Origin of the sequence: Qipengyuania profundimaris (assembly GCF_030717945.1) — a bacterium.
GTDB classification, from domain to species: Bacteria; Pseudomonadota; Alphaproteobacteria; order Sphingomonadales; family Sphingomonadaceae; genus Qipengyuania; species Qipengyuania profundimaris.
The window spans coordinates 2644279-2752299 of record NZ_JAVAIM010000001.1 but is presented as its reverse complement, the minus strand read 5'-3'; the positions used below and the strand labels follow the sequence as shown (position 1 = coordinate 2752299).

Genomic DNA, 108021 nt, shown 5'->3' with positions numbered 1-108021 from the left:
ACCTCTCGACGAAATCTCCAAGGCCCATGATCCAGAGGCAAGTTGCCACCTGTCTCGTCGGCTGAATAAGCCATCGCGCCTTTAGTACCGGCAAACATATATATCTTTTCCAAGCTTTTCTTCGTCATTCCAACATCCTCGTTCCTATTACCTCTGGCAAACCGGGCAGAACCACGTGCTGCGCCCGCCCTGCACGATGCGCCGGATCGTGCCACCATCGTCGTGGTGGCAGGCCTCGCCCTCGCGGCCGTAAACGTGGAAGCGGGTGGCGAAATAGCCGAGGTTGCCGTCGGGCTGGGCGAAATCGCGTAACGTGCTGCCGCCGTCGCGGATCGACTGTTCGAGCACCTCGCGGATCGCGGGGACGAGGCGGCGCAATTGCGGCATGGTCACCTTACCGCCGGCCTTGCGAGGGCTGATCCCGCTGCGCCACAGCGCCTCGCACACATAGATATTGCCGAGCCCCGCCACGATCCGCTGGTCGAGCAGCAGCAGCTTGATCGCCTGCTTGCGCCCGCGCGTCGCCTCGCGCAGGTGCTCTGCAGTGAGCGCATTGCCCAGCGGCTCCGGCCCCAGCGCGGCGAAGGGTTTCCACGTCACCAGCTCTTGCGTTGTCATCAGGTCGACCGAGCCGAAGCGGCGTGGATCGTTGAGCGCGAAGCGGTTGTGCGCGGTCTCCAGTATCAGGTGATCATGCTTGTCGTCCGCCTCGGGGTCGATCCGCCAGCGCCCACTCATGCCGAGGTGGAACACCATCGCATGGTCGCGGCTGGTGTGGATCAGCCCGTATTTCGCCCGTCGCGTCAGATGCGTGACGCTCGCCCCCGTCAGCGCCTGAACCAGACCGGCAGGGAAGGGGCGGCGCATGTCGGGCCGATTGACCGTGACGCGCGTGATGGTCTCGCCCTCGAGGAACTTCGCGAGCCCGCGGACGGTGGTTTCGACTTCGGGGAGTTCGGGCATGACTGGGCTCGAGTAACAGGGAGTCCTAGTGGCGTCTATTCGCTCCCTGCGGTCGCTGCGCCCTGTTCCGTCCCGCTCCCCCTCCCGACCACCCATAGAATGCCGTGCCGTGGGTGGTCGGGAGGGGGAGCGGGACGGAACAGCTAGGGAAGCGCGGATGCGCTTCCCGCACCCAACAAAGGTTCCGGGTGGGGGAGCGGGCTGGTGCCGCCGCAAGGGAAGCGCGGATGCGCTTACCGTACGCTACAAAATCTCCTCCCCCATTCCCCTTTGCGCTCCGCTCAATTCCCCCTAAAGCCCACCGCCATGACCGACACCGTTTCCTTCGGCTACGAAGACATCGACGCGACCGAGAAGACCGGCCGCGTGGGCGAGGTTTTCTCCAGCGTCGCCGCCAAATACGACATCATGAACGATGCCATGTCGGGCGGCATGCACCGCCTCTGGAAGAACCGCTTCGTCGCCCGCGTAAAGCCGCAGGAGGGCGAGGCGATCCTCGACATGGCGGGCGGGACAGGCGACATCGCCTTTCGCCTGGCCGAACGGGGCGCGAGCGTGACCGTCAGCGACATCAACCAGGACATGCTCGACGTCGGCATCGAACGCGCGATGGAGCGCGGGATCGACGGGCTGGTGTGGTCGCGCCAGAACGCCGAGGAACTGACCTTCTCCAGCCGCATTTTCGACGCCTACACCATCGCCTTCGGCATCCGGAACGTGACCCACATCGACAAGGCCCTGCGCGAGGCGCACCGCGTGTTGAAGTTCGGCGGGCGGTTCTTCTGCCTCGAATTCAGCCAGACGGACTGGCCGGGCTTCAAGGATGTCTACGACCTCTATTCGCACAAGATCATGCCGCAGATCGGCAAGGCCATCGCCAATGACGAGGACAGCTACCGCTATCTCGCCGAATCGATCCGCCGCTTTCCGAAGCCCGCCGAATTCGAAGCGATGATCCGGGATGCCGGGTTCGAGAATACGCGAGTGGAATCGATCCTGGGCGGTGCGGTGAACATCCATTCGGGGTGGAAGGTTTAGGGTGGCGAGACCGCTCACTCACATCCTCCGGCTCGGCAAGTGGGCGCGCATCCTTGCGCGGCACGGCGCGCTGCGCGGTATCCAGAACGACCCGAATACGCCGGTCCCGGTCAAGCGCCTGATCGGCGTCTTCAGCATCGGCACGATGAAGTCGCGCGAGCCCGACTATGCCGGGGCCTTCCGCGAGATCGGCCCGGCGGCCATCAAGCTCGGCCAGACGCTCGCCACGCGCCCCGATCTGGTCGGCGAGGATGCGGCGCGCAATCTGCTCAAGCTGCAGGACGACCTGCCGCCGGTCGATTTCGAACTGATCCGCCAGAGCATCGAGTCGAGCTTCGAGCAGCCGCTGGAAAATCTCTACGCCGAATTCGACCCCGCGCCCGTCGGCGCAGCCTCTATCGCGCAGGTCCACCGTGCGGTCACGACCGAGGGCCGGCAGGTCGCGGTCAAGGTCCTGCGCCCCGGCGTTCGCGAGCGGTTCGCCAAGGATATCGCGACCTACGAATGGGCCGCCGCGCACCTCGAAAGCTTCGGCGGAGAGGCTGCGCGTTTGCGCCCGCGCCTCGTCATCGCCAATTTCAAGCGTTGGACCAATCGCGAGCTCGACCTGCGGCGCGAGGCGGCAAGCGCCTCCGAACTGGCCGAGCACATGGTCGGCACCGAGGGCTACGAGATCCCCGGCATCGACTGGGACCGCACGAATGGCCGGGTGATGACGGTCGACTGGATCGACGGCGTCAAGATCAGCGATACCGCGGCAATCCGTGCGGCGGGGCACGATGTGAACGAGCTGGCCAGCCGCCTCGTGCTGGCTTTCCTGAAGCAGGCCATCGCCGCCGGCTTCTTCCACGCCGACATGCACCAGGGGAACCTGTTCGTGAAGCCGGACGGGACGATCGCCGCGATCGATTTCGGCATCATGGGCCGGATCGACCGGCAGGCGCGCATGTGGCTGGCGGAGATCCTTTACGGCCTGACGACCGGCAATTACCGCCGCGTCGCCGAGATCCATTTCGAGGCGCAATATGTGCCGAGCTATCATAATGTCGACGAGTTCGCGACGGCCCTGCGCGCGGTGGGCGAGCCGATGCGCGGCAAGCCGGTGAGCGAGCTGTCGGTCGGCCAGATGCTCGACGGGCTGTTCGCCATCACGCGCGATTTCGACATGCAGACCCAGCCGCACCTGCTGCTGCTGCAAAAGACCATGGTGATGGTCGAAGGCATCGCTACCCAGCTCAATCCCAGCATCAACATGTGGGACACCAGCGCGCCCTATGTCCGCAGCTGGATCCGCGACGAGCTGGGCCCCGAAGCCGCCATTGCCGACCGCATTCGTACCGATACGGAAACGCTGCTACGCATTCCGGACCTCGTCCGCCGGATCGAGGACCGCTTCCCGCCCAAGGGCGGCGCGCCCGAGGCGCCGCCGCTGCCCGATATCGAATTGATGTGGGAAAGGCGCGAACGCAAGGAGCGCGGACGCGGTTGGCCGGGCTATGTGCTGGCGGCACTCGGAGGGGGTCTGGCTGCATGGGCGGCAGTAACGCAGGGACTGATCGGCTGACGAACGGCGCAGCGGCGCCCGCATGGGACCGCTTCGCGCATTGGGGCCCATGGCCCGCGCGCGCGCTGCTGGCGGTCGTGGCGGTGCTGCTGGTGCTGGCCGCGCTGACCCCGCTGACCGTCCGGATGGATGGTACGCCGGCGGATGTACCGAACATGGCGTTGCCAGGCGCCAGCGCACCCGCCAACGACGCTGCAAAGCCCGAGCGGGACGAAGATCTTGCCTTCTACGACCGCATAATCGAGCGGATCGAGGGCGGCGAGAACTATTACGATTTCGTGGTCGAGGAGCAGCGCGCGCGCAACTATCCGGTGCGCCCCGGGGCCACCGTGCGCCTGCCGACGCTTGCCTATATCCACGCCTGGCTGAGGGAGCCGGGGATGATTGCGCTGTCGATCGTGCTGATGCTCGCCTGCATCTGGGCCTGGTGGCGCAGGTTGGGGGACGAGCCGGGCGGCAGCCGGATGCAGCGGATCGGCGCGGCGCTGATGTTCATGGGCGGCTCTCTCGGCCTCAACCGCTCCTATTTCGTGCTGCACGAACTTTGGGCCGGGATGCTGGTTGCGCTGGCCTTCGGGCTGCATCGCCCGGGGCGATGGGGCTTGGCGCTGGCCGTTGCTGCGCTGGCGCTCGCCATTCGCGAGCATGTTTTGCCCTTCGTCCTGCTGATGGGCGCAATGGCGGCGTGGCGGTGTGACTGGAAAGAAGCCGCGGCTTGGGCAGCGCTGGTCACGGTGTTCTTTGCAGCGATGGCCTGGCACCTTGCGCAGGTGACCCCACAGGTCCTTCCAAGCGATCCGGAAAGCCCGGACTGGCTCGTTCTGCGCGGTCTTTCCGGCTGGCTCGGCAATATCGTGCTGAGCTCGAACCTGCGCTTCCTGCCGCACGAGATCGCCGGGCCCATCGTGCTGCTGATGGCGCTCGGCTGGGCGGGGTGGAAATCGCCCGCCGGGACGACCGGGACGTTCCTCTATCTCGGCTACGGCCTTACCTTCATGCTCGCTGGTAGGGCGAACAATTTCTACTGGGGCGCGGTCGTCGCCCCGGCCATGTTCGTCGGGCTGGCGTTCCTGCCGACAGCGCTGCGATCGCTTGTCAGATCGGCGCGCTGAGCGCGGTCAGGTCGAACGCTTTGGCCAGCCCCACAGCCTGATCGCATAAGCGAGCACGGCGATGTGCAGCGCCTCGACTCCCATCGGCACCATCCAACCGTCGTACGGCCCCTCGATCACCAGATTCATGAACCGGCCAATGAAGGCGATCAGGAACAGGCCGAGCGCGGGTAGCAGCACATCGCCGCGCCGCCGCCAGGCGCCCCAGCCCATCGACAATGCGCTGATATAGAAGAAGGCGGTCATGTCCCCGCGCAGGGTGGAACTGCCATGCGTGCTCGCGACCCACAGGCCGAAATCCGCGCCCGATGTGGCCGGATTCACCAGGAAGCCCGTGCCGATTACCAGATCGATAATGGCCAATATCAGGATGATTGCGCTCAAGATGACATGCATCGGCCCCTCCGTTTCCCCTTTCTTTACCATAGGCGGCTACGCGTAATCCCGCAATCCGCCTGCGCTGCGCGCTGGCCATGACGAACGGGGGGCGCTAGCTAGCGCTTGATGACACGATGGGAATGCATTCGCCGATCCGCGCCCACGCAGGTGCGAGCCAAGCCAGCGAGCGGGATGCCGACGTGAGCGGCCCGCACATCCTACTCGTGATCGGGGGCGGTATCGCCGCCTACAAATCCTGCGAACTGGTGCGCATGATCCGCAAGGCGGGCGGCAAGGTGACCTGCGTGCTGACCGATGGCGGCCAGCAATTCGTCACTCCCATGGCGCTCGCCGCGCTGAGCGAGAACAAGGTCTATACCTCGCTGTTCGATCTCAAGGACGAGGTCGAGATGGGCCATATCCAGCTGAGCCGCGAGGCCGACCTGGTGGTGGTATGCCCGGCGACGGCCGATTTGCTCGCCAAAATGGCCGCCGGCATCGCCGACGATCTGGCAACCACCCTGATCCTCGCCACCGACAAGCCGGTGCTGACCGTGCCGGCAATGAACGTACGGATGTGGGAGCATTCGGCGACCCAGCGCAATGCCGACTGGCTCCGCCAGGCCGGTGTCGCGGTGATGGACCCGGACGAGGGCGCGATGGCCTGCGGCGAATTCGGCCCGGGTCGCTTGCCGGAGCCTGCCGTGATCCTCGCGCGGATCGCGGAGGAGCTCGACCTCGATATCGACGTGCCCGAACTGCCCGCGCCGGCCGCTGCGCAGCTTGCCGCGCCCGTTGAAGACGACGTTCCGGAAGAGCCCGAGGCAGAGGGAGATATCTTCGAGGCGCTCGAGCCCGAAGCCGAAGAGGAAGTCGAACAGAGCGGCGGCGGCCTTGGCGGGCTGCTGTCCATGATCATCCCGCGCAGCACCAAACAGCGCACTCACGAGGAAATCGAGGAAGAATTCGCAGCGGAGCCGGAGGATGAACCGGTCGCCGAAGAGGAAGACCTCCTCGAAGATATCCCGGAAGAAGAAATCGCTTTCGATCCGAGCGCCGCGTCCTCGCTGCTCGCTAGCAAGGGCGGGGCTTCGGCCGCGCCGCCGATCGACGCACAGGCGCTCAACCATACCGTTGCCAGGCAGGACATGCGTTCGGCCCCGCAGCCGCTCGAAGCGAAGGGCGAGAGCGTTTCGGTCAGCTTCGACGAATCGCCGTTGGCCGGTCAGGCCGCCTTCGATCCCGATCCCGAACACCGCCCGCTCTACGGCAAGCACGTGCTCGTCACCGCCGGCCCGACGCGCGAGCCGATCGATCCGGTGCGCTATATCGCCAACCGGTCGAGCGGGAAGCAGGGCTTCGCGATTGCTGCCATGGCCGCCGCCGCGGGTGCGCGCGTCACGCTGGTGACCGGCCCGGTGCACCTGCCGACGCCTATCGGTGTGGACCGCGTGGACGTCGAAACCGCCGAGGATATGGCCGAGGAAGTGCGCCGCGCCCTGCCTGCGGATGCCGCCTTCATGGTGGCCGCCGTGGCCGACTGGAAGAGCCGCAGCGTCGCGACCGAGAAGATGAAGAAGCGCGGCAGCGCGCCGCCCGCGCTGATCCTCGCCGAGAACCCCGATATCCTCGCCAGCGTGGCCGCCGGGCGCAAGCGTCCGCCGCTGCTGGTCGGTTTCGCCGCCGAGACCGAGAACGTGGTCGAGAACGCCAAGTCCAAGCGCAAGCGCAAGGGCGCCGACTGGATCATCGCCAACAATGTCAGCTTCTCCGAAGGCGAAAGCGTGATGGGCGGCGACATGAACCAGGTCCATGTCGTCACCTCCAGCGGTGTGGAAAGCCTGCCCGAAATGCCCAAGGAAGAGGTTGCGCGCGAGCTTGTGCGCATGGCAGCAGAAGCCCTCAATTCAGAGGGTGACGAGGATAATGACTGATCGCATCGGGGTACGGATCAAGCGCCTGCCCCATGGACGAGATCTCGACCTGCCGGCCTATGCCACCGATGGCGCGGCGGGCATGGATGTGGTGGCGGCCGAGGCCGTCACGTTGAAACCGGGCCAGCGCCATGCAGTGGCTACCGGCCTCGCGGTCGCAATTCCCGATGGCTACGAAATCCAGGTCCGGCCGCGGTCCGGCCTTGCGCTCAAGCACGGCATCTCCGTGCCCAACACGCCCGGCACGATCGACAGCGACTATCGCGGCGAGCTGAAGGTCATCATGATCAATCACGGGACGGAAGACTTCCCCATCGCGCGCGGCGACCGGATCGCGCAGCTCGTGCTGGCACCGGTGACGCAGGCCGAATGGGACGAGGTCGAGGAACTGGACGATACCGCGCGCGGCTCCGGCGGGTTCGGTTCGACCGGCGGGCACGAGCGCCTGCACTGATCCCTTAATGCGTCGCCCGGCGATGGGCCCGGTGGAAACAGAGCGCGGCGGCACTCCAGATCGCGGCGAACACGAAAAGCACGCCCCACTCGACGGCATGGCCGGGCATCAGCCACAAAGCTGCGACGCCCAGCACAGGTTGGCCGGTTGCGATAAGCGCCATGATCCAGCGCAAGGCCGAAGGGCGAAAACGGACAATCAGGCTCAGTAGAACTCCGCCGATCACCAAGAGAAGGAAACCCGCATTCACCGGCTCGCTCTCTGCTCCGATGAAGCCCACAGCGAAATTCGCCCACAGCGTGAGGAAACCCGCGACCGATGCGATGGCGATGCCGAGACCCTTCGGCGTTCTGCCGCCGAACCGGATTGCGAGTTCGAGGCCGGTGCCTAATGCGAAAAGGAGGACCGCCGCAAAACCGAAGTCCAGCGGCGTCCAGTGTACCTCGTCGGTGAAATGCATGGCGATGGCGGGGAGGGCGAGCAGTGCCAGCGCCGCGCCCCATCCTGCTATGCGCCATCCGTTCAGCCAATCGTGTCGTGCGTTTGCTTGGTCGTTCATCTCGGCTCCTGTGCTTGCGATGTCGGATAGCTGCCGCGAAACCCGTCTGAGCGGCATGAGCAATTCGTGAGCAATGCTTGAAAACCTTCCTCACCCTGCGCGCATGGCATAAAGCGCAATGCGAAAGGGGGGCGCATGGAGCGGCAATCGGACAGCGTGCATTTCGGCGATTTCGAGCTCGACCTGGCTGACCGACAATTGCGGCGAAATGGCACGCCGGTCGAGCTAGGCAGCCGCTATTTCGATGCGCTGGCATTGCTGGTCGCCAATGCCGGATCGCTGGTGTCGAAGACGCGTTTCATGGATGAGGTCTGGCGCGGTATTCCCGTTACCGACGAGGCGCTGACCCAATGCATTCGCACCCTGCGGCGCGCCTTGGGCGATGACGCCGGCAGCCCCCGCTATATCCAGACGGTGCCGAAGCACGGTTACCGTTTCCTCTCCGAAGTCGCGCTAGAAAACGCCCCGGAGTCGGCAGCGCGCAAATCCTCGATCGCCGGACGCGTCGCGGGGGCATGCACGCTCTCGGGAACACTCGCCGGAATGCTGGGCGGGGCCGTCTACGGTGCGCTCGCAGGCACCGGCGGCGGCGCGACGATCGTCGTTTTGGCGGCATTGGTCGGCGCGCTCGGGACGCTGGCCGGGGCCGCGATCGGCCTCGGCATGGCAGCCGCGATCGCATGGCGCGGTCGAGGCGATCCGGCCCTTATCGCGGGCGGGATTGTGGGGGGCGTTGTGGCTGGCGCTCTCGGCAGTACGTTGGGGCGCGACGGAATCGGCCTGCTGACCGGAGAGGCGCTTGGCCGGGTGACCGGGATTTACGAAGGCCTCGTCCTCGGCGCGGCTGCAGGGTTGGCCGGCTGGCTCGTGCTGCGCGACGACGCTTCGCCTGCACCGCGCCTCGCATCTGTCGCCATTATGCTCGGCGTCGTGGCTGGTTTAATTATCGACATCAGCGGCGGTCGCCTGCTCGGCGGCAGCCTCTATGCGCTCCAGCAAAGCCTCGGCGACACGCAGCTTCGCCTCGAAAGCATCGGCGCGGCTTTCGGCGCAAACACCTTCGGCCCGACCGCGCACTTCGCCACTGCCATTGGCGAGGGGGCCATATTCGTGCTGGCCATCGCGGCGGGACTGCTTGTCCTGAAACGCCGCTGAAACAAGAAAGGGCGGCTCTGCAGACCGCCCTTTCCCGTGAAACCCCAGATGGGGATTATGTCAGTCGATCCGGCGGACGACCTTCTCTTCCGGCTTGATCGAGATCCGCACCGTCTCGCCCGAATTGCCCGGGAAGTCGGTGAACATCGCCTCGACCAGGTTCGGCACGAGATACTGGAGGCGGTTCGAGGTCGACATGGCCTGCGCCTTGCCTTCGAACAGTCGCTGCCCATCAACGGCGCGGTCGATCTTCATGTCGATACCGCTGGTGTAGACCGTGTAGCTGCGGATTTCCGGCCCGCCGAACCACGGATCGTAGAAGCCGAAGCCCCAGCGGCTGCCGAAATGACGCGGGCGGTAATAGGAGAGTCGCGAACGGAAGAACGGGTCGCGATAGCCGTACCACGGATCGTAGAACGGATCGCGGAACCCGGTCGAGCGCACACGCTCGCGGCCATTGTCGACACCGTAATCGAAGCGGACAAGCAGGCTGGCAGCCTCGGCGGACGGAGCTTCGGCATAGCCGAGGCGGTTCATCTGCGCTTCGACGAGATCGGCGTATTGCGCGAACTCGAGCCCACCGGCCAGCGCCGGATCGTCGGCGACGACATAGAAGGTTTCGCCCTGCGGCGCGGGCAGCTGCGTCTGGAAACGCTGCACATCCGCGTTGAACGGGGTGGCGCAGGCGGCAAGGCCTGCAAGGATCATCGGCACGGAGGCGAGTTTCAGAGTGCGCCCCCAACCTTTTTTCAGGTCAGTCATACTCAGTCCCTTTCGAACGGACACGCAATGTATCACGATTGCGAATGAATGCGCAGCCCGCCGCTTCCCTGAGGCACACTGCCAGTTAGTGTGCTTGGGTGTAGACGAGCGGATGTGAACCCGGTTTGAATGCCGGGATTCACATTTGTTGTGCAATCGCAGGGGCTTGAGTCTAGCTTAGCGCACCAGGCCGAGCGCCGCATAAGCGGCAGTGAGCGTGTCGCGCCCGGCCTCGCGGGCTTGCGAAGCGCCGCGCGCAAGGATTGCGTCGAGCGCTTCCTCGTCGTCCTTCAGCTCGAGGAAGCGCGCATTGATCGGTGCCAGCGTTTCGACCAGCACTTCGCCCAGCGCAGGCTTGAACGCGCCGAAGCCCTGTCCGCCGAATTCGCCCAGCACCTCGGCCGCGTTCTTGCCGGTAAGCGCGCCGTAAATGCCGACGAGATTCTGCGCTTCGGCCCGGCCTTCGAGATCTTTCTCGTTATCGGGCAGGGGCTCGGGATCGGTCTTGGCTTTCTTGACCTTCTTCATGATCGTATCGGCGTCGTCGGTCAGACTGATACGGCTCATGTCGGAGGGATCGGACTTGCTCATCTTCGCGGTCCCGTCACGCAGGCTCATGATCCGTGCCGCTGCGGGCGGGATATAAGGCTCGGGCAGGGTAAAGAGCGGCGCATCCTCGGCACAGAAGTCGTTGTTGAACTTCTGCGCGATGTCGCGCGCCAGCTCCAGATGCTGCTTCTGGTCCTCGCCCACGGGCACATGGGTCGCCTGATAGAGCAGCACGTCGGCGGCCTGAAGCACGGGATAGGTGAACAGCGCAACCGACTGCCCCTCGCGGTTCTTGCCCGCCTTGTCCTTCCACTGCGTCATGCGGTTGAGCCAGCCCATGCGGGCCGTGCCGTTGAGCAGCCATTGCAGCTCGGCATGGGCGGGAACCTGCGCCTGGTTGAAAAGCACGGCCTTGGACGGATCGACACCGCAGGCGACCAGCGTTGCGACCATCTCGCGCGTGTTCTGCGTCAGCTCCGCCGGATCGTGCGGCTGCGAAATCGCGTGCAGATCGGCGAGGAAGATGAAGCACTCGCCCCCTGCGGCATGCGCCTCGTCCTGCAGCTTCACATAATTGACGATCGCGCCGAGGTAATTGCCGAGATGCGGCTTTCCGGTGGGCTGGATGCCGGAGACTACACGCATGGGATCAGGGCTCTCTCTTCTTGGTCAGGGCGGCGATGCGCTGCTTGTCGATCGCGCCGATGGCGAAAGCGACGCCGAAATAGACGATGGCCGAGCAGGCGACGAGCACCAGCAGCGCGCCGATCCGTTGGAACAGGCCGGCGGAATACCAGCCGGTTAGCAAATCGCGCGCGAACCACAAGGCGGCGCCCATCGCGGCGGCGGCGACGAGCTGCCGGGCGATGCGGCCGACCAGCTTCAGCGGGATCGTGTAATAGCCGCGCCTCACCAGTACGATGTAGAGATAGGCGACATTGATCCACGCCCCCACCACGCTGGCGAGGGCGACGCCGACGACGCCGTAATCGGCGATCAGAACGAAGTTCAAGACGACGAACACCGCCAGCGAAATGAACGCGGCATAGACCGGGGTGCGCGTGTCCGACCGCGCGTAGAAATTCGGCACCAACACCTTTACCAGCACATAGGCCGGCAAGCCGAGCACCAGCATGCCGAGCACCTGCCCGGTCAGCTCCGCCTGTTCGAGGCTGAACCGGCCTCCCTGGAAAATCATGGTGACGAAAGGCACGGCGCAGACCGCAAGCGCGACGGCTGCCGGGATGGTCAGAAGCATGGACAGCTCGATCGCATCGGACTGGATGCGATCGGTGCCTTCCTTGTTTTTCGCCCCGACGAAGCGCGAGAGCGTGGGCAGGATCGCAGTCGACAGCGCGATTCCGATGATGCCGAGCGGCAGCTGGTTCAGCCGGTCGGCATAATTCATGTAGCTGATTGCGCCGCTATCCAGCTGGTTGAGGAAGTAGAGCTGCACCAGCGTATTGATCTGGTAGGCCCCGCCGCCGATCGCCGCCGGGAGCGCAATGATCGACAGACGCTTCACCTCCGGCGTGATCCGCGGCCACAGCAGCTTAGGGCGGAAGCCCTCCACCCGCGTCCAGACGTAAAGCCAGACGAGCTGAACCACACCGCCGATGGTGACCGCCCAAGCTTGGCTGTAGCCGACCTGCTCTATGGTCCAGCCCCAGCTGGACATGGCATATTCGCCGAAGATCAGCGCGGCGATCAGGATGAGGTTCAGCAGGATCGGAAAACTCGCGCCGGGTGCGAAGCGACTGACCGAATTGAGCATGCCGGTAAACAGCGTGACCAAGCTGACCAGCAGGATGTAGGGGAACATGATCCGCGCGAAATCGACTTCCATCGCGAAGGTCGCCGGATCGGCGTCGCCATCGCCCAGCAGGGTGATAACCCACGGCATGGCCAGCATCATCACCGCACACAGGGCGATCAGCACCGGCAGGAAGACGCTGAGCACGTCGTCGGAAAAACTGCGCGCATCCTCGATCCCGCCGTCCCCGTGAAGCCGCTTGGAGAACATCGGCACGAAGGCGGCGGAGAAAGCGCCTTCCGCGAACAGGCGGCGGAAGACGTTGGGAATGATGAAGGCCTGAAACCAGGCGTCGGTGACGGCATTCGCGCCGAGCACGCGCGCGAAAATCATCTCGCGCGCCATGCCGGCGACGCGGCTGACCATGGTCAGCCCGCCGATCGTTCCGACGTGCTTGAGCAGGCTCACGTCAGAGCCTCCGCATCAGGCCGGGCGAACTCAGGCGTCGCCGGTCGGTGCCGGAGCGCCTGCGCCCTGTTCCTGCGCCCGCTGGGCGAGCTGCTGCTGGTAGATGCCGCCGAAATCGATCGGGTCGAGCACCAGCGGCGGGAAACCGGCATCGCGCACGGCATCGGCGATGACGCGGCGGGCGAAGGGAAACAGCAGGCGAGGTGCCTCGGCAAACATGAAGGCATGCGCGTGCTCGTCGGGCAAGTTGCGAATGCCGACGAGGCCGCAATATTCGAGATCGACGAGGTAGAGATTGCCCTTGCCCGTCTTCGCCGTGGCCGTGACCTTCAGTACCACTTCATGCACGTCGTCGCCGGCCGGTTCGGACCCGATGTTGAACTGCACGTCGAGCTGCGGCTGCTCGTTCCACTGGAAGCACGCGGGCGCATTGGGGTTCTCGACCGAAAGGTCTTTCACATATTGCGAGATGAGCCCGACGGCAGGCGAATTGTCGGCACCGTTCGCGCCGGCTGCGGGATCGGGATTGAGGTCGGTGAGAACGTCGCCTTCGTCGGCCATGATGTCAGTCTTTCGATTCTGGTTCGGAATGGTCTCGCGAACCGGGCTTCGGGAGCCGATCCGCTACAGGTCGCGCGCCTAGCAGGTGCCGGGGCGGGGGGCAATCCGCCGCCGCAGACGGCAGCCGGCGAGGAATCGTGTTCATCGTGGGAACATTGCCGGTTTGTAATTTGTACCTATCTAGGGCAGGAATGCTCCAGCGGCATTCCCAACATCAAGGGTTAAGCGGACAACCATATTGTGATTACCGAAATCGTCATCCTCGCCATGATCGCAGCCTTCTTGGGCTTGCGTCTCTATTCGGTGCTCGGCCGCCGGTCCGAGCATGAGGAGGAGGTGATCCCGCACCGTTTCGATCGCAGCGATGCAGGCGATGCGCCGCGCGAGGTCGAAGCGCCGCGCACCACCACGCCGCCGGTTGCGCTGCGATCCGCCGACAATCGCGTGCCTGCCAACGAGGCCGGCATCCGTGCCATTGCCAGCGCCGATACGCAGTTCGACCTGCTCGCCTTCCTCGAAGGAGCCAAGGGCGCCTATGGCATGGTGCTCGAGTCGTTCTGGCAGGGCGACAAGGAAACCCTGCGCGAGCTGACCGACGACGATGTCTACGAAAGCTTCGCCGGTGCGATCGACGCGCGCGACGAGGCCGGCGAGACGCTGGAAAACCGCTTGATCCGGATCGAGGACGCGAGCGTTCGCAGTGCCGAACTCGATGGCCGTATCGCCCGCATCGCCGTGCTGTTCGTGGCCGATATCGCCGCCGTGACGCGCGACAAGGATGGCAACGTCATCGCCGGGTCGCTGGACGATGCGGTGGAAAGCCGGGACGTCTGGACCTTCTCGCGCAATGTCGATGCGTCCTCGCCCGACTGGATTCTCGACGAAACCGACCAGGCCTGACCGGCCGAACCTGCGGAGGGCAAGATGCGCGGCTGGACGATCCTTGCGGCGAGCGCGCTGCTTAGCGCCTGCGTCAGCGTAGTTCCTTCCTCTTCGCCTACAGTCAGGCCTGCGCCCACGCCTCCGGGCGCGGTGACCAGCGCTGCACTTGCCGGCATCCAGCGTGGTCCGGAGATCGCCGGGCTCGGCTTTTCGGGTAGCGATGCAAGCGGCGCGCTCGCCGGTTTCCGCGAATCCTGCCCCAAGCTTCTTGCGCGCACCGACCAGAGCGGTCTGACGCAGCGCGAGGACTGGCGTCCGGCCTGCGAGGCGGCAACAGGCTGGCCGCTGGGTGACGCAAGCCGCTTCTTCTCGAGCTATTTCGAGCCCGTGCGGATCGGCGATGGCGCGGCCTTCGCCACCGGCTATTTCGAGCCGGAGATTCGCGGCAGCCGGACCCGGGCGCCCGGCTACGACGTGCCGGTCTACAAGATGCCGCCCGAGCTGGAGCGCGCCTGGCCGGACGATATGCCGGAAAGCGAACGCACGGGTCGCCCGCCGCTCGGACGCTACGACGCGAGCGGCAAGTTCGTGCCGTTCTACGAACGCTCCGAGATCGTCGCGGGCGCTCTGGCAAACCGCGGGCTGGAAATCGCCTGGGCGGCCGATCCGGTCGAATTCTTCTTCTTGCAGATCCAGGGGTCCGGCCTGTTGCGCCTGCCCGACGGATCGCTGATGCGGATCGGCTATGCCGGGCAGAACGGTCGCGAATACGTCGGCATCGGCGGCGTCATGCGCGAGCGCGGGTTGTTGGGCGACGGACCGGGGAAATACTCGGGCTCGATGCAGGGGATCATGCAGTACATCCGCGAGAACCCGGCCGAGGGCGAAGCGCTGATGAACCTCAACAAGAGCTGGATCTTCTTCCGCGAGCTCGACACCGACGGGCCGCTCGGCGCGCTGGAAGTGCCGGTGCGCGGGCAATCGTCGGTCGCGGTCGATCCCAAATTCGTGCCGCTGGGCGCACCCGTGTTCCTCGACCTCGACCGCAACGAGGCGGACGGCTTGTGGATCGCACAGGATACCGGCGGCGCGATCAAGGGCGCCAACCGCTTCGATACCTTCTGGGGCAATGGCGAACAGGCACGCCGCATCGCTGGCGGCATGAGCGGGCGGGGGCAGGCGATCGTCCTGCTGCCCCGCGGCACCACCGCCCGCCTCCAGAACCGGTGAGCGCCCCGCGGGGCCTGAGTGAGGAAGAGAGCGAAGCCTGGGAAAAACTGGCCGCGACGGTCACGCCCATGCATCCTGCTATCGCCCGGCCCAAGCCCGAAGCTGCGAAGCCTCCGCCGCTAAAACAACCGAAACTTCGCAAACAGCAACCCGCGCGACCTGTGGCGGCTGCACCTCGTGCCCAGCCGAAGCCTTCGCCTCCCGGCAATCTCGACTCGCATTGGGACCGGCGGCTCAAGTCCGGCGCGCTCCAGCCCGATCTGACGCTGGACCTGCATGGTTACAATCTCGATGCCGCTTACGACCGGCTCATGGGCGGCGTCGCACAGGCCCGCTCCATGGGTATGCGGACCATCCTGCTCGTCACCGGCAAGTCCCGCCCGGTCGCGGCGGCTGATCGCGGTGCCTCTCGAGGCGTCATTCGCGCCAAGGTGCTCGACTGGCTGGCCGCATCGAGCCATCACACCGCCATCGCCGCCGTCCGCCGCGCGCACCAGCGCCACGGCGGCGACGGCGCGCTGTACATCGTTCTCAAACGCGAGCGTTGATCGCTCGTTTGACGCCCAGCAGCAGGACACCCACCAGCGCGAAAAGCACGGCGAGCCCGACGATGTTGATCGCCAGCTGTGCCCACCCGAGTTGCCCCGCATCGAGGAAGAAATAGGCGTAGAAGCCGCTAGCCGCACCATAGGCGAGGGCGAAGACGGCATAGGCGACCGGCGCGATCATCACTACACCGATCGAGCGCATTGCGTTGGCGCTGTGCTGGCCGAACGCGAGCCACCACAGGATCGTCGCCAGCGGGACCAGCGTGTGGTGGAACTGGTTGGTAATCCGGTCGAGTCCCTCCGGATGGTGCATGCCCGCCAGCAGGAGCCAGTATACCAGCCCGACGATTGCCATCGCCGTTGCCAGCGCATGCACGATTTCCGGCGCGGCGCGCCGCCCGAGCGCGATCCAGCCCATCACCAGCCCAGCCGCCAGGTTCCCCCAGATGGTGAACAAGCGCAGCAGCAATCCAGCGCTGACAAGCGGCGATCCGTCGCGCTCGAGATTGAGCGTGGTCTGCAGCGCCAGCGCACCGAGCGCAGCGATTGCAATGATTGCGGCAGCCGGACGTGCGAAGGGCGACGATGGTTGGTCCATCGCCGCCCCATAGTTCGCCGTAAAGCGCTGTCCAGCTATTCGGCCGGTTCGGCCTCCGGCTCGCGGGCTTTTTCGGATACGCCCATCGGTCCGACGGTCGCCTCGTCGGTGGTCGATTTGGCGGAGCCGAGGCCGGGCGCGGTGGATTTGCCGCCGATCATCTCGCGGACCTTGTCCTCGATCTTCTCGCCGATCGTCTGGTCGACATTCTTCCAGTATTCGAACGCACGTTGCAGCACCTTCTCGCTCACGCCGTCGGCGAGGTGGCCGGAGACGTTGCCGACGAAGCGATCGCGCTGCGCATCATCCATCACATCGTTGATCAGCGCGCGCGCCTGGCTCCAGTCGTCGTCGTCCTCGCGCAGCGTGTAGGCCTGCCGCACCATGTCGCCATCGGCCATCCACGTTGCTTCGCCGCCCACTTCGGGTTGCGCGGTCGGGCCGCCATAGGAGTTGGGAGCATAGACCGGATCGACCGCATTCTGCGTCCGCATGGCACCGGCGCGCGAATAGGAATTGACCTGGTCGGCATTCTTCGGCGCGTTGACCGGGATCTGCTTGTAATTGACGCCTAGGCGGTGGCGGTGCGCGTCGGCATAGGAGAAGCCGCGCGCGAGCAGCATCTTGTCCGGGCTGAGGCCGATGCCCGGCACCATGTTGTTCGGCTCGAAAGCGAGCTGTTCGATCTGCGTGTCCCAATCGACCGGGTTTTCATTCAAAACTAGCTTGCCGACCTCGATCAGCGGATAGTCCGCATGCGGCCAGGTCTTGGTGAGGTCGAACGGGTTGATGCGATAGGTCTTCGCATCCTCGTAAGGCATGATCTGCCACTTGAGCGTCCAGCTCGGGAAGTTCCCCTCGTGGATCGCGTCGAACAGGTCGCGGCGATGATAATCGCTGTCCTCGCCCGCTGTCTTCACCGCTTCGTCCTGCGTGAAATGGGCGTTGCCGCTCTCGTCGCCGACATTGGTGTGGAAGTGGAACTTGACCCAGAACTTCTCGCCGTCCTCGTTGATCAGCATGTAGGTGTGGCTGGAATAGCCGTTCATCTCGCGCCAGTTCTTCGGCACGCCGCGATCGCCCATCAGATAGGTGACCTGGTGCGCGCTTTCGGGGCTGAGCGTCCAGAAGTCCCACATCATGTCGTGGTCGCGCAGGCCGTTGTCCGCGCGGCGCTTCTGGCTGCGGATGAAGTGCTGGAACTTCAGCGGATCGCGGATGAAGAAGATCGGCGTGTTGTTGCCGACCATGTCGAAATTGCCGTCCTCGGTGTAGAACTTGACCGAAAAGCCGCGCGGGTCGCGCCAGGTGTCGGGGCTGCCGCGCTCGCCCGCCACGGTCGAGAAACGCATGGCGGTGTCGGTCTTCACGCCTTTCTGGAAGACTTTCGCCTTGGTGTATTTCGAGACGTCATGCGTCGTCTCGAAATAGCCGAAAGCACCGGAGCCCTTGGCGTGCGGCTGACGTTCCGGGATACGCTCCCGATTGAAGTTTGCCATCTGCTCGATGAGGTAGTGATCGTTGAGCACGATTGGCCCGTCAGGTCCGACGGTCAGCGAATGCTCGTCGCTCTGGACCGGGATGCCCGCGTCGGTGGTGGTGGGGGGAGTCTTGCCGTCGGCCATGATTGCGCCTTTCTTGAGGGGGGTACGCAATCGATACGGGTGCGGGGCGAGTCGGGTTCCGGTTGGTGCCGGATGGAAAAACCATTCACGGCCATTGCTTTAGTCGCCAGCTGCGTGCCGGGACGAGCTATGCACATCAAAAAAGCCCCCGACCTGAAGCCGGGGGCTCTCGGTGGACGACCAGCCAGGCCGTCTATGCTGTGACCATGGACCCAAAAGTATCAAATGTCAAAGCGTTCCTGGGCTGCGATGAATGGAAGATTTAACCGTAATCGACCCGCCCAGCCGAGGCAGGGACGGAGCGGTTTCGGGGGGCCAAAACCGCTCCGCCCCGCAGTGTCGTCAGCCGTGGTACTTGGCGTAAGTCAGGTCGAAGCGATCGGCATCCATGACCTTGGTCCATGCCGCCACGAAGTCCTTCACGAACTTTTCTTCGTTGCCGTTCTCGGCATAGACTTCCGCTACCGCACGGAGGCGGGAGTTGGAGCCGAAGACGAGGTCGGTCCGGGTGGCATGCCACAGCGTATTGCCGGTCTCCCGGCAAGTGCCGACGAATTCCTCGTCGCCGCTCTCGTCGACCACTTCCCAGATCACACCCATGCCGAGCAGGTTCCTGAAGAAGCTGTTGTCGAGCTTGCCCGGGGTCTCGGTCAGTACGCCGATGCTGTTGCCATGCGCGGTGTGCTTGCTCACCGCACCCATGGCGCGCATCCCGCCGAGCAGCACCGTCATTTCCGGGATACTGAGGCCGAGCAGGTGCGCGCGGTCGATCAGCATGTCCTCGGTCTTCACCGATGCCTTGGTCTTGAGATAGTTGCGGAAGCCATCGGCAAACGGCTCCAGCGGCTCCCAGCTTTCGGCATCGAAGTCTTCGCGTTTCGCATCGCCGCGGCCGGTGGTGACCGGAACGGAAATGTCGAAGCCGGCATCCTTCGCTGCCTTTTCGACCGCAGCCGACCCGGAGATGACGATCGCGTCGGCCATGGAGATCGAACCACGGATCTCGTCGAGTTTGGCGAGGACTTCGCCCAGCTCTTCGGGATCGTTGACCTTCCAGTTCTTAAGCTCGTCGAAGCGGATATGCGCGCCGTTGGCGCCGCCGCGATGGTCCGAGTTGCGATAGGTCGAGGCCGAGGCCCAAGCAGCCTTGACCAGCGCCGGAACCGTGAGGCCACTGTCGAGAACCTTCGACTTGAAGGCGGAAAGATCGCTGTCGGACACCTGCGTTCCGGCGGGCACGGGGTCCTGCCAGATCAGGTCTTCGCTCGGCACTTCGGGGCCGAGGTAACGGACCTTGGGCCCCATGTCGCGGTGGCACAGCTTGAACCACGCGCGGGCAAAGGCATCGTCGAGGGCCGACTGGTCGTTGAGGAAGCGTTCCGAAATTTTGCGATATTCCGGATCGCGCTTCAACGCCATGTCGGCCGTCGTCATGATGGTCGGGACCTTCTTGTTCGGATCCCTTGCATCGGGCGCCATGTCGGCCTCTTCCGGGTCGATCGGCGTCCACTGGTGCGCTCCCGCAGGGCTCTTGGTGAGCTCGTAATCGTATTTGAACAGCAGCCGGAAATAGTCGTTGCCCCACTGGGTCGGGTTCGGCGTCCATGCGCCTTCGATGCCCGAGGTGGTGATGTGGCCCTTGCCGATCTCGTCGGGGTCGGTCAGCCAGCCGAAGCCCATGCGGTGCAGGTTTTCACCCTCGGGCGCGCTGCTGAAGGTGTCGGAAGGTGCCGCGCCGTGGCATTTGCCGAAAGCATGGCCGCCGGCGGTGAGGGCGACGGTTTCCTCGTCGTTCATGGCCATCCGGGCGAAGGTTTCGCGCATGTCGCGGGCCATGCCTTCCGCATCGTGCGGATTGCCGCCCGGGCCCTCGGGATTGACGTAGATGAGGCCCATCTGGATCGCGGCGAGCGGGTTTTCGAGCGCGCGGCCTTCATCGGGATGGATGCGGGTTTCGGCGCCGGTATCGACCCATTTTTCTTCCGTACCCCAATAGACGGTTTCGGGATCGAATACGTCCTTGCGACCGCCGCCGAAGCCGAACACGGGGCCGCCCATGCTTTCGATCGCGACATTGCCGGTGAGGATGAAGAGGTCGGCCCAGCTGATGTGCTTGCCGTATTTCTGCTTGATCGGCCACAGCAGGCGGCGGGCCTTGTCGAGGTTGCCGTTGTCGGGCCAGCTGTTGAGCGGGGCGAAGCGCTGCTGGCCGCTGCCGCCACCACCGCGTCCGTCGCCGGTGCGATAGGTCCCTGCCGCGTGCCACGCCATGCGGATGAAGAACGGGCCGTAGTGGCCATAGTCCGCCGGCCACCATTCCTGGCTGTCGGTCATCAGGTCGGTCAGGTCCTGCTTCAGCGCCTTGTAGTCCAGTGCGTTGAAGGCTTCGCAATAGTCGAAATCTTCGCCCATCGGGTCGGCCGCGCGGCCGCCTTCGGTCAGGATTTCAAGGTCGAGCTGATCGGGCCACCAATCGCGGTTCCGGCGGCCGAAGAGGGCGCGGGTTCCGCTGTCCCCGGTGAAGGGGCAGCCGCTGATATCTCCGGTTTTGGCGTCCATGTAAGTGCTCTCCTTTAGTATAAAGACTCGGTCTCCCGCCCGAGATTGAGAACACTGTGAACACGGGCCGGTAATCCGTCCAATCGATTAAACGGTTCAAATTGATTGGCTGGGGCGATTTTGCGATGGGCCGTGTCACCAGATACGAAAACGCCGCCATCCGCTTGGGATGACGGCGCTTTTGCTTCGGGTTTCTGGCCGGATCAGGCGGCCTTCGCGATTTCCTCGGCAGGCTCGGTGCGGATGAGATAGTCGAAGGCGGAGAGGCCTGCCTTCGAGCCTTCGCCCATGGCGACGACGATCTGTTTGTACGGCACATCCGTCACATCGCCTGCGCCGAGCACGCCCGGCAGGTTTGTGCGGCCCTCTTCGTCCGTCACGATTTCGCCGAACTCGGTCAGTTCGAGGCCGGAGTCCTTGAGCCATTCGGTGTTCGGCACGAGGCCGATCTGGACGAACACGCCTTCAAGCTCGATGCGGCGTTCGTCGCCGCTTGCGCGGTCCTTGAGGACCAGACCGTTCACCTTGCCATTGTCACCGGTAATCTCAGTGGTCTGGCCGCTGGTAACGATCTCGACATTGGAGAGACTGCGCAATTTGGCCTGCAGGACTTCGTCGGCGCGCAGCTTCTCGTCATATTCGATCAGCGTGACATGCCCGACGATCTTGGCAAGGTCGATCGCCGCCTCGACGCCCGAATTGCCGCCGCCGATCACCGCGATGCGCTTGCCCTTGAACAGGGGGCCGTCGCAGTGCGGACAGTAGGCCACGCCCTTGTTGCGATACTCGGCTTCGCCCGGAACGCCGAGATTGCGCCAGCGCGCGCCGGTCGCGAGGATCAGGCTGCGCGCCTTCAGGCTCGCGCCATTGCCCAGCTCGACCGTGTGCAGTCCGCCCTCGGTTTTCGCCGGGACCAGCTTCACGGCCTTGGCGAGATTCATGAGGTCGATCGTGTTCTCGCCGATCTGACGTTCCAGATCCGCCGCCAGCTTGGGCCCTTCGGTATAGGCAGTGCCGGGCAGGTTCTCGATGCCGAGAGTGTCGTGCAGCTGGCCGCCGAAGCGCTCAGCCGCGATTCCCGTGCGGAACCCCTTGCGTGCCGTGTAGATCGCGCTCGCCGCGCCTGCCGGACCACCGCCGACGATCAGCACTTCGAACGGGTCCTTGGAGGCCAGCTTCTCGGCGGCCTTCGCATCGGCATTGGTGTCGAGCTTGGCGAGGATTTCGGCCAGCTCCATCTTGCCATTGTAGAAGGGCTCGCCGTTGAGGAAGGTCGCCGGGACGGCCATCACGTCGCGTGCGTCGACCTCGTCCTGGTAGGTGCCGCCTTCGATCAGCGTCGCAGTAATGCGCGGATTCTCCAGCGCCATCAGCGTGAGCGCCTGCACCACGTCCGGGCAGTTGTGGCAGCTCAAAGAGAAATACATCTCGAAATTGAAGTCGCCTTCGAGGCCGCGAACCTGCTCCAGCAGATCGGCATCGACCTTCGGCGGATGACCGCCGGCCCACAGCAGCGCGAGCACCAGCGAGGTGAATTCGTGCCCCATCGGCAGCCCTGCAAAGCGCACCCACTTCTCCGCATCGCTCGCGCGGCGGATGACGAAGCTGGGTTTGCGGTCGTCCGTCCCGTCGAAGCTCGCCTCGACCTCGTCGTGCAGACCGGCGATCTCTTCCAGCAGTTCACGTGTCTGGCGCGATTTCTCGTCATCGCCCAGTGACGCGACCAGCTCCACCGGCTCGCGCAGATTGGCGAGATATGTGGTGAGCTGCTGTTTCATCGTGTCGTCGAGCATCGTCAAATCCTTGTCATTGCGAGGAGCCCCGGGACGGGGCGACCCGGCAGTCCAGAGAGGCAAATGCCAGCGGCTCTGGATTGCCGCGTCGCCTGCGGCTCCTCGCAATGACGAGGAGCGGGCTGTGGGATGGAAAAGGCCCGGGGCGGGGATTGGGGGAGGATGCCCCGGGCCTTCCAGCGACCCGAGCGGAACTCGGGCTCTTATCGCGCTCCTTCTAGGAGGTATGGGAGCGCGTATGCGGTTGTCGGCTTAAATCTTGCCGACGAGGTCGAGCGAGGGGGCCAGCGTGTCGCTGCCTTCTTCCCAAGCAGCCGGGCAGACCTGGCCGGGGTTTGCGCGGACGTACTGCGCGGCCTTGATCTTGCGGGCGAGTTCGTTGGCATTGCGGCCGACGCCTTCGCAGGTCTGTTCCATGATCTGGATCACGCCGTCGGGATCGACGACGAAGGTCGCGCGGTCGGCCAAGCCGACGCCTTCGCGCAGCACGTCGAAATTGCGCGCCAGAACGTGGTTCTGGTCGCCGAGGAACGGGAAGTTCAGCTTGCCGATCTTGTCCGACGTGTCGTGCCAGGCCTTGTGGCTGAAGTGCGTGTCGGTCGACACGCCATAGACTTCGACGTCCATCTTCTGGAGCATGTTGTACTGCTCGCCGAGGTCTTCGAGCTCGGTCGGGCAGACGAAGGTGAAGTCGGCCGGGTAGAAGAAGAACACTGCCCACTTACCCTTCACGTCCTCGTCGGTGACGTCGTAGAAATCTTCGCCGGCCTTGAAGGCGGTGGCGGTGAACGGTTTGATCTGGCTTCCGATGATACCCATGGGTTGTCTCCGTTGTGGGGTTGAAACTGATGGGTGTCAGATAGGCCGTGGTGCGATGCACAAAAGCGATATGTTGCGATTGCGAGCATCGGAATTATCAATCACCGAGTTGGAACTTTCGAAAAGCGCAACATCGGTGCGATTTCATTGCGTTTTGCGCAATAGTCCGAATTTTGGAGAAATCCTTAGCCGAGCCTGCAATCCCCTGATAATGAGAATGCATCGCAATAAGAAGGATTCGACATGCGTAAATTTGCTTTCGCCGCCGCCATCACCGGTAGCACTCTTGCCCTTGCAGCCTGCTCGGGCGACGCCGAAGACACCGTGATCACCGATGACGCGACCACGCCGGCCGAGATGGAAACGGTCGAAGCCACCGATACCCAGACCGTGATCGATGCCGGGACGGCGGCTGCCGAAGATCTCGCAGGGATCGACGGTATCTCGGAAGAACTGGCGGCAGCCATCGTCGCGGGCCAGCCCTATGCCGACGTGACCGCTTTCAACACGGTGCTAATGGAAAGCCTCACCGAAGAGCAGGCCGCCACCGTGCGCGAGCGCGTGTTCGTGCCGGTCAATCTCAACGAGGCGACCGAAGAGCAGATCCGTTTGATCCCCGGCATGACCGACAAGATGGTCCATGAGTTCGAGGAATATCGCCCTTACGAAGACATGGCCGAATTCGACCGCGAGATCGGCAAATATGTGGACGAGGCGGAAGTCGCCCGTTTCCGCAATTACGTCACTCTCTGACGCATCTGCAGCACGATCCTGACGCCTTCGATTCCCACGAGGATACCGACGTGTATCCAGGCCGTGGTCGGATCGAAGGCGGACAGGACCCAGTGGAGGAAGACGAGCACTGCAGCCGGATACACCAGCCGGTGCAACGTCTTCCATGACCGCTTGAGCGCCCTCGTCGCGATGTCGTTCGATGTCGCGGCGAGTGGCACGAACAGCGCAAAAGCCAGCCAGCCCGCGAGCAGATATGCTTCGCCCGCTTCCGCCAGCACGGCGGAGAACGAGGCCTTCTTCCAGAGATAGATACCCGTGTGGAACGCGGCATAGCCAAAACTCGCCACGCCCAAATCCCGCCTCCGCCGCATCAGCCAGACAGCCCATTTCCGCTTGCGAAACGCGAGCCGGATCGGCGTGACGGCCAACGTCAGCAGCAGCAACCACGCGGCCCAGTCGCCGCTATCGCCGATAGCGTGGCCATAGCCATAGTCGTCGGGCGTGGCGATCCAGCGCCAGCCCATCCACAGGCCGGGCAGGGCGAGGATGAGCCAGAGGGCTGGGCGGGATTTGAGGAAAGATGTCATTGCGAGCAGCCGCAACATGGCCTCCGCCGATTTGGCAAGCCCTAACTGCTCTGCTCTTCTATCCGAAGCTGCGGACTAGTTTATCAGCAAGGCGAGGCTTACCCGGCCGGTGCCCGACCGGATCAATCCGATCGCACTCGCGGCCGCAGTAGACAGATCGATCACGCGATTGCCGTGGAAGGGCCCGCGATCGTTGATTGTCACCACGACGCTGCGGCCGTTGCCCGCATTGGTCACGCGAACCTCGCTGCCGAGCGGCAATGTCCGGTGCGCCGCGGTCCGGCGGGAAGGATCGAAGATTTCTCCACTGGCGGTACGATTGCCGGCCAGTTCGCTGCCGTAATAGCTTGCGTCGCCGCTGCCGATGGGACTTTCCGAGGCGGATGGCGTCGGGTCGGGGCTCGCCGCGGTCGGCTCGAGCGCGGCGACGGGTTGCGCATCGACGCTGGCGACACCCTTGCCGAGCTTGACCACATCGGGCGTCTGGTCTTGCTGCCAAAGCGCACCGCCAAGCGTCAGCGCTGCGGCACCGAGGACGGCGATGCCGGCGGTCAGAAGCTGCCGCTGGGATTTGAGTCTGGTAAAAGCCCGCAGCCTTTCGCGGCGCGTCGGTAGCGTATGGCCGGTGGTATTGTCGTCTTGGTGTTCCCTCACGCCTTATCAGCGAATGAGGAGGGTGCGATGTTCCGAAATCGGCGGAAATCCTTGCATTTCACCCGCATTGCGCGCGGTGGAGCAGCTTGTGGTCGGCCAGCACCAGCGCCATCATCGCCTCCACCACAGGCGTTCCGCGAATACCCACGCAGGGGTCGTGACGGCCCTTGGTGCGGACCTCCGTCGCATTGCCCTCGCGGTCCACACTGGCGACCGGGGTCAGGATCGAACTGGTCGGCTTGAAAGCGACGCGGCAAGTGACGGGCTGGCCGGTCGAGATGCCGCCCGCTATGCCGCCGGCGTGATTGGCCGCGAACTCCGGCCCGTCCTTGCCGGGTGACATGGCATCGGCATTCTGCTCGCCGGTCAGGCGCGCGGCATCGAAGCCGTCGCCGATCTCCACGCCCTTGACGGCATTGATGCTCATCATCCCGCTCGCGAGGTCGGCGTCGAGCTTGGCATAGACCGGCGCGCCCCAGCCGGCGGGCACGCCGCGCGCCACGCAGTCGACCACCGCGCCGAGCGAAGAGCCGGACTTGCGCGCGTTGTCGACCAACTGCTCCCAGCGCCTGGCGGCCTCCACATCGGGGCACCAGAACGGGTTGCGCGCAATCTCCGCGGCTTCGAAATTCGCCGGATCGATCCGGTCGCCCCCGATCTCCGAAACGAAGGCGAGTATCTCCACCTCGCCGACTACTTTGCGCGCAATCGCGCCCGCCGCGACGCGCATCGCGGTCTCCCTCGCGCTCGATCTCCCGCCGCCACGATAGTCGCGGAAGCCGTATTTCGCGTCGTAGGCATAGTCGGCATGGCCGGGGCGATAGGTCTTCGCGATCTCCGAATAGTCCTTCGATCGCTGGTCGGTATTCTCGATCAGCAGGCTGATCGGCGTGCCGGTGGTCTTGCCTTCGAAAACGCCGGACAGGATCCGGACTTCATCCGGCTCCTTGCGCTGGGTGGTGAACTTGTTCTGCCCCGGCTTCCGCGCATCGAGGAAAGGCTGGATGTCGCTCTCGTCCAGCGCGATGCCCGGCGGGCACCCGTCGACCACAGCGCCGATCGCGGGTCCATGGCTCTCGCCCCAGGTGGTGAAGCGCAAGGTCCGTCCGAAGGTGTTCCAGCTCATGACGGCCTGTCTGTCGCAACTGTGGGGCGCTGTCCATTGTGGCTGGACCAATCTTGTCTTGTACCGCAAGAACAAAAGGCGCTCATGCAGCGTAGCGGTAGCGCAGAAAGAAACGAATGATTGCGAAGCTGAAGGGCCTGCTCGACGAAACCGGTGCGGACTGGGCGGTGATCGACGTCGCGGGCGTCGGTTACCTCGTGCACTGTTCGTCCAAGACGCTCGCGGCGCTGGGCGAAACGGGCGAGGCGTGCACGGTCTACACCGATCTGCAGGTGAGCGAGAACGACATGCGGTTGCTCGGTTTTGCCGAGGCGGCCGAGCGCGACTGGTTCCGCCTGCTCACCCAGGTGCAGGGCGTGGGCAGCAAGGTGGCGCTGGCAATCCTTTCCGCCCTCTCGACGGGCGAGGTGCAGCAAGCCTGCTCGCAGTGCGACGCCGCAACGGTGGCGCGCGCGCAGGGCGTAGGGCCGAAGCTCGCCGGGCGGATCGTCAACGAGCTCAAGGACAAGGCGGGCGCGCTGCCAGGCGGCGGCATGGCGGGCGGCGCGGCTCCAACCACCCCGGCAGGCGGGGCAAGCGCCGACGCGGTAAGCGCGCTCGAAAACCTCGGCTTCAAGCCCGCCGTTGCAGCACGCGCCGTCGCGGCGGCACAGGGCGAACTGGGAGACGGTGCGAGCGAGGGCGATCTGATAAGAGTGGCATTGAAGAGGGCAGCAGGATGAAGGTCGATATCATGCGATTTGCAATCACGGCAGCAGCAGTGGCATTTCTGGCAACGATGACGCAGGCGCGGGCGCAGGATACCGAATGGCAGCTTGGGCCGGTATTTACGGACTTCGGTCCGCACGCAGCGGTGGAGGGTATCGACAACCTCCCAGCGGACATAGAATTTTCGCACAGTTTCGACGTGGCCAACCATGGCGAGGGCGAGCAACGCAATCGTGGCATCGAAAGCGCGGCGCGATTCATCAATATGCACGCTGCGCATGGCGCCGATCCCGAGAATATGCGCATCGCCGTCGTCGTTCATGGCACGGCAGTGCTGGACCTGCTGACCGACGAAGCCCGCTCCGCCGGCGACTACGGCGCAACCAATCCCAGTGGCGACATGGTCCGCGCGATGCTGGCGCAGGGCGTGCGGTTCATCGTGTGCGGGCAGAGCGCGGCGGGGCAAGGCATCGGACAGAGCGACCTAATTCCCGGCGTCGAAATGGCGCTCTCCGCCATGACCGCCCACGCGCTGCTGCAGCAGGCGGGCTATTCGGTGAACCCGTTTTGAGGAAACTTCTCGCTTTGGCTGCGAGTTTCGCACTTGGCTCTGTCGCAGGATGGCAGGTCAAGGACTTCCTTGACGTGGATGCCTGCGTCGACGCGGGCGGCGCTTGGGATTACCGCACCGGATCGTGCAGGGCAGAATGACCGAACCCGTCCCCCTCCATTCCCCCGACCGCCAGCCGGAAGACCCGGATGCGGCGCTGCGGCCCAAGTCGCTCGCGGAGTTCGTCGGGCAGAAGGCCGCGCGCGAGAACCTTCGCGTGTTTATCGAGGCGGCGAAGAACCGCGGCGAGGCGATGGACCATGTGCTGTTTTTCGGCCCGCCCGGCCTCGGCAAGACCACGCTGGCGCAAATCGTTTCGAAGGAACTGGGCGTCGGCTTCCGCGCCACCTCCGGCCCGGTGATCGCCAAGGCGGGCGATCTGGCCGCGCTGCTCACCAATCTCGAGCCCAACGACGTGCTGTTTATCGACGAGATCCACCGCCTCAATCCGGTGGTGGAGGAGGTGCTCTATCCGGCCATGGAGGACCGCGCGCTCGACATCATCATCGGCGAGGGGCCCTCGGCGCGCAGCGTGCGGATCGACCTGCCGCCTTTCACGCTGGTCGGCGCGACCACGCGGCAGGGGCTGCTGACCACGCCGCTGCGCGACCGCTTCGGCATTCCGGTGCGGCTGAATTTCTATACCGAGGACGAGCTGCTCAAGGTCGTCACGCGCGGGGCAGGGCTGCTCGGCATGGGCATCGACGACGGCGGCGCGCGCGAGATTGCCCGCCGTTCGCGTGGCACGCCGCGTGTCGCGGGCCGCCTGATGCGCCGCGTGCGCGATTTCGCCAGCGTGCTGGGCGAACAGGTGGTGACGACCATGGTCGCCGACGATGCGCTGACCCGGCTGGAAGTCGACAGCCTCGGCCTCGATGCGATGGACCGGCGCTACCTCACCATGATCGCGACCACCTACAAGGGCGGCCCGGTCGGGGTAGAGACCCTCGCCGCGGGCCTCAGCGAACCGCGCGACACGGTGGAGGAAGTGATCGAGCCCTATCTCATCCAGCTCGGCCTGATCGCCCGCACCGCGCGCGGGCGCATGCTCAACGATGGCGGCTGGCAGCATCTCGGCATCGCACCGCCCAACAGGCCGCAAGGCGACATGTTCGACGAATAGGGCTATCTAGCGACCGAAACGATTGGAGGGGCGGTAGTCCCGATTCGGGACGCAGGCGGTGTAAGGCTCGCTTTTCGGAGCGAAATTACCATTCTGCGGTACTGAAGAAGCAAGGAATCGCACCCGAAGCCGGGATTCGGCAGAACGGTGCGGACAGGGGTCCGGCAAGATCAGGGGGAAGGGCCCCGGTCGAAGGGCCGCGAAGGGAAGCAGTCGATGTCGGTCAAATCAGCTCTTGCCAAATTGTCGGCCACCGCTGCGGGTGGCGCGCTGGTTGCCGGCGGCGCCGTGCATGTGGCGGAGCGTCCGGTCACCGACAATCCGCAATACAAGGCGCAGGCCGTCAAGCAGGTGAAGCAAGTGAAGCAGGCCAAGCCGGTCGTTCGCACCCTGCCGCGCCGCGCCGCGCGCACCATTCCTCCGCGCCCGATCGAATGCGTGCCGTATGATTCGCCGCTGGCTTCGGAAAACCCCGACAACATCTGCCCGCCCGTCTATCGCGAGGCGATGGTGCCCGTGCCTGTCCCGCCGCTCCCTGAAGCGGCACCGGTAGTCGCCGGTGGCGGCGGCGCGCGCTCGATCCCGTCGGGCGGCTATGGCGGCGGATACGGCGGCGGCTTCGGTGGCGGCTTCTTCGGAGGATTCTTCGGCGGCGGTGGCGGCGGCGGCAGCGTCGTCGTGAATTCGACCACGACCACCGGCGGCGAACTGCCCGACATCGATATCGACGTCTCGACCTCGACCTCCAGCGGCGGCACGTCGACCTCCACCTCGACCGGCGGCAGCTCCAGCTCGACCTCGACTGGCGAGGTTTCGACCACCACCGGTGGCAGCTCCAGCTCGACATCGACCTCCACCGGCGAAGTTTCGACTTCGACCGGTGCGGTATCGACCAGCACCGGCGCGGTTTCGACTTCGACCGGCGAAGTCAGCACGACAACGACGAGCAGTTCGTCCGGCGACGTGTCGAGCAGTTCTTCGGGCGATGTGTCGACCAGCACTTCCACCTCGACATCCGGCGATGTGTCTACCAGCACCTCGACCTCGGGCAATGTGACGACCAGCACGAGCTCGTCCAGCTCGACCAGCAGTTCGTCGTCGAGTTCGACCAGCTCGAGCACGTCGAGCTCGTCCAGCACCAGCACCAGCAGTTCGACTTCGGGCTCCACTACCGGTAGCACGAGCGGCACCGAAGTCCCTGCGCCGCCGATGATGGCGCTGTTCGGGATGGCGGCTGCAGCCGTGCTGGGTCGGCGCAAGTTCCGGGTGAAGCGCGGGCCGGGTCAGGTTTAGGCGCTGGCGTGCAGCCTCAACGGTAGTTGCGGCTCCACTCGCCCTGGCGGTACCATTGGGTGATTACGTATTTGCGGCCCGCCGTCACCGGCAGGGCCGCGTGCCGCGTATTGCGGTTCGGGCGGCCCTTGCGATCCATATTGTTCCAGGCGACCAGTAGGCCCGGCTCGGGCGTGATGGTCAGGCCAAGTCGCGGGAATTCGGTCGCGCCGCCTTCGTCCACCGTGTTCAGATAGACCATGGCCGACCAGCTACGCTGCCCGCCGCGCCGCCGCTCTTGCCGCCAATGCGGGCGCTCGCTGCGGAAAAAATCGCAATGGTGGCGGTATTCCTCGCCTTCGAGGTAACGCTGCCCCTGGATCGTTTCAGCATGCACGCGGTCGATCCCGAGCACCTCGTCGATCATGCGGCCGAGCGCGGTAGTTTCGGGCGCTTCGGTGGCGAAGAAATGCGTCGAGCTTGTCCGCCCGGAGGGATACTGGCTTTCCGAAAACAGCGTCGATGGGCGCAGGCGGGTTTCGATGATCGTCACCAGATCGGCGCATTGCGCGGCGCTGAGGAAGCCGGGGAGCAGGAACAGTTCGGCCTTGCGCCCGCCGCGCTCCTCGGCGCTAGGGTTTGCTGCCAGTCGCGCGCGGACATCATCGCCGATCCTTGCCAGTTTGACAGGGTCGGCCATCGGGTCGGGCGTGGTGCCGCCGACGATCTGCGCGAGGCGTGAGCGGAGCGACATATTGCGCCGCCGGCCTTCAGTTACGCTGGACGGGCAACCCGGCGGCTTCCCAGGCGAGAATGCCGCCCTCGAGATGCACTGCATTGCGGCCCGTAGCCTCCGATAGACGGTCGGCGGCGATGCCGGAGCGACGGTCCGACCGGCAATAGAGCACTCGCTGCCCGCCCTCCGGGTCGGGCAGAGCGGCAGGATCGAATGTGTCGAGCGGTATGTTGACCGCCCCTTCGAGATGGCCCTCCGCAAACTCTTCGGGCGTGCGCACATCGATCAGCTGGATCGGTTCACCGGCCTCCAGCCGTGTCGAGAGCGCGCGCGGCTCGATCGTCAGGACACCGGCGTCGGCACCCGCGATCTGCGTGTCCTCGGCCTGTGCTCCGCCACCGGCACAGGCGGCGAGTAGCCCCGCCGCCAGACCGGTGAAGAGCGCCTGCCGGATCACGCGGCGGCCAGCTTGCGCAGCACGTAATGGAGGATGCCGCCGTTGCGGTAATACTCCATCTCGTTGGCTGTATCGATGCGGCACAGCGCAGTGAAGCTGGCCTTGGAGCCGTCCTCATGCGTGACTTCCACTTCGACGTCCTGCCCGGGGGTCAGATCGGCAAGGCCCTTGATCGAGAAGGTGTCGTTCGCGCCAAGGCCAAGGCTCTGGCGCGTGTCGCCGTCCTTAAACTGCAGCGGCAGCACGCCCATGCCGATCAGGTTCGAGCGGTGGATACGCTCGTAGCTCTCGACGATGACAGCGCGCACGCCGAGCAGGATAGTGCCCTTGGCTGCCCAGTCGCGGCTGGAGCCGGTGCCGTATTCCTTGCCCGCGATGACGACGAGCGGCGTGCCGTCTTCCTTGTGCTTCATCGCCGCATCGTAGATCGGCATCTGCTCGCCCTTGTAGGTGGTGTAGCCACCCTCGACGCCGGGGACCATTTCGTTCTTGATGCGGATATTGGCGAAGGTGCCGCGCATCATGACCTCATGGTTGCCGCGGCGCGAGCCATAGCTGTTGAAGTCCGCCTTCGAGACTTGGTGGCTCTTGAGGTATTCGCCAGCGGGCGAATCTTCCTTGATCGAGCCGGCCGGGCTGATGTGGTCGGTCGTGGTCGAATCGCCGAGGATCGCCAGCGGCTTCGCATCGGTGATGTCGGTGACCGGAGCGGGCTCCATCTCCATGCCCTCGAAGAACGGCGGGCTGGCGACATAGGTGCTGGTCGGGTTCCAGCGATAGGTGTCCGACGCTTCCACATTGATCGCCTGCCAGTGCTCGTCACCCTTGTAGACGTCGGCATAGCGGCTTTCGAACATCTGGCGGTCGATATTGGCTGCGCGATGTTCGGCAATTTCCTGATTGGTCGGCCAGACATCGGCCAGCATCACGTCGTTACCGTGCTGGTCCTGCCCCAGCGGAGTTTCGGTGATGTCCTGCGTCACCGTGCCGAGGATCGAATAGGCGACCACGAGCGGCGGCGAAGCGAGGAAGTTGGCGCGCACGTCGGGCGACACGCGGCCTTCGAAATTGCGGTTGCCCGACAGGACACTGGCGGCGACGATATCATTGCCGTTGATGGCCTTGCTGATCGGCGGCGCAAGCGGGCCCGAGTTGCCGATGCAGGTGGTGCAGCCATAGCCGACGAGGTCGAAGCCCATGGCGTTGAGATCGTCCTGCAGCCCCGACTTCACGAGGTAGTCGGTAACCACCTGCGAACCCGGTGCGAGGCTGGTCTTGACCCACGGCTTGGGCTTAAGGCCCTTCTCATGCGCTTTCTTGGCGACAAGGCCGGCCGCAATCAGCACATCTGGGTTGGAGGTATTGGTGCAGCTGGTGATGGCCGCAATGACCACATCGCCATCGCCGACATCATGGTGCGTATCTTCCACGTCGACGCGCAGCGGCTGGTCCTTGCCGTAGATCGACTTCAAATCGGTGTTGAACAGCTCGTCCACCTGCGGCAGCGCGACACGGTCCTGCGGGCGCTTGGGTCCGGCGAGGCTGGGGACGACCTTCGACAGGTCGAGGTCGAGCGTCTTGGTGAACACCGGCTCGTTTTCCGGCGTGAACCACATGCCCTGTTCTTTCGAATAGGCTTCGACCAGCGCGATCGTTTCTTCGTCGCGACCGGTCAGACGCATGTATTCCAGCGTCTTGTCGTCGATGCCGAAGAAGCCGCAGGTCGCGCCGTATTCGGGGGCCATGTTGGCGATCGTCGCGCGGTCGGCGAGGGTGAGATTTGCGACGCCTTCGCCGTAGAATTCGACGAAGCGGCCGACCACGCCGACTTCGCGCAGCATTTGCACGCAGGTCAACACAAGGTCGGTGGCGGTCACGCCTTCGGCCATCGCGCCGGTCAGCTTGAAGCCGACGACTTCGGGGATGAGCATCGAAATCGGCTGGCCGAGCATCGCGGCTTCCGCCTCGATCCCGCCGACGCCCCAGCCAAGCACGCCGAGGCCGTTGATCATCGTCGTGTGACTGTCGGTGCCGACGCAGGTGTCGGGATAGGCGATAGCCTGCCCGTCGGGGTCCTCGGAAGACCACACGCCCTTGCCGATATATTCGAGGTTCACCTGGTGGCAGATGCCGGTGCCCGGAGGCACGGCGGAGAAGTTCTCGAAGCTCTTCGAGCCCCATTTGAGGAAGTCGTACCGTTCCGCATTCCGGGCGTATTCGAGTTCGACGTTCTTCTCGAACGCCTTGGGGTGTCCGAATTCGTCGACCATGACCGAGTGGTCGATCACGAGGTTCACCGGAACCTGAGGATTGATCTTTGAGGTGTCGCCACCGAGCTTGCCGATCGCATCGCGCATGGCGGCGAGGTCGACCACGCAAGGCACACCGGTGAAATCCTGCAACAGCACGCGCGCCGGGCGGTACTGGATTTCCTTGCCGGTCTTGGGGTCCTTCTGCCAGTCGGCGATCGCCTTCGCATCGTCGGTCGAAACGGTGAAGCCGTCGTCTTCGAACCGCAGCATGTTCTCCAGCAGGACCTTGAGGCTGAATGGCAGTTTCGACACGTCGCCGATCTTTTCCGCAGCCTTGGCGAAGGAGTAGTAAGCGTAATCCTTGCCGTTCACGGTGAGGGTGGAGCGGGTTCCGAGCGTGTCCTTGCCGACCTGGGTCATGCGCGCGATTTTCCTTTCAGTTGAGAGCCGTCACCGGACCAATGGCTGGAGCGGCCGAATGTGCCGCGCACCTGCGCGCAAAACGGGTAAAAATCAAGGGTGCTGCGTGCTCCAGCGCAAGCATTGCGGGAACGAAAAGGCTGCTTCAGGGCTTATTAAGGCAAAATAATGGCATTCTTGATTGCATGGAGCGCGTGACGCGTTCGCACTGCGACCACAAGGGGAACATCAATGGGTTCGCAAACCATCAAACGGCAGCGCACGAAGCGCACCATCCGCACGGCGATCGTCGCCGGATCGCTTATCGTTGCAGGCTGCTTCACCGCGGCATTCACTTTCGCGGAAGAAACCGCGACGGCGGCCGAACGACCAGTCCGCTAGACGGCAGCCGGTTCCGGCCTGACGCCGGTGGTGGCAATCCAGCAGCCCGCCACGATCAGGACTGCGCCGCCTGCCGCGGTCCAGGTCACATTCTCTCCCAGCATGAGCCAGCCGAAGAGCGAGGCCCAGACGAAGCTGGAATATTCAAGCGGGACCAGCACCTGTGCTTCCGCCCGCGCATAGGCCCACGCCATCGTCAGCGCGCCGCCTACCGTCAGGAGTGCACCTGCCGTCACATCGCCGAGCGCCTCGGTCGGCGGGAGGCGAAACAGGAACGGCGCTGCGAGCAGGTAGATGCAGCCAGCGATCCCCATGTAGAATGTCGCGACCTCCAGCGGCTTGGCGACCAAGGCCTGCTGGCGTTGCAGCACCAGGTTCCAGGCGTAGAGTAGGGCCGAGAGTGTGATCGACGCAAGACCGACCATCGTGTCTTCGTTGAGATTGCCCCTGCCGAACTTGCCTCCCACGATCACGAGTACGCCCACAAGGCCCAGCACCGCGCCCCAAACGGCGCGGGGGCGCAGGCGCTCGCCGAGCAGAAACGCCGCGAGGTAAAGCGAGACGATCGGCGCAACGAAGGAAATCGCGATCGTTTCCGCCAGCGGCAGCTTCGTCAGCGCGAAGAAGAAGGTCAGCGCCATGATCGAACCGACCGCACCGCGCGTCAGGTGGATTTTCATGACGGCGCGGGCAGGCCATTTCGAGCGGAGCGCGAGCCAGATCGGCGCCACGAGCGCGAAAGCAATCCCGGCCCGCATCAGTGCCGCCATATAGGCGCCCATCGCCAGCGCGGCGTTTTTCATGAAGGCATCCATCAGCGAGAGCATCGCGATACCGGCAGCGGTCGCCAGCACGGGCCTGAGAGGAGATGCGGACGCGCTCATCCGTGCGTCCCTAGGGGCGAGGCCCGGTTTCGTCATTAAAATGTGCGCCAGTTCAGCCTTTCGACAGCCAGTTTCTTGGACAGTCGCAGGCAATCGCTTATATTGCCGCTGTCCGCCAATCGGGACTGGCGGCGCAACTGGTGGAACAGATGACCAAGATGAAATTCCTTATCGGCACCGCATGCAGCGCAGCGCTCGTCGCGACTTCGGCCATAGCGCAGGACAATGCGCCGGAAAATCTCCTGCCGCCCGAGCCTGAGAAAGTCAGCGAGCCGCTGCCGGACATGCGCGAAGCCGCGCCGCAGATGAATGCACAGCAGAGCGTCGACGATGCCTTCGGCGATATCCGCATGCGCAGCGGCGAGGTGGTGCAGGAAATTCCTTCGCTGGTCGGCGAATGGAGCGCCGCCGATGCGGCCAAGCTGCTCGCCTTCATCCCGACCGTCGAAGCCGAAGGGCTGGTCCCGGCGGATTACGACAGCGCTGCGTTGCAGTCCGCGATCACGGCGGGTGAGAGCCCCGCGCTCAACGAAATCGCCAGCCAAATCTTCGTGTGGCTGGTCGAGGATCTGCGCGACGGCCGCACACCGATGGACGCGCGCAAGCAGTGGTTCGTGGTCGATCCCGACGCGGACACCAACCCGACGCACAAGCTGCTCGAGAATGCGCTCGCCACCGGTCAGATCGCCGAGACGCTGGCTTCGCTCAATCCCGTCGCGCCCGATTACGCGCGGCTCAAGGAAGAGCTGGCCAAGACCACCGATGCGAAATCGCGCAAGCTGATCCGCGCGAACATGGACCGCTGGCGCTGGCTGGGGCAGGACCTCGGCAAGCGGTACCTGCTCACCAATGTGCCGGAATATCAGTTGCGGCTGACGGTCAACGACCGGATCATCAAGAATTACCGCGTGGTCGTCGGCAAGCCCGGCCGCACCGCGACGCCGCAGCTCGCCGAGATGGTGGAAGCGGTGATCTACAACCCGACCTGGACCGTCCCGCAATCGATCGTGAAAGGCGAAGGTCTGGGCGCCAAGGTGCTGGGCAATCCCGGCTGGGCGCGGGCCAATGGCTACAAGGCGACCAAGGGTGCCAACGGTTGGGTCACGGTGGTGCAGCAGCCGGGCCCGGGCAATTCGCTCGGCCTGATGAAGCTCGACATGCCGAATGAGCATGCGATCTTCCTCCACGACACGCCGAGCCGCCACCTGTTCGCCCAAGACAACCGCGCATTGAGCCACGGCTGCATCCGCGTGCAGGGTGCTCGCGAACTGGCGATGACCATGTCGATGCTGGGCAATGCGAAAAGTAAGGAAGACCTTCCGCGCATTCAGGAGGAAGTCTCCGAGATCACCCAGAGTGGCGAATACACGCGCTATGCGATGGAACGGCAGTGGCCGGTCTACATCACCTATTTCACCATGGGCGTGGACGTGAACGGCAATCTGACCAAGTTCGCCGACATCTATGGCCGCGACGCCCCGGTGCTCGCCGCGCTGGACGCTCCGCGCCAGCGCGACCGCGCGCGCGAGACGAGCGAAGAAGCCGTCGAGATCATCGACGACATGCAGACCTAGGTAGGTATCGAGCCTTCGATCCGCCGCTTTCGTTTCAGCATCTCGTGCCACAGGCTGAGTGCTGCGGCGAAGGCAAAGGGACCGGCCAGGGTGAAAGGGCCGGCAAGCCTTTGCCAGAGAGTCTCATCCTCGTAACTGAAGATCACTGCGAAGATGAAAATCGGCACGGCGGCAAAAGCGAAGATCACGCCCAGCGAGGCATAGCGGGGTGTCCCCATCCGATCGACGATCACGGCGGCGAGCGCACCGAATGTGGCGAGCGACGCCATTATGAAAGGTGCCGCAACCAGCGGGATGACTGTGAAGGCGGCGAAAAACAGGCCCAGCCCAACGCCGGACGCGCTTGCTTCGCTCCCGCTATCAATCGCGCTCAGTATCTGAATCATCGCAACATAGAGCATCCCGCCGCCGAACGTTCCGAAGATCAGCGGGCGAAGCAGGAGATCGCCGACTTCGCGGAAACCGAGCGCCTCTCTCGTGTCGCTCAGAACGCCCCCGGCACCGTTCGTTCGAAGGTCCCGCCGTCTTCTCGGCGCAGCAATTCCTGTGACGCGATGCGCCGACCGTCGTTCTGGATGCCGAGGCTGTCGGCAAAGAGCAGGCGTCCGCCCGACAGGTCGATCAAAGCACGGTCGAACTGCTCGGGACCCATGGCGAAGCAGCCGTTCGAGCGGCCGAGGCGGCCCCAGCGCGCGACATGCTCCGGCGTAGCATAGCCTGCCTTATGCATCACGATCGCGCGGGGCAGGGCGTTGGAATTGGTCGGGTCGAGCCCGTCTAGCCGGATCGAGGTGCCGAACTTCCCGACATACCAGCTGCGCGTCATGTAAGCGCCGCGGCTGGTGCAATGCGAGCCTTCGACGTTCGAATAGCGATTCAGCCACCCGTCGTGCTCCGGATCGGAACCGTCGCCATGGCTGACGTGGTAATTCGCCACGCGCTCGTTCTCGACATCCACGAAATAGAACCGCCGCTCCGCCGAATGGACGCCGAAATCGGCGATCCCGACGATGTCCCGCTTCCAGATATCCCCGCCGACACGGGCGAGCTGTTCGCGCGCGATCTCAAGCAGCACACGGTCGCGTGCAGCATAAGGATTGACTTGGGCAAACACACGCGCGGGAACGGCAGCGATTGCACCCGCTGCCAGCGTCCCCGTCAGAAGATCGCGCCGTCTCATCAGACCGAATGTAGCAGAGCCGCGATAACGGCACCATGAACAATTCGTCGGTTCGTCACCCGCCGAGCACCATCCGGTCGCTCTCGATACGAACCGGCTCGATAGTGCGCAGGAAGCTCTGGCCGAGCAGAGAGACGCCGAGGCCCTCGGGGACGATGACGCCGGGGACATTGCTCGCCTCGTGACCGCCGAGCGAGACATGGTCGAGCTGGACATTTACGCCATAGACCGGTCCGCTCGCTCCTCGCGCCACAGGGCGCACATCGGCATCGTTCCAGTACAGGCCAGCTGCGCGCGCATCTGTGCCGGTAAGGGCGACCATACTGGCACCGGTATCGACCATGAAGTTCACCGGCGTGCCGTTGACTGCTACGCTGGCATAGAAATGCCCGTCGCCTTCGCGCGGCAGGATCGTTTCGCCTGAAGTCCAGGCGGCATAGCTCTTGTCGGCCTGGGCCTGCGCGATTTCGGCCTTTGCCTCGGCGATCCCTGCCGCATCGCCTTCCGCAGACGCGTCAGCATCGGTGCCGCCCCACACGATGGCGACGAAAGAACCGGCTGCTACGGCAAAGAAGAGGGCTTCGCGCATACGAACGAATGTCGCAGGCCAAGCTTAAAAACGGGTAAAGCGAACAGTCGCCTGGGGGGGTTATTCCGCCGCTTCCTTCGCATGCGGGTCGAAGGCAATCGCATCGCCCGCCTCGATCAGCGCGGCCTTTTCCTCAACCAGCTTCACGATGTGGTCGAGCATGTCCTCGCTCTCGATATGGTGGTCCTTAACGCCCGAGAGATAGACCATATGCTTGCCGCTGCCGCCGCCGGTCAGGCCGATATCGGTCTCGCGCGCCTCGCCGGGGCCGTTCACCACGCAGCCGAGGACCGAGAGGCTCATCGGCGTCTTGATATGCTCCAGCCTCTTCTCCAGCGCTTCGACCGTGCGGATCACGTCGAAACCCTGGCGCGAGCAACTGGGGCATGACACCACTCGCACGCCGCGGGTGCGCAAGCCGAGCGACTTCAGGATTTCGTAGCCGACCTTCACTTCCTGCTCCGGCTCGGCCGAAAGCGAGACGCGGATCGTGTCGCCGATCCCGGCCCACAGCAGGCTGCCGATGCCGAGTGCGCTCTTGACCGTGCCGCCGACCAGCCCGCCCGCTTCGGTAATGCCGAGATGCAAGGGACAATCGACCGCCTCGGCCAGCCCGTGATAGGCCGCCACGGCCAGGAACACGTCGCTCGCCTTCACCGCTACCTTGTATTCGTGAAAGTCGTGATCCTGCAGCAGCTTAATATGATCGAGCGCGCTTTCGATCAGCGCTTCGGGGCAGGGCTCGCCGTATTTCTCCAGCAGGTCTTTCTCGAGGCTGCCGGCATTCACGCCGATGCGGATGGCGCAGCCATTGGCCTTGGCCGCGCGGACGACCTCCGCCACGCGCTCGGACGAGCCTATGTTGCCCGGATTGATCCGCAAGCAGGCCGCGCCTTTGTCGGCAGCCTCAAGCGCGCGCTTGTAGTGAAAATGGATATCCGCGACGATCGGCACGCTGGCCGCGCGGGTGATGCGGTCGAAGTTCGCGGTCGACTCCTCGGTCGGGCAGGACACGCGGATGATGTCCGCGCCCGCGTCCTCGCAGCGGCGGATCTGGTCGATCGTGGCACCCACGTCCTCGGTCGGCGTGTTGGTCATGGTCTGCACGGTAATCGGCGCATCGCCACCCACGGGGACGTTGCCGACCATGATCTGGCGGGACTGGCGGCGCTCGATATCGCGCCAAGGGCGTACGGAAGACATGGGTGTCGATATAGAGGGCCGATGATGAAGGGGCAATGACAAGCGCCGCGCGCTGCGGCATGACACACGTATGAGCGAAGCGACCGACGACACCCAGACCGAGACTCCGCTGCTGTTCGGGCGCGTGCTAGACGGGCAGGGCGGCGCGCGCGAAATCGGCTGGGAGGAGGCACAAGGCTGGCAACCGGCGGCGCCGGGCGAGGTCATGTGGCTCCACGTCTGCCGCAATCGCGACGGGGTGCAGGACTGGCTCGAGAGCGAGTTGCAAATTCCCGAGCCTACCGCAGAGCTGCTCACCAGTGACGCCACTCGTCCGCGTGCCTTTACCGAAGGCGAGACGCTGGTGGCGACCCTGCGCGGGATCAATTTCAATCCCGGCGCACAGCCCGAAGACATGATCTCCATGCAGGTATGGTGCGATGGGCGGCGGTTGATCACGCTGCGCCGCCATCCGCTGCAAACGCCGCGCGAGGTGGTCGCCATGCTCGACCGCGGCAATGGACCGCCCGATGCGGGGGCGACGATCACGCTGCTGGCAGAACTGCTGATTACCCGGATGAGCCAGTCGATCGTCGATATGAACGCCGTGCTCGACGAGCTGGAGCATGACGATCCGGAGGAGCACGCCGAGCGCATGCTCAAGCAGATCTCCACCATCCGCCGCAACTGCCTCGGCCTCAAGCGCCACATGGCGCCGCAGCACGAGGCGCTGGAGCAGATCAGTCGGGATGCCCCCTACTGGTTCGAGGATCACGACCGCCGCGAGATCGCCGAGAGTATCGCGCGCCTGCGCCGCTATCTCGACGATATCGACATCAGCAAGGAAAGCGCGCTGGTGCTGCAGGACGAGATCCGCGCCCGCAGCCTCGCGTCGAGCGAACACGCGACCTACATGCTGACCATCGTGGCCGGTATCTTCCTGCCGCTCGGCTTCCTTACCGGCCTGCTCGGCATCAACGTTGGCGGCATGCCGGGGATGGACGATCCCGATGCCTTCTGGGCAGTCGTGGCGCTGTGCCTGTTCGTCTTCGTCGCGCTGATCGTGATCTTCCGCCGCTTGCGGTGGCTCTAGATTACCACCGCACGAGCGTCGGGACGATCAGGCGACCGAGCAAGGCGGCTACCACTACCGGCAGGACATGCCACACCCCCAGATGGGGCAGAGTATCGATCGGGCAGGCGAGGCCGAGCGAGACGCTGCCGATGGCACCGGCGGCTACGCCAGTGAATGTACCTGCGGCATTCAGTGAAACAGGCGCGCCCCTGCGCAGCCACAGGACCATTGCCGCTGCACTGAGCAAGCCGAGGCCGGTCGACCAAGCGAAGCATTCAAATCCATAAGGGTCGTCGACGAGTTGCGCAAAGGATCCTCCGACAGCCAGTGAAACGAGTGCGGTCGTTGGCAGAAGGCCAAGCATGGCGAAGGACCAGCGTGCGCCATCCTGCGTGTTGCCGATGCGCGGCTGAGCCATACGCAACACCGCAAGTGCCGAGGCTGCGGCCAAGAGGCCCAGCATCCCGTATGTCAGAAAGAAAAGCGGATTGGCCTCACCTGTCAGCATACCGTGCCAAAGCCCTTCGGCAAGGTCGACCAAGCCGACAGTGACAAGCGCGGAAACGACAACGAGAGAAATGCCCTGCCACTGGCGGATCGGCTGCACCGGCGCGAGGTCCGCTGCCAGATCGTCAAGGAGGGAATTGCTAACCCGATTCATACTCATTCTGCTTTCTCTACCAGTGCGGACAGCTTCTTCAGTCCGCGATGGATATTCACCTTGACCAGGCTTTCGCTTTGGCCGGTTTTCTGGGCAGCTTCCGCGATGGAAAGCCCTTCGATCTTGACGAGTTCGATGACTTCGCTCTGCTTGTCGGGCAGATGCACGAACAATCGTTCGAGGCTCATCCGCGCCATCACCGTCTCTTCGTCGCTGCCCTCGGCGGCGTCCCAGTCGCCCAGCTCGTCCTCGGCATTGCGATAAACCTTGCGCAGATGATCGACCCAGCGATAACGTGCGATGGCAGCGAGCCACGGGAGGAAGGCGCGGTCGGGATCCCAGGTGGCACGCTTGTTGTGCACTGCCATGAGGACCTCCTGCACCAGATCGTCGAGCTGGGATGATGCCACGCGGCGGCGGAAATAACGTTCCAGCCACATCTGCACCTCGGACAGCAGGACGCGATAGGCACCGCGATCGCCCTTTTGCGAGGCGCGCATGAGATGCGCGAGGCTGGCTTCGTCGGCGATCATCGCCCGCTCCTTTCCCCCGCACATTGCAATGCGCGGTGGTCAGGTTGTTCGCAGCTAAGCAGGGCCGGGTTACAGGATCCGCGAAAAATTCAGTAGGCGAATGTCTCGCCGACCATCTCCTCGCTCATGGCCCAAAGCCTTTCCGCATTATCGCGATCGATGGCGTAGCTCTTCACCCCACCGGTCGTATCCTCGTCGTCCTGATTGGCGACATGGCAATCCTCGCAATAGACGCCGCCCGCGCCTTCCAGCTCGTCTGTGGTGGCGACCCAGCAAGTGGTCGCCGCGCCCTGCGGGATGGTCTTGAAGCCCTGCGGCTCCTCGCCGCTCTTCTCCGCCATCTTCTTGATGCGGTTCATCATCCAGGCCATGTCTTCTTCGGTCATGTGGCGGCCGAGATTGGTCTGGATGCCGCCCGGATGCAGCGCATAGGCATGCACGCCCTTGTCGCCGAGCCGCTGCTCGAGCCCGACGGAAAACAGAATGTTGGCGGTCTTGGACTGACCGTAAGCCGTCCACTTTTCGTAATCGCGCCCCTGATAATTCGGGTCGTCGAAATGGACGTGGTCGAAATGGTGGCCGCGGCTGGAAAGGTTGACGATCCGCGGGCGATCGCCCTTCTCGACCAGCGGCATCAGCAGGTTGGTGAGCAGGAAGTGGCCCACGTGGTTGGTGCCGAACTGCAGTTCGAAGCCTTCCTCGGTCCGCTCCAGCGGCGGAGCCATGACCCCGGCATTGTTGATCAGCAGGTCGATCTTGTCGAAGCGTTCGTTCGCTTCTTTCGCGGCTTTGCGCACACTGTCGAGCGAGGCCAGGTCGCAGACGAGGGTTTCGACTTTCGCGCCGGTCGCATCGGCGATCTCTCGCGCGGCATGGTCGAGCTTCGTCGCGTCGCGGCCCGACAGGATGATATGCGCGCCCCTGGCCGCCATCGCCCTTGCGGTCTCCTTGCCGAGGCCGGAATAGCCACCCGTGATCAGCGCCGTGCGCCCCGACAAATCCTTGCCTTCGAGGACCTCGTCCGCCGTGCTGGAAAACCCGAATTCGCTCATGCCGCTCTCTCCTCGTATCTCTAGGCAGGTGACCTAACACGAAAAACGGGGCGCGGGATTAGAAATTCCCGCGCCCCGTTCATTGGGTTCGCTTGGCGATCAGGCGCCCGGGGGCAGGGGATCCTCTGCCCTGGGCGCGGCCTTGCGGCTGCGCTTCGGCTTCGGTGCTGCGGGCGAGCCGCCTCCGCCGAGATCGCTGTCCATCTGATCGAGCTTGCGCGCCGCCCAATCGCGGCCGCCAAGGCCGAAGGCGAGGGCGCCGGCCACCGCCACACCGGCGATCAGGATCGTCAGCGCATTGGCCGGGATCATGCCACCAATGCCGGTAAACTGCAGGCCCATGAACACGAACAGGATGATCGTCGCCCAGCGCACGATTGTGGCTGCCGTCGCGTTCTCCCCGTCACCCGAGATCAGGCGGGCGAGGAGATTGGCAATGAAGAAGCCGAAGGCGATCACGACTGCGCCGAAGATCACCCGGCCGCCCAGTTCGAGCACCTGGTCGAGGATCGCGGTCAGCTCGGGAAAGCCCAGCAGGCGCGTTGCGGCGATGGCGAAGAACAAGATGATCGCCACCTGCACCACACGGGCGATGATGCCCGATGCGGTCGTGCCTTCACCCACCATGCCGGTTTCCGCCAGCGCCCGATCGACGCCGAGGCCGGGCAGCACTTCCTTGAGCACCTGAACGACGAAGCGGCTGATCAGATAGCCGATGCCCAGCAGGATCGCTGCGGCGATGATGTTGGGAATGGCGTTGAAGATCAGTTGCAGCATGGAGCTGGCCGGGCCGCTGATGCTATCGATGCTCAATGCTTCGAGCGCCATGATCGACACGAATATCACGATGATCGCATAAACGATCGTCGCGATGGTCTTGCTGATGGCGCTGTTGCCCGTGACGCTGTCCACGCCGCCGCGATTGGCCCATTTGTCGAAATCGACGGTCTGCAACGTCGTCATGATCAGGTCGCGCACGATCCGTGCCACCATCATGCCGATGAAGAAGATCAGCCCCGCACCGATTAGGTTGGGGATGAAATCGACGATATTTTCCAGCAGGCTGTCCACCGGTCCGGCAACCGCCCCGAGGCCGAGGATCTGTAGGATGACCAGCAAGCCGAACAGCCAGATAAGCAGGCTGACGATCTTGCCGAGGCTTTCGCCCAGCGATGTCCCGCTACCTGTGTGCCGCTGGAAGAATGAGATATTGTCGACCAGCTTGGCAAAGGCCCATTTGGCGGCCTTCGCGGCCAGCCAGGTAATGACCAGCACGATAAGTGCGAGCCCGACCTTCTCGATGACGTTCATCGCCACCTCCTGATCGAACCGGTAATTCCCGATACGCATTGAATTTCTCCCCAGTTTCCCCCTCGCGATGACAGCCTAACATGTTGTGGCATCTTTACAAAATCGGGAGCTCTGGCGGGTGGACAACTCCGCATGCTAAGCCCGTAAGATGCACAAACTGACCAGAGCCGTCACCGGCACCGCCGCCCTCTTCGCCATCGCCGTCGCTGCGCCTGCCGGTGCGCAGGAGGAGGCACCGCGCTGGTCGATCGCCATTCACGGCGGGGCGGGAACCATCCGGCGCGAAGACATGACGGCAGAGCGCGACGCGGCCTATCGCGCCGCCCTGAAGGCCGCGCTCGACGCCGGTGCGAAGGTTCTGGCCGAGGGCGGCAGCGCGCTCGATGCGATCGAGGCGGCAATCCTGCTGATGGAGGACGATCCGAAATTCAACGCCGGGCGCGGCGCGGTCTATACCTGGGAGGGGGAGCACGAGCTCGACGCCTCGATCATGGACGGGCGGGACCGCGATGCCGGCGCGGTGGCGGGCGTTACCGGCATTCGCCATCCGATCCTGCTCGCGCGCAAGGTGATGACCGACAGCCCGCATGTGATGCTGGCAGGCGAGGGGGCGGAGCAGTTCGCCGCCGAACAAGGTATCGAGACTATGCCGCCCGAATGGTTCGATACCGAGGCGCGGCGCGAGGCGCTGGAGCGGATGAAGGCGGACAAGCTCTCCGCGCTCGATGTCGATATCAAGTTCGGCACGGTCGGCGCAGTTGCGCTGGACCGGGACGGCAACTTGGCCGCGGGCACTTCGACCGGCGGGATGACCGGCAAGCGCTGGGGCCGCATCGGCGACGCGCCGATCATCGGGGCGGGCACCTATGCAGACAATCGCGCCTGCGCGGTCTCGGCGACGGGATGGGGCGAGTTTTTCATCCGCTTGGGGGTGGCGAAGGATATTTGCACGCGACTAACGTTCCGCTCGCAAATCCGCGGTGGAGCGCCGTTCGATGAAGGCGTCGAACTGACTGACGCTGAAAGCCAACAGGAAATCGACGCAGTGATCGCAGATGTTGGCCAGCTTGGAGGTGATGGTGGGGTAATCGTCCTAACGCCCGAAGGCCACGCGCTCTATGCTATGAACACCGCGGGGATGTATCGCGGACGGGCGACAAGCACCGGCGAGAGCGAGGTCGCGATCTACGCTGACGAAGAGTAGCGCGTCTGCCGTCTAGCCCGGTGGCGGGCTACCGGATCACAAGCAGCTTCCAGATAGAGCACAAAAAAGGGGACCGGATCGCTCCGGTCCCCTCTCGGTGTTTTCGCTTTGGGGCGAAAACCCTGATTACATGCCCGAACCCGGACCGTAGGTGATTTCCACGCGACGGTTCTGCAGTTCGCGGACGCCGTCGGCGGTCGGAACGCGGAGCTGGTTCTCACCGAACGCTTCGCTGGTGATCCGGCCACCCGGTACGCCGCGGCTGGTCAGATAGTCGCGAACCGAGTCGTTACGACGTTCTGCCAGACCCATGTTGTAGGCCGCCGAACCCGAGGTGTCGGTGTGACCTGCCAGCATGACCGCTGCCGTGCCGCAGTTGGTGTAAGCCGAAACCGCATTGTCGAGGATCGATGCCGCTTCCGGCGTGATCGTCGATTCGTCCCAGTTGAAGAAGACGATGTACGGACCCGTCGCACAGGGTGCTTCCGGCGGCGGGGGCGGCGGCGGAGGCGGGGGCGGCGGGGGAGGCGGCGGCGGGGGCGGCGGAGGCGGCGGCGGGGTTGCGCCACCGAAGTTGAACGCGATCGAGCCGAGCACCGAATGGGTGGTGAAATCGCCCTTCCACGCGCTGGAGCCGTTCTCGCCGCCAGCGGTGAAATCGTCGATATGATAGTAGCGATAACGCAACGCGACATCGATCGTGTCGGTAAGCGGAGCGCGCACGCCGGCGATGCCCTGCCATGCGAACTCCCAGTCGCTGCCGTCGATTACCGGAGCAGCGGCGAGCGTCAGGCGCGGGTCGAGCTTGGCGGCACCGCCGCCGACGCCGAAGAAGAACTGGACGCCATCGTCTGGACCGAAGTCCGCGAGGATGTTGCCCATGAAGCTCAGCGTGGAGACGTCGCCGTCGATAAGGCCACCGTCGAAGGTGGCACCACCGGCCTGCAAGGCGTCGAAATCGGTGTTGCGATAGGCGGCTTCGACTTCCGTGCGGAACTGGCCGAAGTCGTGACCGACGATGATCGCACCGTCGTAACCGAAGTCGTCAGGCTCCAAGGTTGCCGGGCTACCGGTATTCGGAGCGATTTCGCGAACGTCGATATCTTCCGCGATCAGCGGGCCGAAGCCGAGTTCGACATAGGTCTGTCCATCACGAGCGATGGCAGGCGTGGCGAGTGCTGTAGAGCAGATCGCCGCAACAATTATTGGCTTGCGCATAGTGAATCCCTCATCATTATTCGAACGAATAAATGCGAGAAGGAAAAGGGCCTGAAAGGAAAAGGTTCCCGTTTATTTTCAGAGTCTGGATGTTTTTCGTTCGACCCGTCGAACTTCAGAAACGACTCGCCGAAAGATTTTCGCTCGGCGGGCTTCCGTTAGCCGCGCTTCCTTGCTTGAGGGTAGCTACCGAGCAGGCGGACCTGGTTCGTCTGAAAGGCAAGCTCCTCCAGCGCGGTATCGACGCGTGGATTGCCCGGAACCCCCTCTATGTCGGCAAAAAACTGGGTGGCGGCGAAGCTGGCGCCCTTCTGGTAGCTTTCCAGCTTGGTCATGTTGACGCCGTTGGTCGCGAAACAGCCCAGCGCCTTGTAGAGCGCGGCCGGGATGTTCTTCACCTCGAAGATGAAGGTCGTCATTGCCGACGTCCCGACCAGCGTCGCGGCGTCGAGCGGTTCCTTCGCGAGCACGACGAAGCGGGTCGTGTTGTCATGCGCGTCCTCGACCTCGTCCTCGATGATCTTCAGGCCGTAGAGATCGGCCGCCAGCGGTGGGGCGAGCGCGGCGATGAACGGGTTCCCGCTTTCCGCCACGAAGGCAGCCGCGCCGGCTGTGTCGGCATGGCTGAGCCCCACGATCTCGCGTTCGGCCAAAAACTGGCGCGACTGTCCAAGCGCCTGCGGATGGCTGTAGGCCGCCTCGAACGGCCCCTCGCCCAGCGCCATGAGCGCGTGGGTGATGCGCATAAAATGCTCCGCAACGATATTGAGGCCGCTTTCGGGGAGCAGGAAGTGGATATCGGCCACGCGCCCGTGCTGCGAATTCTCGATCGGGATCATTGCGCAGCCCGCACGGCCGCTGTCGACCGCTTCCAGCGCATCTTCGAAGCTGAAACAGGGCAGCGGCAGCGCCTCGGGCGCGAACTGCATCGCCGCCTGGTGCGAATTCGATCCGGGTGCCCCGCCGAAAGCAATAGCGCGCATCGGATCACCCGCCGCAGCGGACCGCATGGAATCAACCATCTCAAGAGCTGGCTTGGCAAATTGGCGCATGGCGCAGCGTTACGGGCGGCCTACGCGCGGTTCAAGAGCTATTGCACGAAGCGCACTTGCGCCCGCCCGCTTGCTTCACTAGAGCGGCGCGCAACCATCGAACCAACAGATTTTTTCGCAGGCAAGCACGCAATGGACGACCGTTTCAATACCGCCGCCGGCTGGGTCCTTTTCGCCGGTATCGTCGCGCTCGGCAGCTCGATCGCATCGGGCATGTATTTCCATGCGGACAGCGGCGAACTGCCAGAGGGCGCGGAGCCTGGCTATTTCGTGCAGGGCGAGGAAACCGATGCGGGCGCGGATGCGGGGCCGGATCTCGGCACACTTCTGGCCAACGCCGATGCGGCTGCGGGCGAGGCGGTCTTCGCCAAATGCACCGCCTGCCATACGATCGAACAGGGCGGCGCCAATGGCATCGGCCCGAATCTATACGGCACGATGGGTAAGGCTATCGCCGGCCACGCGGGCTTCGCCTATTCCAGTGCCTTGTCCGAAAAGGGTGGCCAGTGGACTTGGGAGAACATGAACGAGTGGCTCACCAGCCCGCGCGCTTTCGCAAGCGGCACCAAGATGAGCTTTGCCGGCCTGTCCAAGCCTGAAGATCGCGCCAATGTGATGGAATATATGTCCACGTTCGGCGGTGCGCCTGCCAAGCCTGCACCCGCAGCTCCCGAAGTCGAGAGCGAAGACGTTGCAGGCGAAGCGCCAGGCGCAGGTCCGGGCGCGGTCGAAGGCGAACCCGCCGATCCCGCGCAGGCGGCTGGCGCCATGAGTGCCGATCAGCCGGTGCCTGCCGCGAACGCCGCCGGCGACAACGAAGGGGCGACCAAGGTCGACTAGGCGCCAGCTTCGTATTTGACGAGAAAAGGCCTCGCTTCGGCGGGGCCTTTCCGTTTGTGGCTTAGCCCTTGAAACCCTGAGCTATGACATACCACTCACTGGAACCCTTGCGGCTGGCGGGAGGCTTTGCATGCTTCACCGTCTTGAAGTGCTTCTTGAGCAAGGTGAGCAGGTCGTTGTCGGTCCCGCCCGCGAGGACTTTGGCAAGATAGGTCCCGCCTAGCGCGAGGTTTTCGATCGCGAACCAGGCGCCGGCTTCGACCAGGCCCATGGTGCGCAGGTGATCGGTCTGTTTGTGGCCTACGGTATTGGCGGCCATGTCGCTCATCACCAGCTCGGCCTTGCCTCCCAGTGCCTCTTCCAGCACGCGCGGCGCATCGTCGTCCATGAAGTCCATCTGGAAGATTTCGACGCCCTCGATCGGCTCCACTTCGAGCAGGTCGATGCCCACGATCAGAGCTTTGGGCTTGCGCTTGCGTACGACCTGGCTCCAGCCGCCGGGCGCGATACCGAGATCGACGACGCGGGTTACGCCATTCAGCAACCCGTATTTCTCATCCAGCTCGATCAGCTTGTAGGCCGCGCGGCTGCGATATCCTTCGGCCTTTGCTTGCTTGACGTAGGGATCGTTGAGCTGGCGCTGTAGCCAGCGGGTCGAACTCGCCGTTCGCTTCTTCGCGGTGCGAACCCGCGTTTCGCGATCCTTGCCGGAGCGGGCCATTATATTTTTCCGTTTGCGTGCGTGCCGGACATCCGTCCGGCCGGTGCCGCAAGGAAAGCGCGGATGCGCTTTCCGCACCCGAAAAAGAAACCGCCACCCGGAATGCTACTACTAATCATACATCCTGCTCCCGCATCTTCTGCATGGCCGCGCGGCTGCGTTCGCCGTCGGCATCGGCGGCGATCAGGCTGCGCAGGATGCCTTCGCGAATGCCGCGATCGGCCACGCCGAGCTGGACCGAGGGCCAGATGTCGAGGATCGATTCCAGGATCGCGCAGCCGGCGATGACGAGATTGGCGCGATCGTCGCCGATGCAGGGCAGCTGGCGGCGGTCGGCCTCGCTCATCCGCGAGAGGCGCGTGGAAATGTCGCGCATTGCCTGCGAGGGCAGGATCAGGCCGTCGACGGCGCGGCGATCGTATTGCGGCAGTTCGAGATGCAGGCTGGCAAGCGTGGTCACCGTGCCGCTCGTGCCGAGTAGGCGGATGCCGTCGCTCGAGCGCGCATGCTCGCCGATCCGCTCGGCAAAGCTGCGGAAGCTGCGGGCGACCGTCCGGCGCATTTCGCGATAGCGATCGAGCCGGCCTTCCTCGCTGCCGTCCGACGGCCCGACAGTATCGGTCAGCGAGACGACACCCCACGGCACGCTCAGCCAGTCGAGGATGCGCGGGACCGGGCCGCCCGGTTCGACCAGCACCAGCTCGGTCGAACCGCCGCCGATGTCGAAGATGATCGCCGGGCCGGTCCCGTCTTCCAGCAGGACATGGCAGCCGAGCACCGCCAGTCGCGCTTCCTCCTGCGCGGAGATGATGTCGAGGACGATGCCGGTTTCCTCTTTCACCCGCTCGATGAACTTCGGGCCATTGGCAGCGCGGCGGCAGGCCTCGGTCGCGACCGAACGTGCGAGGCGGACATTGCGGCGCCTCAGCTTTTCCGCACAGACCTGCAGGGCGGCAAGCGTCCGGTCCATTGCCTCGTCCGACAATCTTCCGCTCGCAGCGAGGCCTTCGCCGAGCCGGACCACGCGGCTGAAGGCATCGATCACGGTGAAATCCGCTCCGCTCGGCCGTGCGATCAGCAGGCGGCAGTTGTTCGTGCCAAGATCGAGCGCGGCGTACGCCTGGCGGTAGTGCGTGTTCGGTCGGGCGTTTGCGCCCGGTCCACGTCCGGCTGTGCCTTCGTGCGGCGCACGGGTGCGAGCTTCGCCTCTCGTCTGGTCGGGCCGGGCGGGGCGCTTGTAGCGAAAATCGGCTACCTTGCCGGACTTGTCGCCCCGTTTGCGTCCAGGCCCCCTTGTGATGTCCGGCGGAGGACTGTCCGCCATTATAAGGAGCTTTCTTGTTCCTCCCGCACCAACCATTGGGCGCGGGGACTTGGTGCCGATGCTAGCCGTGAAGCGCAAAGGGGGCAAGAGGCGCCGCCGGAGCGGGGTTGACCTCGGCAGACGGCGAAACTAGATGGCCCACCTCTCCCGCGCGCAGTACACGATTCTGCGCGGCCCGGTGAGCGCCGATGCCCCGTCGTCTAATGGTAAGACTACGGACTCTGACTCCGTCAATTGAGGTTCGAATCCTCACGGGGCATCCAATTTTCCGTTTTAGGAATAGTGCTCAACTAGTCTGACGAAACCTGCTGCCGATAGTGACGTAAAGTCCTCGTTTGGCAGAAAACGTCTTGTGCTCCGCAAATTCGCTCGACCAGACAAAAACTGCCCGTAAACACTTGGCTATTGGGTCAATCTGGGCAGGGAATACTGGTCATGCGTTTTACCGGCACTGAAGGTGGCGACTACATCGAGGGTACCGACGGCGACGACATTCTCGAAGGTCTCGGCGGTGATGACGACATCACGGGCTTAGGTGGCAACGACCGCATCGATGGGGGTGCGGGTAACGACAACCTCTTCGGCGACGACGGCAATGACACGATCATCGGTGGCGATGGCCATGACTATATCGACGGCGGGTTTGGCGACGATTTGCTTTATGGCGGCGCCGGCGACGATTCCATCCAGGCGAACTGGGGTAGCGATATTGTCCGCGCAGGCCTCGGCAACGACTCCATAAACTTCGATCGTTCCTATTATGGAGCAGAGGCATCTTCGAGCGTTCTTTACGGCGGCGATGGCGGTGACAGTTTCCGGATCTTTCTGGGTTACAACCAAGTAAATACCGTCGTGACCGCCTATGGAGAGGCTGGGATCGATTGGTTCAGCCTCTCCGGCGGTTTCGGCCAGGCAACGGCTCATGGCGGCGATGGCGGCGATCGCTTCGACATCTACCTGAGCGGAGCGAGCTTCACGATAAGCCTCGGCGCAGAGACCGATTATATGGTCCTGCGCCAGGTGGATTGGGGGCATGTCGCCATGGTGGTCACCGATTTCGACACCGGTGCCAACGGTGACGTACTGGTGTGGGACGAAATTCCCCATCAGATGACCGGCATGCCTTATGGCAGCAATCCGTTCTCGACCGGCCATGCGCGCTTGCTCCAGAACGGAACCGACACATTATTGCAGATCGACCGGGACGGTTCGGGCACCGGCTATGATTTCGAAACGCTGATCCGGTTCGAGAACACCCAGGCGAGCACCTTCAACGAGGCCAATGTCGGCTTCGACACCAGCGGCGAGCCGCCCGTCGGCGAGACCATCAACGGAACGGACAACGCCGACTACCTGGTTGGCACTGCCGGGGGCGATACGATCTACGGCCGCGGCGGAAACGACGATATATACGGCTTCCTGGGCGATGACATTGTCTATGGCGGCGCGGGCATCGACTCGATCACCAGCAGCGCCGGCAACGACCGGTCCTATGGCGAGGATGGGGACGATTACCTCTTCGCCTATCGCGACGAAGGAATGGGCACCAGCCAGGACCGCATCCTGCTCGACGGCGGCAACGGCAACGACCTTCTATTCTTCAACATCCGCGATACGCAGTTCGCCGGTACGCTGACCGCTATCGGCGGCGCAGGGGACGATCTGATCGGAGCGAGCGGGGAAGCGGGCAATGTCGTCGTTCGCGCCGGTGCCGGCAATGACGAGGTTAATGTCGAAACCTACGGCATGCAGTGGGACATACGGCTCGGCGATGGGCAGGATATCGTCCGCATCTTCGGCGGGTATTCCTATTACGACTACAACCAGACGCTCGGCGAAGCGAGCAGCATCACGATCGGCGATTTCCAGACGGGGGAAAACGGCGACGAGATTGTTCTGAGCGACTCGCTCATCGAGACTCTGACGGGCTGGTACGACGACGGCGGGAATCCGTTCGCGGGTGGCTACCTGCAGATGATCCAGTACGGCAGCGACGTGCTGCTGCAGTACCGCCATACGTCCGGGTATTACGTGACGATGGTCACCTTCCAGGACACGGCCCTGACCGATTTCGTCTACAGCAATCTCGGCTACAATTACGACGGCACGCCCGGTCCGGGGATTACCTGGTACGGCAGCCAGTATGACGATTATTACCAAGGTACCGAAGGCGGCGACACACTCTACGGCCTTGGACAAAACGATACCGTTTATGGCTTGGCCGGCGACGACAGCATTTACGGTGGCGACGGGAACGACTGGCTGGACGGCAATGGCGGATCAAACGACTTGTTTGGGGGGAACGGCAACGACACCTTGTCCAGCACAGGGGTGAACGACCGGCTTTACGGCGGTGAGGGCGACGACCAGCTGACCCTCAGCCGGTATGACACCGATCCGGTCGGCAGGGTGCTTATGCAGGGCGGCAACGGGAACGACGGCTTCGGCGGCCAGATTTACAACGCGACCCGGGTCGACGCCATCGGTGGCGCAGGGCGCGACGCCTTCTATTTTAACGGCAATGAAGGCTCGGTCGTCATCCGGGCGGGTCTCGACGACGATACCGTCTGGCTGACATTCAACGGCCTGGCGATGGATGTGGCGTTGGGGAGCGGACGCGACACCTTGCGGTTCGATCCCTATGCCCTGACACCGTCGGGCGATCTCGACATAGTCATCCGCGATTTCGACACCGGCGCAGGTGGCGATTTGATGCAGATCGACGAGCTGGTCTATCTCGGTATCTACCGGGGGCAGAACCCTTTCCTCACCCAAGACATGCGTTTCTGGCAGGACGGTTCGGACGCCCTATTGCAGGTGCGCGACTATAGCGGCGAGTGGGTCACCGTCGCGACGTTCCAGGATCATGACATCTCGGACTTCGCCAACGGCTGGTCGGTCAATTACAATCCCGGCACTGAGTCGCTCACTGGCGGTGCGGGCGACGACCTGCTGCGTGGATCGTGGGGTTCCAACACCCTTCGCGGCGGCGCGGGTAACGATACGCTTCGCGGACTTGCAGGGGACGACTTCCTCTACGGAGAGAACGGCACGGATCGAATGTACGGCGGCGAAGGCGACGATCACATGCGCGGCGGCTATGGCGGCGATACGCTGGTAGGCGGCGCGGGCGCAGACGAAATCTTCGGTGACGGCGGCGACGACGCTATCGACGGCGGCGACGGCGACGATGCGCTGTTCGGCGGAGACGGGGCCGACACCATTTCCGGCGGACGCAACAACGATGTCATCGACGGCGGTGCCGACGACGACCAGCTGTACGGCGGCATGGGCATGGACACGCTCACCGGCGGGCAGGGTAACGACCTTTTGAATGGTGGCAGCGGCAACGACCTGCTCTACGGCCGTGCTGGCAACGATCGCCTGTTCGGCGGCGCGGGTGACGACTGGCTGGAAGGAAACGGCGGAGCCGACACGTTGAACGGCGAGGCTGGCGCCGACACCCTGATCGGCGGTGACGGCAACGATACGCTGAATGGCGGAGGCGGAAACGACAGTCTTTCCGGTGACGCCGGGCGCGACCTTCTGGTGGGCGGCTACGGAGCAGACGTGCTTTCCGGCGGCGATGATGACGACGTACTTCGCGGCGGCGGCCAAGACGACATGCTGCAGGGCGATGGCGGTGACGATCAGCTGTTCGGCGACGACGGCGCCGACCAGCTCGATGGCGGGTCCGGGGCCGATTACCTCAGCGGCGGCACCGGAAGCGACCTGCTTTATGGCGGTATCGGCAACGATCGGCTCATCGGCGGTCTTGGCGACGACGGCATGGACGGCGGTGACGGGGACGACATCCTCGATGGCGGGGCAGGCAACGATATACTTCTGGGCGAAGGCGGCAACGATCACCTGACGGGCGGTGCAGGCTTCGATCTGCTGTTCGGCGGTTCTGGCAGCGACACGTTGGTGGGCGGGGCCGATCACGACGAGCTTTACGGAGAAGCGGGCGCAGACCGTCTCTTCGGCGACGATGGCGACGACATTCTGTTCGGCGGAGATGGGGACGACCGTCTGGAAGGCGGTGCGGGCCTCGACCTGCTGTTCGGCGGCGATGGCGCCGATATGCTGACCGGGGGAGGCGGGACCGACGTCTTCATCTTCGATAGCCACCTTGGCGCAGGCAATGTCGATACCATCACCGACTTCGCGGTAGGCACCGATGGCATCATCCTCAATCTCGGCATCTTCTCCGGAATAGGTTCGGAAGGCGTGCTTGATGCCGCGGCGTTCCGCGCCGGAACCAGTGCAAGCACGGCCAGCCAGCGGATCATCTACGACAGTTCTACCGGCAACATCTGGTACGATGCCGACGGCAGCGGCGCACAGGCCAAGGTGCTGTTCGCCAAGGTCGATGCCGGCACGCAGCTGACCGCGTCGAGCTTCGAAGCCTACGACTTCCAGCAATTTTCGGCCTCGAACCCCTTGGCTGACAAGGTTTCCGGAATGGCCGCTGCCGATAGCCTGGCGGATGCACTCACGGGTGCCGACGTGATCTACTGGTAAGGGTAGACGCGGCAGCACCTGGCGTTCGCCAGCAACTGATCTGCCGGATGGCTGGAGCGAGTGGCGCTAATTCGGCGCCTTCATTCTACTACCATCCGGTATCGAAGAGTGAAGCTGGGATGCGCTGTTCCGTCGGATGCCCGCAGCGTCCCGGCCGGTGAAAAGCGAATCGCTGTAACGGCAGGATCCTGCGGCCCGGCAGGCGCGTATCCGAAGGGGTTCCCGCCAGACTGGTTGGAATAGGCGACATTGCTGCCGCTATTGAAAGTCAGCCCGCTGGCAATCGGCCCATCAGTGAATACCGGCGTAAAGGTTGTCAGCCATGCCATCGCCTCGTCGGGTCTGTCGAAAAGGCGCAGGGTCGAGGCGTCCGTAGGGGCGTCACCCGTGTTCGTCACGGTAACCGTATATTCGATAATGGCGCCGGGTATCGCCATCGGGGCGGAACTGTCTCCCGAAGACGACACCACTCGCGATGCTTTGCCAACCGTAAGGATCGCGGCCGGTGCGTTGCGCGTATTGGTGATTGTACAGACAATGATATCACCGAGTTTGGGAATGACCGTTCCTGTCGATCCCCCTGACGGCAGACTGGTTGTCGAAGACCCGTTACGGTTCACGCATGCAAGGCGGGGCGCGTACCTTGAAAGGATTGTCGTTCCACTTGCGGTTTCGGTAAATCGATAAGTGCTCCCGGCCGTGGCGGACAAAAGGCCCGACGTCGAAGGGCTTACGGTCGCGCCGGTCCCGGTAGTTGTAAACGCCGCCACCTGCGCGTTCGCGGTGTCGTCGCGAATCGTCAGCGTGAACTGATCGGTCGTGAAGATACGGCCGGCGGATGCTATGGCTGTGCGAAGCTCGACGCGCGGGTAAGGCGTGTTGGTGAAGATGCAATCGACGAAATCGCCGAATTGCAAGGTCCCGAAATTGTAGCTGGTCGTAACGACATTTCGGGGCATGACGGTGGTGGAGGCGGTATTCGCATTGGTACAGGTAAGCGAGCCCCGATAATCGGCTAAGTTACTGGAGCTTCCCGGGAGCATCTCTTCGCGAAGGACGAGAGGCACGCCTGACGTCGACGAGAAAACGGCTGCGGGGAAGGGGCCGCGATCGGTTCCGCTCGTCTGGCCTTGCGCATAAACGGTAGCACCGCTGGTGGAACGGATCGAGAAACGGAACTGGTCGCTATCTGCGATACGAGGACCCTCGATCTGTTTGCTTAGTGTGATCGACGCAAAACGGATTGCGAGCATGACGCCCTGAAGTCCTGCACCCTGCATGGTGACCGTGGCTGATGTCGGGTTGAGCGAGCTGACGATAAACGCGCCGACATTGCCTGATTGGCCGCCCCCCGCCGCACGGAACGTGGTCGTGCCCACACCGGTCGTGACCGGATATTGCATACCGCTGATCGGTGCCACGCGGTCCAGGATCTGCCAGGCACCGCCATTGGTCGTGTATTGCTGATACTCGGAATTGTCGGTCGACTCCGCATCGGCGACCACGAAAGCGTACTGACTTGCCTGAGCAACTCCAGCTGGCGGAATGACGGTGATGTTGGTTATGTTGAGCGTGGTAAGTGATCCTGCCGCACCTTGATAGAGGATCGGGCGGCCCGGAATGTTGAGGAAGCTGCTGTTGCCCACTGCCGCGCCCGTCCAGCTGGGTGCGGTGGCGCTGAAGAGCGCGGTCCCCGCCGTAGTCGGCGTATTCGTAACTCGCAGGCGGAACGTCAGCCGCGATCCGTCGGGCAAGTTGTAACTGAGCGATTGTCCGGTGGCGGAACGGGCAATCGTATCGTTGTAGATGTTCATGTTGAGCCAGCAATACGTCTCCCATGACGATGGAGCCGCGCCCCGGGCCCCTGCTCGTGAACAGTCTTGCGCCATTGCTGTTTGCGATTGGAAAAGCACCAGCAGGCCGCAGGTGAGCAGCAGGACTCGTAGAACGAGTGGCAAGCAACTGGTCGGTATTCTCGTCACTGGCCGCTCGATACGACAACACGTTTAAATGATGGTAAACGCCGCGTTCACTATCCGCCCTCGCACTGGCCTTGCGCCAGGGCCGCGCAGGGTTTAGACCATTTCCGATCCCCGGGGAGCCATGAGGCTGAGAGGGCGGTTGAAGTCCGCCGACCCGTCGAACCTGAACCGATTAGCATCGGCGGAGGGAGTGGGCGGCGCGATAAATCCGCTCTTCTTCCGTCATGAGGAGAGAAGCGCATGGCCGACATCAATTCCAAATTCGACATCGGAGTGACCACCGGCCCGATCCGCGGCAGCCGCAAGGTCCATGTCGGTGCGAAGAGCGGCAGCGGCGTGCGCGTCGCCATGCGCGAGATCGATCTCGAGGGCGGCGAACCCAGCGTGCGCGTCTACGACACCAGCGGCCCCTACACCGATCCCGATGCCACGATCGACATCCGCAAGGGCCTCGAACAGAAGCGCCGCGAGTGGATCATGGCGCGCGGCGATGTCGAGGAATACGATGCGCGCGAAGTGAAGCCCGAAGATAACGGCCAGCTCGGCCCCGACCGTTCGGGCGGCGTACCCGGCTTCCCCAATGTCGCGAAGAAGGTGTTGCGCGCCAAACCCGGCATGAACGTCAGCCAGATGCACTATGCCCGCCGCGGGATCATCACGCCCGAGATGGAATATGTGGCCGAGCGGGAGAACCTCGGCCGCGAGATGCTGCGCGAGGAAGCCGCCCGCCTCACCGCGCGCAACGATGGCCAACCCTGGGGCGCCGAGCTGCCCGATTACGTCACGCCCGAATTCGTCCGCGACGAGGTGGCACGCGGCCGCGCGATCATCCCTTCGAACATCAACCACCCCGAAACCGAGCCCATGGCGATCGGGCGCAATTTCCTCGTCAAGATCAACGCCAATATCGGCAATTCCGCCGTCGCCTCCGACGTCGCAAACGAGGTCGACAAGATGGTCTGGTCGATCCGCTGGGGCGCGGACACGGTGATGGACCTCTCGACGGGCCGCAACATCCACGACACGCGCGAATGGATCATCCGCAACGCGCCCGTCCCCATCGGCACCGTGCCGATCTACCAGGCGCTGGAAAAGGTCGGCGGCATTGCCGAGGACCTCACTTGGGAAATCTTCCGCGACACGCTGATCGAGCAGGCCGAACAGGGCGTCGACTATTTTACCATCCACGCCGGCGTGCGCCTGCCCTATGTCCCGATGACCGCCAAGCGCGTCACCGGCATCGTCAGCCGCGGCGGTTCGATCATGGCGAAATGGTGCCTCGCGCATCATAAAGAGAGCTTCCTCTACGAACGCTTCGACGAGATCACCGAGATCATGAAGGCCTATGACATCGCCTATTCGCTGGGCGACGGCCTGCGCCCCGGCTCGATCGCCGACGCCAATGACGAAGCCCAGTTCGCCGAACTCTACACGCTGGGCGAACTGACCAGGCGCGCCTGGGAGCAGGACGTGCAGGTGATGATCGAAGGCCCCGGCCACGTGCCGATGCACAAGATCAAGGAGAACATGGACAAGCAGCTGGAGGCCTGCGGCGAAGCGCCCTTCTACACGCTCGGGCCTTTGGTCACCGATATCGCGCCGGGTTACGACCACATCACCAGCGGCATCGGCGCGGCGCAGATCGGCTGGTACGGCACCGCCATGCTCTGCTACGTCACGCCCAAGGAACACCTCGGCCTGCCCGACCGCGACGATGTGAAGGTGGGCGTGGTGACCTACAAGCTCGCCGCCCACGCCGCCGACCTCGCCAAGGGGCACCCCGCTGCCAAGGTCCGCGACGACGCGCTCTCGAAAGCCCGCTTCGAATTCCGCTGGCGCGACCAGTTCAACCTCAGCCTCGACCCCGACACGGCCGAGCAATATCACGACCAGACCCTCCCCGCAGAAGGCGCCAAGACCGCCCATTTCTGCTCCATGTGCGGCCCCAAATTCTGCTCGATGAAGATCACGCAGGAAGTGCGCGACTTCGCCGCCAAGCAGAACTCGGACAGCTACCTCGCGAGTGAGAACATCAAGCGCGAGACCTCAGCCGAAGAGGTCGAGGAAGCGCGCGAGGGGATGGAGGAGATGAGCAAAGTTTACCGCGAAAGGGGCGAAAAATTGTATTTGCCCGAAAGCTGATCTCAATCTTAAGGAACGTCTGGACGAGCTTGCGACCGGCCATTCGATCTGCTGTCCATCACGAGGCCGACCGCCATTACAAGCAGGGACGGGAAGGACATGGCTGTGCTTGCGAAGAAGAGGATATTCGCCTCCGCAGGCGGCAGTGCAAATGCCAGTAGGCCGAGGATCACGGCGGCCCAAAGGATGCCCGCAAACCAAAGCGGCCAATACCGCGACGACTTCACGGCATAATAGGTGACGCCGACGGCGAGAAGCGTGTCGATGATGCGCACGAGGACCCGTCGCTCGTATTCACCGAAGAAACCGGTCAGTGATGTTGCGACGATCGCAGCCGTAACGATGAGCATCATCTTGTGATCGTCGCGATCGCCCAATTGCCAGACCAGGCCGATCAGGCCGAAAAAGACAATGTAGAAACCGATCGCGACGATAGTCATGGTTCAGGCGTCCTGTGTGGCCGTGGATGGGTGTGCCTGGAAGCCGAAATTTCCATCCGGGCATCCGAAAGATACCGCTTCGAGATTGGACGCTTTCTGTATCTTGATCATTTCAAGCGTGGCGGAACCGAGCCGCTGACGCCCGGCAATCAGCATCGACAGACCTTCGCCGAGTTCGGACAGCGCAGCCTGCGGCGCGTTGACTGGAAGGCTGGAGGAATTGCTGGCTTCCACGATGCTTGCGCATAGGTTGGCCGCCGAAATCAGTGCCTTGTCGATCATGGCTATGGATTGCTGGGTTTCGCCGGCCACTACTCGACCGGATGTTTCTTCGATCTTGAACATGTTTTCTCCTTCTACTCCAAAGCTTCAGGCTCTGGGGGGGCAAGAAAACCATCGCATTGCCTATTCTGCCATCGCCGATAGCGCCAAAACGGACAGAATGATCGCGTTGACGACGACGAGAACGATCAGGGTGATCCTCGTAATCCAGATCAACCGTTGGGCCGGACCGTCGGTATTCCTACGTCCACCCGGGGGAGGTAAAAACGCGTTACGGCGCGTTCTCCGGACTTGGTGTTCAGTCGGCGGCTTCGGCGCGATGAGATAATTCTCAGTCGCTGGGCCCTTCAGAACGATGGAAGAGCTCTCAGCGATATTTGTCTGCGCGCTTTCGAGCTCCTGAATTTTTCGGACGGCCGCTGCCCGATTGCCGACATCGAGAGCATCCATCACGGCGAAGATATGGGCCTCGACCGTCCGATGGGAAATGCCCAATTTTCTGCCAATTTCCTTGGACGACATTCCCTCGCCAACCATTTCGATACATTCGAGTTGGCGGGGCGTAATATGTACGCGGGATAATGTCTCGTTCGGCAGTTTCAAAATCGCTCCAAATCGGATGAGATTTAACGAGCGGGAATGGTCAAAGTAATTTCTACAAAGATTAAAGGAGATTACTAGCTATAGCTTAGGCTTCCAGCTTTCTAATCAAATACGGTAAAATTACGGTGACCCATAAAATGTATGGCGGATAAATAATCCACATTTGATTTCCGGCGCTATCCTTTTCGATACGAGACACTATCCTTTTTGTTCCGGGACCAGTCTTTCGACAAGTGTCCTGAGCTCGCTTGGTGTGGTGTGGCCGGCGACGATCTCGTGATAGCCGATGCCCGCCTTGCGAGTTTCTGTTGTCCTACCGCTTCGCTGCTTGAGGACGGGCTTCCTTCTTCACCGCATTGCGCGCGGCGGCTATACGCGCAACATGGATGCCGACTTGAAATCGCGCTTGATGTCGGCGCTGTTCGACAAGCCCCTCGTCACCAATACCTTCCGCGGTACGCTTGTAGAGGCAATCTTGGCGCAGGTTCTGGAACCCGAATGGCGGTGGTGCTCTGCCGATTTGGCTTCGCACGATTTCGAGAATGGCGCTGGAGTAAGACTCGAAGTGAAGCAGTCGGCCGCTTTACAGAGTTGGCACGAACCCAGCCTCCGCCCCAATCGCGGTCGCTTCGATATCGAGGCGCGGACAGGCCGCTACGAAGGCTTGCACTGGATCGATGAGCCGGGCCGTGCGGCGCAGATCTATGTCTTCGGCTGGCACGGTGTGGCCGATCCGCAGCGTGCAGATCATCGCGAGCCTGCCCAATGGCAATTCCATGCCGTGAGGGCTGCCGACTTGTCCGATCAGAAAACAATCGCACTATCGCGTGTCGGAGCGATGGCGGAGCCGTGTGCGATCGGCGAAATCGCTGAAAGGGTCAGGGCGCTCGCGGCCTGAAAAGGGGGTCTTTCCTACTCCGCCCGAACCTGTTGTCATGCGGTCCATGTTCACGCTCCGCCCCTCCCAAGACCGTCCGCCGAGCGCCTGCACACCCCCTCAAACTTTTTTGCCCCAGGACTGTGGTCCATGCGGTCCATGTGATGGGACTGGCAGGAGGCAAGTCCTGCAATCGTCCTACACGCCGCTCAGGCCCTGGCGAGCTTCACCAGCACTCGGTCCAGCGCCTGCAGGAAGTTGGACCGGTCCGCCTTGCCGAACGGGGGCGGGCCACCTCCGGCCGTGCCGAGGGGACCGTCCATCCCGGCGCGCAGGTCTTCCATGATCGCGCGGGTGGCGATCGCGCTGCCGATGCTGGCGGCATCGAAGGGCTTGCCGTCGTGGCGCAGCACCGTCGCGCCCGCCTTTAGGCAGCGTTCGGCCAGCAGGATGTCGGCGGTGATGACCACGGTGCTTGGGGATGCGTTCTCCGCGATCCAGTCGTCTGCCGCGTCGTATTTTGGTCCATTCGGGCCGTCGGAGACCACCACCCGCTTCACCCGCTCGCTCACCGGCACGCGGAAGGGACTGTTGCTGACCACGCGGACATGGGCCTTGTGACGCTCCGCCACGCGGTAGATCTCCTCCTTCACCGGGCAGGCATCTGCATCGACCAGGATCGCGGGCGTGAGGGGCATGGGCGCAGGCATGGCCGATCCCCTAGCCGAGTGGCGCGATGCCGGTAAATGGCGGCTGGACACCAAAAGCCCCGCCGCGCCATGTGGCGGGCGGGGGTCCGATGGTCCATCGTGGCCGGATCAGGCGGCTTCGGTCTCCTTCGCGCGGAGGTTGGCGCAGCGTTCGGCGAGGTCGGTCATCTTCTCGTCCGCCTCGTAGCAATTGGCGGTCAGCTCATCGAGCTTGGCCACATGGTCGTTCTTGCCCAGCGCCTCGGCATAGGCCTTGGCCGTGCCGAAGCCGCAGATGCCGTAGTGGCTCATGCGCTGGTATTGCGAGATCAGCACCACGTCGCGCACGTCGCCATCGTCAAAATCGGCTTCGAGCACGTGCTTAGTGGCTTCCTTGACGAGGCCTTCCATGCCCTTGCAATGCTCCTTCTCGGAGATGCCGCAGTCGGAGAGCAGCTCCTTCACCGTCGCGGTGCTGTCGGCAATGCCGTCGGCGGATTTCCTGAGCTTGTCGGCGAGCGAGCTGTCGTCGGTGGCATCGGCCATCTTGCGGACGATTGTCTCCATCTGCTCGTTCGCGGACCAGTTGTCCTGCAGTTCGTGGGTGTAGCAATCGGTGAGATTCTTGGGGGCTGACATGGTTGGGTTCCTTGTAAGGGCGGGGCAGCAGTGTGCGCCTTGCCGTGATGCTGCACCGACGGGTGAGGGCGCGCGCGCGTTCCGTCCATCCGGCTCATATGCGCGCAGGCGGTAGCTGGGCGGGGCGAGGGGAGCACGCTCTCCCTTCGTCGCCGTGCACCTATCGACAAGCGGGCAAACTCCCGCCACTCTCCCGGCAAGATCCGCCGCTGCGAGAAGGGGAGCGCCATGGCCGATACCGAACCCGCCGCCATACTGGACGACAAGCGCGAGCGACGGCGATTGCCGGTCGTCGGCCTGGTCCTGACCGCGCTCTATCTGGCGGGGCTGGTGATCTATCTGACGGTGCAGGGGCAGAACCCGGCGGACTTGCGCCTCAACGAGCTGGGCGATTTCCTCGGCGGGGTGTCCAGCCCGCTGGCCTTCCTGTGGCTGGTGCTCGGCTTCTTCCAGCAGAGCCGCGAGATCCGTTTGTCGAACCAGGCGCTGCATCTGCAGGCGGCGGAAATGAAGCGCTCGGTCGACGAACACCGCCGCATCGCGGAAGGGAACAGGGAGAGTGGAAATGGCTGATGCAACCGAAACCAACCGCGCGCTGATCGAGAAAGCTTTCGAAGGTCTGCGCCACGGCGATCCGTCGCACTTCCTTCCGCTGTTCGCGGAGGAAATCGAGTGGCGGGTCATGGGCTCTTCCGCCTGGTCGAAACATGCCAAGGGCCTCCCTGCAGTGGAGCGCGACCTCGTCGGCCCGCTGTTCGCGCGCTTCGCCGGACCCTATCTCAATATCCCCGAACTGATCCTCGCCGATGGCGATCACGTGGTGGTGCTGGCCAAGGGCGATGCGGAAACGGTGGAGGGTCTGCGCTACGACAACGACTACGCCTTCGTGTTCAGGCTAGCGGACGGCAAAATCGTCGAGGTGCGTGAGTATATGGACACGATCCTGGCAGACGCGGCTTTGGGGCGGTAGGATCGAAGGCAGCCAAGGAGAGGCGCGATGGAGTTCTGGCCAATCGTCTTCTGGGCGGCCGCAGCCTATAACGCCGTGATCGGCGCGGGCAGCCTGTTGCAGTCCGGCGCTCCGCGCGAGGGCAGGGTCATCGGCCTGCTCGTGGTGGCGTTCGGCGTGGTCTATGCCATCGTCGCGCTCGACCCGGTGCGCTTCGGGCCGATGCTGTGGGCAGGCGTGCTGGGTAAGGCGGGTGTCGTCGCGCTGATGGCTCCGGCGCTGCGGGAGCTGGAAACGCCGAAAGCGCTCGGCTGGATATTGGTGGGCGATGCCGTGTTCGGCGTGCTATTCCTCGCCTTCCTGCTCGGCATGGGATGAGGTGGCGACGGGTGCCGCCTCGCCTCATAGTCCGTCGAAATCGATATCGACCACGCGTCCGCGGCGATCGATCATGCATTCGAACTCGCCGCTGTCGCCGTCGTCGTAATCGTAATCGTTCCAGCCGTCGCGCTCGTAATGTCCGGCGATGCGGATGTCGCCTTCGACCTTGAGCAGCCGGCCGTCGCGGTCGACATCTTCGATTTGAGTCACATTGGCCGGTCCCCAGCGGCGGGCTTCGTTCTCGGCGACATAGACGCAGCGTTCGATCAGCTCGCGGCTGTACTGCATGCGGTGCTCGCCATCGTAATAGCGGCCTTCGTAGCCGCGGTCGTAGTAGTAATCGTCCCCATATCGGCGGTCGCGGTACCGATCATCGTCGTCATCCCCGCCGAGGATCGCGGCGAGCCCGCCGATGATGACGGCCCCGGCGATTACCTCTTCGGTGCCGATGTCGCCACCGTCGTCGTCGCCATCGAGATCGAAATCCTGGGCTGCGAGCGGTGCCGTGAAGAGAGCACTTGCGGCGATTGCGGCGGTGAGGGGAGCGAGGCGTATGGTCATGGGTCAGATCTTCCCAACCGGCGTCGACCGGTCTGCGAGTGTTGAAATGCTTATAGAAAATCAATGAGTGGTGGCGTGCGGCGTTCCGAACAGGGAGCGATTTGTCGCGGTCCAGGCACAGCGAAAAATGAATTTGCTCTGGAAACCTGCAGGCCGAGACCCATTTCTAACTATGAGAGAAACAATCGAGAGGAGCGATCCCGATGCAGGTCCAGTTCAATTCCGACAGCAGCGTTATGGGAACCGAAAACGTCGCCGAACGAATCGAGGCGAGCGTGCGCGACAAGCTGGCGCGCTTCGACGAGCGCCTGACCCGGATCGAAATTCACGTGCGCGACGAAAACGGCGCCAAGCATGGTGCCGACGACAAGGCCTGCACGATCGAGGCGCGCCCGCGCGGCGGCAAGCCGGTCGGCGTGACAGCCAAGGCCAGCAAGGTAGACGATGCTGCGCGCATGGCGGCAAATACGCTCGCCCAGCGGCTCGAGCGCCACTTCGGCAAGGAAGGCCGCCACGGCCACGACCCGCGCCCCGATAAGGTCATGTGAGCACGGGTCGACCGAGGTTCCGCGCAAGTGCTCAGGGCGTAAGTTCGCCCTGGTCGCGGCCTTCCCACCACGCGATCCGGTCGGGCGATACTTCGATCAGCACCAAGCCATCGGTGTCGAGACCGTTTTCGAACCACTTCTCGAGATCCTTGACCCAATGCTTTTCCAGCGTTGCACGGTCGCGATGGAGCTTGCCGGTCCCTTGGACGGCGCAATAGAATTCGCCGCTGGAATAGGTCGCGCCGCACTGGTCCGAACGCTTGAGGTCGTCGTCGATTCGGCCATCGTCCGTCGCAAAATGGTAGGTGGTTCCGTCCTCGGCGCTGACGTCCTTATTGTTCGACATCGGTCGAGCGGCGATTGCGCCTTCGGCACCGGTTTTGGTGACGAGCATGGCGATGTCGATCGACTTCAGCTTGGCGGCGATATCGGAAATGGTGCGGTCAGGCATAGGCTTTTCCTCGTGTTGAGAGCAGGTCAATCATGAACGAGCGAATCCATCCGAAGTGCCAGAGGCGTGAGGGGGGCTCATTGAGATCAACTCGTGACCGTCTCGACCTTGGTTATGCCTCGTTTCGTCTCAGCTTCGCGCCGATTGGACACAATTTCGCCCAAATCGGAAACATCCAGCTGGGTTTGTCGTTCGTATCTTGAAGCGGCGGCTGGAAGAGCCTGTCGCCGACACGCTCACTCTCTTCAAAAAAGGGTTAGATATGAACAAGCTTACAATCGCGCTCGCCTCGGCTGCCTCGCTGGCTATTGCCGCCTGTGCAGAACCGGTCGAAGAAACGCCGACGACCGACGACACCGCCGCTGCCGACCAGATGGCGAATGACACCGCCGAGACCGGCACCATCGTGGAAGTCGCGCAGGGCGACGAACAGTTCTCGACGCTAGTCAGCGCTGTGACGGCTGCCGAACTCGGCGATACGCTCTCGGGTGACGGTCCTTACACCGTTTTCGCACCGACCAACGACGCTTTCGGAAAGATCCCTGAGGCGACCCTGACCGAGCTGACCACGAACGATACGGAGACGCTCGGCAACATCCTCACCTACCACGTGGTGGAAGGCAATGTTGATGCGGCTACGCTGACGCAGGCGATTTCCGATGCGGGTGAAGATGGCTATACGATCAATACCGTCAATGGCGGCACGCTCACTGCCAATGTCGTCGACGGCAATGTCGTCCTGACCGATGCTGCCGGTGGCACGTCGACCGTGACGGCAACCGATGTTGCTGCATCGAATGGCGTGATCCACGTCATCGATACCGTGCTTATGCCGCAGTAAGCGCTCGATAATTCGCATAGAAAAGGGCGACCTTAGAGGTCGCCCTTTTTGTTTTCCGGAATATCGATGGACACCGGTTCGGGCGTATCTTCGATCGGCTCCACCTCGAGGGTGCCGGCGAGTGGCTCGACGATGACGGCACCAGCGGTCGTCGAACGTCGTGTCGGCGAGGGGGCGCGAAGCTTGCGTTGCTCGATCGGCTCACGCCTTACTGCAGGACCAGACGCCAGCGCATCGACTTCGGCTTCGTCGAAGAAGTTCTCGTAGTCGGCATCGAGACGGGTCGTATCGCCTTGGTCGAACCACTCCAGGCGTTGATCCCGCAGCCGTCCATGAAAGGCTAGCTCCGCCACTGGGATCGTACCCTCGGGCGTCACGAGAGGATAGTGATCAGGGGTGTTCCGGCTCGCCGTTCTCGAAACCTCGGGTGCAGGCGTTTGCGGAAGGGCGAACTCGTGACCACGCTTTTGCAACATCGGCGTTTCGCCGATGGCTTCACCGGTCAGCATGCCGCCGAGCACCACGCCGAGGAGGGCAACGGCGAAGCCTGTGCGGGCAAGATTGATGTTGGGACCGCTTGTCATGGTTCTGCTGAAGGAATGAGCGGACCGTGCGCCCGGTTCCGCGGCCCTCTTTACGAGCATCGCCCACCCTCGGCATTCACACCGCTTTAACCGATGCATTGAACCGGTCTGCAATGGTTCAGCGGCTAGGTTAACAGCGTGGTGACACTTTGCGCGTATGCACTGCGCGAAACCTCCGGAAAGCCGGAAGCGAGAGACGAGTGATGCATGACCTGCAACTGACATTTGCGACCGCCAAGGGCGAGGACGCCTGGGAAAGCGACCTGCGGCGCCTGTTCGAGGCGGGCAGTCTCGACGACATCCACGGCATCCTCCAACCGGCGATCGAGCAGCTCGAAAGCGAATTCGGGCGCATGTGCCTGCGTACGACGCCCGAAGGCGTGACCATCGCCGGATGGCCGGAACTGGTCGAAGCCATTCAGGACCACGAGGGCGAAACGATCACCGGCGTCACGCTGGCGGTGGCAAACGAGGCTGACCGGGCCTTCGAGAAGGGGCAACTCCATCACCCGTTCATGATGCTCGGCCTCTACACGGACGAGGCGTTCGGATTCAGCACGGCGCGCGAGGCGGACCTGTTTGCCCAGATGCAGGCGGAAGACGGCCCCGCCTGGGCCGGATATGACGAGGACATCGAAGTCTATCTCGACATCGACGGACTGGACGAGCTCAACACGGCACTGCTGCATCACAAGCAGCGCCACTTCTTCCGCGATGGTGCGCCCGAAGATGCGCCGTTGCGCTATGTCGAATATGTGCTCGGCTGCTGGTGGCGCGCGCTTCTGTTCCAGCAAGCGGTTGCCAGCGAATGCACCATCCACGGCCTGCCAGGCGGTATTCCGGTGCTCGCCGGAACGGTGGAGATGCGGCCTGAAATCGTGATGGTCCACGGCATAGGTGCGCGGACGGTCGAGCCGCAGCGCAAGACCGAGGCGAGCGAATGCGCCCCGATCCTCGCCGCCGACTTCATTCAGGTTCGACCCGTCGAGGAAGAAAAGAAGCCGACCGGCTCAGACCTGCGCCGCCGGGTCCTCGAAACCGGCCAAGAAGAAGAGGAAGAGCCCAAGCGCGGGCTGCTTTCGCGCATCTTTGGCCGCTGACGTGCGGACCCTGCCGCTGGACAGCACGTAATCCCTCGCTAGTCTTCTCGCCTACCACGTCGGTAGATTGGGAATAGCGATACCATGCCCAGCCTGCGAGCACGCCTCGTCAATCTTGCCTTGCCGCTCCTCGGCATCAAGCGGTTCTTTTCCGAGCCGGACAAGCTCGAGGACCGCATCGCGGCCTTACGGCGCAAGCCGACGGTCATGCCGCGTGACGCGCTTCGCAAGCAATTCGATATTGTCGAGGACGACAGACGAGGTTTCAAAGTCGTCACGATGACCCCGCGGGGGGTCGATGCAGCTAGCGCGCCAAATCTCCTCTACCTTCATGGCGGCGGCTACGTGATGGACATCGCCGCCGTCCATTGGGACAGTATCGCGCGGCTCTGCCGCGATCTCGGCGCGTCTGCCACGGTCCCGCTCTATCCGCTCGCGCCCGAGCACAAGGCAGCCGATGTGCTGGATGCCATGCGAGCACTTTACGGCGATGTCGCTGCGAAACACGGCGCGGATAGGCTAACCGTCATGGGTGACAGCGCAGGTGGCGGCATGGCGCTGGCGCTCGCGCAGATGATCCGGGAGGATGGCGGCGAATTACCTGGCTCGCTCGTCCTGTTCTCGCCCTGGCTCGATGCCACCGCGGATGCGCCGGGGCAGCGCGATATCGAGCCGCGTGACAGGATGTTGGCGGTTTCGGGCCTTCAAGCATGCGGTGCTATGTATCGCGGTGAACTTGCGCCGGACGACCCCAAGGTCAGCCCCCTGTTCGGACCGCTGAAAGGACTGCCTCCGACTGCAATCTTTTCGGGCACGAGCGACATCCTGCTGGTCGATGGTCGCCGGCTCGATGAGAAACTGACAGCTTTCGGCTCTCGCTCGCATATCTATCGCGAATATCCGGGCATGTTCCACGTCTGGATGTTGCTTCCCGTGCCGGAGGGGCGGCAAGCGCTGGACGAGACGGCGGACTTCATCCGCCAGCACGCAAGGGTTTCCGCATGAGAACTTCTCTGTTCGCCTGCACAATCGCCGCGCTTGTGACTGGATGTCAGGCAGGGGAGCAGGCTGAGCGCAGCGACGCTTTCGACGCCATCGCTGCCGATGACATCGTGCGCTTCACCGGTACGGAGCCTTTCTGGAACGGTTCGATCGAAGGCGGTACCGTATCCTATGCGACGCCGGAAAATCCGGACGGAACGCGTTTTCCGGTCGAACGCTTTTCCGGGCTCAACGGCGCGGGGTACAGCGGCACGCTGGATGGCGCGACCTTCGACCTCACCATCACGCCCGGCACCTGTTCCGACGGCATGAGCGACCGCAGCTATCCCTTTACCGCCACCCTGTTGGTCGGCGGCGAAATGCGCGAGGGATGTGCATGGACCGATCGGCAGCCTTTCTCCGGACCTGCAACACCGTGAGCGCGTTGGGCGGGCGGAGACACTCTAGATGATGCGCACCGTACCATCGCTTCCCCGCCTTCTCGGCCTTGCCGGCCTCTTGCCGCAATTTGCTTGCGTGCTCGCGCTGTATGTCGGGCCGGACGAGTGGCGCTATGCCGCGCAGGCGATCGCCTTCGGCTATGCCGCGCTGATCTTCAGTTTCCTCGGTGGCATGTGGTGGGGCATTGCGGCCATGGCACCGGCAGCAGAGAACCGGCGCTCGCTCGGCTGGGTCTGGGTGGTGGCGGTCATTCCAAGCCTGATAGCGCTCGTCGCCTATCTGCCATGGGTGTTCGGCCAGACCTGGCCCGAGCCGTCGCTCATCATGCTGGGGAGCGGCATTCTCATGAGCCTCGCCGTCGATGCGAAGCTGCGCCCGCTGGCGCCCGCCTGGTGGATGTCGCTCAGGGTGCCGCTCTCGGTCGGGCTCGGTCTCGCTACGGTCGCTGCGGCGCTCGCCTAGCGCTCGACGCCTGCACGCTCGAGTTCGGGTCCGAGACGCCCCGTCAACCAGAGCCACCACATGCGGAAATCGGCTCCGAGGCTCCAGAGCGGGTAGGTAAAGGTCGCAGGCCGGTTCTTCTCATGCGCAAAATGTGCGATCCAGGCGAAGAAGTACCCCGCGACCGGCATGGCTGCGAGCAGCCACCAGTTCGCGGTCACCAAAGCTACGATGGCCAGCGCCACGACCAGCGAAGTCCCGATATAGTGCAGGGCGCGTGTACCAGGGCGCGAATGCTCGCGCAGGTAAAACGGCCAGAACTCCGCGAAGTTGGTGTACTGTTTCTCAGCCATGCACCGTCCGGATCAGAAGAGCCCGGGGATGCGCAGCTGCGCAGCGCTCGGCTCGCTCGGCATCATCAGTTCGCGTTCCGGCAGGCGGGCCTGCACGGTGCCGTCCTTGTCGGCCGCGCCGATTGCGGTGCAACTGCGACCGGCGAGGAAATCCAGCGCCGCGGAGATCGAGGCTTCGCGAGGATCGCCGAGCGGAACGAGGAAATCGTCCGCCGCCGCGCAGGTGCGCGGCATGACCGAGGCGAGCCCATCGTAATAGCCGCCGTTGTCGTCGCGGTTGACCGAGCGGAAGGCGACCACGCGCAGGCGATCGTCGCAGGCAGAACGGTCGCGGGCGATCTGGCCGACGGGCTTGCCGAAGGTATCGCTCCCGACGAAAGCGATATTCTGGCCGAGATAGGGAATGAACGCATTCGGTAGAAGTTCGCTAGCCGATGCCGTGGCGTTCGTACCGATGACTGCAATCTTCATTGCGGAAATCGCCTGGGGTTGAGAACTGAAATTGTAGGTTTCGTTGTTCTCGCTCTTGGAAGGTCTGAAGATAGTCGTCGAAAATTCCTGTCCGACCTTGTCTGCCGCCAGCAGGTCGCCGAGCAGTTCCGCTACCGATACGAGCCCGCCACCGTTGTAGCGAAAATCGAGAATGACCTGCTCGATACCCTGCGACCGGAATTGGGAGAAAGCATCGCGCAACTGACGCGAGGCGTCGTCGACGATGAAGGTCCGCAGGTTTATGTAACCGACCTTGGTCCCGCCGTTGTCCAGGATCAGCGAGCCGTAGCGATCGGACAGCGGATCGAGACTGTATTCCTCTTTGGCTACAGAGACCCTGCTTTCCGTGCCGTCCGGCTGGCGAATCCGCAATTCGCGGGTGACCCCGGGCTCGCTCGGGCCAAGGGCGTTGCTAACCGCACCTGCGGGATTATTCGGATTGGCCGCCATGATGTCAGCCACCGTCTGGCCGCCGATGGCGAGAATTTCCGTCCCCCGGTCGATCCCTTCGGCAAAGGCAGGGGCGTTTTCGAAGGCTTCCACCACGAATACTCGCCGCGCCTGCGTGTCGTAGCTCAGGCGAACGCCGAAACCCGCGTTGGAGCCGTTCTGGATAAGATCGTTCTCTTCTTCAATTGAGGTGATGTAGGTGAAGAAGCGATCACGGTTTTGCGCGCGGGCGGGTGCCACAAGAGCGTTGATGTAGGACTGGACGCCGTCGTAATTCGCCTTCGATACCGAGGTGTCGAGCAGGTTCGGGAACAGGTACCACTCGTTCAGCTGGGCCAGGACCCAATCCTGGCGTTGGCTCAAGGAGCACTGATTCGTACTGCCTCCGCCGGTCGCTCCGCCGCCGCTACCGCTAGTGCTTCCGCCGCTCCCGCCTCCGCCGCAAGCGGCGAGCGAAAAGGCCAGAGTGGTGCTGAGAATGGTGCGACCCATAGACATGCGATGTCTCCAAATTCCTGCGGTCCCGATCGACGGAACCCGTGTTTCCGGCATGGGGGATTAATCCGGGCTGATCAAGGAGGCAGCCAAAGGGCGGGGGAAATAGCGAAATTCGGTTTTTACGGGGGGAAAACGGTGCAAATTCCTCCACCGCACATGGTTTTCCTCCCGTCCCTGTGCCTTACTCTCCTATCGAAAGGCGCGCGCAGTGTGCGCCGGGCATAGGAGCAAGCATGTCGAGCGGCGTACCGGGTTGGATCCAACAGGCGATCGGTGGAGGGGAGGTGCCGCATGCACCCACCTTGGCGAAGGTGGCCGAGGAAAAGGCTCTGGGTCGCTCCGGCTTCGCGCTGGCGAGCGACGCTTTTCGCCACGGTGGCGAGCTCGACCCCTCTTTTACTGCGATCGAAGAAGATGCGGTCGCGCCGCCGCTCGAATGGACCGCGCCGCCGCCGGGTACGCAGGAACTGGTGCTGGTCGCAGAGGATATCGTTACGGGCCAGGTGCATTGGACGGTTTGGGGGCTGCCCGGCCAGAAGGGCAAGCTGCTGGAAGGGGAAGTCCCGCCGCGCACCGGCAAGAACGCCCATGGGAATTCCGAATGGCTCCTGCCCGACCCGCCGCTTGGAGAAGAGCATCGTTACCTGTTTCAGCTTTTTGCCGTCGATCTCCCGCTCACATTGATGCCGGGTGCGACGCATGAGGAACTCGTCCGAAATCTGGACGGACACGTGACCGCCGCCGCGGTCCTCACCGCCCGGTTCGAAGGCCATCAGGTCGAGGAACTGGACCTAGAGGATCTCGACGACGATGATTGAAGCATAGCCAAGGAAAGGAATTATCATGGCTGGCAAGAACAACGCATTGCAGAAGCCGGTGAACCTGACGCCGGAACTGGAAAACGTGGTCGGCAAGGGTCCCATGACCCGCGCCCAGGTCACGTCGAAGGTGTGGGATCACATCAAGGCGAACAACCTGCAGGATTCCAAGGACAAGCGCATGATCAACCCCGACGACAAGCTCGGCGCGGTGATCGGCAAGGAACAGATCTCCATGTTCAAGATGACGGGCGCCGTCTCGAAGCACATGAGCTGATCCTGCTCAGGACCGGCGGCGAAACGGCCAGTCCGTGACGCCGCCGGACCACAGCGTGAGCCAGATCACGAGTGGCTGCGCGAACATTCTCGGTATGTGATAGCCGAGCCCCAGCCCGCCATCGGGGCGCGCCATGTCGAGCGCGAAGTGATGGATATTTGCCGGAAACACGCACACTGCGTAAAGCGCGAGGCCGATCGCGCCGGCTCGACGCAACGGTATCGAGACGCCCTGGAACAAAGCGACTGCGCCCAGCAGTTCGGCAATGCCGGTCCAGAACACGACGGCTTCGGCCATGGGCACCCAAGGTGGCATGATCGTGAGAAACGGTTCCGGGCGCGCAAGATGCAGATACCCGGCGGTTGCAAAGAAAACCGCCAGCAACAGTCTGACGACCACCTGGATCATTGGGAAGGCTTGCCGATACGGTAAGGTCCTTTGCGCCGTGGCATCGGTTCGCCTTTCCAGCTGAGCGAGAATTCGCCGCGGCTGACCAATTTGTCGGTCGCAGCATGCACTGCAATCATCTCCGCACGCCAGTCATCGGGGGACACAAAGCGGGCCACCTCGCTGGGGCACAAAGTCGCGCCTTCGGCGCGACGGCCGAGCATTTTCAGAATTTCTGCTTCGAGGTTGCTCAAACCTCGACCACCTCGACACCATTCCAGAAAGCGATGCGGCCCTTGATATGGGCGGCGTCGGGCTTCGGTTCGGGATAGTACCATGCGGCGTCGGGATTGATTGCGCCGCCCGCATTGATCGAATGGTACTGTGCCGTGCCTTTCCACGGGCAGGTGGTGGTCTTGTCGCTGGTCGTCAGAACGCCGCGCGCCACATCCTTGGCCGGAAAATAATGATTACCCTCCACGACGACTGTGTCGTCGCTCCGCGCCAGGGTCTCGCCGTTCCACCGTGCTTCGATCGTCATCATTCCCGCCTTTCCTTGCAGTCTGTCTTTGCTAGGACAGCCCACGACATCGCAAGGGGTTCCATTTATGCGCACACTCGCTCTCGCCGCCGCGTTTCTCATCACGACCAGCCCGCTCGCCGCACAGGACCGGGCCGAGCAAACCGCCGCAGCTGCGCTCGAAGCGGCGCCGGTGTGGGATGGCCACAACGACGTGCCGATCCAGCTTCGCAGCCGGTTCGACAACCGCATCAACGATTTCGATTTCGCCGACACGCTCGATACGGCGACCGAGGATCGGGCTGCGATGCACACCGACATTGCGCGCCTGCGCACCGGCAAGGTCGGCGCGCAGTGGTGGTCGGTCTATGTCAGCGCCAGCCTGCCGGAACCCGAAGCCGTGCAGGCGACCATCGAGCAGATCGACGTGACCAAGCGGTTGATCGCGCGCTATCCCGACACGCTGCAGCTCGCGCTGACTGCAGACGACGTCGAACAGGCGATGGCGGCGGGGCGCGTGGCCTCATTGCTCGGGATGGAAGGCGGGCACTCGATCGGATCGAGCCTTGCCGTGTTGCGCCAGATGTACGATCTCGGTGCCCGCTATATGACGCTGACCCATGGCACCACACTGAGTTGGGCCGATAGTGCGACCGACGCGCCCAAGCATGGCGGATTGAACGCTTTCGGCATGGACGTCGTGCGCGAGATGAATCGCATCGGCATGCTGGTCGATCTCAGCCATGTCAGCGAGGAGGCGATGCACGATGCGATCGACGTGGCCGGTGCACCGGTAATCTTCAGTCACTCCGGCGCGCGGGCGATCAACGGCCATTTGCGCAACGTGCCGGACAGCGTGCTCGCCCGCCTGCCGCAGAATGGCGGCATCGTGATGGTGGTGGCACTACCGTGGTTCCTGACCGAGGATTTGCGCCAGCATTCCGCCAATCGCGCTTCGGAGCAGGCGCGGCTCGAAGCTCTGCTTCCCGGTCGGCCCGACGAAGTCGAAGCGCAGCTTGCGGTCTGGGATGCGGAGAACCGCGCGCCGGTATCGACTATCTCCGATATGGCCGACCATATCGACCATGTCCGCGAAGTCGCCGGGATCGACAACATCGGCATCGGCGGGGATTACGACGGCATGCCCAACGGCCCGGTCGGCATGGAAGACGTAACCGGCTATCCGGCGCTATTCGTCGAACTGGCCCGGCGCGGCTATTCGCAGGAGGATCTCGAAAAGATTTCCTCGCGCAACATGATGCGGGTCTTGCGCGCGGCGGAGGCCTATGCGGCAACCCAGCGGAACGCTACGCCGATCGAATATGCTGTGGGTGCGCCGCGCGACGGGGAGGACTGAACCTCCCCGGTCGGCTCATTTACAGGGGTCGTGACCCCAGTTCATCAGGCTGTAGCGCCAATCGCTTTCTTCGATGTCGCCGGAAGGCTTTTGCGCGGTGTGACGGTGCACATAGCCGACGACCTTCTGCATGTGCTCGTACTGGCTGTCCGTCAGGTCGTCTTTCTTCGTCCGCTTGATCTCGACGATCCGGCGGCCCGACCGGTGGCCGGTGCTTTCGCCGCCGTCATTGTCGCCGACCGATTTCGACTTTTCGGTATCGAGCCATTCCTCGAGTTCTTTCGGCTGCATGTTCACGCAGTCGGTAAAATCGGAATAGACCTCGTCCTTCTTGTCCCCGTCCATCAATCGTCGTCCGCCGTGTCGGGCAGGTCGGAGCGGTCGGTCGACGCCATTTCGTCGAGTTCGTCCTCGCTCATGCTCTCATACATGTCCTTGGACGCGCCCTGCAGGTCGGACACTTTTGTCTCTCCGCGCTTGGCGGACAGAGCGGCTCCAGCGGCCTGCTGCTGCGCTTTGCTTTTGGCTTTCGGCATCAGTTCTGCGCCGAAAGTTCGGAGCCGCGCTTCAAGACCTCGTCGCCGTCTTCCTGCTTTATCAGATAGGCCGGATTGTCCTCGTCGCCATCCTTGGTAACTTCGCTGCCCTGAAGCGTGCGGGTCACTTCGCGCTCGAAGCGTTCCTTGATCTGGCCCTTGCCCTTGCCGTTCCCCCACTCCCATTCGACGTACTGGTCGGTCTGGAAACTATTGGAATTGCTCATGGGGCTCTACCTCGATCAGTTGTTCTCGATGACGCTCAATCCGTCTTCTTCCTGAACATCGGCGTCCATCGTCGGTTCCTGATCGTCTCCGAGATCGGTCGAAGATCCAGTTCCCACGATGCTGTCGGTATTGTCGCCGTCGCTCTCCATGGTGGAGATCTCACCGCTCACGGTGGCCTCTTCTTCGACATCACCCTGCGTCATGGCGGGTATGATCCAGACGATCGACATCAGCAGGATTGCCAGCAGCAGTCCTCCGGCAAGTACCCAGCGTACGACGCCTTCCTTGCTGCCGCCGCTCGCTTCGACTTCGTCCACGTGGACGTGACCATCATGCTTTTCCATTGTGAGAATACCTCCCGGTCGTTTCGACCATTTGCTGCGATACGCGCCTCAGCGGCGAATGTTCCCTTTTACAGGCCTGCGGATCAGTCGCGCAACAAGTCGTTGATGCCCGTTTTCTCGCGGGTTTGCGCGTCTACCGTCTTGACGATGACGGCGCAGGCGAGGCCGGGTCCGCCATCCTTGCCTGGCAGTGAGCCGGGCACCACCACGGAATAGGGCGGGATGTGCCCGCGGATGATCTCGCCCGTGTCGCGATAGACGATCTTGGTCGACTGGGTGATGAAGACGCCCATCGCGACGACGCTGCCTTCGCCGACTATCACCCCTTCGACGATCTCGCTGCGCGCGCCGATGAAGCAGTTGTCGCCGATGATGGTCGGGTTCGCCTGCATAGGTTCGAGGACGCCGCCGATGCCGGCGCCGGCGGAGATGTGGCAGTTCTCGCCGATCTGGGCACAGCTGCCGATGCTGGCCCAGGTATCGACCATGGTGCCTTTGCCGACATAGGCGCCGATGTTGACGAAGCTCGGCATCAGCACGCAGCCGGGGGCGATATAGGCCCCCTCGCGGGCCACTGCGCCGGGCACGACGCGGAAACCGGCTTCGCGAAACCGGGCATCGTCCCAGCCAGCGAACTTGCTCGGCACCTTGTCGAAGGCGGGGTGACCGGCGCTGCCGCCGTCCATCACGCGGTTGTCGTTAAGCCGGAAGCTGAGCAGCACGGCCTTCTTGAGCCACTGGTTGACCTGCCAGCCGCCCTTACCGTCGGGCTCGGCGACGCGACCCTTTCCGCTGTCGAGCATCTTGAGCGCAGCCTCGACCGCCTCGCGCACGTCGCCCGATTTTGGCGTCACGTTCGCGCGGTCTTCCCACGCGGCTTCGATGCGGGTTTCAAGGTCGGCGCTCATGCTGGTCTCCGTGTTCGTTTCGGAGCGCTCGTTAGCAGCCCAGCCGCGCTAGTCCATCCCCGCAGCCTGCGCGAACTGGTAGGCGCGCTCCACCAGCGGCGCGACGCGCTCGGACATGTTCTTGGCGTGGGCGGACGATGCCGTACCGTCGATCACCCGCTTCTTGATGCCCTGCATGATGCCGGCCAGCCGGAAGAGGTTGTAAGCAAAGTACCAGTCCATCGGCGGCACCGGATAGCCGGTCTTGGCGACATAGCGATCGACTGCTTCCTGCTGCGTCGGGATGCCGAGCTCGTCCAAGTCGAGGCCGAGCAACCCCGCGCGCCCGTCTGCCGGGTTGTGCCAGTTGAGCATGAGGTAGCTGAAATCCGCGATCGGATCGCCCAGCGTCGACAGCTCCCAGTCGAGCACCGCGAGCACGCGATTGGCATCCTTTTCGAAGATCATGTTGTCGAGCCGGTAGTCGCCATGGACCACGCTGCTTTCGTGCTGCGGCGGGATCGTCTGCGGGAGCCATTCGATCAACCGCTCCATCTGCGGCATATGCTCGGTTTCGGAGAGTTTGTACTGTTTCGACCAGCGAGAGATCTGGCGAGCGCAATAGTCGGTGGGCTTGCCGAAGTCGGACAGGCCGATTTCGTCCGGCTTGCGCAGGTGCAACTCGGCCATGGTGTCGATCATGGCATTGTAGATCTCGCGCCGGTCCTTCGGGTCGATGCCGGGGAGGGCACCGTTCCACAAGGATCGCCCGTCGGCGAGACCCATGACGAAGAACTTCGAGCCGATGACGTCCGGGTCTTCGCACAGGCCATAGGTCTTGGGCACAGGAAAGCCGGTCGGGCCGAGGGCATGCATGGCCTTGTATTCGCGGTCCACCGCATGCGCGCTAGGCAGCAGTTTACCGAAGGGCTGGCGGCGCAGAACGTAAGACTGGTTCGGCGTGTCGATCCGGTAGGTCGGGTTCGACTGGCCGCCCTTGAACTTCGAATAGCTGATCGGTCCTTCGAAGCCCTCGACATTGGCTTCGAACCATGCCGTCAGCGTGTCGAGGTCCATCGCGTCCTTGTCCGACACTTCGACCGTGCCGACCATTTCCTTGTCGAAGTCGATTTGCTGTTCCGACATCAATCGAACACCACCACGCTGCGCGCCGAGGTGCCCTGCTTCATTTTCTCGAACCCCTCGTTGATCTTCTCGAGCGGAATGCGCTCCGCTATGATCGTGTCGAGATCGAGCAGTCCGCGCATGTAGAAATCCACCAGGCGCGGCAGATCGACCGGGAAATGGTTCATCCCCATGATCGCGCCTTGCAGCTTCTTGCCGGAAAGCAGGTCCATCGCGCCGAGGCCGACCTTGCAGTCCAATGGCATCATACCGAGGATCGTCGCCGTGCCGCCGCGCCTCAGGATCTTCACGCACAGGTCCGCGCTCGCTTGCCGGCCGACAGCTTCGATTGCATGATGCACGCCGCCGCCGGTGATCTTCATGACCTGTTCGACTGCATCGTCCGCCATGGCGTCGATCGTGTGCGTTGCGCCCAGCGTTTCGGCCAGGGCACGTTTTTCGGGCAGCGGATCGATCGCGATGACTTTGCCGGCACCGGTAATCTTGGCCGCATTGATGGCCGCGAGCCCAACGCCGCCGCAGCCGACGACCGCTATACTTTCGCCCGGAACGACCGAGCAGGCGTTGAAGATCGCGCCTGCTCCGGTCGTGACCGCACAGCCGATCACGGCAGCACGGTCCAGCGGCATGTCCTTGTCGATGGCGACGCAGGCATGCTCGTGGATCAGCATCTGTTCGGCAAAGGCCGACAGATTGAGCATCTGGGCCACGGTTTCGCCACCATTGCGGGTGATGCGCGGCGGTGCCGTCTGGTCGCGGCGCGTGTCCGCTCCCATGCACAGCGCCATGCGCCCGGTCACGCAGAACTCGCAATGGCCGCAGAAGGCCGAGAGGCAGGAGACGACATGGTCACCCGGTTTCACGGTCTTCACCTCGCTGCCGACCGCGCGCACCACACCCGCCGCCTCATGGCCCGGAATGGCCGGAAGCGGGTGTGGATAGGCCCCGTCGATAAAGTGCAGGTCCGAATGGCACAGCCCGCACGCCTTGGTGTCTATCAGGACTTCGTGCGGGGCCGGATCGGCGAGTTCGACCTCGCCGATCGTCAGCCCGCCGACCTGCTCGAGTATTGCTGCTTTGGCCATCAGCGCGTTGCTCCTACATCGCCACTGGACATGCCGGCGCTGGCCGCTGCGCTGCCGGCGCTGGCCGACTGGGCGTTGCTGTTGCGCAGGGCATTACTGCTCGGCCCTTCGTTCGGCGTATGCTTGGCGAATTCCATGCGTGCGATGGAGCGGGCGTGGACCTCGTCCGGACCGTCCGCCAGGCGCAGCGTGCGCTGGTGGGCATAGGCGCTCGCAAGGCCGTAGTCCTCGCTCACGCCGCCACCGCCATGGGCCTGGATGGCATCGTCGATGATCCGCAGGGCCATGTTCGGCGCTTGCACCTTGATCATGGCGATCTCCTGCTTGGCCGCCTTGTTGCCGACCTTGTCCATCATGTCGGCGGCCTTCAGGCAGAGCAGGCGGGTCATGTCGATATCGATGCGGGCGCGGGCGACGCGCTCTTCCCATACCGAGTGCTTGTAGATCGGCTTGCCGAAGGCTTCGCGCTCCTGCAGGCGTTTGCACATCTTCTCCAGCGCTTCTTCGGCCACGCCGATGGTGCGCATGCAGTGGTGGATGCGGCCCGGGCCGAGGCGGCCCTGCGCGATCTCGAAACCGCGACCTTCGCCCAGCAGCATATTGGTCACGGGGACGCGCACATCCTTCAGCTCGACTTCCATGTGCCCGTGCGGGGCATCGTCGTAACCGAAGACGGGCAGGTGGCGGATGATGTTCACGCCGGGCGCATCGTTCGGCATGAGGACCATCGACTGCTGCGCATGGCGACCGGCGGAAAAGTCGGTCTTGCCCATGACGATCGAGACCTTGCAGCGCGGATCGCCGAGGCCCGAGGACCACCACTTGCGGCCATTGATGACATATTCGTCGCCGTCGCGTTCGATGCGGGTCTCGATGTTCGTCGCGTCGGAGCTGGCCGTGTAAGGCTCGGTCATGAGGAAGGCGGAGCGGATTTCGCCGTTCATCAATGGCGTCAGCCACTCGTCCTTCTGCTCGCGCGTGCCATAGCGGTGGAACACTTCCATGTTGCCGGTATCGGGCGCGGAGCAGTTGAAGACTTCGGACGCGAAGCCGACGCGGCCCATTTCTTCGGCGCAGAGCGCATATTCGAGATTAGTCAGGCCGGGACCGTCGAACTCATAGGTCTCCTCGACATGGTGATGGCCTTCGTTGCGCGGCGGCATGAAGAGATTCCAGATGCCATCCGCCTTGGCCTTGGCCTTAAGTTCCTGGACGACCGGGATCACCTTCCAGCGATCGCCTTCCGCATCCTGTTCGCGATAGGTGGGGATGGCCGGACGCACGTGCTGCTCGATGAAGTTCTTCACCCGGTCGCGCCAGAATACTTGTTTCTCAGTGGGTTCGAAATCCATCGTGTTTTCCTCTTCTCTCAGATCGGTTGCTTCATGAAACTGGCAGATGCGGCGGCGCAAGCCAAGCCTCCACCTGCACGCCTAGGGGGTTATCGTGTGGCCGTCGGGATCGGCGCGTACCGCATCGTCGATCGCCTTGGGGAATTCAGGGTCGGAAGCGCGCCGGGCCGCCACACGGGCCTCGTGCTGCTCGCGCGTGATCGGGAAGCGGCCGAGCCAAAAGGCGGCGATGAGGCCGAGCATGCTGGCGGCCGCGACGAAGAGCACCACCAGCTGGGTGACGGTTTCCTGCGTCACCTGCGATTGCGGCGTCCCGGGCGCAAGATCGATCGACTGGACAATCAGGCTGGTCAGCAGGATGCCGCCCCCGGTCGCGCATTTCTGAACCAGCCAGTTGCCCGAATAGAACGTGCCCTCGGCGCGCTTGCCGGTCCGCTCCTCGAAAGCCTCGACGATCTCGGCGACCATGGAGGTGGCGGAGATGATCGACACGACGCTCGCCGTGTTGGCGCAGATGAGGAAGACGTACAGCAGGGCGGTCGAGGCGGTAGTGCCGGTGGTAGGCCAGGCCCCTGCCAGCAGCAGCATATAGGGCAGGCAGTAAAAGGTCAGGCCGACGATGGCCGCCACCGCTGCCGATTTTGGCTTGCCCCAGGCGCGGTGCAGCGGGCCGACGATGACGAACATCAGCACGACGGAGAAAAACAGCACCACCGGGTAAAGCCGGAAAGCGAGCTCGCTGAATTGCCAGACGTAGAGGTTCACATATTGCGTGATCGAGAAGGTCATTCCCTGCAGCACATATGCGGCCAGACCGCCGAGGGCGAAGATCACGAAGGCCTTCTCGCGAAACGCATCGAAGATTTCGGCGAACGCGCCGCGTAGCGAGAACGGGGGCGGTCGATGCGCCGGAAGCTGCGCCACGATCCTGTGCTGCGCCGCCGCCGAACCGATGACCGCGAGCACCATCAGGCCCGCCCCGAAGAGGCCGAATTGCGCATAGCCTTCGGGTTGCAATTGCGCTTCGGGCGTGGGCAGGAAGATCGTGAAGGCCAGCACCATCATCAGCAATCCGCCGATCCAGCCCGACAGGAAGCGATAGCGAAACAGCGTGGTGCGCTCGTCGTAATCGTCGGTGATTTCGGGAACCAGGCTGACCGAGGGGACCTCGCAGGCGGAGAGCAGCAGCCGCACGCCCACGGCCAGTGCGACGATCTCCCAGAAGCCGGGCGTACCGGTGAAGGGCGGGGACCACAGCACCGTCCACAGCAGGGCGAGCGGCCAAGGTGCAACATAGAGCCACGGCAGCCTGCGACCCCAGCGCGTGTAGGTCCGGTCGGACAGATGGCCGATCAGCGGATCGACCAGCGCATCGACGACCAGCGCGGTAGCCAGCGCCGCACCGACGACGCCCGCATCGACGCCCAGTACGAGATTGTAGAACGGCAGCAGGAAGAAGCTGAACCCTGAATCCTTCACGCCGAAGGCCACCGCGCCGGAGCCGTGGACCAGCTTCAGTCTTTGGGAGAGAGGGCCGTCGACGAATGACATCAGGTGGCGGCAGCGCCCTGTTTCGCCTGCTCTTCCATCGCCTCGAGTGCGGCGAACAGGCCCGGTTCCTCCGGATCCCAGCTATGCCGGGGACCGAGCGTGATCCCGCCGTCGACGATCAGCGAGGCCCCGGTCATGAAGCTCGCTTCCTCGCCCGCTAGGAAGGCGACCGCATTAGCGATGTCACGGGGCTGTCCGCCCCGGGCGACCGGCTGGGCATTTGAGGACATCTGCGCGATTGCCGCATTGGCCATAGATCGCATCTCGCCGGTAATTTCCAGGCTCGCAGTAAAGATGTTCGTATTGATGAAGCCCGGCTGGATCGCGTTCACGCGGATGCCGAATTGCGCGAGATCGGTCGCTGCGCATTTGGTGAGGTGCAATACGCCGGCCTTCGCCACGGCATAGGCGGTCGGCGAATAGCCCGGGCCCACCGCGGCAACGCTGGAGACGTTGACGATGCTCGCACCTTTCCGCCCCTTCATATGCGGCACCGCATAGCGGATACCCATCGCGACCGAGCGCAGCAGCAGGTCCATCGTGCGGTCCCACTCATCGGGTTCGATCTCGTCGATCGGCGGGCGCGCGCCGCCCGCTCCGGCATTATTGAAGACGACATCGATCCCGCCGGTCTCGCTTGCCGCGCGGTCCATCAGTGCCTTCATGGCCGCAGGATCGCAGACGTCGCACTCGGCGAACCGCACGTCGCCGTCGGTTTCGCTCGCGAGCTTCGCGCCGTTTTCGGCATCGATGTCGCTGGCGAAAACGGTCGCGCCTTCGCTGGCGAACAGGCGCGTCGTTTCCGCGCCGATGCCCGATGCGGCGCCGGTAATCACGACCGTCTTGCCAGAGAATCGCATGCCTACTCTCTCCCCGAATTTCTCCGCCTCCAGCTTAGGCGCGCTGCCCCGCTCGTCAACGCATTCCGCCTGACGCTACGGCATTGCAGGTCGTCGTGTGCACCCTTGCACCCGGTGGCCGAATCCTCCTAACGTTAGCGTCAACATACCGATGTTTCAGAACAGAGAGGATCATGGCCATGTCCGATAGCGATCTCGAAGCCTTCCGCGCCGAAACGCGCCAATGGCTGGAAGCCAATTGCCCACCCGAAATGCGCGAGCCAGTCCGCGACGAGGAAGACGTTTACTGGGGCGGGCGCAACGCCAGCTTCAAGAACGATGCGCAAAAGGTCTGGTTCGAGGCCTGCCGCGAAAAGGGCTACACCGTTCCCGAATGGCCGAAGGAATATGGCGGCGCCGGCCTCACCCCGGCGCAGGGCAAGGTGCTCCGCCAGGAAATGGCTGCGATCAATGCCCGCCCGCCGCTCTCGAGCTTCGGCATCTGGATGCTCGGCCCGGCGCTGCTGCACTTCGGCACCGAAGGACAGAAGCAGCGCTTCCTGAATGAGATCGCCAATGGCGAAATCCGCTGGTGCCAGGGCTATAGCGAGCCGGGCAGCGGCTCCGACCTCGTCTCCATGCAGACCTTCGGCGAGGACAAGGGCGATCACTGGGTCGTGAACGGCCAGAAGATCTGGACCTCCTACGCCGACGAAGCCGACTGGATTTTCTGCCTCGTCCGCACCGATAAGGAGAACAAGTACCAGGGCATCACCTTCATGCTTTTCGACATGGCCAGCGATGGTGTGTCGACCAAGCCGATCAAGCTGATCAGCGGCAACAGCCCGTTCTGCGAAACCTTCATGGACGATGTCACCGTGCCGAAGAGCTACGGCGAGGACATTCCCGGCTTTGTCGGCGAAATCAACCGCGGCTGGGACGTGGCGAAATACCTCCTCGGCCATGAGCGCGAGATGATCTCGGCGACCGGCGGCGGCGACCGGGCGACTTCGCTCGGCGCTGTCACCTCGCGCCAGGGCGCGCTCGACCCGGTGCTGCGCGCCGAGATCGCCATGTTCGACGTCGATGCGCTGGCCTACACCGCCATGAGCGAGAAGTTCATGGACGAACTTAAATCCGGCAAGGGCCATCCCGCACAGCCGAACATGATGAAATACGCCGGTACCGAGCTCAACAAGCGCCGTAACGAACTGGTCATGGCGGCCGGCGGCAGCCACGCGCTCGAATGGGAAAGCGAAGCGTCGAACGGCGGCAAGGCTGCGCGCGGATGGCTGCGGACCAAGGCCAATTCCATCGAAGGCGGTACGAGCGAAGTGATGCTCAACGTCATTTCCAAACGTATCCTCGACCTGCCGGGAGCCTGATCCGATGCCTCTGTACTACGACGACGACCAGGCGATGCTGGCCGAAACCGCCAGCCAGTTCATGGCCGAGGAAGGTTCGATCAAGAACCAGCTGCGCCACTGGCGCGACCGCGACTGCAAGGATGGTTTCGGCCATGGCCTGTGGAAGCAGTTCGCCGAAATGGGCTTCACCGGCATGCTGGTGGACGAGGACGACGGCGGCCTCGGCATGGGCCAGGTCGAAGCCGGAATCGTGCTGGAAGAGATCGGGCGCAATCTCACGCCGTCGCCCTTCCTGTCCTCTTCCGTGCTCGCCGCGACAGCGCTCAAGCACGGCAGCAACGATGTGAAGGGCCGCTGGCTGCCGGACCTCATTTCGGGCGACAAGGTCTATGCCGTGGCGATCGACGAAGGGCCCAAGCACCGTCCCGAGCGGATCGCGACCAAGGCGGAGAAATCCGGCAATGGCTTCCGCCTTTCGGGCAAGAAAGACTTCGTGGTTTATGGCGCGTCGAGCGAGATGATCGTGGTTGCCGCGCGCACTTCCGGCAGCGATGACGACAAGGATGGCATCACCCTGTTCGCCGTGCCGCAGGACGCAAGCGGGATGAGCCACGACAGCGTGCGGCTGGTCGACAGTTCGATGGCGAGCCATGTCAGCTTCGACAATGTCGAGCTCGACGGGGATGCCGTGATCGGCGAGGTCGACGGTGGCCGCGCGATCCTCGACGCCGTGCTGATGGCGGGCCGGGTCGGCTCGGCAGCCGAAGGCGTCGGTGTGGCGCGCGGGGCGATGGACATGACCGTCGACTATATCAAGCAGCGCAAGCAGTTCGGCCGGCTGATCGGCGAATTCCAGGCGCTGCAGCACCGTGCCGCGCATCTTTATTCCGAAGTCGAAATCGCTCGCGCCGTGACCGTCAAGGCCGCGCAGCTGGTCGATGGCGGCAGCGAGAAGGCCGAGCTGATGACCAGCGTCGCCAAGGCTAAGGTTGCCAAGGCTGCGGGCCTCGCGGTGCGCGAAGGTGTGCAGATGCATGGCGGCATCGGCATGACCGATGAATACGACATCGGCCTTTACATGAAACGCGACCGGGCGCTGCAGGAATTTCTCGGCGACCAGTACTATCACGCGGGCCGCGTTGCGGAACTGAGCGGCTATTAAGCCGGGGAGAGAGACATATGAACCTGCAAGACCTGTTCGGCCTAGAAGGCCGCGTCGCCCTCGTCACCGGCGGAAGCCGCGGCATCGGCAAGATGATCGTTGAAGGCCTGCTCGCTGCGGGCGCAGCGCGTGTCTACATCGTCGCCCGCAAGAAGGAGCAGGTCGACGAGACTAGCGCCGAACTTGGCGAGAAGGTCATCGGCTTGGTCGGCGACCTGTCGCAGATGGACGGCATCCAGCAGCTGGCGGACGATCTGGCCGCCCGCGAGGACAAGCTCGACATCCTCGTGAACAATGCCGGCGCCGCCTGGGGAGAACCGTTCGAGGAATTCAGCGAGGCCGGCTGGCACCGCACGATGGATTTGAACGTCAAGACGCCGTTCTTCCTGACGCAGAAGCTGATGCCGCTGCTGAAGAAGTCCGGTACGAAGGATCGCCCGGCCAAGGTGCTGATGATTGCCAGCATCGACGGCATGAAGACCAATCCCTGGCCAACCTATCCTTATCAGGCGTCGAAGGCAGGCCTCATCCACCTAACACGGCGCATGGCGGCGGAGCTGGTACAGCACAATATCGTCGTGAACGGTATCGGACCCGGCGCCTTTCCTAGCGCCATGAACCGCGCGGCGCGAGACAATGCGGATATGGTCGAGAAGGGTATTCCTTCGCGCCGCGTCGGAGTGACCGAGGATATGGCGGGCGGGGCGATCTATTTGCTCAGCCGCGCGGGCGACTATGTCGTCGGCACGACCATCGCGATCGATGGGGGCGTGGTAAACGCCAATGTCGGCGCGGGCAATTTCGTCGATCCGTCGGGGGACTGACCGGCAGGATCTGTCACCCGCGCCATACACCGGCGCGGGTGGTCACCGGATGAAATATCCGACGACGCCCCAGTCACTGCCGGATTTGGCGAGAACGACGGTTTCGACCGCACCTGCGGCTGATGCATAATCCGTGTCGAAGGTGACGATGCGATACTCGCCCTTCGGCGCGCCGGGGAGCGAGGCGGGTGCGTCAATGCCTTTGAGATTGCGGCTGACGACCTCACCGAGCGGCTGGCGTACCGGCGTGACCTGCTTGGCCCAGGCGTCGGCAGTCACCGCGGATTTGAACATCGATCCGGCCTGCGCCCAGCTTTCTTGATAATTGCCGGCATCGACGAGCTTGATCCAGTCGCGCGCGGCGGCTTCCGCCGGTGTGCCCTGCTGCAAGGATGCCTCCATCTCGTCTTCTCCGGCGTCGTGCGATCCGGATGAAGTGGCGAGCAGGACTGCGGCGACAATGGCTGTGAACATGAGTGTTCCTCCGATGATCCAAGCCACGCGGTTGCGGCGGCCCGGGGTTGCTGATGGCATCAGAGTATCGGTGGCGGTTGCAGCATCGGCCATCCCGATTTGCTCGGGTGCAGCATTTTGGGGGGCGCTTTGTGGGGGCTGCTCGTTCTGCTCCCCCAAGATTCTTGCGGCCTCCCGACTGCTGGCCACCCCGAGTTTCTTGCGGGCTTCGCGCAGATAGTCGTTGACCGTGTGGACCGACAAGTCGAGCTCGGCGGCGGCGGATTTGGCCGTGTGCCCCGCCAGCAGCAAACGCAGGACTTCGCGTTCGCGATCCGTCAGCGATGCGACCCCGCCCTCCATGGTCAGCTCATCAGTTCGCGGACGAAGGGGATCAGCCCGGTCTGCCGCTGACGCTTCATCCGCTCGGCATCGAGGATCTCGCGAACTTTGGCGAAGCAGGCCTGCGCGTCTTCGTTGATCACGACGTAGTCATAGGCGTCCCAGTGGCTGATCTCCGATCGGGCGCGTTCCATGCGCGCCTCGATTACCTCTTCTGCATCGGTCCCGCGGCTGCGCAGGCGGCGTTCGAGTTCGGCGATGCTGGGGGGCAGGATGAACACGCGGACCACGTCCTGCTGGTCCTTCTGGTAGAGCTGCTGCGTTCCCTGCCAGTCGATGTCGAACAGGAAATCCTGCCCGTCCTTCAGCGCATTGCGGATGCGGCCTTTGGGTGTGCCGTAGCGATGGCCGAAGACATGAGCCCATTCGTAGAAGTCGTCCTCCTCGACCATCCGGTCGAACTCGGCATCGTCGACGAAGTAGTAATGCACCCCGTCGATCTCGCCCGGTCGTGGCGGGCGGGTCGTCACACTGACCGACAGCTTGATCTCGTCTTCGGCCTCCAGCAGCATCCGGCTGATCGTCGTCTTGCCCGCGCCGCTCGGCGAAGAGAGGATGAACATCAGCCCGCGCCGTGCGAGTTTGTCTGTCGGAGTTTGGGATTCGGCCATGCGCGCTCTTGCGCCAAGCCGGCCGCCGAAATCAAGGGCGGCAGGGCACTACGCCTAGATCAAGCTATCGGGATCGGCCTGCTCGCGCAGCATTTTCTCGCCGGCTGCTTTCGATTTGCGGCGCGAACGGCCCCTGTCGAACAGCACCTTGAGCGCAAGGCCGGTCCCTACCGCTAGGGCGCCGGGTACGGATTTCGTCGCGACCTTGGTGACGCCGTAGGCCGCCAGAGCGTTGAGGGTCGAGCGATTTTCGACGATCTGCTTAGCGTAGCCCTTGCCGTAGCGCCGCCCGAGCAGGGCCTTCTCCACTGTCATGCGGGACAGCCGCCCGACACTGCGAAGGAGGATGTCGTGAATGATGAGATTGGTCGACGGGTCCGGGCTCGGCCCCGGCATTTCGTCCGGGCCGATAGTCTTGTCGGTCGCCTTCTCGATCGCCGCGCCAGCGCGATCGGTCAGATGGTTCGGTTTCTTCTTGCTGCTCAAGCCCATGCCATGCCCCGTTCTGCCGGGGCTTCGCGCCGCGGCTATTTCTTGCGGCCGAAATCGACCGTGACGACGTTGGATCCGTCTTCTGCACCCTCAACGGCTGCATCCTCGCCCTGTTCCGATCCGTCATTTTCGGGATGCTCGGTCGGGGCAGGAGCCATGTCGGCCACGGTCGCCTGGAACTGGAGCCCGAAGTCGACCGCCGGATCGACGAATTGCGTGATCGCGGCGAAGGGGATGTCGAGCGCGGCGGGCACCTGGTTGAAGCTCAGCCCGACCGAAAAGCCGTCTTCGCGGACGTTCAGGTCCCAGAACTTGTTCTGCAGCACGATCGTCATCTCGTCCGGGAACCGCTCGCGCAGGCTGTCGGGGATGCTCACGCCGGGGGCGTGCGTCTTGAATGTGATGTAGAAGTGATGCGCGCCCGGCAGTTCGCTGCCGGTCTGCTCGATTTCGCCGAGCACGCGGCCTACCACTGCGCGCAGGGCCTCCTGCACGATGGAATCGTAAGGGATCAGGCTGTCGGGCGTCTCGTCGCTCATGCGCGCCTAGGTGTAACCGCGAGGCGCGCGGGTCAAGCGCTTTAAGCGCGGCTTTACTACGCCGTAAGGTGCTATTTCTTGCCTATCGCCCCGTGCGGCTCTAGCGCGGGCGCCATGCGAACAGGCCGTATCGAGCGCAACACTGCGGAAACGAAAATTCTCGTCGAGGTCGATCTCGACGGGACCGGATCATACGACGTAACCACCGGCATCGGCTTTCTCGATCACATGGTCGAGCAATTCGCCAAGCATTCCCTGATCGACGTCACGTTGAAAGTCGACGGCGACCTCCATGTCGACCAGCACCACACCACCGAGGACAGTGCGCTCGCGCTCGGCCAGGCTTTGGCGCAGGCGCTTGGCGACAAGGGTGGGATCGCGCGGTATGGCAGCGCCTATTCGCCGATGGACGAGACGCTGGCGCGCGTCGCACTCGATATATCCGGCAGGCCCTATTTCGTGTGGAAGGCGGGCTTCAGCCAGGAAAAGCTGGGCGAATGGGACACCGAGCTGATCGAGCATTGGTTCCACTCGGTCGCTCAGACCTGCGGCCTGACGCTGCACATCGAGCTGCTCTACGGCACTAACAATCACCACATTTGCGAAAGCATCTACAAGGGCTTCGCCCGAGCGATGCGGATCGCTTGCGAAATCGATCCGCGCAAAGGCGGCGCGATCCCCTCGACGAAGGGCCAGCTCGGTGGGTGAGATAATCGCGCTTGTCGATTACGGCGCGGGCAACCTCCACTCAGTCGAAAACGCGCTCCGCAAGGTCGGAGCGAAGGTGAAAGTCACCGACGATCCCGATGTCATCCGCGCGGCCGACCGGATCGTTCTTCCCGGTGTCGGCTCGTTCAAGGCGTGCGCCGAAGGCCTGCGCGCTGTCGACGGGGCGATCGAGGCGATGCACGAACGGGTCTTCGTGGGCGGCGCGCCGTTCCTCGGTATTTGCGTGGGCATGCAATTGCTCGCCACGCAGGGTCTGGAGCATGGCATCACGCCCGGGCTCGACTGGATCGAGGGCGAGGTGCGGCTGATCGAGCCAACCGATGAAAGCGTGAAGGTACCGCACATGGGCTGGAACGATGTTGCGCTGACGCCGCACGCGAAAATGCACGATGTGGTATATGAGGGAGAGGCCTATTTCCTCCACTCCTTCCACTTCCATGCGGATAGCGGGAAGGACGTGCTCGCCATGACCGATCACGGAGGCGGTCTGGTCGCTGCGGTCGGCCGCGACAATCTGCTTGGCGTGCAGTTCCATCCGGAGAAGAGCCAGCATTATGGCCTTGCGACCCTGACCCGTTTTCTGGAGTGGAAACCGTGATTATATTTCCTGCCATCGATCTCAAAGGCGGCCAGGTGGTGCGTCTCGCAGAGGGCGATATGGATCGCGCGACGGTTTATGGCGACGATCCGGCCAAGCAGGCGACGCTGTTTGCGGAGGCCGGGGCCGAGTATCTCCACGTGGTCGATCTCGACGGTTCCTTCGCCGGATCGGCGCAGAACCGCGAGGCGGTCGAGAGCATCGTTGCGGCCTTCGCGGGGCGCGTGCAATTGGGCGGTGGCATCCGCAGCCAAGAGGACGTCGAGGGCTGGCTCGATGCAGGCGTGTCGCGAATCGTGATGGGTTCGGCGGCGCTGAAGGATCCGGAGTTCGTGAAAGAGATGGCCCGCGCACATCCGCAGGCCATCGTCGTTGCGGTCGATGCGAAGGACGGCATGGTCGCGACCGAGGGCTGGGCTGAGGTGTCGGACGTGCCGGTGGTCGATCTCGCCCGCCGGTTCGAGGATGCGGGTGTGGCCGCGCTGCTGTTCACCGATATCGGGCGCGACGGGCTGCTGAAGGGCGTAAATGTCGAGGCAACAGTCGGGCTTGCTCAACAGGTCGACATCCCCGTCATCGCCAGCGGCGGCGTCGCAGGGATCGAAGACATCGAGGCGCTGAAGCCGCATGCCGCCGATGGGATCGAGGGCGTGATCACCGGACGTGCGCTCTATGACGGGAGGCTCGATCTTGCCGAAGCGCTTAAGGCGGCGAAGCAATCGTGACCGTCCGTATCCGCGTCATCCCCTGCCTCGACGTGGCCGATGGGCGCGTGGTGAAGGGCGTCAATTTCGTCGATCTCAAGGATGCGGGCGACCCGGTCGAGCAGGCGCAGGCCTACGACCGCGCGGGCGCCGACGAGCTGTGTTTTCTCGACATTTCCGCCAGCCACGAGGGGCGCGGAACGCTGCTCGACATGGTGCGGCGTACGGCGGCGGTGTGCTTCATGCCGCTGACTGTCGGTGGCGGGGTGCGCAGCGTGGAAGATGCGCGTGCACTCTTACTGGCCGGCGCGGACAAGGTCGCGATCAATTCGGCAGCCGTTTCGCGACCCGAGCTGGTGCGCGAGATCGCCGAGAAATTCGGCAGCCAGTGCGTTGTCGCCAGCGTCGATGCGCGGGCTCGAACCGAGGGCGAAGGCTTTCGCGGCTGGGAAATCTTCACTCACGGAGGCCGCAAGCCGACCGGGATCGACGCCATCGAGCATGCCGAGCGACTGGCGGAGTTGGGCGCGGGAGAGTTGCTTGTCACCTCGATGGACGGTGACGGGACCAAGGCGGGCTACGATCTCGAACTGACCCGCGCGATCGCGGACAGTGTCTCGATCCCTGTCATCGCCAGCGGCGGCGTCGGCACGCTCGACCATCTCGTCGAAGGCGTGACCAAGGGGCACGCAAGCGCCGTCCTTGCCGCATCGATCTTCCATTTCGGCGAGCACACGGTGGCCGAGGCCCATGCGGCCCTGCGCGAGGCTAGATTGCCTGCCCGCGGATAAAGTGCGCGTCCCCATGAGGGACAAGCGCCACGCAAGTCCTGCGCCCGTCACACCGCTCTGGCATAGGGCGACTCATGTCCAGCCAGTTCATATCGCTGGCCGCGCAGTTCGCGGATCTCTCCGGCCCGGCTGGCATCGCCGCGCGCCTGCAAGAGCCCAGCGCTTTGATGATCGTGGCGGTCGCACTGGGCGGCATTGTTGTGGGTCGCTTCCTGATCGGTCGCAGCGACGGCGGACAATAGCCTGGCCCGATTGCCTCGCGCCGCGCCGCCGTGCATAGCAGGCCGATGGACACGCTCACCCGCCTCGAAACCACCATCGCGAACCGCCGGGATGCCGATCCCGACACCAGCTATGTCGCGCAGCTCAGCCACCGCGGCGTGCCGGTCATGGCGCGCAAGCTGGGCGAGGAGGCCGTCGAGGCCTGCGTCGCCGCGCTCAGCGGCAGCCGCGAAGAGCTGGTCGGCGAGGCGGCGGATGTGCTCTTTCACCTGATGGTGCTTCTTAGCGCAAAGGATGTGTCGCTGGCCGAAGTGCTGGCCGAACTCGACCGACGCGAGGGGACCAGCGGTATCGACGAGAAGAATTCGAGGAGCGCCTAATGCCGATCGACCCGACAAAGCCTTATGACGACGACAACATCTTCGCGAAGATCCTGCGCGGGGAAATTCCCTCGAACAAAGTCTATGAGGACGAATGGGCCTTCGCCTTCGAGGACATCAATCCGCAGGCCGAGGTGCACACGCTGGTCATACCGAAGGGCCGCTACGTCAGTTGGGACGACTTCAGTACGAAAGCGAGCGCCGAGGAAATCGCGGGCTTCGTGCGCGCCGTGGGTAAGGTCGCTCGCGACAAGGGTCTGGTCGAGCCCGGCTACCGCATGATGGCCAATATCGGCGCGCATGGCGGCCAGGAAGTGCCGCATCTGCATGTGCACCTTTTTGGTGGTGAGCCATTGGGGCCGATGATTGCACGAAGATAGGCTCCCTGCTTTCGAACATTTTCACCGCCTCCATGCCTCGTTTCATCGCCGTTAATGTTCAGGAGTCGAATGCCGTCTTTGCAGCGAATTTCCGCTGCGCTAGAGCGCCGTCCGAATGGTTCTACCCAATCCCCCCGACGGCGTGATCGATGGCAGCTGCCACCTCTATGCGGTGCGCGTCTATTACGAAGACACGGATCTGTCGGGCATCACCTATCACGCGAACTATCTGCGCTGGTTCGAACGGGCGCGCAGCGATCTGCTGCGTCGGCTCGAGATCGACCAGCGCGCGGCGATCGAGGACGGGACGGGCGCCTACGCCGTATCCGAACTCTCGCTGAAATATCTTAGCCCCGCGAAGCTGGATGATGATGTGACGATCGTTACCACCTGCACGCAGATGCGCGCAGCGTCCTGCCGCATGCACCAGCGGGCGTTTCGCGGGGACGATTTGCTGGCCGAGGCACATTTGCGCGTCGGTTTCGTTTCACCCGGGGGCCGGCCAGTGCGCCAGCCCGAAGAATGGCGCGCGGCCTTTGCGCGCTTCGGTATCCAAGAGGGCGAATGACCACACTTTCCATGCTTGCAGCCGCTGCCCCGACGCGGCTCGATCCGATCGAACTGTTCCTCGATGCGGACATCGTCGTCCAGCTGGTGATGGCAGGGCTTTTGCTGGCCAGCATCTGGGTCTGGATGATCATCGTCAGCTTCAGCCTGCGCATGGCGCGCACCCGCAAACGCATGATCGCCTATGAAAGCGAGTTCTGGCAGGCGGACAATTTCGATCGGTTCATGTCCGAACGCGGCAACAAGGACATCCCGGCCGCTCGCGTCGCGCAGGCGGCCGTCAGCGAATGGCGCAAATCCACCAAGGGCGAGGTGCGCGACAAGGAAGCGCTGCGCGGCCGCATCGGTATCGCGATGGACAGCCAGATCGCGCTGGAGGCCGACGACATCGCCGAGCGCCTGAACTTCCTCGCCACGGTCGGCTCGGTTGCGCCCTTCGTGGGCCTGTTCGGCACCGTTTGGGGCATCATGAACAGCTTCTTCCAGATCGGCGCGCAGGAAAGCAGCTCGCTCGCCGTGGTCGCGCCGGGGATCTCGGAAGCGTTGTTCGCGACCGCGATCGGCCTGTTCGCCGCCATTCCCGCGGTGATTGCCTATAACCGCTTCAGCCATCGCGTGGATCGCTACGAAGCGCGGCTGCAGCGCTTTGCCGACAAGCTCTCCGCGACATTCAGCCGCCAGCTGGAGCAGCGCTGATGGCGATGGGTCTTGCCTCCGGCGGAGCAAGGCGCGGCGGCAGGCGAGGGCGCGGCGGTCGTCGCCCGATGTCCGAAATCAATGTCACGCCCTTTGTCGACGTCATGCTGGTGCTGCTGATCATCTTCATGGTGACTGCGCCGCTGCTGACCGCTGGTGTGCCGATCAACTTGCCCGACAGCCGCGCCGATTCGCTGCCGCAGGAAGCGCAGCAGGTAACGATCAGCATCGACGAGGGCGGCTATGTCTATATCGACGATGCGCAGGTCGCGGTCGGCGGCTTGCCGCAGGCGCTCGAGAATATTCCGCGCACGGACGACGGCCCCGACATCACCCTGCGCGCCGATCGCGGACTGGATTACGGGCGCGTCATGGCGGTGATGGGCGAGCTCAATCGCGCCGGGCTCAACCGCATTGCTTTGGTGACGAACGGTGGCCAGGTCTCTGCGCCGGTCAACAACGGTTCATCGACGGAGGAATAGCCGGTGAGCATGGGAGACACCGCCTTTCGCAGCGAGGAGAAGACCGGGCTACTGGTCGCACTCATCCTGCATCTGGCGCTGTTTGCTGGCCTGTTCGTGCAAGGCTTGCTCCCGGCCCCGACTTTCGAGCCGGTCGAGCGCATGACGGTGAGCCTCGCCGAGGAAGTCGGGCTGGAAGCTACCGCGCCCGATCCGGTCCCGGAAAGCCGCGCCGCAGTCGCGCCGACATTGTCGGACAGTCCTGCCCCGCCGGTTGTCGAGCCGGTCGCTCCGCCCGTCCCGCGTCAGGTCACGCCGCCGGTCCCGCGCGTTCAATCGCCCGTCCCGGCGCCGCGCACGCAGCCGCGCGAGGCCCCGCGCCGGGAGCCGCAGCGCACGCAAACGCAGCCGCGCAGCAGCGAACGCAGCGGCGGCTCGCGCCTCGGCGACAGCTTCCTCGACGGCGCAGGCGCCAGTACCACGACCAGCGAGACCCGCGTTCCTGCGTCGCAGATCGGGGCCAGCGCGAAGGCTTCGATCGTGCAGGCAATTGCCCGGCAGGTGCGCCCGCACTGGCAGGGCAAGGCGCCGTCCGGTGCCGACGCCGAACTGCTCGTCTCCGTTCTCGCCTTCGATCTCAATCCCGACGGCTCGCTGGCGGGTCGCCCGCGCGTCGTCTCACAGGATGGCGTGACCCCGGCCAATGAAGCCCAGAAGGGCCGCCACGCCGAAGTCGCCATCCGCGCCGTCCAACTTGCCGCGCCCTTCGATCTCCCGCCCGAATATTACAACGCGTGGAAGTCCATCCGCGGCGCCCGCTTCGACAGGAATTTGTCCCGATGAAAAAGCTCTTCATTTTTGCCACCGCTCTCGTCGCCGCCCCGCTTGCGGCGCAGAACGAGGATCTCGGCCAGCCCATCCAGGAAGGCGGCGAGGTCGAAACCGTCATGGAGGCGGAGGATGGCGAAGGGCTGACCTTCACCATCACCGACGAAACCGCGCTGGAAGACCTGGGCATCGCCATTCCCGGTTTCGCGACCGATGCCGATGTCGCCACCCCGGCCAACCAGAACGGCACGGCTGCGCTGGGCAAGGAACTTGCCCGCGTCATCACCGCCGACCTGCGAAACAACGGCCTGTTCAAGCCGACCGGTCCCGACGCGCTGCCCCAGCCGAGTTTTCCCGAGATAAACGCGCCAAACTGGCCGACCTGGTCCAATCGCGGCGCGGAGATGCTGGTGCATGGCTATGTCCGCGCGCGCAGCGACAACCGGCTGACGGTTGGCTGCTACCTCTACGACATGGCGCTGCAGCAGCAACTGGTCCGCGAGGGCTGGATCGTTGAACCGGCTGACTGGCGGCGCGCGGCGCACAAATGCGCCGACCTCGTCTATTCGCGACTGACCGGTGAGAGCCCGTTCTTCGACAGCCGCATTGCCTATATCGCCGAAACGGGGCCTAAGGATAATCGCACCAAGCGGCTGGCGATTATGGACAGCGACGGAGCAAACCATCGCTTCATCACCACCGGTCGCTCGACCGCGCTGACGCCGCGCTATTCGCCCGATTACAAGAAGCTGTCCTACCTCAGCTATGTCGACGGCAATCCGCGGATTTATGTCTACGACATCGGCACCGGCCGTCAGACGCTGGTGACGCAGAGCGACAATCCGACCTTCGCGCCGCGCTGGAGCCCTGATGGGCGCTACATCCTCTATTCGATGGCGGTGAACGGCAATACGGACATCTATCGCGTGCCGAGTACGGGCGGTACGCCGCAGCGACTCACGGATGCACCCGGCATCGACATCGGCGGGTCTTACTCGCCCGATGGCAGCCGCATCGTCTTCGAAAGCGACCGGTCCGGTGGGCAGCAGTGCTACGTCATGAATTCCGACGGATCGAACCCGCGCCGCATCAGCTTCTTCGGCGGGCGCTGCGCGACGCCGGAATGGAGCCCGCGCGGCGACCAGATCGCCTTCACCAATTCGAGCAGCTTCAATGTCGGTGTCATGACGCCATCGGGTGGCAGCGTGCGCACCCTGACCCGCGGCTGGCAGGACGAAGCCCCGACATGGGCGCCCAACGGTCGCATCATCCAATTCTTCCGCACCGAGCGGAACAGCGGCAAGGCCGGACTGTGGCAGGTCGATCTGACCGGCGAGAACGAGCGCCGCCTGCCGACGCCGGTGGACGGGTCGGACCCCGCTTGGGGACCGATCCTGCCGTAAGATCATTGAGAGTCTTGTAGGACGAACTCGGGGGGCAAACCGACTTCACCACGCTGTTTGAAAAGGGGACAGCACTATGAATACCCGTGTTGCAACAGGATTGATGCTCGCTTCGACCATCGCTTTGGCGGCCTGCCAGAAGAAGGCGCCGGAAGAACTGCCGCCGCCGCCGACGCAGACCGCGACGCCTACGCCAACCGCGCCGACCGGCCCGACCGTGGGGACGCAGCAGCACTTCACCGATGCCGTGGGTGTGGCAAATACGGTCGTCTATTTCGATACCGATCGGTACAACATCGATTCCGAGGATTCGGCGAAGCTGCAGGTGCAGGGCCAGTATTTCAGCCAGTATCCGCAACTCAACTTCACCGTCGAAGGCCATGCCGACGAACGCGGCACGCGGGAATACAACCTCGCGCTGGGTGAGCGGCGCGCCAACGCGGCGAAGAACTATCTCGTCTCGATCGGCATCCCGGCCAATCGTATTCGCACGGTCAGCTACGGCAAGGAACGCCCGGTTGCGCTGGGTTCGAACGAATCCGCCTGGGCGCAGAACCGCCGCGCCGCGACCGTCGTCATCAACTGACCTCTGAAATAGGAAGGGCTCCCGTCACGGACGGGAGCCCTTCACGCGGTCGCGACACTCGGGAGGGACAGGTCAGCGACCGATCGAAAGTCCGATCAGCGGGGGATTGCCGGAAAGAGTTTCGGCAGGCGCATCGACATTCAGTCCGCCTGTCGCAAGCGCGATCACGAACACCGCCATCAGGGCGGTGCTGATCCGGGCCGACAGGGTCAGTTGCTTGCTCATGCTCTCTTCTCTCGGGGGCGTCTGTTGCAGGCGAGGGTTAACAAACCCTACCGCAACGCAACATTTCATATTGCAACCCGTTCCCACATCCTTGCCTCTATCGCGAGGACGCTTAGATTGACTGCCATGCGATCTCGACAAACGACATTCGGCCGCAATGCCTAAGGCGCGGCGATCAAATGACTGGGGCTTCCCCAGATGGCGCGGCTACGGCTCCTCGCGCGAGGCGACGAATGTGCGGATTTGCGACCGGCATGGTTGCGACGAGCCGGGCGACTGCCCCGCGCCCAAGGCGCCGAACAGCCCGGAACGCTGGATGTTCTGCCAGCGTCATGCAGCCGAATACAACCAGAAGTGGGATTATTTCGAAGGCCTCGACAAGGCTGAGAAAGAACAGCGCGCCAAGGCAGAGCGTAGCGAAAATGCCGGCTATGCCGAGGCTCAGCACTATGGCTGGGGCGGCAGCGGCGACGGCTCGCGCAGCGCGGACGAAATGCGTGCGCTCGACATCCTCGAACTGGAGGCCGACGCCGATTTCGCCACGATCAAGAAAGCGTGGCGCGAAAAGGCCAAGACCGTACATCCCGACGTGAAGCCCGGCGATGCCGAAGCGGCAGCCGAGTTCCAGAAGCTGCAGGTGGCTTACGAAGTTCTGAAGGTTGCGGAAGAGCGCCGCGAGTGGAAGGGCTAACCAAGCCGCTTGCGCACGGCGCTGGCCAGTTGCTTGCCTAAACCCGGACCCTGCTCGGGATAGAAGTAGGGCTCGATCATTTCCGCTTCCATCAATGCCAGCTCACCTGACGGCAGGCGGGCCATGTCGATCCGGCAGTAGAGCGGCGCGGGGAAGGGCAGCACTTCGACAACCGCCTGCGCCGTGGCCAGATCTTCCGCGCTGGGCGTGTAGTCCGTTTCGTATCCGCCATAGAGCGACTGGATGCGATATTCTCCCTCTGCGGCGCGTTTGAGCACGCCGTGACTGAACGCGCCGTCGATGAAGAGGAAGGTGTATTCGCCCTCTTCGGTCACGCTCGACAGGAAGGGCTGGATCATGCACCGATGGCCCATTCGCCAATCGGGATCGGGCATCGCATCGGCCGAGAAGCGGTATTGGCCTAGGCCGCCCGCCCCGATGCGGCGCTTGACGACCACCGACGGCGTATCGAACATATCCATCGCCGCGCCGACGTCGCTTGCATCCGCATCCATGAAATAGGCGGTCGGCACGGTGGTCGCACCGGCCTCGTCCATCTCGCGCAGATAGCCCTTGTCCGCGTTCCACCGCACGATCTCGGGCGGATTGCAAACGGCAATGCCGCGCGCTTGCAGAGCCTCCAGCCGGGCGAGGAATTCCTTCGGATGGTCCTGGTAATCCCATGCCGTACCCAGCAGGACCAGCGCGAGCCCGTCGAACGCCTCGAGTGGTGCGCGCCAGTCGATCTCGGCCAGTTCCAGCCCCGCCGCTGCAAACGCCGGGCGCAGGGCGGCCACCTCCAGATCGTGCTCGAACGCGTCTCCCCGGCGAGGGCCATCGCCGGGGAGGGTATCCGCACAAGCGAGGAAGCCGATCCGTTTCAGACCGCCTCCAGCGCCTGTTCGAAGTCGGCGATCAGATCGTCGGCATCCTCGATCCCGATGCTGATGCGCACGAGATTATCCGAAATGCCGAGCTCGGCGCGGCGGCCTTCGGCAACCGAGAGGTGCGTCATCGATGCGGGGTGGCTGGCGAGCGTTTCCGTGCCGCCGAGGCTCACCGCCAGTTTGGCGATCTTGAGCGCGTCGAGGAAGCGGAAGCATTCCGCCTCGCCGCCCTTGAGCAGCAGCGAGAAGGTCGAGCCTGCACCGAGGCAATGGCGGTCGTAGATGTCCTGCTGCCGCGCATCCTTGATCATGCCGAGATAGCCCAGGCCTTCGACCTTCGGGTGCTTGCTGAGGAAGTCGCACACCTTGGCGGCGTTCTCGCCCGCGCGTTGCATGCGCAGTTCCACGGTTTCGAGGCTGCGGCACAGCATCCATGCCGTATTCGGATCGCAGATGCCGCCCATCGTGTTGCGGAGCATGCGGATCGCATCGATAAAGCGCTTCTTGCCCGAAACGCTGCCCGCGACGAGGTCCGAATGGCCGCCGACATACTTCGTCAGCGAGTAGACCACGAGGTCCGCTCCATGGTCGAGCGGGCGCTGCCACAGCGGGCCGAGGAAGGTGTTGTCGATCGCGATCGAGCACTTGTCCGGATCGAAATGCGCATCGCGCGCTTCCTTGACTGCTTCGATATCGACCAGCGCATTGGTCGGGTTGCCGGGGCTTTCGAGGTAGATCATCGGCACTTCGCCGCCCTGCTCCTCGGCCTTGGCCTTCGCCTTGGTCATCACTTCGTCGAGCTGTTCGCGGCTGGCGCCGGCGGGGAAGTCGATGAAGGTGACACCGAATTTCGCCATGGTCTTGGCGATGAAGCCTTCGGATGCCGCATAGAGCGGGCCGGAGTGCACGATCACGTCGCCCGCCTTGCAGGCCGCCAGCAGCAGCACGGCGATCGCGGTCATCCCGCTCGAGAAGGAGAGCGCCTCTTCCGCCCCGTCCCACACCGCAAGGCGATCCTCGAGGATTTCCTGGTTGGGCGCGTTGAAGCGCGAATAGACGAGGCCGTCTGCGCCACCCGGGCGCTTGCCGGTGATGCCTTCGAAATGGCGCTTGCCGTCGGCCGCGCTGGGAAAGGCGAAGGTGCTGGTGAGGAAGATCGGGGCCTTCAGGCTGCCTTCCGACAGGGTCGGGTCGTAGCCGTGGCCCATCATCAGCGTGCTCGGCTTCAGCGCGCGGCCGTTGATCTTGGTGACTTCCGCCTTGGGGTTCTTGCGCGGGGTGGTGGGGTCGATGTCGTTGTCGCTCATGGGGAGGAGCATCCTTCCTGCAAACATGCCCCCAGGAAGGCGGGGGCCGGTGGGGCAGTCGGGGCGCCCGTTCCTAACCTCCGCAGGAACGCATCTCCGCCAACTGCCGCTCGCGCCGTCTCCCTTATGTTGGACCGATGTTGGTTTCAACTGCGACGAGTCCAGTCACATGGACCGCATGGACCACAGTCCAGGGACGAGAAACTTCGCAGCCATTTTCGTCAGGCTCAACGGCGAGCCAGGTTGGATTCTCGGAGCATATCATCCCGGCGGCATAGCTCCGGCTTCCTGAGTAGGAAAATCAGCCAGCAACCAGCGCGTTCATGCCCCATACCACCGCGACGATCATCACGATGCCGAACAGGTCGAGCAGGATGCCCGCCTTCACCATGCTCTCGATCCGGATGCGGCCGGTCGCCCAGGCGATGGCATTTGGGCCGGTCCCCGCCGGGAGCATGAAGCCCCAGCTCGCGGCGAGGGCGGCGGGCATGGCGAGAAGGATCGGATCGACACCGAGCGCCACGACCAGCGCCGCAACGACCGGGATAATGCCCGAGGCGGTCGCGACATTGCTGGCGAACTCGGTGATCAGCACGACCATGGCGACGACCGCTATGGCAACCAATATGAGCGGCCATGCCTCAAGAGGAAGCAGCGCCTCGCCCAGCCAGTCGGCCAGCCCGCTGGCGGCCATGCCCGCAGCGAGCGCGAGGCCGCCCCCGAACATCATGATGACGCCCCACGGCGCGCGGTCGGCCTCTTCCCACACCAGCAGCGGACGTCCGGTGCCGTCCGGCAGCAGGAACAGCGTCAGCCCCATCAGGATGGCGATCGTCCCGTCGGTCAGCGAGCCTTCGGGAAGATAGGGCGCGATCCACATCTGCCCCATCCACAGCAGGAAGGTGACCGCGACCACCGGGACGAGGCGCTTCTCCGCGCTGGACCATGCGGCATGGGTGTCGATCGCGGTGCGGGCGGCGCGCGCATCGAAGGGATGGTCGCGCACTTTCTGCACGCGGGCGACGAGGAACGCCGCCAGCGGCACGCCGATGATCACCACGGGCAGGCCGTAGACCATCCATTGCGCGAAGGTGATCCGCGTTCCGGTCAGCGTGTCGAGCAGCCCGACGGCAATGGCATTGGTCGGCGAACCCACCAGCGTGCCGAGACCGCCGATGCTGGCCGCGAAAGCAATACCCATGGGGAGCGCGCCGGACAGGCCCTCGGTGTCGCGCTCCGCCAGTCCGCCACCCGCCAGCACGGCGACCGCCATCGGCATCATGATGAGCGCGGTCGAGGTATTGGAGATCAGCATCGACAGGATCGCCGCCGTGCCCATGAAAGCGAGCAACACGCCGGTCTGCCCCCCGCGCCCGCCGACGAGGCGGAGCAATGCCAGCGCCAGCCGCTTATGCAGGCCGGTGCGCTCGATCGCGAGGGCGATGAAGGCCCCGCCGAGAATCAGGAAAAGGATAGGAGAGTAGTATGCGCTGGCCGTTTCGCGCGCGGTCATAACCCCGGCGAAGGGCAAAACGAGGAAGGGCATCAGCGCGGTGGCCGTCAGCGGCAGCGCCTCGGTCATCCACCATGCCGCCATCAGCACGACCAGGCCCGCAACGATGAAAGCTTCACGGCTCATCCCGGCGGGCGGGGGCAGGACGATGCTCGCCACGAGTGCCAGAGCACCGCCAACCAGTCCGATATGTTTTGCGGCCATTGTTCCCCCTCCCGCGCTTGCTAGCAAGGGGAGGGGTCGGGTTCTAGTGCGTCGCGTCGAGCGTCAGTTCGTAAATGCTCCAATGACGCTGGGCCACGGTCGCGCCGGGCACGTCGTTGGACCGGCGAAGGACGATCGGCCCTTCGTAGCGGATTGGACGGCCCTGTTCATCGTTCGCCGTGATGGTCAAATCGGTGGAATAATAGGACGATCCGGCCGCGCCTTCCATGCTGCCATTGGGTACGGCAACGGTGATTGGGTCGAGATCTTCGAACATGCTCGTCCACTGCGCTTTCGGCCAGCGTGCCTTGCTGGCATCGTCAAGCATGGCCCATGCCTGATCCCATTCCTTCAGTTCGATGGCTCTTGCAAAGGCAAGCAGGACATTGCGCGCACCGGCTTCGGTCTTTTCCGCCTCGGGCGTCAACGGGGCAGGATCGAGCTTGGGAAATCCGTCGTTCGGCTCGTCGGCCGAGCCCTCAGCCGGCGGCGGGGGCGCCGGCATTCGCTGTTCCGGCATATCGGATGCAGGCTGGTCGAGATCGACCGAAGTCACCTCGTGATCGGATTCACTCTCCGCGTTGCAGGCGAAAAGCGACAGGACGAGAATTGCGACGGGCGCGATGTTCTTCCGGTTCATATGACGAAAAACCGGAGAACGCCCTGTGGCGTTCCCCGGTTCAACCTGTCTAGCATCGGCTCGGCGCGCTTATTTCGGCGCGAGCACCATCACCATCTGGCGACCTTCGAGGCGCGGGAAGCTTTCGACCTTGGCGAGTTCTTCCATGTCGTCGCGCACGCGGTTGAGCAGGTCCATGCCGAGCTGTTGGTGCGCCATTTCGCGCCCGCGGAAGCGCAGGGTGCATTTCACCTTGTCGCCGTTCTCGATGAACTTGTTTACGTTGCGCATCTTCACGTCGTAATCGTGATCGTCGATGTTCGGGCGCATCTTGACCTCTTTGATGTCCTGGGTCTTCTGCGTCTTCCGCGCGAGGTTCGCCTTCTTCTGCGCCTCGTAGCGATATTTGCCGACATCGAGGAACTTGCACACCGGCGGGTCCGCATTGGGGGACACTTCCACGAGGTTGAGGCCCAGTTCGTTGGCCTGCTCCGTCGCTTCGCGGGTGTACATCACCCCCAGGTTCTCGCCTTCGTGATCAATCACGCGGACCTTGGGGACATTGATCATGTTATCGTAGCGCGGGCCGCTTTTCACGGGCATTTGCATGCTGCGCCGGGGTGGACGTGCTATGTGGTATTCTCCTGATTCTGCCGTTTGTCTGGCCGCGATATAGGGAGAAATGCGCGCTTTCGCCAGTGCGAAAACCCGGGGCCGGAACTAAGCCGCCTGCCAGAGGGGAAATCGCGCCAGCTTGCCTTTCGCCGGAACCACCGCATCGATCCGGTCGGCGGGTTGCAGCGCCTTGAGGATCGCGGGGTCGGCGGCGCTCATGCCGCCGGTATAGGCACCGAAGGCGGGCAGGATCATGCGGCCCGAAGGCCTGCCGTTCGCCCCTTCGTTCGCGCTGACCACCGCGCAGGGGCGGCGGATCATGCGCTGGCGGATCTTGAGTTGCAGGCGCGGGTGGTAGTGGCCGGACAGTTCGGGGCGCGTCTCGCCTTGTCTCGCGCGGTGGCGCAGGATGACGCCGCCGAGTTCGATCTCCTCGACCAGCGTGCCGCCGCAGCGGGCCGCCATATGCGGATCGTGCCCCTCATCGTGGTTCCCGGTGATCCAGACCCAGTCGACCGCCTTGGTCAGCGCCTCCAGCATGCCGCAGGCGTGATCTTCCAGCCGGGTGGAGCCGTCCGAATCATGGAAATTGTCGCCCAGCGTGATGACGCGGCGCGCGCCGGTTTCGCGAATGGCCAGCGCGACCCGCTCCAGCGTCTCGCGGCTGTCGTAGGGCGGGATCATCTGCCCGTGCCGCGCGAAGAAACTGCCTTTCTCAAGGTGCAGGTCCGCCACCAGCAGCGCGTTTTCACGCGGCCAGTAGAGTGCGCGGCCCTCTGTCAGGAGCCATTCCTCGCCTGCGAACGAAAGGGGAACCATGCACCGCTATTGCCGGAGGCCGTGGGCGATGGCAAGAGCCTTCGCATGACCGACTGGACCGAGCAGACCGACCAAGCCCGCAACTGGTTCGAAAGCCTTCGCGATCATATCTGCGCCGAATTTGAGGCGATCGAGCGCGAAGCCGGGTCGGAGGCGGAATTCACCTATACGCCGTGGGACCGCGAGGAAGCCGGCAACGACGATCCCGGCGGCGGCGTGCAGGGCCTGATGAAAGGCAAGGTGTTCGAGAAGGTCGGCGTCAACGTCTCCACCGTGCGCGGCAGTTTCTCGCCAGAATTCGCTGGCCAGGTTAACGGCGCGAGTGCCGAGCAGCCCGGTTTCACCGCCACCGGCATCAGTCTCGTCGCGCATATGGCGAACCCGCACGTGCCCGCCGTCCACATGAATACGCGCTTCCTAACCACACAGGCCGCCTGGTTCGGGGGCGGGGCCGATCTCAACCCGCCGCTGCCTTACGAGGAGGACACGGCCGATTTCCACGCGCACTTCCGCGCCGCCTGTGCGGGGCACAACCCGACCTATTACGACCGCTTCAAGAAGTGGGCGGACGACTATTTCTTCATCCCCCACCGCGGCGTGCATCGCGGCGTGGGCGGGATCTTCTACGACCACCTCGAGTGCGAAGACGATGCGGCGTTCGAGCGCAACTTCGCCTTCACGAAAGACGTAGGGGAGGCATTCCTCGACATTTACCCGAAGCTGGTGCGCCGCCGGATGGACAGCGACTTCACCGAGGCGGAGAAGCTGCAGCAGCTGCAGTGGCGGGGGCGCTATGCCGAGTTCAATCTCGTCTACGACCGCGGCACGCTGTTCGGCCTCAAGACCGGCGGCAATATCGATGCCATATTGATGAGCCTGCCGCCCGAGGCGGTGTGGAGCTAGACTGTCTGACGGGCGTTGCGGTCCAATGATCCGCGCGTTTCGCGATCCCGTCCGCCTCATTCCGTTGCTGTTTGCAGTCGCGATTGCGATCGGCACGGCGCTGCTGATGCTGCCATTCGCGTCTGCCAGCGGGCAGGCGACGCCGCTGGTCACGGCTTTCTTCACGTCGACATCCGCTGTCGCGGTGACCGGGCTGATCGTGGTCGATACCGCAACTTACTGGTCGTGGTTCGGACAGGTGGTCATCCTTGTCCTGTTCCAGATCGGCGGTTTCGGGATCATGACCGCGGCCACCCTGTTCGGCCTCATGGCCGGGCGCGGCTTCGGCCTGCGCGAGCGAATGGCGACGCATGTGGAGCGCAACCGGCTGGAGGTCGGCGACGCGCGATCCGTACTGGCTCTGGTCCTCAAGATCACCATCGCGGTGGAAGCGGTGGTCGCCGCGATCCTCGTTGCCCGCCTGATGGTTAGCTATGACTCCGAGTTCGGCCCGGCGCTGTGGCATGGCGTCTTTCACGCGGTCAGCGCTTTCAACAATGCCGGCTTCTCGAGCTATTCCGACAGCGTCATGGGGTTCCAGACGGACGCGGTGTTTCTCGTGCCAATCATGGCGGCCGTGATCGTCACCGCCCTCGGCTTCCCGGTGATGCAGGATGTGCGGCACAAGGGGGTGCGCTGGAGCCAGTGGACCCTGCATACCAAGATCACCGTGATGGGCACCGCCGTGTTGCTGCTGGTCGGGTTCGGAGCCATCCTCGCAAAGGAATGGACCAACCCGGATACGCTCGGCCCGATGAGTGTCGGGGCCAAGATCCTCAACGCCGGTTTCCATTCGGTCATGCCGCGCACGGCGGGCTTCAACAGCCTCGATGTCGGGGCGTTTCGCGGCGAGACGCTGTTGATGAACTATGTGCTGATGTTCATCGGCGGGGGAAGCGCGGGCACCGCCGGCGGGGTCAAGATCACGACCTTTTTCGTCCTGCTGGCCGTCGTTTATTCCGAAGTGAAGGGGCGGCGCGACGCGAGCTTGTTCGGTCGCCGGTTCGGTCACGGGATCGAACGCCAGGCGCTGACCGTGTTTGTCGCCGCCGCCACGCTGATCATACTCGCATCCATGTATATCCTCGCGATTACGCGACTGCCGATGGAGCAGGTCTTGTTCGAAACCATTTCGGCCTTTTCGACCGTCGGCCTCTCGACCGGCATCACGGCCGACCTGCCGCCCTCCGCACTGGTCGTGCTGTGCGCGCTGATGTTCGTGGGGCGCGTAGGGACCATTACCGTGGCGACCGCGTTGGCGCTTGGAGCAGAACCGCAACCTTTCCGCTATCCCGAGGAGAACCCGATTGTCGGCTGATACGCGCAAACCCGTCCTCGTCATCGGTCTCGGGCGCTTCGGCGGCTCGGTCGCCCGCGCTCTGGAGCGCATGGGGCACGAAGTGCTCGGCGCGGACACCGATCCTTCGCGGGTGCAGGAATACGCGCAGGACCTGACCCAGGTGGTGGAGGCGGACGGCACCGACCAGACCTGCCTCGAACGGATGGGTGCAGCCAGCTTCACCTCGGCGGTGGTCGGGATCGGCAGCAATATCGAGGCAAGCGTGCTGGCGGTGCTCGCACTATCCGATCTCGGCGTGCCGAATATCTGGGCCAAGGCAACCAACGAGAAGCACGGCCGCATACTCGAGCGCACGGGCGCGCATCATGTCGTATTTCCCGAACAGAAGATGGGCGAGCGCGTTGCGCGCCTGCTCAACGAGCGGCTGCTCGATTTCATCAGCTTTGGCGACGAATTCGCCATCGCCCGGCTGGCTGCCCCAGAGCCGATCGTCGGGCTCCCACTCGTCACCAGCGAATGCCGCCGCAAGTACGACGTGACCGTGATCGGGGTGAAGCGCGAGGGCGAGGATTTCATCCACGCGGTGCCCGACACGATCATCATGCCGGGCGATGTGCTGGTGGTATCGGGCCGGGTCGAGAAGATCGAAGCCTTCGCCGCCATTCACGGCGACTAGTGAGGCCTATTCTTCAGAGCCCCACACGCGGACCCAGTCGACCTCCATCTGGACCTGGCCGGCCTTGACCGCATCGACGGTTTCCTGCGGGATGCCGTAATAGGGCTCTTCCAGCTTGTTCACCTTGTAGGGGTAGATGCCACCGATGGCGAAATTGAGGATAACGAATTTCGGTGTGTCGAACGCCCAGCGCCCCTTTTCCTCGATCTCGTCGCGGGTCACGGTGTAGAAGACGTCCCCGTCGACATCGAAGGCGATCGCGTCTTTCGTCCATTCGACGCCGTAGACGTGCCAGTCGCTCGCGTCCTGGCCGGCGGGGAAGGTGCGCCGCGCCACGAAGGGCGTCTCGCCCGAATATCCCGGGCCGTGAATGGCGACGGCGGACCATTCGGACTCGCCGACATATTCCATAATGTCGATCTCGCCGGTGGCGGGCCATTGACCGTTGCCGAGCAGCCAGAAGGCCGGCCATGCGCCCCGGTTCAGCGGCATGCGAATGCGCGCTTCGGCACGGCCATAGGTGAAGTCGAAATTGTCCCGCGTGTTGATCCGGCCTGAGATGAAATCGGCCTTGCGATCGGCATTGGTATCGACGTTCGGGCGGAACACCGGTTTCAGGATCAACGCGCCGCCATCGGCACCTTCGACATCGTCGGAGAACCGGAT

At 63.7% G+C, this 108021-nt stretch carries 122 protein-coding genes, 1 tRNA gene and 1 riboswitch (2 of these 124 cut by a window edge); of the genes, 55 read left to right on the top strand and 68 right to left on the bottom strand.

Annotated elements, in window-relative coordinates:
• Both Q9K02_RS13640 and mutM read right to left on the bottom strand, forming a co-directional pair.
• Positions 1 to 128, bottom strand: the 5' portion of a protein-coding gene (locus Q9K02_RS13640; RefSeq protein WP_305933392.1) for a hypothetical protein. It extends 121 nt beyond the left edge of the window; only the first 128 of its 249 coding nucleotides appear in the window; its start codon is at positions 126 to 128; the stop codon falls past the left edge of the window.
• Positions 129 to 147: 19 nt separating this feature from the next.
• Positions 148 to 963, bottom strand: coding sequence for a bifunctional DNA-formamidopyrimidine glycosylase/DNA-(apurinic or apyrimidinic site) lyase (gene mutM, locus Q9K02_RS13635; protein WP_305933391.1), 816 nt, complete (start codon positions 961 to 963; stop codon positions 148 to 150).
• Positions 964 to 1269: 306 nt separating this feature from the next.
• Between mutM and Q9K02_RS13630 the strand changes: the two genes are divergently transcribed.
• The 3 genes from Q9K02_RS13630 to Q9K02_RS13620 are packed head-to-tail and all read left to right on the top strand — an operon-like array spanning position 1270 to position 4677.
• Entirely contained in the window at positions 1270 to 2001 is a 732-nt protein-coding gene (locus tag Q9K02_RS13630) for a class I SAM-dependent methyltransferase (RefSeq protein ID WP_305933390.1), read from the top strand.
• Position 2002: 1 nt separating this feature from the next.
• On the top strand, positions 2003 to 3565 hold the full coding sequence (ubiB, locus tag Q9K02_RS13625; RefSeq protein WP_305933389.1) for a 2-polyprenylphenol 6-hydroxylase: 1563 nt from the start codon (positions 2003 to 2005) through the stop codon (positions 3563 to 3565).
• The gene (locus Q9K02_RS13620) at positions 3532 to 4677 is read left to right on the top strand and encodes a hypothetical protein (RefSeq protein WP_305933388.1); all 1146 of its coding nucleotides are present in this window, start codon (positions 3532 to 3534) and stop codon (positions 4675 to 4677) included. Before ubiB ends, Q9K02_RS13620 begins: the two co-directional genes overlap by 34 nt.
• Before the next feature lie 6 nt (positions 4678 to 4683).
• Here the strand turns inward: Q9K02_RS13620 and Q9K02_RS13615 are convergent, their stop codons facing one another.
• Positions 4684 to 5073 (bottom strand): hypothetical protein, encoded by a 390-nt coding sequence (locus Q9K02_RS13615; RefSeq protein ID WP_305933387.1) that lies wholly within the window; start codon positions 5071 to 5073, stop codon positions 4684 to 4686.
• A 122-nt stretch (positions 5074 to 5195) separates the two neighbouring features.
• On the opposite strand from Q9K02_RS13615, the gene Q9K02_RS13610 reads away from it, so the two are divergent.
• Complete coding sequence (locus Q9K02_RS13610) at positions 5196 to 6989, top strand: bifunctional phosphopantothenoylcysteine decarboxylase/phosphopantothenate synthase (protein WP_305933386.1); 1794 nt, start codon at positions 5196 to 5198, stop codon at positions 6987 to 6989.
• Positions 6982 to 7443 (top strand): dUTP diphosphatase, encoded by a 462-nt coding sequence (dut, locus tag Q9K02_RS13605; protein WP_305933385.1) that lies wholly within the window; start codon positions 6982 to 6984, stop codon positions 7441 to 7443. Before Q9K02_RS13610 ends, dut begins: the two co-directional genes overlap by 8 nt.
• 4 nt (positions 7444 to 7447) lie before the next feature.
• On the opposite strand, the gene Q9K02_RS13600 is transcribed toward dut, so the two are convergent.
• Positions 7448 to 8002 carry a hypothetical protein gene (locus Q9K02_RS13600; RefSeq protein ID WP_305933384.1) on the bottom strand — a complete coding sequence of 185 codons (555 nt, stop codon included), beginning with the start codon at positions 8000 to 8002 and terminating at the stop codon, positions 7448 to 7450.
• A 135-nt stretch (positions 8003 to 8137) separates the two neighbouring features.
• Here Q9K02_RS13600 and Q9K02_RS13595 point away from each other — a divergent pair, with 135 nt between their 5' ends.
• A complete protein-coding gene (locus tag Q9K02_RS13595) occupies positions 8138 to 9157 on the top strand; it encodes a winged helix-turn-helix domain-containing protein (RefSeq protein WP_305933383.1) in 1020 nt (339 codons plus the stop codon).
• 60 nt (positions 9158 to 9217) lie between these two features.
• On the opposite strand, the gene Q9K02_RS13590 is transcribed toward Q9K02_RS13595, so the two are convergent.
• The 4 genes from Q9K02_RS13590 to secB all read right to left on the bottom strand — a co-directional run bounded on the left by Q9K02_RS13590 (position 9218) and on the right by secB (position 13250).
• Positions 9218 to 9865 (bottom strand): DUF4136 domain-containing protein, encoded by a 648-nt coding sequence (locus tag Q9K02_RS13590; RefSeq protein WP_422785452.1) that lies wholly within the window; start codon positions 9863 to 9865, stop codon positions 9218 to 9220.
• A 231-nt stretch (positions 9866 to 10096) separates the two neighbouring features.
• The gene (gene trpS, locus Q9K02_RS13585) at positions 10097 to 11113 is read right to left on the bottom strand and encodes a tryptophan--tRNA ligase (protein ID WP_305933381.1); all 1017 of its coding nucleotides are present in this window, start codon (positions 11111 to 11113) and stop codon (positions 10097 to 10099) included.
• Positions 11114 to 11117: 4 nt separating this feature from the next.
• Positions 11118 to 12689, bottom strand: coding sequence for a murein biosynthesis integral membrane protein MurJ (murJ, locus tag Q9K02_RS13580; RefSeq protein ID WP_305933380.1), 1572 nt, complete (start codon positions 12687 to 12689; stop codon positions 11118 to 11120).
• Between the two features lie 30 nt (positions 12690 to 12719).
• Positions 12720 to 13250 (bottom strand): protein-export chaperone SecB, encoded by a 531-nt coding sequence (secB, locus tag Q9K02_RS13575; protein ID WP_278328944.1) that lies wholly within the window; start codon positions 13248 to 13250, stop codon positions 12720 to 12722.
• Between the two features lie 240 nt (positions 13251 to 13490).
• On the opposite strand from secB, the gene Q9K02_RS13570 reads away from it, so the two are divergent.
• The 3 genes from Q9K02_RS13570 to Q9K02_RS13560 are packed head-to-tail and all read left to right on the top strand — an operon-like array spanning position 13491 to position 15910.
• Entirely contained in the window at positions 13491 to 14150 is a 660-nt protein-coding gene (locus Q9K02_RS13570; protein ID WP_305933379.1) for a Tim44/TimA family putative adaptor protein, read from the top strand.
• A 24-nt stretch (positions 14151 to 14174) separates the two neighbouring features.
• On the top strand, positions 14175 to 15362 hold the full coding sequence (gene mltA, locus Q9K02_RS13565) for a murein transglycosylase A (RefSeq protein WP_305933378.1): 1188 nt from the start codon (positions 14175 to 14177) through the stop codon (positions 15360 to 15362).
• Positions 15359 to 15910 carry a Smr/MutS family protein gene (locus tag Q9K02_RS13560; RefSeq protein WP_305933377.1) on the top strand — a complete coding sequence of 184 codons (552 nt, stop codon included), beginning with the start codon at positions 15359 to 15361 and terminating at the stop codon, positions 15908 to 15910. Before mltA ends, Q9K02_RS13560 begins: the two co-directional genes overlap by 4 nt.
• Here the strand turns inward: Q9K02_RS13560 and Q9K02_RS13555 are convergent.
• The 5 genes from Q9K02_RS13555 to ahpC form a co-directional block, all read right to left on the bottom strand.
• A complete protein-coding gene (locus Q9K02_RS13555; protein ID WP_305933376.1) occupies positions 15894 to 16508 on the bottom strand; it encodes a Pr6Pr family membrane protein in 615 nt (204 codons plus the stop codon). The genes Q9K02_RS13560 and Q9K02_RS13555 overlap by 17 nt on opposite strands.
• 35 nt (positions 16509 to 16543) lie before the next feature.
• The gene (locus Q9K02_RS13550; RefSeq protein ID WP_305933375.1) at positions 16544 to 18133 is read right to left on the bottom strand and encodes a catalase; all 1590 of its coding nucleotides are present in this window, start codon (positions 18131 to 18133) and stop codon (positions 16544 to 16546) included.
• A 342-nt stretch (positions 18134 to 18475) separates the two neighbouring features.
• A complete protein-coding gene (gene katG / locus Q9K02_RS13545) occupies positions 18476 to 20692 on the bottom strand; it encodes a catalase/peroxidase HPI (RefSeq protein ID WP_305933374.1) in 2217 nt (738 codons plus the stop codon).
• Between the two features lie 203 nt (positions 20693 to 20895).
• Positions 20896 to 22485 (bottom strand): alkyl hydroperoxide reductase subunit F, encoded by a 1590-nt coding sequence (ahpF, locus tag Q9K02_RS13540; RefSeq protein ID WP_305933373.1) that lies wholly within the window; start codon positions 22483 to 22485, stop codon positions 20896 to 20898.
• A gap of 252 nt (positions 22486 to 22737) precedes the next feature.
• Complete coding sequence (gene ahpC / locus Q9K02_RS13535; RefSeq protein WP_305933372.1) at positions 22738 to 23304, bottom strand: alkyl hydroperoxide reductase subunit C; 567 nt, start codon at positions 23302 to 23304, stop codon at positions 22738 to 22740.
• Between the two features lie 243 nt (positions 23305 to 23547).
• On the opposite strand from ahpC, the gene Q9K02_RS13530 reads away from it, so the two are divergent.
• A complete protein-coding gene (locus Q9K02_RS13530) occupies positions 23548 to 24057 on the top strand; it encodes a helix-hairpin-helix domain-containing protein (protein WP_305933371.1) in 510 nt (169 codons plus the stop codon).
• Here Q9K02_RS13530 and Q9K02_RS13525 read toward each other — a convergent pair.
• From Q9K02_RS13525 to aroC, 3 genes are all read right to left on the bottom strand, one after another.
• Positions 24042 to 24626, bottom strand: coding sequence for a ferric reductase-like transmembrane domain-containing protein (locus Q9K02_RS13525; RefSeq protein ID WP_305933370.1), 585 nt, complete (start codon positions 24624 to 24626; stop codon positions 24042 to 24044). The two genes, Q9K02_RS13530 and Q9K02_RS13525, sit on opposite strands and share 16 nt — an antisense overlap.
• A 75-nt stretch (positions 24627 to 24701) precedes the next feature.
• Complete coding sequence (locus Q9K02_RS13520) at positions 24702 to 25280, bottom strand: septal ring lytic transglycosylase RlpA family protein (protein ID WP_305933369.1); 579 nt, start codon at positions 25278 to 25280, stop codon at positions 24702 to 24704.
• 58 nt (positions 25281 to 25338) lie between these two features.
• Positions 25339 to 26406: a chorismate synthase gene (gene aroC, locus Q9K02_RS13515; protein WP_305933368.1), complete on the bottom strand. Its 1068-nt coding sequence runs from the start codon at positions 26404 to 26406 to the stop codon at positions 25339 to 25341.
• 116 nt (positions 26407 to 26522) lie between these two features.
• Here aroC and ruvA point away from each other — a divergent pair, with 116 nt between their 5' ends.
• The 4 genes from ruvA (at position 26523) to Q9K02_RS13495 (ending at position 30140) form a co-directional block, all read left to right on the top strand.
• Entirely contained in the window at positions 26523 to 27128 is a 606-nt protein-coding gene (gene ruvA / locus Q9K02_RS13510) for a Holliday junction branch migration protein RuvA (RefSeq protein ID WP_305933367.1), read from the top strand.
• Positions 27125 to 27685, top strand: a complete 561-nt coding sequence (locus tag Q9K02_RS13505) for a DsrE family protein (protein ID WP_305933366.1) — start codon at positions 27125 to 27127, stop codon at positions 27683 to 27685. The genes ruvA and Q9K02_RS13505 overlap by 4 nt, the downstream gene beginning before the upstream one ends.
• 136 nt (positions 27686 to 27821) lie before the next feature.
• The gene (gene ruvB / locus Q9K02_RS13500) at positions 27822 to 28847 is read left to right on the top strand and encodes a Holliday junction branch migration DNA helicase RuvB (RefSeq protein ID WP_305933365.1); all 1026 of its coding nucleotides are present in this window, start codon (positions 27822 to 27824) and stop codon (positions 28845 to 28847) included.
• Between the two features lie 216 nt (positions 28848 to 29063).
• On the top strand, positions 29064 to 30140 hold the full coding sequence (locus Q9K02_RS13495; RefSeq protein ID WP_305933364.1) for an MYXO-CTERM sorting domain-containing protein: 1077 nt from the start codon (positions 29064 to 29066) through the stop codon (positions 30138 to 30140).
• A 16-nt stretch (positions 30141 to 30156) separates the two neighbouring features.
• Here the strand turns inward: Q9K02_RS13495 and Q9K02_RS13490 are convergent, their stop codons facing one another.
• The 3 genes from Q9K02_RS13490 to acnA are packed head-to-tail and all read right to left on the bottom strand — an operon-like array spanning position 30157 to position 33984.
• Entirely contained in the window at positions 30157 to 30873 is a 717-nt protein-coding gene (locus Q9K02_RS13490; RefSeq protein ID WP_305933363.1) for a prolyl hydroxylase family protein, read from the bottom strand.
• 16 nt (positions 30874 to 30889) lie between these two features.
• Entirely contained in the window at positions 30890 to 31312 is a 423-nt protein-coding gene (locus Q9K02_RS13485; RefSeq protein ID WP_305933362.1) for a rhodanese-like domain-containing protein, read from the bottom strand.
• A complete protein-coding gene (gene acnA, locus Q9K02_RS13480) occupies positions 31309 to 33984 on the bottom strand; it encodes an aconitate hydratase AcnA (protein ID WP_305933361.1) in 2676 nt (891 codons plus the stop codon). Before acnA ends, Q9K02_RS13485 begins: the two co-directional genes overlap by 4 nt.
• A 231-nt stretch (positions 33985 to 34215) precedes the next feature.
• On the opposite strand from acnA, the gene Q9K02_RS13475 reads away from it, so the two are divergent.
• Entirely contained in the window at positions 34216 to 34365 is a 150-nt protein-coding gene (locus Q9K02_RS13475; RefSeq protein ID WP_305933360.1) for a hypothetical protein, read from the top strand.
• On the opposite strand, the gene Q9K02_RS13470 is transcribed toward Q9K02_RS13475, so the two are convergent.
• Complete coding sequence (locus tag Q9K02_RS13470; protein WP_305933359.1) at positions 34362 to 35249, bottom strand: DMT family transporter; 888 nt, start codon at positions 35247 to 35249, stop codon at positions 34362 to 34364. The two genes, Q9K02_RS13475 and Q9K02_RS13470, sit on opposite strands and share 4 nt — an antisense overlap.
• Positions 35250 to 35398: 149 nt before the next feature.
• Here Q9K02_RS13470 and Q9K02_RS13465 point away from each other — a divergent pair, with 149 nt between their 5' ends.
• Positions 35399 to 36823: a L,D-transpeptidase family protein gene (locus tag Q9K02_RS13465; protein ID WP_305933520.1), complete on the top strand. Its 1425-nt coding sequence runs from the start codon at positions 35399 to 35401 to the stop codon at positions 36821 to 36823.
• Here the strand turns inward: Q9K02_RS13465 and Q9K02_RS13460 are convergent.
• The 4 genes from Q9K02_RS13460 to ispG all read right to left on the bottom strand — a co-directional run bounded on the left by Q9K02_RS13460 (position 36820) and on the right by ispG (position 39795).
• On the bottom strand, positions 36820 to 37209 hold the full coding sequence (locus tag Q9K02_RS13460) for a hypothetical protein (protein ID WP_305933358.1): 390 nt from the start codon (positions 37207 to 37209) through the stop codon (positions 36820 to 36822). The two genes, Q9K02_RS13465 and Q9K02_RS13460, sit on opposite strands and share 4 nt — an antisense overlap.
• A 98-nt stretch (positions 37210 to 37307) precedes the next feature.
• Complete coding sequence (locus Q9K02_RS13455; protein ID WP_305933357.1) at positions 37308 to 38003, bottom strand: murein L,D-transpeptidase catalytic domain-containing protein; 696 nt, start codon at positions 38001 to 38003, stop codon at positions 37308 to 37310.
• 55 nt (positions 38004 to 38058) lie between these two features.
• Positions 38059 to 38592, bottom strand: a complete 534-nt coding sequence (locus Q9K02_RS13450; protein WP_305933356.1) for a retropepsin-like aspartic protease family protein — start codon at positions 38590 to 38592, stop codon at positions 38059 to 38061.
• A 60-nt stretch (positions 38593 to 38652) separates the two neighbouring features.
• A complete protein-coding gene (gene ispG / locus Q9K02_RS13445; RefSeq protein WP_305933355.1) occupies positions 38653 to 39795 on the bottom strand; it encodes a flavodoxin-dependent (E)-4-hydroxy-3-methylbut-2-enyl-diphosphate synthase in 1143 nt (380 codons plus the stop codon).
• 70 nt (positions 39796 to 39865) lie between these two features.
• Between ispG and Q9K02_RS13440 the strand changes: the two genes are divergently transcribed.
• Positions 39866 to 40867 (top strand): zinc transporter ZntB, encoded by a 1002-nt coding sequence (locus Q9K02_RS13440; RefSeq protein WP_305933354.1) that lies wholly within the window; start codon positions 39866 to 39868, stop codon positions 40865 to 40867.
• Between the two features lies 1 nt (position 40868).
• Here Q9K02_RS13440 and Q9K02_RS13435 read toward each other — a convergent pair whose 3' ends face one another.
• From Q9K02_RS13435 to Q9K02_RS13420, 4 genes are all read right to left on the bottom strand, one after another.
• Positions 40869 to 41516 carry a DUF1109 domain-containing protein gene (locus tag Q9K02_RS13435; protein WP_305933353.1) on the bottom strand — a complete coding sequence of 216 codons (648 nt, stop codon included), beginning with the start codon at positions 41514 to 41516 and terminating at the stop codon, positions 40869 to 40871.
• The gene (locus Q9K02_RS13430; RefSeq protein WP_305933352.1) at positions 41513 to 42043 is read right to left on the bottom strand and encodes a sigma-70 family RNA polymerase sigma factor; all 531 of its coding nucleotides are present in this window, start codon (positions 42041 to 42043) and stop codon (positions 41513 to 41515) included. Before Q9K02_RS13430 ends, Q9K02_RS13435 begins: the two co-directional genes overlap by 4 nt.
• An 89-nt stretch (positions 42044 to 42132) precedes the next feature.
• Complete coding sequence (locus tag Q9K02_RS13425) at positions 42133 to 43095, bottom strand: SDR family NAD(P)-dependent oxidoreductase (RefSeq protein ID WP_305933351.1); 963 nt, start codon at positions 43093 to 43095, stop codon at positions 42133 to 42135.
• 99 nt (positions 43096 to 43194) lie between these two features.
• Positions 43195 to 44445 carry a mechanosensitive ion channel gene (locus Q9K02_RS13420; protein ID WP_305933350.1) on the bottom strand — a complete coding sequence of 417 codons (1251 nt, stop codon included), beginning with the start codon at positions 44443 to 44445 and terminating at the stop codon, positions 43195 to 43197.
• Between the two features lie 109 nt (positions 44446 to 44554).
• On the opposite strand from Q9K02_RS13420, the gene Q9K02_RS13415 reads away from it, so the two are divergent.
• Positions 44555 to 45610: an isoaspartyl peptidase/L-asparaginase family protein gene (locus tag Q9K02_RS13415; protein WP_305933349.1), complete on the top strand. Its 1056-nt coding sequence runs from the start codon at positions 44555 to 44557 to the stop codon at positions 45608 to 45610.
• A 126-nt stretch (positions 45611 to 45736) separates the two neighbouring features.
• Here Q9K02_RS13415 and Q9K02_RS13410 read toward each other — a convergent pair whose 3' ends face one another.
• A complete protein-coding gene (locus Q9K02_RS13410; protein WP_278328973.1) occupies positions 45737 to 46828 on the bottom strand; it encodes an OmpA family protein in 1092 nt (363 codons plus the stop codon).
• A gap of 158 nt (positions 46829 to 46986) precedes the next feature.
• Entirely contained in the window at positions 46987 to 47880 is an 894-nt protein-coding gene (locus tag Q9K02_RS13405) for a prephenate dehydratase (protein WP_305933348.1), read from the bottom strand.
• Between the two features lie 132 nt (positions 47881 to 48012).
• On the opposite strand from Q9K02_RS13405, the gene Q9K02_RS13400 reads away from it, so the two are divergent.
• Positions 48013 to 48720, top strand: a complete 708-nt coding sequence (locus Q9K02_RS13400) for a c-type cytochrome (protein WP_305933347.1) — start codon at positions 48013 to 48015, stop codon at positions 48718 to 48720.
• A 61-nt stretch (positions 48721 to 48781) separates the two neighbouring features.
• Here the strand turns inward: Q9K02_RS13400 and Q9K02_RS13395 are convergent, their stop codons facing one another.
• Positions 48782 to 49441 carry an RlmE family RNA methyltransferase gene (locus Q9K02_RS13395; RefSeq protein ID WP_305933346.1) on the bottom strand — a complete coding sequence of 220 codons (660 nt, stop codon included), beginning with the start codon at positions 49439 to 49441 and terminating at the stop codon, positions 48782 to 48784.
• Positions 49442 to 49556: 115 nt separating this feature from the next.
• Positions 49557 to 50765, bottom strand: coding sequence for a Ppx/GppA phosphatase family protein (locus Q9K02_RS13390; protein WP_305933345.1), 1209 nt, complete (start codon positions 50763 to 50765; stop codon positions 49557 to 49559).
• A gap of 189 nt (positions 50766 to 50954) precedes the next feature.
• Between Q9K02_RS13390 and Q9K02_RS13385 the strand changes: the two genes are divergently transcribed.
• Positions 50955 to 51028, top strand: a tRNA-Gln gene (locus Q9K02_RS13385).
• 172 nt (positions 51029 to 51200) lie between these two features.
• A complete protein-coding gene (locus Q9K02_RS13380) occupies positions 51201 to 55289 on the top strand; it encodes a calcium-binding protein (protein ID WP_305933344.1) in 4089 nt (1362 codons plus the stop codon).
• A gap of 80 nt (positions 55290 to 55369) precedes the next feature.
• Here Q9K02_RS13380 and Q9K02_RS13375 read toward each other — a convergent pair whose 3' ends face one another.
• A complete protein-coding gene (locus Q9K02_RS13375) occupies positions 55370 to 57178 on the bottom strand; it encodes a CshA/CshB family fibrillar adhesin-related protein (protein ID WP_305933519.1) in 1809 nt (602 codons plus the stop codon).
• A gap of 195 nt (positions 57179 to 57373) precedes the next feature.
• Positions 57374 to 57479, top strand: a riboswitch (TPP riboswitch).
• 32 nt (positions 57480 to 57511) lie between these two features.
• Between Q9K02_RS13375 and thiC the strand changes: the two genes are divergently transcribed.
• On the top strand, positions 57512 to 59413 hold the full coding sequence (gene thiC / locus Q9K02_RS13370) for a phosphomethylpyrimidine synthase ThiC (RefSeq protein WP_305933343.1): 1902 nt from the start codon (positions 57512 to 57514) through the stop codon (positions 59411 to 59413).
• Between the two features lie 8 nt (positions 59414 to 59421).
• On the opposite strand, the gene Q9K02_RS13365 is transcribed toward thiC, so the two are convergent.
• The 3 genes from Q9K02_RS13365 to Q9K02_RS13355 are packed head-to-tail and all read right to left on the bottom strand — an operon-like array spanning position 59422 to position 60738.
• The gene (locus Q9K02_RS13365) at positions 59422 to 59853 is read right to left on the bottom strand and encodes a hypothetical protein (protein WP_305933342.1); all 432 of its coding nucleotides are present in this window, start codon (positions 59851 to 59853) and stop codon (positions 59422 to 59424) included.
• A 3-nt stretch (positions 59854 to 59856) separates the two neighbouring features.
• The gene (locus Q9K02_RS13360; protein ID WP_305933341.1) at positions 59857 to 60198 is read right to left on the bottom strand and encodes a hypothetical protein; all 342 of its coding nucleotides are present in this window, start codon (positions 60196 to 60198) and stop codon (positions 59857 to 59859) included.
• A 60-nt stretch (positions 60199 to 60258) separates the two neighbouring features.
• Positions 60259 to 60738 (bottom strand): response regulator transcription factor, encoded by a 480-nt coding sequence (locus Q9K02_RS13355; RefSeq protein WP_305933340.1) that lies wholly within the window; start codon positions 60736 to 60738, stop codon positions 60259 to 60261.
• 328 nt (positions 60739 to 61066) lie between these two features.
• Between Q9K02_RS13355 and Q9K02_RS13350 the strand changes: the two genes are divergently transcribed.
• Complete coding sequence (locus tag Q9K02_RS13350) at positions 61067 to 61636, top strand: hypothetical protein (RefSeq protein ID WP_305933339.1); 570 nt, start codon at positions 61067 to 61069, stop codon at positions 61634 to 61636.
• A gap of 188 nt (positions 61637 to 61824) precedes the next feature.
• Here the strand turns inward: Q9K02_RS13350 and Q9K02_RS13345 are convergent, their stop codons facing one another.
• The gene (locus Q9K02_RS13345; protein WP_305933338.1) at positions 61825 to 62325 is read right to left on the bottom strand and encodes a YaiI/YqxD family protein; all 501 of its coding nucleotides are present in this window, start codon (positions 62323 to 62325) and stop codon (positions 61825 to 61827) included.
• Positions 62326 to 62433: 108 nt separating this feature from the next.
• Positions 62434 to 62943, bottom strand: a complete 510-nt coding sequence (locus tag Q9K02_RS13340; RefSeq protein ID WP_305933337.1) for a ferritin-like domain-containing protein — start codon at positions 62941 to 62943, stop codon at positions 62434 to 62436.
• Between the two features lie 228 nt (positions 62944 to 63171).
• Between Q9K02_RS13340 and Q9K02_RS13335 the strand changes: the two genes are divergently transcribed.
• From Q9K02_RS13335 to Q9K02_RS13325, 3 genes are read left to right on the top strand one after another with little or no spacing between them, the layout of a single operon-like run.
• Positions 63172 to 63516: a hypothetical protein gene (locus Q9K02_RS13335; RefSeq protein ID WP_305933336.1), complete on the top strand. Its 345-nt coding sequence runs from the start codon at positions 63172 to 63174 to the stop codon at positions 63514 to 63516.
• Positions 63509 to 63913 (top strand): nuclear transport factor 2 family protein, encoded by a 405-nt coding sequence (locus tag Q9K02_RS13330; RefSeq protein WP_305933335.1) that lies wholly within the window; start codon positions 63509 to 63511, stop codon positions 63911 to 63913. The genes Q9K02_RS13335 and Q9K02_RS13330 overlap by 8 nt, the downstream gene beginning before the upstream one ends.
• A gap of 27 nt (positions 63914 to 63940) precedes the next feature.
• A complete protein-coding gene (locus Q9K02_RS13325; RefSeq protein ID WP_305933334.1) occupies positions 63941 to 64270 on the top strand; it encodes a hypothetical protein in 330 nt (109 codons plus the stop codon).
• Positions 64271 to 64294: 24 nt separating this feature from the next.
• Here the strand turns inward: Q9K02_RS13325 and Q9K02_RS13320 are convergent, their stop codons facing one another.
• Entirely contained in the window at positions 64295 to 64834 is a 540-nt protein-coding gene (locus Q9K02_RS13320) for a hypothetical protein (protein ID WP_305933333.1), read from the bottom strand.
• A gap of 203 nt (positions 64835 to 65037) precedes the next feature.
• On the opposite strand from Q9K02_RS13320, the gene Q9K02_RS13315 reads away from it, so the two are divergent.
• Complete coding sequence (locus tag Q9K02_RS13315; protein WP_305933332.1) at positions 65038 to 65382, top strand: HPF/RaiA family ribosome-associated protein; 345 nt, start codon at positions 65038 to 65040, stop codon at positions 65380 to 65382.
• A 31-nt stretch (positions 65383 to 65413) separates the two neighbouring features.
• On the opposite strand, the gene Q9K02_RS13310 is transcribed toward Q9K02_RS13315, so the two are convergent.
• Entirely contained in the window at positions 65414 to 65833 is a 420-nt protein-coding gene (locus Q9K02_RS13310; RefSeq protein ID WP_305933331.1) for a pyridoxamine 5'-phosphate oxidase family protein, read from the bottom strand.
• Between the two features lie 262 nt (positions 65834 to 66095).
• Between Q9K02_RS13310 and Q9K02_RS13305 the strand changes: the two genes are divergently transcribed.
• The gene (locus tag Q9K02_RS13305) at positions 66096 to 66674 is read left to right on the top strand and encodes a fasciclin domain-containing protein (RefSeq protein ID WP_305933330.1); all 579 of its coding nucleotides are present in this window, start codon (positions 66096 to 66098) and stop codon (positions 66672 to 66674) included.
• Positions 66675 to 66706: 32 nt separating this feature from the next.
• Here the strand turns inward: Q9K02_RS13305 and Q9K02_RS13300 are convergent, their stop codons facing one another.
• Positions 66707 to 67258 (bottom strand): hypothetical protein, encoded by a 552-nt coding sequence (locus Q9K02_RS13300; RefSeq protein ID WP_305933329.1) that lies wholly within the window; start codon positions 67256 to 67258, stop codon positions 66707 to 66709.
• A gap of 203 nt (positions 67259 to 67461) precedes the next feature.
• On the opposite strand from Q9K02_RS13300, the gene Q9K02_RS13295 reads away from it, so the two are divergent.
• From Q9K02_RS13295 to Q9K02_RS13280, 4 genes are all read left to right on the top strand, one after another.
• On the top strand, positions 67462 to 68358 hold the full coding sequence (locus Q9K02_RS13295) for a hypothetical protein (RefSeq protein ID WP_305933328.1): 897 nt from the start codon (positions 67462 to 67464) through the stop codon (positions 68356 to 68358).
• An 84-nt stretch (positions 68359 to 68442) separates the two neighbouring features.
• Positions 68443 to 69363: an alpha/beta hydrolase gene (locus Q9K02_RS13290; protein ID WP_305933327.1), complete on the top strand. Its 921-nt coding sequence runs from the start codon at positions 68443 to 68445 to the stop codon at positions 69361 to 69363.
• Positions 69360 to 69779, top strand: a complete 420-nt coding sequence (locus Q9K02_RS13285) for a COG3650 family protein (RefSeq protein WP_305933326.1) — start codon at positions 69360 to 69362, stop codon at positions 69777 to 69779. The genes Q9K02_RS13290 and Q9K02_RS13285 overlap by 4 nt, the downstream gene beginning before the upstream one ends.
• 28 nt (positions 69780 to 69807) lie before the next feature.
• Positions 69808 to 70263 (top strand): DUF3429 domain-containing protein, encoded by a 456-nt coding sequence (locus Q9K02_RS13280; protein WP_305933325.1) that lies wholly within the window; start codon positions 69808 to 69810, stop codon positions 70261 to 70263.
• Here the strand turns inward: Q9K02_RS13280 and Q9K02_RS13275 are convergent.
• Both Q9K02_RS13275 and Q9K02_RS13270 read right to left on the bottom strand, forming a co-directional pair.
• Complete coding sequence (locus Q9K02_RS13275; RefSeq protein WP_305933324.1) at positions 70260 to 70595, bottom strand: Mpo1-like protein; 336 nt, start codon at positions 70593 to 70595, stop codon at positions 70260 to 70262. The two genes, Q9K02_RS13280 and Q9K02_RS13275, sit on opposite strands and share 4 nt — an antisense overlap.
• Before the next feature lie 12 nt (positions 70596 to 70607).
• Positions 70608 to 71900 (bottom strand): S41 family peptidase, encoded by a 1293-nt coding sequence (locus tag Q9K02_RS13270; protein ID WP_340310237.1) that lies wholly within the window; start codon positions 71898 to 71900, stop codon positions 70608 to 70610.
• Positions 71901 to 72268: 368 nt separating this feature from the next.
• Here Q9K02_RS13270 and Q9K02_RS13265 point away from each other — a divergent pair, with 368 nt between their 5' ends.
• The gene (locus tag Q9K02_RS13265; protein ID WP_305933322.1) at positions 72269 to 72853 is read left to right on the top strand and encodes a YbhB/YbcL family Raf kinase inhibitor-like protein; all 585 of its coding nucleotides are present in this window, start codon (positions 72269 to 72271) and stop codon (positions 72851 to 72853) included.
• Between the two features lie 25 nt (positions 72854 to 72878).
• Positions 72879 to 73130 (top strand): SWIB/MDM2 domain-containing protein, encoded by a 252-nt coding sequence (locus Q9K02_RS13260; protein ID WP_278328999.1) that lies wholly within the window; start codon positions 72879 to 72881, stop codon positions 73128 to 73130.
• 6 nt (positions 73131 to 73136) lie between these two features.
• Here the strand turns inward: Q9K02_RS13260 and Q9K02_RS13255 are convergent, their stop codons facing one another.
• From Q9K02_RS13255 to Q9K02_RS13245, 3 genes are read right to left on the bottom strand one after another with little or no spacing between them, the layout of a single operon-like run.
• Positions 73137 to 73538, bottom strand: a complete 402-nt coding sequence (locus tag Q9K02_RS13255; RefSeq protein ID WP_305933321.1) for a DoxX family protein — start codon at positions 73536 to 73538, stop codon at positions 73137 to 73139.
• Positions 73535 to 73855 (bottom strand): DUF3253 domain-containing protein, encoded by a 321-nt coding sequence (locus tag Q9K02_RS13250; RefSeq protein WP_422785434.1) that lies wholly within the window; start codon positions 73853 to 73855, stop codon positions 73535 to 73537. Before Q9K02_RS13250 ends, Q9K02_RS13255 begins: the two co-directional genes overlap by 4 nt.
• Positions 73768 to 74058, bottom strand: a complete 291-nt coding sequence (locus Q9K02_RS13245) for a DUF427 domain-containing protein (protein ID WP_422785451.1) — start codon at positions 74056 to 74058, stop codon at positions 73768 to 73770. The genes Q9K02_RS13250 and Q9K02_RS13245 overlap by 88 nt, the downstream gene beginning before the upstream one ends.
• Before the next feature lie 67 nt (positions 74059 to 74125).
• Here Q9K02_RS13245 and Q9K02_RS13240 point away from each other — a divergent pair, with 67 nt between their 5' ends.
• Complete coding sequence (locus Q9K02_RS13240; protein WP_305933318.1) at positions 74126 to 75394, top strand: dipeptidase; 1269 nt, start codon at positions 74126 to 74128, stop codon at positions 75392 to 75394.
• 15 nt (positions 75395 to 75409) lie between these two features.
• Here the strand turns inward: Q9K02_RS13240 and Q9K02_RS13235 are convergent, their stop codons facing one another.
• From Q9K02_RS13235 to Q9K02_RS13190, 10 genes are all read right to left on the bottom strand, one after another.
• On the bottom strand, positions 75410 to 75739 hold the full coding sequence (locus tag Q9K02_RS13235; RefSeq protein ID WP_305933317.1) for a DUF3140 domain-containing protein: 330 nt from the start codon (positions 75737 to 75739) through the stop codon (positions 75410 to 75412).
• Positions 75739 to 75930, bottom strand: coding sequence for a DUF3008 family protein (locus Q9K02_RS13230; RefSeq protein WP_278329005.1), 192 nt, complete (start codon positions 75928 to 75930; stop codon positions 75739 to 75741). Before Q9K02_RS13230 ends, Q9K02_RS13235 begins: the two co-directional genes overlap by 1 nt.
• Positions 75930 to 76157, bottom strand: coding sequence for a hypervirulence associated TUDOR domain-containing protein (locus Q9K02_RS13225; RefSeq protein ID WP_305933316.1), 228 nt, complete (start codon positions 76155 to 76157; stop codon positions 75930 to 75932). Before Q9K02_RS13225 ends, Q9K02_RS13230 begins: the two co-directional genes overlap by 1 nt.
• A 15-nt stretch (positions 76158 to 76172) precedes the next feature.
• On the bottom strand, positions 76173 to 76502 hold the full coding sequence (locus Q9K02_RS13220; protein WP_305933315.1) for a hypothetical protein: 330 nt from the start codon (positions 76500 to 76502) through the stop codon (positions 76173 to 76175).
• Between the two features lie 83 nt (positions 76503 to 76585).
• Entirely contained in the window at positions 76586 to 77410 is an 825-nt protein-coding gene (gene dapD, locus Q9K02_RS13215) for a 2,3,4,5-tetrahydropyridine-2,6-dicarboxylate N-succinyltransferase (RefSeq protein WP_305933314.1), read from the bottom strand.
• 48 nt (positions 77411 to 77458) lie between these two features.
• A complete protein-coding gene (locus tag Q9K02_RS13210) occupies positions 77459 to 78535 on the bottom strand; it encodes a phosphotransferase family protein (RefSeq protein WP_305933313.1) in 1077 nt (358 codons plus the stop codon).
• Complete coding sequence (locus tag Q9K02_RS13205) at positions 78535 to 79620, bottom strand: Zn-dependent alcohol dehydrogenase (protein WP_305933312.1); 1086 nt, start codon at positions 79618 to 79620, stop codon at positions 78535 to 78537. Before Q9K02_RS13205 ends, Q9K02_RS13210 begins: the two co-directional genes overlap by 1 nt.
• Entirely contained in the window at positions 79620 to 80972 is a 1353-nt protein-coding gene (locus tag Q9K02_RS13200) for an acyl-CoA dehydrogenase family protein (RefSeq protein ID WP_305933311.1), read from the bottom strand. The genes Q9K02_RS13205 and Q9K02_RS13200 overlap by 1 nt, the downstream gene beginning before the upstream one ends.
• An 81-nt stretch (positions 80973 to 81053) precedes the next feature.
• Complete coding sequence (locus tag Q9K02_RS13195; RefSeq protein ID WP_305933310.1) at positions 81054 to 82523, bottom strand: MFS transporter; 1470 nt, start codon at positions 82521 to 82523, stop codon at positions 81054 to 81056.
• The gene (locus Q9K02_RS13190) at positions 82523 to 83383 is read right to left on the bottom strand and encodes an SDR family NAD(P)-dependent oxidoreductase (protein ID WP_305933309.1); all 861 of its coding nucleotides are present in this window, start codon (positions 83381 to 83383) and stop codon (positions 82523 to 82525) included. The genes Q9K02_RS13195 and Q9K02_RS13190 overlap by 1 nt, the downstream gene beginning before the upstream one ends.
• A gap of 179 nt (positions 83384 to 83562) precedes the next feature.
• Here Q9K02_RS13190 and Q9K02_RS13185 point away from each other — a divergent pair, with 179 nt between their 5' ends.
• The 3 genes from Q9K02_RS13185 to Q9K02_RS13175 are packed head-to-tail and all read left to right on the top strand — an operon-like array spanning position 83563 to position 86715.
• Positions 83563 to 84747, top strand: a complete 1185-nt coding sequence (locus tag Q9K02_RS13185) for an acyl-CoA dehydrogenase family protein (RefSeq protein WP_305933308.1) — start codon at positions 83563 to 83565, stop codon at positions 84745 to 84747.
• 4 nt (positions 84748 to 84751) lie between these two features.
• Positions 84752 to 85891, top strand: coding sequence for an acyl-CoA dehydrogenase family protein (locus tag Q9K02_RS13180; protein WP_305933307.1), 1140 nt, complete (start codon positions 84752 to 84754; stop codon positions 85889 to 85891).
• Positions 85892 to 85908: 17 nt separating this feature from the next.
• Complete coding sequence (locus tag Q9K02_RS13175) at positions 85909 to 86715, top strand: SDR family NAD(P)-dependent oxidoreductase (RefSeq protein ID WP_305933306.1); 807 nt, start codon at positions 85909 to 85911, stop codon at positions 86713 to 86715.
• Between the two features lie 42 nt (positions 86716 to 86757).
• Here the strand turns inward: Q9K02_RS13175 and Q9K02_RS13170 are convergent, their stop codons facing one another.
• From Q9K02_RS13170 to Q9K02_RS13155, 4 genes are read right to left on the bottom strand one after another with little or no spacing between them, the layout of a single operon-like run.
• Positions 86758 to 87531 carry a helix-turn-helix domain-containing protein gene (locus Q9K02_RS13170; RefSeq protein ID WP_305933305.1) on the bottom strand — a complete coding sequence of 258 codons (774 nt, stop codon included), beginning with the start codon at positions 87529 to 87531 and terminating at the stop codon, positions 86758 to 86760.
• A gap of 2 nt (positions 87532 to 87533) precedes the next feature.
• Positions 87534 to 88181 (bottom strand): guanylate kinase, encoded by a 648-nt coding sequence (gene gmk / locus Q9K02_RS13165; protein WP_305933304.1) that lies wholly within the window; start codon positions 88179 to 88181, stop codon positions 87534 to 87536.
• Between the two features lie 54 nt (positions 88182 to 88235).
• Entirely contained in the window at positions 88236 to 88673 is a 438-nt protein-coding gene (locus Q9K02_RS13160) for a hypothetical protein (protein ID WP_305933303.1), read from the bottom strand.
• A gap of 35 nt (positions 88674 to 88708) precedes the next feature.
• The gene (locus Q9K02_RS13155) at positions 88709 to 89212 is read right to left on the bottom strand and encodes an SspB family protein (RefSeq protein WP_278329020.1); all 504 of its coding nucleotides are present in this window, start codon (positions 89210 to 89212) and stop codon (positions 88709 to 88711) included.
• Between the two features lie 114 nt (positions 89213 to 89326).
• On the opposite strand from Q9K02_RS13155, the gene hisB reads away from it, so the two are divergent.
• From hisB to pal, 13 genes are all read left to right on the top strand, one after another.
• Positions 89327 to 89920, top strand: coding sequence for an imidazoleglycerol-phosphate dehydratase HisB (gene hisB / locus Q9K02_RS13150; protein WP_305933302.1), 594 nt, complete (start codon positions 89327 to 89329; stop codon positions 89918 to 89920).
• The gene (hisH, locus tag Q9K02_RS13145; RefSeq protein WP_305933301.1) at positions 89913 to 90539 is read left to right on the top strand and encodes an imidazole glycerol phosphate synthase subunit HisH; all 627 of its coding nucleotides are present in this window, start codon (positions 89913 to 89915) and stop codon (positions 90537 to 90539) included. Before hisB ends, hisH begins: the two co-directional genes overlap by 8 nt.
• The gene (gene hisA / locus Q9K02_RS13140) at positions 90536 to 91264 is read left to right on the top strand and encodes a 1-(5-phosphoribosyl)-5-[(5-phosphoribosylamino)methylideneamino]imidazole-4-carboxamide isomerase (RefSeq protein ID WP_305933300.1); all 729 of its coding nucleotides are present in this window, start codon (positions 90536 to 90538) and stop codon (positions 91262 to 91264) included. Before hisH ends, hisA begins: the two co-directional genes overlap by 4 nt.
• A complete protein-coding gene (hisF, locus tag Q9K02_RS13135) occupies positions 91261 to 92034 on the top strand; it encodes an imidazole glycerol phosphate synthase subunit HisF (protein ID WP_305933299.1) in 774 nt (257 codons plus the stop codon). Before hisA ends, hisF begins: the two co-directional genes overlap by 4 nt.
• A gap of 74 nt (positions 92035 to 92108) precedes the next feature.
• Positions 92109 to 92276, top strand: coding sequence for a hypothetical protein (locus tag Q9K02_RS13130; protein WP_305933298.1), 168 nt, complete (start codon positions 92109 to 92111; stop codon positions 92274 to 92276).
• A gap of 45 nt (positions 92277 to 92321) precedes the next feature.
• Complete coding sequence (locus Q9K02_RS13125) at positions 92322 to 92636, top strand: phosphoribosyl-ATP diphosphatase (RefSeq protein WP_305933297.1); 315 nt, start codon at positions 92322 to 92324, stop codon at positions 92634 to 92636.
• Entirely contained in the window at positions 92636 to 93016 is a 381-nt protein-coding gene (locus tag Q9K02_RS13120) for a histidine triad nucleotide-binding protein (RefSeq protein ID WP_305933296.1), read from the top strand. The genes Q9K02_RS13125 and Q9K02_RS13120 overlap by 1 nt, the downstream gene beginning before the upstream one ends.
• Before the next feature lie 115 nt (positions 93017 to 93131).
• Complete coding sequence (locus Q9K02_RS13115; protein WP_305933295.1) at positions 93132 to 93584, top strand: YbgC/FadM family acyl-CoA thioesterase; 453 nt, start codon at positions 93132 to 93134, stop codon at positions 93582 to 93584.
• Positions 93581 to 94279: a protein TolQ gene (gene tolQ / locus Q9K02_RS13110; RefSeq protein ID WP_305933294.1), complete on the top strand. Its 699-nt coding sequence runs from the start codon at positions 93581 to 93583 to the stop codon at positions 94277 to 94279. The genes Q9K02_RS13115 and tolQ overlap by 4 nt, the downstream gene beginning before the upstream one ends.
• The gene (locus Q9K02_RS13105) at positions 94279 to 94761 is read left to right on the top strand and encodes an ExbD/TolR family protein (RefSeq protein ID WP_305933293.1); all 483 of its coding nucleotides are present in this window, start codon (positions 94279 to 94281) and stop codon (positions 94759 to 94761) included. The genes tolQ and Q9K02_RS13105 overlap by 1 nt, the downstream gene beginning before the upstream one ends.
• Before the next feature lie 9 nt (positions 94762 to 94770).
• On the top strand, positions 94771 to 95583 hold the full coding sequence (locus tag Q9K02_RS13100) for an energy transducer TonB (protein WP_305933292.1): 813 nt from the start codon (positions 94771 to 94773) through the stop codon (positions 95581 to 95583).
• Positions 95580 to 96971, top strand: a complete 1392-nt coding sequence (tolB, locus tag Q9K02_RS13095; RefSeq protein ID WP_305933291.1) for a Tol-Pal system beta propeller repeat protein TolB — start codon at positions 95580 to 95582, stop codon at positions 96969 to 96971. The genes Q9K02_RS13100 and tolB overlap by 4 nt, the downstream gene beginning before the upstream one ends.
• Before the next feature lie 76 nt (positions 96972 to 97047).
• Positions 97048 to 97557, top strand: coding sequence for a peptidoglycan-associated lipoprotein Pal (pal, locus tag Q9K02_RS13090; protein WP_305933290.1), 510 nt, complete (start codon positions 97048 to 97050; stop codon positions 97555 to 97557).
• 72 nt (positions 97558 to 97629) lie between these two features.
• Here pal and Q9K02_RS13085 read toward each other — a convergent pair whose 3' ends face one another.
• Positions 97630 to 97782 (bottom strand): hypothetical protein, encoded by a 153-nt coding sequence (locus Q9K02_RS13085; RefSeq protein ID WP_305933289.1) that lies wholly within the window; start codon positions 97780 to 97782, stop codon positions 97630 to 97632.
• A 157-nt stretch (positions 97783 to 97939) separates the two neighbouring features.
• Between Q9K02_RS13085 and Q9K02_RS13080 the strand changes: the two genes are divergently transcribed.
• Complete coding sequence (locus Q9K02_RS13080) at positions 97940 to 98473, top strand: J domain-containing protein (RefSeq protein ID WP_278329033.1); 534 nt, start codon at positions 97940 to 97942, stop codon at positions 98471 to 98473.
• Here the strand turns inward: Q9K02_RS13080 and Q9K02_RS13075 are convergent.
• The 6 genes from Q9K02_RS13075 to pdeM form a co-directional block, all read right to left on the bottom strand.
• The gene (locus Q9K02_RS13075) at positions 98470 to 99270 is read right to left on the bottom strand and encodes an ATP-grasp domain-containing protein (RefSeq protein WP_305933288.1); all 801 of its coding nucleotides are present in this window, start codon (positions 99268 to 99270) and stop codon (positions 98470 to 98472) included. The two genes, Q9K02_RS13080 and Q9K02_RS13075, sit on opposite strands and share 4 nt — an antisense overlap.
• Before the next feature lie 83 nt (positions 99271 to 99353).
• Entirely contained in the window at positions 99354 to 100667 is a 1314-nt protein-coding gene (locus Q9K02_RS13070) for a cystathionine gamma-synthase family protein (protein WP_305933287.1), read from the bottom strand.
• A 301-nt stretch (positions 100668 to 100968) separates the two neighbouring features.
• The gene (locus Q9K02_RS13065; RefSeq protein WP_305933286.1) at positions 100969 to 102384 is read right to left on the bottom strand and encodes an SLC13 family permease; all 1416 of its coding nucleotides are present in this window, start codon (positions 102382 to 102384) and stop codon (positions 100969 to 100971) included.
• 43 nt (positions 102385 to 102427) lie between these two features.
• Positions 102428 to 103024, bottom strand: a complete 597-nt coding sequence (locus Q9K02_RS13060) for a hypothetical protein (RefSeq protein WP_305933285.1) — start codon at positions 103022 to 103024, stop codon at positions 102428 to 102430.
• Positions 103025 to 103093: 69 nt separating this feature from the next.
• Positions 103094 to 103612 carry a translation initiation factor IF-3 gene (gene infC, locus Q9K02_RS13055; protein WP_278329037.1) on the bottom strand — a complete coding sequence of 173 codons (519 nt, stop codon included), beginning with the start codon at positions 103610 to 103612 and terminating at the stop codon, positions 103094 to 103096.
• Positions 103613 to 103723: 111 nt separating this feature from the next.
• Positions 103724 to 104437, bottom strand: a complete 714-nt coding sequence (gene pdeM, locus Q9K02_RS13050; RefSeq protein ID WP_305933284.1) for a ligase-associated DNA damage response endonuclease PdeM — start codon at positions 104435 to 104437, stop codon at positions 103724 to 103726.
• Between the two features lie 45 nt (positions 104438 to 104482).
• Here pdeM and hemF point away from each other — a divergent pair, with 45 nt between their 5' ends.
• From hemF to Q9K02_RS13035, 3 genes are read left to right on the top strand one after another with little or no spacing between them, the layout of a single operon-like run.
• Positions 104483 to 105340 carry an oxygen-dependent coproporphyrinogen oxidase gene (gene hemF, locus Q9K02_RS13045; protein ID WP_305933283.1) on the top strand — a complete coding sequence of 286 codons (858 nt, stop codon included), beginning with the start codon at positions 104483 to 104485 and terminating at the stop codon, positions 105338 to 105340.
• Between the two features lie 25 nt (positions 105341 to 105365).
• Positions 105366 to 106697, top strand: coding sequence for a TrkH family potassium uptake protein (locus Q9K02_RS13040; RefSeq protein ID WP_305933282.1), 1332 nt, complete (start codon positions 105366 to 105368; stop codon positions 106695 to 106697).
• The gene (locus Q9K02_RS13035) at positions 106687 to 107355 is read left to right on the top strand and encodes a potassium channel family protein (protein ID WP_305933281.1); all 669 of its coding nucleotides are present in this window, start codon (positions 106687 to 106689) and stop codon (positions 107353 to 107355) included. Before Q9K02_RS13040 ends, Q9K02_RS13035 begins: the two co-directional genes overlap by 11 nt.
• A 6-nt stretch (positions 107356 to 107361) precedes the next feature.
• Here the strand turns inward: Q9K02_RS13035 and Q9K02_RS13030 are convergent, their stop codons facing one another.
• Positions 107362 to 108021: the 3' portion of a glycoside hydrolase family 16 protein gene (locus tag Q9K02_RS13030; protein ID WP_305933280.1), read on the bottom strand. The gene runs 216 nt beyond the window's last position; the window shows 660 of its 876 coding nt (coding positions 217-876); its start codon lies beyond the right edge, outside the window; the stop codon is at positions 107362 to 107364.

Coding starts and splice junctions, on each gene's coding strand:
- Q9K02_RS13170 (WP_305933305.1), bottom strand. CDS start 87,531: ATGGAGGGCGGGGTCGCATCGCTGACGGATCGCGAACGCGAAGTCCTG.
- Q9K02_RS13615 (WP_305933387.1), bottom strand. CDS start 5,073: ATGCATGTCATCTTGAGCGCAATCATCCTGATATTGGCCATTATCGAT.
- ahpF (WP_305933373.1), bottom strand. CDS start 22,485: ATGCTCGACGACACGATGAAACAGCAGCTCACCACATATCTCGCCAAT.
- thiC (WP_305933343.1), top strand. CDS start 57,512: ATGGCCGACATCAATTCCAAATTCGACATCGGAGTGACCACCGGCCCG.
- Q9K02_RS13085 (WP_305933289.1), bottom strand. CDS start 97,782: ATGAGCAAGCAACTGACCCTGTCGGCCCGGATCAGCACCGCCCTGATG.
- Q9K02_RS13325 (WP_305933334.1), top strand. CDS start 63,941: ATGGAGTTCTGGCCAATCGTCTTCTGGGCGGCCGCAGCCTATAACGCC.
- gmk (WP_305933304.1), bottom strand. CDS start 88,181: ATGGCCGAATCCCAAACTCCGACAGACAAACTCGCACGGCGCGGGCTG.
- Q9K02_RS13195 (WP_305933310.1), bottom strand. CDS start 82,523: ATGTCATTCGTCGACGGCCCTCTCTCCCAAAGACTGAAGCTGGTCCAC.
- ruvB (WP_305933365.1), top strand. CDS start 27,822: ATGACCGAACCCGTCCCCCTCCATTCCCCCGACCGCCAGCCGGAAGAC.
- dut (WP_305933385.1), top strand. CDS start 6,982: ATGACTGATCGCATCGGGGTACGGATCAAGCGCCTGCCCCATGGACGA.
- Q9K02_RS13315 (WP_305933332.1), top strand. CDS start 65,038: ATGCAGGTCCAGTTCAATTCCGACAGCAGCGTTATGGGAACCGAAAAC.
- Q9K02_RS13600 (WP_305933384.1), bottom strand. CDS start 8,002: ATGAACGACCAAGCAAACGCACGACACGATTGGCTGAACGGATGGCGC.
- acnA (WP_305933361.1), bottom strand. CDS start 33,984: ATGACCCAGGTCGGCAAGGACACGCTCGGAACCCGCTCCACCCTCACC.
- hisB (WP_305933302.1), top strand. CDS start 89,327: ATGCGAACAGGCCGTATCGAGCGCAACACTGCGGAAACGAAAATTCTC.
- Q9K02_RS13295 (WP_305933328.1), top strand. CDS start 67,462: ATGCATGACCTGCAACTGACATTTGCGACCGCCAAGGGCGAGGACGCC.
- Q9K02_RS13430 (WP_305933352.1), bottom strand. CDS start 42,043: ATGATCGCCGACGAAGCCAGCCTCGCGCATCTCATGCGCGCCTCGCAA.
- tolB (WP_305933291.1), top strand. CDS start 95,580: ATGAAAAAGCTCTTCATTTTTGCCACCGCTCTCGTCGCCGCCCCGCTT.
- Q9K02_RS13290 (WP_305933327.1), top strand. CDS start 68,443: ATGCCCAGCCTGCGAGCACGCCTCGTCAATCTTGCCTTGCCGCTCCTC.
- Q9K02_RS13190 (WP_305933309.1), bottom strand. CDS start 83,383: ATGCGATTCTCTGGCAAGACGGTCGTGATTACCGGCGCCGCATCGGGC.
- Q9K02_RS13230 (WP_278329005.1), bottom strand. CDS start 75,930: ATGCCGAAAGCCAAAAGCAAAGCGCAGCAGCAGGCCGCTGGAGCCGCT.
- Q9K02_RS13330 (WP_305933335.1), top strand. CDS start 63,509: ATGGCTGATGCAACCGAAACCAACCGCGCGCTGATCGAGAAAGCTTTC.
- dapD (WP_305933314.1), bottom strand. CDS start 77,410: ATGAGCGCCGACCTTGAAACCCGCATCGAAGCCGCGTGGGAAGACCGC.
- Q9K02_RS13275 (WP_305933324.1), bottom strand. CDS start 70,595: ATGGCTGAGAAACAGTACACCAACTTCGCGGAGTTCTGGCCGTTTTAC.
- hemF (WP_305933283.1), top strand. CDS start 104,483: ATGACCGACTGGACCGAGCAGACCGACCAAGCCCGCAACTGGTTCGAA.
- tolQ (WP_305933294.1), top strand. CDS start 93,581: ATGACCACACTTTCCATGCTTGCAGCCGCTGCCCCGACGCGGCTCGAT.
- Q9K02_RS13225 (WP_305933316.1), bottom strand. CDS start 76,157: ATGAGCAATTCCAATAGTTTCCAGACCGACCAGTACGTCGAATGGGAG.
- Q9K02_RS13595 (WP_305933383.1), top strand. CDS start 8,138: ATGGAGCGGCAATCGGACAGCGTGCATTTCGGCGATTTCGAGCTCGAC.
- Q9K02_RS13175 (WP_305933306.1), top strand. CDS start 85,909: ATGAACCTGCAAGACCTGTTCGGCCTAGAAGGCCGCGTCGCCCTCGTC.
- Q9K02_RS13305 (WP_305933330.1), top strand. CDS start 66,096: ATGAACAAGCTTACAATCGCGCTCGCCTCGGCTGCCTCGCTGGCTATT.
- Q9K02_RS13460 (WP_305933358.1), bottom strand. CDS start 37,209: ATGATTCAGATACTGAGCGCGATTGATAGCGGGAGCGAAGCAAGCGCG.
- Q9K02_RS13310 (WP_305933331.1), bottom strand. CDS start 65,833: ATGCCTGACCGCACCATTTCCGATATCGCCGCCAAGCTGAAGTCGATC.
- Q9K02_RS13200 (WP_305933311.1), bottom strand. CDS start 80,972: ATGGATTTCGAACCCACTGAGAAACAAGTATTCTGGCGCGACCGGGTG.
- Q9K02_RS13250 (WP_422785434.1), bottom strand. CDS start 73,855: ATGGTACTATCCCGAACCGAAGCCCGACGCCGCCCATATCAAGGGCCG.
- Q9K02_RS13335 (WP_305933336.1), top strand. CDS start 63,172: ATGGCCGATACCGAACCCGCCGCCATACTGGACGACAAGCGCGAGCGA.
- Q9K02_RS13525 (WP_305933370.1), bottom strand. CDS start 24,626: ATGACATCTTTCCTCAAATCCCGCCCAGCCCTCTGGCTCATCCTCGCC.
- Q9K02_RS13550 (WP_305933375.1), bottom strand. CDS start 18,133: ATGGCCGACGGCAAGACTCCCCCCACCACCACCGACGCGGGCATCCCG.
- Q9K02_RS13380 (WP_305933344.1), top strand. CDS start 51,201: ATGCGTTTTACCGGCACTGAAGGTGGCGACTACATCGAGGGTACCGAC.
- Q9K02_RS13185 (WP_305933308.1), top strand. CDS start 83,563: ATGTCCGATAGCGATCTCGAAGCCTTCCGCGCCGAAACGCGCCAATGG.
- Q9K02_RS13160 (WP_305933303.1), bottom strand. CDS start 88,673: ATGGGCTTGAGCAGCAAGAAGAAACCGAACCATCTGACCGATCGCGCT.
- Q9K02_RS13340 (WP_305933337.1), bottom strand. CDS start 62,943: ATGTCAGCCCCCAAGAATCTCACCGATTGCTACACCCACGAACTGCAG.
- ispG (WP_305933355.1), bottom strand. CDS start 39,795: ATGTCTTCCGTACGCCCTTGGCGCGATATCGAGCGCCGCCAGTCCCGC.
- Q9K02_RS13555 (WP_305933376.1), bottom strand. CDS start 16,508: ATGGACCAACCATCGTCGCCCTTCGCACGTCCGGCTGCCGCAATCATT.
- pdeM (WP_305933284.1), bottom strand. CDS start 104,437: ATGGTTCCCCTTTCGTTCGCAGGCGAGGAATGGCTCCTGACAGAGGGC.
- secB (WP_278328944.1), bottom strand. CDS start 13,250: ATGGCCGACGAAGGCGACGTTCTCACCGACCTCAATCCCGATCCCGCA.
- Q9K02_RS13105 (WP_305933293.1), top strand. CDS start 94,279: ATGGCGATGGGTCTTGCCTCCGGCGGAGCAAGGCGCGGCGGCAGGCGA.
- Q9K02_RS13390 (WP_305933345.1), bottom strand. CDS start 50,765: ATGGCGGACAGTCCTCCGCCGGACATCACAAGGGGGCCTGGACGCAAA.
- mltA (WP_305933378.1), top strand. CDS start 14,175: ATGCGCGGCTGGACGATCCTTGCGGCGAGCGCGCTGCTTAGCGCCTGC.
- katG (WP_305933374.1), bottom strand. CDS start 20,692: ATGGACGCCAAAACCGGAGATATCAGCGGCTGCCCCTTCACCGGGGAC.
- ruvA (WP_305933367.1), top strand. CDS start 26,523: ATGATTGCGAAGCTGAAGGGCCTGCTCGACGAAACCGGTGCGGACTGG.
- Q9K02_RS13465 (WP_305933520.1), top strand. CDS start 35,399: ATGACCAAGATGAAATTCCTTATCGGCACCGCATGCAGCGCAGCGCTC.
- Q9K02_RS13450 (WP_305933356.1), bottom strand. CDS start 38,592: ATGCGCGAAGCCCTCTTCTTTGCCGTAGCAGCCGGTTCTTTCGTCGCC.
- ahpC (WP_305933372.1), bottom strand. CDS start 23,304: ATGGGTATCATCGGAAGCCAGATCAAACCGTTCACCGCCACCGCCTTC.
- Q9K02_RS13260 (WP_278328999.1), top strand. CDS start 72,879: ATGGCTGGCAAGAACAACGCATTGCAGAAGCCGGTGAACCTGACGCCG.
- Q9K02_RS13620 (WP_305933388.1), top strand. CDS start 3,532: ATGGGCGGCAGTAACGCAGGGACTGATCGGCTGACGAACGGCGCAGCG.
- Q9K02_RS13285 (WP_305933326.1), top strand. CDS start 69,360: ATGAGAACTTCTCTGTTCGCCTGCACAATCGCCGCGCTTGTGACTGGA.
- Q9K02_RS13415 (WP_305933349.1), top strand. CDS start 44,555: ATGCACAAACTGACCAGAGCCGTCACCGGCACCGCCGCCCTCTTCGCC.
- Q9K02_RS13115 (WP_305933295.1), top strand. CDS start 93,132: ATGGTTCTACCCAATCCCCCCGACGGCGTGATCGATGGCAGCTGCCAC.
- Q9K02_RS13235 (WP_305933317.1), bottom strand. CDS start 75,739: ATGGACGGGGACAAGAAGGACGAGGTCTATTCCGATTTTACCGACTGC.
- Q9K02_RS13320 (WP_305933333.1), bottom strand. CDS start 64,834: ATGACCATACGCCTCGCTCCCCTCACCGCCGCAATCGCCGCAAGTGCT.
- mutM (WP_305933391.1), bottom strand. CDS start 963: ATGCCCGAACTCCCCGAAGTCGAAACCACCGTCCGCGGGCTCGCGAAG.
- Q9K02_RS13365 (WP_305933342.1), bottom strand. CDS start 59,853: ATGACTATCGTCGCGATCGGTTTCTACATTGTCTTTTTCGGCCTGATC.
- Q9K02_RS13255 (WP_305933321.1), bottom strand. CDS start 73,538: ATGATCCAGGTGGTCGTCAGACTGTTGCTGGCGGTTTTCTTTGCAACC.
- Q9K02_RS13495 (WP_305933364.1), top strand. CDS start 29,064: ATGTCGGTCAAATCAGCTCTTGCCAAATTGTCGGCCACCGCTGCGGGT.
- Q9K02_RS13610 (WP_305933386.1), top strand. CDS start 5,196: ATGCATTCGCCGATCCGCGCCCACGCAGGTGCGAGCCAAGCCAGCGAG.
- pal (WP_305933290.1), top strand. CDS start 97,048: ATGAATACCCGTGTTGCAACAGGATTGATGCTCGCTTCGACCATCGCT.
- Q9K02_RS13210 (WP_305933313.1), bottom strand. CDS start 78,535: ATGTCGGAACAGCAAATCGACTTCGACAAGGAAATGGTCGGCACGGTC.
- Q9K02_RS13435 (WP_305933353.1), bottom strand. CDS start 41,516: ATGAGTATGAATCGGGTTAGCAATTCCCTCCTTGACGATCTGGCAGCG.
- Q9K02_RS13440 (WP_305933354.1), top strand. CDS start 39,866: ATGAGCGAAGCGACCGACGACACCCAGACCGAGACTCCGCTGCTGTTC.
- Q9K02_RS13125 (WP_305933297.1), top strand. CDS start 92,322: ATGGACACGCTCACCCGCCTCGAAACCACCATCGCGAACCGCCGGGAT.
- Q9K02_RS13530 (WP_305933371.1), top strand. CDS start 23,548: ATGCGTAAATTTGCTTTCGCCGCCGCCATCACCGGTAGCACTCTTGCC.
- Q9K02_RS13375 (WP_305933519.1), bottom strand. CDS start 57,178: ATGGCGCAAGACTGTTCACGAGCAGGGGCCCGGGGCGCGGCTCCATCG.
- Q9K02_RS13080 (WP_278329033.1), top strand. CDS start 97,940: ATGCCTAAGGCGCGGCGATCAAATGACTGGGGCTTCCCCAGATGGCGC.
- Q9K02_RS13205 (WP_305933312.1), bottom strand. CDS start 79,620: ATGGCCAAAGCAGCAATACTCGAGCAGGTCGGCGGGCTGACGATCGGC.
- Q9K02_RS13400 (WP_305933347.1), top strand. CDS start 48,013: ATGGACGACCGTTTCAATACCGCCGCCGGCTGGGTCCTTTTCGCCGGT.
- Q9K02_RS13300 (WP_305933329.1), bottom strand. CDS start 67,258: ATGACAAGCGGTCCCAACATCAATCTTGCCCGCACAGGCTTCGCCGTT.
- Q9K02_RS13220 (WP_305933315.1), bottom strand. CDS start 76,502: ATGGAAAAGCATGATGGTCACGTCCACGTGGACGAAGTCGAAGCGAGC.
- Q9K02_RS13455 (WP_305933357.1), bottom strand. CDS start 38,003: ATGAGACGGCGCGATCTTCTGACGGGGACGCTGGCAGCGGGTGCAATC.
- Q9K02_RS13180 (WP_305933307.1), top strand. CDS start 84,752: ATGCCTCTGTACTACGACGACGACCAGGCGATGCTGGCCGAAACCGCC.
- Q9K02_RS13130 (WP_305933298.1), top strand. CDS start 92,109: ATGTCCAGCCAGTTCATATCGCTGGCCGCGCAGTTCGCGGATCTCTCC.
- Q9K02_RS13240 (WP_305933318.1), top strand. CDS start 74,126: ATGCGCACACTCGCTCTCGCCGCCGCGTTTCTCATCACGACCAGCCCG.
- Q9K02_RS13410 (WP_278328973.1), bottom strand. CDS start 46,828: ATGCGCAAGCCAATAATTGTTGCGGCGATCTGCTCTACAGCACTCGCC.
- Q9K02_RS13060 (WP_305933285.1), bottom strand. CDS start 103,024: ATGAACCGGAAGAACATCGCGCCCGTCGCAATTCTCGTCCTGTCGCTT.
- Q9K02_RS13070 (WP_305933287.1), bottom strand. CDS start 100,667: ATGAGCGACAACGACATCGACCCCACCACCCCGCGCAAGAACCCCAAG.
- Q9K02_RS13280 (WP_305933325.1), top strand. CDS start 69,808: ATGATGCGCACCGTACCATCGCTTCCCCGCCTTCTCGGCCTTGCCGGC.
- Q9K02_RS13505 (WP_305933366.1), top strand. CDS start 27,125: ATGAAGGTCGATATCATGCGATTTGCAATCACGGCAGCAGCAGTGGCA.
- Q9K02_RS13245 (WP_422785451.1), bottom strand. CDS start 74,058: ATGACGATCGAAGCACGGTGGAACGGCGAGACCCTGGCGCGGAGCGAC.
- Q9K02_RS13345 (WP_305933338.1), bottom strand. CDS start 62,325: ATGCCTGCGCCCATGCCCCTCACGCCCGCGATCCTGGTCGATGCAGAT.
- Q9K02_RS13590 (WP_422785452.1), bottom strand. CDS start 9,865: ATGATCCTTGCAGGCCTTGCCGCCTGCGCCACCCCGTTCAACGCGGAT.
- Q9K02_RS13405 (WP_305933348.1), bottom strand. CDS start 47,880: ATGCGCCAATTTGCCAAGCCAGCTCTTGAGATGGTTGATTCCATGCGG.
- Q9K02_RS13265 (WP_305933322.1), top strand. CDS start 72,269: ATGTCGAGCGGCGTACCGGGTTGGATCCAACAGGCGATCGGTGGAGGG.
- Q9K02_RS13420 (WP_305933350.1), bottom strand. CDS start 44,445: ATGCGTATCGGGAATTACCGGTTCGATCAGGAGGTGGCGATGAACGTC.
- Q9K02_RS13065 (WP_305933286.1), bottom strand. CDS start 102,384: ATGGCCGCAAAACATATCGGACTGGTTGGCGGTGCTCTGGCACTCGTG.
- Q9K02_RS13425 (WP_305933351.1), bottom strand. CDS start 43,095: ATGAGCGAATTCGGGTTTTCCAGCACGGCGGACGAGGTCCTCGAAGGC.
- Q9K02_RS13100 (WP_305933292.1), top strand. CDS start 94,771: ATGGGAGACACCGCCTTTCGCAGCGAGGAGAAGACCGGGCTACTGGTC.
- Q9K02_RS13120 (WP_305933296.1), top strand. CDS start 92,636: ATGCCGATCGACCCGACAAAGCCTTATGACGACGACAACATCTTCGCG.
- Q9K02_RS13490 (WP_305933363.1), bottom strand. CDS start 30,873: ATGTCGCTCCGCTCACGCCTCGCGCAGATCGTCGGCGGCACCACGCCC.
- Q9K02_RS13475 (WP_305933360.1), top strand. CDS start 34,216: ATGGGTTCGCAAACCATCAAACGGCAGCGCACGAAGCGCACCATCCGC.
- Q9K02_RS13630 (WP_305933390.1), top strand. CDS start 1,270: ATGACCGACACCGTTTCCTTCGGCTACGAAGACATCGACGCGACCGAG.
- Q9K02_RS13470 (WP_305933359.1), bottom strand. CDS start 35,249: ATGAGCGCGTCCGCATCTCCTCTCAGGCCCGTGCTGGCGACCGCTGCC.
- infC (WP_278329037.1), bottom strand. CDS start 103,612: ATGCAAATGCCCGTGAAAAGCGGCCCGCGCTACGATAACATGATCAAT.
- trpS (WP_305933381.1), bottom strand. CDS start 11,113: ATGCGTGTAGTCTCCGGCATCCAGCCCACCGGAAAGCCGCATCTCGGC.
- aroC (WP_305933368.1), bottom strand. CDS start 26,406: ATGAGCTGGAACACCTTCGGACGGACCTTGCGCTTCACCACCTGGGGC.
- Q9K02_RS13395 (WP_305933346.1), bottom strand. CDS start 49,441: ATGGCCCGCTCCGGCAAGGATCGCGAAACGCGGGTTCGCACCGCGAAG.
- Q9K02_RS13040 (WP_305933282.1), top strand. CDS start 105,366: ATGATCCGCGCGTTTCGCGATCCCGTCCGCCTCATTCCGTTGCTGTTT.
- Q9K02_RS13360 (WP_305933341.1), bottom strand. CDS start 60,198: ATGTTCAAGATCGAAGAAACATCCGGTCGAGTAGTGGCCGGCGAAACC.
- Q9K02_RS13155 (WP_278329020.1), bottom strand. CDS start 89,212: ATGAGCGACGAGACGCCCGACAGCCTGATCCCTTACGATTCCATCGTG.